This window comes from Emticicia sp. C21, assembly GCF_003418935.1.
Classification (GTDB): Bacteria; Bacteroidota; Bacteroidia; order Cytophagales; family Spirosomataceae; genus Emticicia.
This window is the reverse complement of sequence record NZ_QVMT01000010.1, coordinates 57,672-173,014: the sequence shown is the minus strand read 5'-3', so window position 1 is coordinate 173,014 and position 115,343 is coordinate 57,672. Positions and strand designations below refer to the sequence as shown.

The window sequence follows — 115,343 nt, the reverse complement described above, 5'->3', positions numbered from 1 at the left end:
ACAGCACCAGGTGAGAGTAACACAAAATCTGGCTAAAGGATTGGTATTTGGAGTTTTGGATGTTGAAAATCGTGAGATTATGTGGCTGGAAATGACATTCAGTGGTGAGGTCGTGCAAGGATTGGACTACAAAGGAGTTCAGGCTTTGATAAATAAATTAAGCAGCAAACTGAATATTGGAGACCTGTTATTATTAAAAGCCGAAGCGCAAAAGCTGGAACGGGTTGATACACCTGATGCAGATGAGGTGTATGATAAAAAATGGGCCATTGACTCTGCGAAAGTTACCCAGTTATTGGTTGACTAAAAAAAGTTTGAAACTTTATTATCACTACGCAAATATACTGCGTAGTGATATTTTTATTTTGTAGTGTAAAACAAAAATAAAATGAACATTCAAGCACTTCATGAATTAATTGCCAACGATTATATCAATGTACAAAAGCACAACCATGCTGATTTGTACATTTATAATTACTCGGCCAAAGCACAATACGATAGAGTCTGGGACGAATGGACGCTGGCATGTCGTGGCTTAATCATGAATGCTGATTATGAAGTAATGGCTCGTCCATTTAAAAAGTTTTTTAACTGGGGAGAAGTAGAAAATCAGGTAATTCCACAAGAACCATTTGAAGTCTATGAAAAAATGGATGGTTCTCTGGGAATCTTGTATTGGATTAATGAAATTCCGTATATTGCTACCAGAGGCTCTTTCAATAGCGACCAAGCTAAAGTAGCTACCGAAATGTTGCATACAACATATGCTACTTCAATACCTTTGCTTAATAAAAATAAAACATATCTCTTCGAAATTATCTATCCTGAAAACAGGATTGTAGTTGATTATGGAAATACCAGAGCTTTAGTTTTATTAGGCGTAATTGATACCAAAACAGGGGAGGAGTGTCCTTTAGAGCAAATCGGTTTTGAAGTCGTGAAACTTTATGATGGTATCAACGATTTATATCAGTTAAAGAAACTGGAAGAAGCCAACAGAGAAGGATATGTCATAAAATTCGTGAGCGGGTTGAGATTGAAAGTAAAATTTGATGAATATCAACGTGTGCATCAGATTATTACCCGTGTATCTAGTCTGAATATCTGGGAACATCTGAAAGAAGGAAACGATTTGACAGATATTCTTGATAGAGTGCCAGACGAGTTTTATGATTGGGTAAAAATGACTGAAAAGCATTTAGCAGATAATTTTAAAGCCATTGAAGCGAGAGCTAAAACTGAATTTAAAGTGTTGGATACAAGAAAAGAAAATGCCCTCTATTACCAGACTTGTAGCTATCCGGCTGTTTTGTTTAAAATGATGGAAGATAAACCTTATGACCAGATTATCTGGAAAATGCTGAGACCAAAATTTGAAAAACCATTCGCAACACATATTGAAACATGAAAATATTATTAAAGGCTATTGTAGGTAGCCAGGCATACGGAACAAACACGACTAATTCGGATATAGATTATAAAGGAGTTTACTCCCAATCAGTAGAAGATCTTATAGGGTTTACCTATAAAGAGCAGATTGAGGTATCAAAAGACGAATGTTATTTTGAAGTCCGACGGTTTTTGCAATTGCTTCAATCGGCAAATCCAACTATGCTGGAGTTATTGTATATGCCACCGGAGTGCATTATCGAAAAACACCCTGCCTTTGATATTATTATCGAAAATCGGGCTCATTTTTTAACCAGAAAATGTCTGCAGTCTTTCGGGGGATACGCCATTGCGCAAATCAGTAAAGCCAAGGGGCTGGAAAAGAAAATGAACTGGGAGCATGATAAAATTACCAGAAAAACACCATTTGACTTTTGTTATGTCTATGAAGAAGGTAAAACAATGCCTCTTTTGTATTTCCTGGAAAGAAATAATTGGTCGGCAGATAAATGTGGCTTGGTAGCCTTGAACCACTTCAAAAATTGTTATGCGTTATATTATGACGGTACAGACGAATTGGGTTATAAGGGAATTGTTTCGGAAAAAGGTAATGATGTTAAGCTTAGTTCTGTACCGAAAGGAGAAAAACCGGTTAGCATCATGTGTTTTAATCAGGAGGGATATTCATCCCACTGTAAAGATTATGTAGAGTATGAAACATGGCTGAAAAATAGAAATGTGCAACGCTATGTAGATATAACTAATCATCAGCAACAAATTGATGGCAAAAACCTTTTGCATTGTCGACGATTACTGGATATGGCTATTGAAATTGCTACTCAGAAAACCATTAATGTCAGACGACCAAATGCTCAGGAATTACTTAAAATCAGAAGAGGAGAAATCGATTTAGCGGCTTTTATGCAAAAAGCAGAAGAAGAGATTTTGGAACTGAATGAATTATTTGAAAAAAGCGACTTGCCTAAGGAAGTGGATAATGACTTTGTGAATGAATTGTTACTCAAAGTAAGACGGGAAGTAATGTGAAAAGTTGTAAGAAAGAACATTAATCTGATTATAGTAATGGTAAGATTTATATTCGACTCCTTTGGTAATTCACATCAGGATACATTCCTAAAAATAGATGTTGGTATAGGCACAAATGCACCTTGGATTGCAGACTTCTATTTTATTCCTGATTTTTTAGAATTCGAATCAACTATTGAAGATGAGATTGAATGGAAAAAAGAATGTTTTAAGGCGTATTTGGAGCATTTAATAAACTTAGTTAATTTGAATCTTGATAAAACATATTTGGTATTTGATTTATCTGACGAATATGTAAGCGCTATTAAATTAGAGAAATTTATCAAAAGTAAGTCTACTTTATATAGAGTATCAATAGTTTATAGTCATAAGCATTATGGCTGGGGCATGAGTTATAAAATCCAGCAACCCGAATTTATTGATAGCGATTGGAAACAAAGTGATAATCAGAGTTGGGATATTTCTAAGAATGGCTTACTAAAAGGAATCGAATGGAGTATTGAAAATTTAGGTTGAAAACAACATGGCTAAACTAAAGAAAGGCTTGGTATTCGGGAAATATATGCCTGTTCATGCAGGACATCTGGCACTGATTGAATTTGCAAAATCTCAATGCGAGCAGGTTATTGTTTCTATGAGCTTTATGCCTAATGATCCGATTGACCATGCTTTACGATTAGGATGGTTGCAAAAGATTTTCGAAGGACAACCGAATATTATTCTAGTTGAAAAGATTGATGATTTTCATGATGAAAGTCTACCACTTTTTGAAGCAACCAAACTCTGGGCTGATTTTATCCGCAGAGAATTTCCTAATATTGAAGCCTTTTTCTGTTCAGAAGATTACGGAGAGCCATTGTCTTTTCATTTAGGATTACCCTGTATATTGTTTGATAAAGCTCGTACGCAAATTCCAGTTTCAGCGAGTAAAATTAGGGCGAATCCATTTGCCTATTGGGATTTTATTCCAAGTGTGGTTCGGCCATATTTTGTTAAAAAGGTATGTCTTTTTGGGCCTGAAAGTGTAGGGAAAACAGTTCTAAGTCAGAAATTAGCAAAACATTATTATACTATTTTTGTACCGGAAGCTGCTCGTGAAATTTTGACTTCAAATGATATTGATGAAGTGATTATTACGAAAATAGGGGAAAGACAAACGGAATTGGTAAAGGAAAAAACAGCATTGGCTAATAAGCTTTTGTTTTGTGATACTGACCTGATAACCACTCAAATTTATGCCCGACACTATTTAGGCTTTGTACCGGAGGCACTCCCAATATTAGAACAGGAACTCGATTACGATTTGTATTTTCTATTAGATATTGATGTAGAATGGGTAGATGACCCTTTGCGGGATTTAGGCGATAGAAGAGTAGAAATGTATCAGATTTTTAAAGCAGAACTAGACAAACGACAGATTAAATATATATGTATTGATGGGAACTGGAATGATAGAATGAGTAAGATGATTGATGAAATAAACAAACTATTAGTGCCAGTTTTGCCAATTTAAAAAGATAACAAAACAAATGAAAACCGTGTTAATATTACGTGGATTACCTGCAAGCGGGAAATCTACTTTTGCCAGAAACCTGATAGAAGATAAAAGACGTATGTGGAAGCGTCTGAATAAAGACGAGTTACGTGCGATGCTGGATAATTCTCATCATACTACACATAATGAGAAATTTGTAGAAAGAGTGCGTGATATGATGTTGGTAGAAGCCTTGAAAGCAGGGCACCATGTAGTAATTGATGATACCAACTTATCAGACCGACCTGTTGAACGTATTGCTCAGGTAGTTGAGCAATATAGAAAAGATACAGGCGAGGAGGTGAGGATAGAAGTTAAAGATATGATGACTTCGTTAGAAGAATCATTGGCTAGAGATGAAGTAAGAGAGAACAAAGTAGGAAGGGAGGTGATTATGAAAATGTATAGACAACATGTTTTAAAAAATGAACGAGGGCCGCATTATCAGAAGCAAGACGAGAGTCTTGCACCAGCTATTCTATGTGACTTAGACGGTACTCTGGCTATTTTACATGCAAGAAGCCCGTATGATGCGGAGCGTTGCGAAACCGATTTATTGAATAAACCAATTGCGGATATTGTGCAGACTTATCATAAACTAGGTACAAAAGTAATCTTTATGTCTGGTCGTGAAGAGAAAGCCCGAAAACAAACCATTAATTGGCTAGAATGCAACAATATTACTTACGATGCACTGTATATGCGTGCTACTGGAGATTCACGTAAAGATTCAATAGTAAAAAAAGAACTCTATGAAAAATACGTGAAAGGGAAATATTATGTAAGGTTTGTATTAGACGACCGTAACCAGGTAGTTGATTTGTGGCGCTTAGATTTAGGTTTACCTTGTCTACAAGTAAATTATGGCGATTTTTAATAGTGAGGCTTACCTCACTACTAAAGCTTTGGCTAAGAAATAATTACCAAAACTAATACGCACAATATAATTGCCTGCCGATAAATCATTTAATCTTATATTTCTGGTATAGCGGTCCGCGCTTAATTTTTCTTCCGGTAACTCTTTTACCTTTCTTCCTAATACATCATAAACTGCAATTTGTGTAATTGTATTTTGCTTCAAAGTAAAATCAATCAAAACTTCGCTTGTAGTTGGATTAGGCGAGATTTTCCAATCAACCAATTCGCTGATAGGCTCTTTTCCGGTTGGACTTAATGTTACCTCCTTGGCATCTTTCAGAATCTTATTATCCGGGTCAAATAAAACCTGCGTGACATCGCCTTTAATGTTAGGGATTTCAATATCCTGAGTCGCCTTATCTATAAAAACGGTAGTAGTGGTTTCGCCTTGCGCTGTAATGATTTTTATGTCAACAGGCATTGAAAAATATTCCGGCGAAGTATTTTTAGTTTGGGTAACTTTTAAACTAACTATTGTTGAACCATCAGCAACTTTTGCGGTTGTCCAACCATAATTATACTTTGGATAACTTTCTCCGTATATCCACTCTTTGAAGAAATAATCTAGATTCAGACCTGTTGTTTGTTCTGCCACTTTCTGAAAATCTTCTGTTGTAGCAGAATTATAGGCCAAAGGAGATGTCAGATAATTTTGTAAAATTTTAAAGAATTTTTCGTCTCCAACAATCCCTCTCAACATATGCACCACAACACCACCTTTAGCGTAAGTCCGATTGAAGTTAAAGATTTCGTTTTCATTGCTTATGTTTTTTACGAATAAACTCCCCGCAGCTCTTTTCGCATAGACCATGTTACTATTTATATTAGCCTGATAGGCATTTTTGCCTCCCAGCGCTTCATCATAAATAGCTTCGCTGAAAGTGGCAAATCCCTCATTAAGCCAGATATGTTCCCAGCTTTTGCAGGTAATTTTATCACCAAACCATTGGTGTGCCAGTTCATGTGCCACAAGGCTGCTCCCAAAACTTCCCATCGAACTGCAGGTCTGATGTTCCATACCACCACCAAAACCACATTGTGCATGCCCATATTTTTCTTTAATAAACGGGTATAGTCCATATTTATCAGAGAAAAGTTTAAGCATAAATGGGGTCTGGTCTAACTGATTCTTTACATTAGCTGAGAAATTCTCAGGATAGATATAGTGTGTTACCACCATTGAATCGGTAGCAGAGTATTTGAAATAGTTTTTGTACTCAGTATAGTTGCTACAAGCAATAGAAATCAGATAGTGCGCAATCGGATAACGGTTCTTCCATTGATACGTACGAGTGCCATTGCTATTATCTAATGTTTTCGTTAACACTCCATTCGATACAGAAACAAATTGTTTAGGCATAGTCACCCACACATCAGAAGAATCTGCCTTATCGGCAGGAGTATCTTTACATGGAAACCAATCAGGTGCTCCATAAGGCTCGCTCAAAGTCCAAACGACTGGAGAGGGGGTACCAGCTCCATGCGTACTAAAGGTGAAACTACCAAATGCCGAAGCAACGGGACTACCCTGATAATAAATAACAAGTGTAACAGCCTGATTTTCAGTATAAGATTTATCAAGCGTAATGTTTACTTTGTCTGTTGTTCTGGTAAAAGTAAGTGTCTTGGCTCCTAACTTAATTGAATCTACTTTAAGCGTATTCCGTAAGTCTAAGAAGCAACTAGAAATAGTAGATTTTGCTTTATAGCTAATCGTAGCTTCTCCCAACAAGTATTGTTGAGCATAAGAAATATTCAGGTTCAATTTATAATACCCTATATCAATTTTATCATCACCCGGATATGCTATTTGCGTATAACGGGCTTTTCTGGCAAATGCACTTTGTTTAGTCAATGCACAACTAATTCCGCCGTGCTCTTGTGCCAGGCCTATTAGTGGTAAAAATAAAAGTACTAAATATAGAAGTAGATTTCTCATGTGTTTTTGTTATCAGAATTCCCAACGATAGCTTAATATAGGAACTAGTCCTAACTGATATTGTTTAACGACTTTTTTCTGCAAAATATCATAATAACTAAAGGCAGTGTTTTTATAACTGGCTATATTCTGTATATCTAATGCTAAAGTACGCGAATATCGCTGTTTTGATTTTTTCAGATAGATACGAATATCCGGACGGAAATAATCAGGTTGTTTAACCGAAAATGCCTCAGTAACTTTATAAACTGCCTGGCCGGCCAATTGTGAAGCCTTTTCATCAATAGGAGTTTCATAAAAACCGCCTAACCAGATAATTCTTATGCTTGTACCAATTATACGATTCTTACTATATTCCCATTCCTTACCTGTAGTCAGGTTTAGAATATGCTTTCCGTTATAACGCGTATTTCTTTTTACCCCATCACCTCCTACATAAGTCGAGTTATAGTAGGTACCATTTATCAAAGCATAAAATCCATTAGTGAGATATTGCTGATAGGTGATTTCAATGCCATAATTCTGGCCTGTGCCTTTGTTTTGCAATGGTTCATCAATGAAATCCTCCACTAAATTCAATGTTGAAAACCCTGGGTCAACCCGCTGTGTTACCAAAGGCGACGCTGTAATAACAGGCACATTAAATATCTTCTGATAATATAACTCTGTTTTCAGATACGAACCCCGTTTGAAATAATACTGATGGCTTAGCACATAATGATGTGCTTTGGTAAAATCAAGCAAAACATTAGGCGTATTTTGTAGCAAATTACTATAAGCAAAATAAACTTGTGGTAATTGCAACTGGCTATGCAAACCATAAGCAAAGCTTAAGGATTGATTATTGGTAAGCTGATAACCTAAAGACATACGTGGTTCAACAGATTGTGATTTGCTTACTGTGTAATTCAGATAATGCAAGCCTACATTAGCTGTAAGTTTTGGGACAGGCGTAAACTGCCAGTTAATATAAGGTTGAAGAACTAATCCTTTGCCCTCGCCTTTAGCTGATTTATCATTAGTAACTGAATAGATAGCATCAGACTGATGCGTGATAAATGCTCCGATTTTTAATAAATTTTTAGCATTGATTTTATAACTAAGTGAGCTCGTCAACGAAATTCTTCCTTTAGACACACTATCAGTTTGAGTCAAGTATCTTTGGAAAGTACTCTTGCTTAAAACGTATCCTTTGCGTACACTCTCTAAACCCGAACCTACCAAAGTACTTCTCCATAAAAGTTTATCACCAATATTTACGCTATGAGTAGCCCCTAGAGCTCCCATTTTATTGGTATAATTAATATCAAATCCATCTTTTTGTACTTCCCATTGAGTAGTATCCCGTTTCCCGGCAAAGTAGTTACTACTTAGCCCGGCCATCCCAAATACTGTAAAAGTACCGGCCTTTTTTGTTGGTAAGGAAACATTGAACGATAAATCCTGAAAAGTAATGTCTTCCCCACCAAAAGTTACACCCATTAAACCTAATAAACCTGTAAATGAATAACGATAGTTTACCAGATAACTACCATTCCTTTTGGTATTACTAAGAGGTCCCTCTGCCGCCAGATCAAGACCTATCAAACCAGCCTGTGCCGTAAATTCATGTCTTTGATTATTCCCTTTTCTTAAACGCATATCCATTACACCTGAGAGGGCATTACCATATTCGGCCGGGAAAGCCCCTGTCAGGAAATTCATGTTTCCTAATAGCTGTGCTGATAATATATTAACTCCTCCGGCATTCTGAGTAATCCGGTCACTGAAAGTACCAGCATTACTTAAATGGTTTGGATTCACAATTTCAACGCCCTCGAGGCGCCACTGCATGCTATTAGGTGAATTACCACGAATAACCATACCGTTAGCCTGATCGTTCGAATTAGCTACCCCTGCATAAGCTGATGCCAGACGGGCAGGATCAAGATAAGTGCCGGGATATCGAAATATCTGCTCAGTTGTAATAGAATGGATACTCGTTAATGAACCCGTTAAATTGTTTGATGGTGCTTTTACAATAGCCTCGCCCAATTGTTTGGTAGCTTCCTGTAAACGTATTTCCAGAACTACTTCCTTGCCTGACTCTACCAATATTTCTGAGATAGTCTGGGTTTCAAATCCCACCGAGCTAATTTCAAGCTGATGACGCCCAACCTGAACTTTTTCCAACCGGAAATAACCGTTATCATCGGTTTGTGCGCCTTGTATCGTATTTTTTAAGACAACATTTGCTCCTGCAAGAGGTTTTTCGTTATTTGTATCAATGATTCTTCCGCGAATCGTCTGTGTAGTTTGTGCAGCAAGATTTACGTAGAAAAAAAGGGATATTAGTGATAAGGTAAATTTTTTTAACATCTGCTTTGAGACTTGAATTTTTCTTGAAAGACCTGAACTTTATTCCTAAATATTAAACATTTTTGTACAGCAAAAGTTTAATAGTAGAAATTAAAATTACCACTATGATTCTGAGTAAGTTTGAAGTGAAATTTTATCAGCAATTGGAAGAGTTTTTCCAAGGGCATGACTTCAACCTGCATCTAGATAATAAGCAATTTCGCAAAGCTACACAAAACGGATTTCAGAATGTAATATTTTCTATCTCAGAAACACAAAAAGAATTCTGGATAGAAGTAAATTTTGGAATACGGTATGAATTTATTGAACAATTAGCTCAGCAGTTTCTGAATAATACTCGTGGTAACCGTTCTTCTGCCAATACGTTAGTCATTAGTTTTGGCAAATTTCAGAACCTTAAGTACTTCCGGTTTAAAGTGACTGACGAAGACGAACTCTATAAGATTTTAGAGGAGATTAAGAGTTTTTTCAACCACCGAGGTTTCAGATTTTTAGAAGAGGCTGCTGGCTTAGAAAAGATTGATGATTTGCTTAACGATATGCCTACCAAGCCTTGCAGGTATTTATATAATCAGATTCACAGATGCTTTAAAGGCGTAATTGCCGCAAAACTTACGGACAACCATAGTTTTACGACAATTACGAATATCTACCGACACTTTTTGTTGAAGAATGGTTCAGACGAAGAATTGCTGAACTACGAACGATTAGTGAGCTTTCTCCATTTTTATAGCCCCAATTAATCCTTTTCTACATTACTGCTACCTGATAGATTGGAACTCACGTGCGGATTCCCACGGTATCTTACTTTACTGGCTCCGCTTGCTTTTACGCTTAATGTCTCTTTTACATTGACACGCCCTGAACTAGCTCCTGAAACATCTAAGGTAGCTTTGTCTACAATGGTATCAAAAGCATTTAATTTTGAAGCGCCTGATAAATCGACTGACATTTCTTTGCCATTTCCCTCCAGATCTAATTCAGAGGCACCTGATAAGTCGATTTCATAAAATCTCGCATCAGCTGATAAAGTTGCCTTAGAGGAGCCAGATAGATCAATCTCTAATTCATCTAGATTAGTAAAGCCTTGAACGTAAGAAGTAGAAGCTCCAGAAAAATCAATTTCTTTTACCGTTGGCATTTCAATCTCTATTTCCATTCGATAGCGCCTTACACGCCATTTTGAATAGTAGATTTTTAATTCTCCACTGGTTACTTTTACAATCAGGTCATCAATGTCACGACTATCTCCATTGGCTTTTATTTTGAAATCGGTGCCTTGTTTTACATTGATATGAAAAGCATTGCCCATTTCTAACTTATCAAAATTTTTCAGATCATAAGTTTTATCTTCCGGATTACGGGGTTCTACGCCTTGTTGCACCAATTCACACGAGCTGATACTGAAAGCTATCAGCGTAATGGCTACCATACTGCTTAATCTTAGTTTTTTCATAATAGTTTTTTTATGTATTTGTGTATATGACAAACGAAAAAAAGGATACCCCTATTGAGAAAATATTTTTTTTAAAAGAAATTGTTTCGACTACGATGGACCTGCATCAAATGATTCGGCTGGTTCAGAGCACCCCAATTTTTAAATAGTAATGAAAATCTATATCATACAATCTTCCATTTCCAAGTATTACTCCAGCAAAGTCTGGTAAGGCACTTAGCAGGCGTCTTCAACCTGGAGGCCGACTAGGCGTGCTCGCGTGAAGAATAACCTGACTGTCTGATTATTCAAAGAACCTTCTCAAATACTTAAAAAATGCAAACTTAAGTGTGAAATTTAGGGGAGGTCTAGTTGAGACGTCCAGTCGGAGAGAAAGATTCACAACTGGATATCCACAACTGGCCGTCTGCATAACAATTATTGACAAGGATATAAAATCTTATAATCAGGTAGTTTCAGAGTGTATCAAAGTACCATCTATTAAAACCGAATCGGAAAAGGTGACCAATACAGTGGCAATCTTTTTGACTGATGGCAGCGATGATTTCCGCTTATCCAACACTTAATCGAAACCGAAAAAGGTTACCAATATGGGGGGAACCTTTTTGAACAAAGAGAATGATAGTTTCCGGGTACCAGCCACGAAAACGGAACCAAAAAAGGTTACCAATATGGGGAGAACCTTTTGACTGAAGAGAGTGATAGTTTCCAGATACCAGCCACAAAAACGGAACCAAAAAAGGTTACCATAATGGGAGGAACCTTTTACCAGAAAATTTTTACTGAAAGTAAGTGGGGGTAAAGGTCAACTGAGTTGTCACGTAAAAAAAACCGTTTATCATATACACCCATAAAACTTTGACCAGAAAAAGCTATGTTTGCATAAACTTTCAAATTTTATTCGGTGCAATTATCGGAGCAAGAAATAGTTGGTGCAATCAGGCAAGGAAATGAGCGTGTTTTCGAAGTGATTTTTCGGAAATACTATCAGAGCTTATGCAATTATGCCAATTCGATGCTCAAAGAGATAGATGAATCTGAGGAAGTTGTACAAAATCTATTTTCGGGAATCTGGGAGAAGAGAACTGAATTAGAAATTAGCATCTCGTTGAAATCGTATTTGTACAGAGCCGTGCATAATCATTGTCTGAACCGGATTAAGCACTTGAAAATCAGAGAAGAATATCAGCAATATGCCAATAGCTATTATGAGAGTTCCTACGAGTCGGTTAGTCAATCAGTTATGAAGAACGAACTGGAGCAGAAGATAGAAGAAGCGATTGATAAACTACCTGAACAATGCCGTTTGATTTTCAGATTGAGCCGTTTTGAAGAATTGAAATACCATGAGATTGCTGAGCAATTGGGCATTTCCCCCAAAACTGTCGAAAATCAGATAGGCAAGGCTTTAAAAATTTTAAGGGTTGAATTAGCAGAGTATCTGCCATTAATTATTTTATTGGTTGATGGCCTTATTCAGCTTAAAATTGATTACTTGTATATTTGAAAATTCGGATAGATACAAACAATAAGCTTGAATACGAATCATTCTGATAACAGCGAAGACCTTTTAGGCAAATATCTTGCACAGGAAACTGAGGCACATGAGAATGCTTTGATTGAAAAGTGGCTTCAAGAGAATGAAGAAAACCAGAAGGAACTAAAAGATTATGCTTTTATCTGGAATAAAACAGGTGGATTCAAGGAAGAAAAAAAACAAATAGTAGATGTTGACGCCGCCTGGTTGAAAGTCAAATCGAAGATGGATTCTCCCATAGAAGCTAAAATTGTATCTTTAAAGCCTACGCCAAAGCAAAGTAGATTCTTTACCATAGGCATTGCTGCAAGCATTACTATTTTATTGACGGTCTGTATAGTATTCTATCTATTGAAAAATTCATCGCCTGAAATCATTTCATTAAAAACTACACATAATACTTTAGAACAAACTCTTCCTGATGGCTCAATTGTATTTCTGAATGCTAATACTACCCTTACTTATCCAGAAGATTTTAACGGAGATATGCGTGAGGTCAATTTATCTGGCGAAGCATTCTTTAGTATTAAACGAAACGAAACAAAACCCTTTATCATTCATGCCAATGGCTCTGATGTGAAAGTTTTGGGTACTTCTTTTAATGTACGAGCATATAATAAAAACGTAGAAGTAAGTGTGGAGACTGGTAAAGTACAGTTTAATAATAAAAAGAAAGCTGCCTTATTAATAGCCGGAGAAAAGGCAACCTTTGAAGCTGAAAAAGATACGATTAAAAAACAAGCGGTACTCGATAAAAATACCTTTGCTTACAAAACCAAAATCTTCATTTTTGAAAATTCGAGCCTGGAACACATCGCCAAAGTATTAGCCGAAGGCTATCAGGTAAATATATCATTAAATAACAACCGAATTAAATCTTGTCGCCTGACTACTAAATTTGATAATGAAACACTTCCCAATGCCCTGAATATCATAGCTGAAACATTGAATCTAACCGTAAGTTCAAAAGGGGAGAAATATGTCATAGATGGTGAAGGTTGTGCTGAATAATCCAAGCTGTTGTTAAAACTTCAAGAAAAAATAAAACTTACTTAGGGGAAAAAGATTGATGGGGTGTCATAGCTTCAAAAAAGTTCATTATATGAAAAAGCTATTAACATTTATTTTCTTGTTACATCTTTCCCAATCATTCGCCCAGAATATCCCTCCACTCGAACGGATTATTAGTGTAAAAATCAATAATGAAAAACTGGATAATGCCTTAAAAATCGTATCTACTATAGGTAATTTCAGTTTTTCGTATAACCCTAATGAAATTGATATCAATAAGAGGGTTTCAGTTTCGATTCAGAACCAACCTGTAAGAGAAGTACTGAACGTGATTTTTGGTAATACTGCTACTTTTAAGAATAAAGGCAACTATATTATTCTGAAAAAGAACGAAGAAGAACCGAAGAAAGATTTTTTCGTGATGGGCTACGTTTCAGACGGAGAGACGGGCTTGAAAATTGAAAAAGCCAGTGTGTACGAACCTGTAACTCTTGCTTCTGCCGTCACGAACCAATACGGTTATTATCGCTTGAAAATCCCAACTACACTGTCTAATGTGAATATTCAGGTACGTAAGCAAAATTATCATCAGGAAGAGCTGGCCGTGAAAGGCAGAGTTAATACGACACTTAATATTTCTCTATTACCTTTCAAGCCAATTCAGGTACCAACGAAAGAGCTAAAGCCTATAGTAGCTTTTAAAGCTGACACCTTGCCTCTGAAAAAAATAGACACCATTGTTCCAATCCAGACACCACCGATAATATTATCCATAAAGGACTCAGTATCCCCTGTAGCCAGTAAATTCGATTACAGAGACTATCTGAATGAAACAAAAGATATGCTGCTTGAAACCCATAGGCAGATAACAGACTGGCTAATTACTACCAAGCAGAATATTCACTTAGATAATGTCAAAGACACGATTTATCGACCTGCACAAATATCTCTCTTGCCATTTATAGGTACTAATCATCACTTAAGCGGAAATGTAATTAATGATTATTCAGTCAATGTAATTGCCGGATATTCCTTAGGCGTAAGAAAATTAGAGGTAGGTGGATTTTTGAACTTAGTCAGAGGCAAAGTATCAGGAGGGCAAGTAGCAGGGTTTGCCAATTTAGTAGGAGAGAGCGTAAAAGGAATACAAGCGAGTGGCTTTGTTAATATAGTGGGTCAGAGTGCCTATGGTGTTCAGGGGGCTGGTTTTGGCAACTTGGTTTTCAGAAACTTTAGTGGTGTACAAGGTGCTGGATTTGCTAATGTCGTGCTGCACAGCACCAAAAACACTGTTCAAGGTGCAGGATTTGCCAATCTTGTACTTGGGAATGCAAGCGGTGTGCAAGCGGCAGGTTTTGCAAACCTGGTGGGTGGAAACTTTGATGGTGTTCAGGCATCCGGATTTTTAAATTATTCCGGGGAAACTTTCAAAGGTATTCAGATGGGCGTTATAAATATTGCCAATAGGGTTAATGATGGGCTACAAGTAGGCATACTCAACTTTGCAGAAGAGTCTAATTCCATACCAATAGGTTTAGCTAGTTTTGTAAAAAGAGGAGGGTATCGTCGTTTAGAACTAAGTAATGATGAAGTAATCCTGGCTAATATTACCTTTAAGACTGGAGTCAAAAGGTTCTATAATATTTTTACAGCGGGTTATAGTTTCAATGAAATCGATAAGCCTTTATTCAGCTTTGGTTATGGCCTAGGCACAGCCTGGAGATTAAACAGAACTTTCTGGCTTAATTTTGATGTAATCAGTTCACACCTACAAAATGATGTATATAATTGGGAATTAAATCAGTTAATCCGGGGTAGTCTGGGCTTGGAAGTACATCTTTCTTCTCGCATAGCCCTATTTGTGGCCCCTACAATCAGTTTCCATGCTACAGACGACTCAGAAATCAATTTGGGGCAGTTTAGTAAATTTAAGTTTTTCGAAAGAGAGGGAAGTTATTTTGGTGAGAGAGCTAACCTATCTTCATGGGTAGGTTATCAAGCAGGAATCAGGATTTGTAATCTATAAATAGTATATAGAAAAGAGCCTTGAAACATTCAAGGCTCTTGCTCTTTTTAGAATTTGTATCCCAGATTAAATCCTAGCCCACGTAAATTGAAGAATGTCAGATTACGGGCATTATCTACTCTTACTCCCTGTTTATCAACTTCCACCGACAGATATTGCTCGTTGATTTTAAAAGTATCAATAATTCTGGCCTTTATATCTTTTAGAAATTGTTCGTCATATCCTTCAAAGTTTTGGTTAGATTCTCCATGTACAGTTACTTTTCCATAATGCCCACCGATAATAAACCAATCGAAAGTAAAACGGTTACCAAGTTTGAACTGATAGCCTAGCATCAAGCCACCTGAGATGGTTTTAATTTGTGTATCTACAGGTAACTCAATTCTTGCAAATGTATCCTTGTAAAGCACATCCACAAATACAGGGGCTTTCCCAAAATAACTGTTATATCTCCCGAAAACAGCCAGATAAGCCCCGTTTGGAGCTGATTTATTTTTGCCAAAATAATAGCGAAACTCAGGAGTTATTCCAAAAGTACCTACAGTTGCCTCAGATTTTTTTACATTGGCAAGGCTTATATAGTCAATTCTACTGTCAGCGGCATCTACAAATCTTTCTACTGTTTTAGCAAAAGGAACTTGTTTTACAGGTCGATATACAACGCCTAGCGCAAAACTTGTTCGGTTACCCAATACTTTTTCGTATTGTAAAGAATAAGCTCCTAAAGCTAATGATGAAAGATTGACTTTTATTACACTTGGTTTATTATACTCTTGCGAGAAACAAAAAAATGATAAGCAAACACAAAAGACTGTGATGGAAGTGATTTTCACTGGGATTTTAATTAAATATGGTTAATACGTATTAAGCTATTCCAGGATAGTAAAGGCTCGGATGTAAAGGTGGATCAGTTGAGGTTTTCTTCTTTGGTTGATTGATAGAAAGAATTAATGGTTGCCATTTCTTTGATTAAGAAACTCTGCAACTGTTCGTTAAAATCTTTTTTATCTTCTGCAGGCAATGATTCATAAAGGTCTTTTAATTCCTGATTAATAGCAGTTTTTTCAGCCTCTGACGAAGCATTCATTGCTCTGATGTGATAAGATTTGAGATTGAAATCTTTCATTCTTTGGTTTTTAATCTATTAACTGCAATAATAGGCATTTAGTTGTAAAAAATATTATTTTCCGGTAGAATTAACCAAAAAATAAACTATCCTGCATGCAGTACCTTTGCTTTTGGCATTTTTGTTCTCACTAACTTTCAAATGAAGCGTATGTTTTTTATCTGTCAGATTAGCAGCAAATAATTTATACCAGGGCAAATGCAAAAAATGACTCCATTGCGTATATAAATCCATACTTTTATAAGGGCCATTATCAATACTATATAATATTTCTCCGGCGTCTGGTCCGGAAACTAACCCAATACCAACCGCATTTCCTGTAAATGACAAGGATAAAGTCGCATCAGGTGAAGTAGCTTCCAGAATTGGGCAGTTGACAAAACCCTCTCTTGTACCCACACCATCAGTCGGTTGCCACTTTTCGACTAATTGCCAACCTTTCTCTATTTTAGCCTCATTAATATTTACGTATTTACCCCCTTCAAAATTCTTCGCCACCAAAGCTTTCGGTAATTCACTATTAATCAAAGAAACTGAATTACTGTTTGTAAAGTTTTTAAAAGACCTATTTAATAAGTATTTGATACTTTGATAATAGATTTCCTGCCCGAAAGGTGAGGGGTGTAGGTCTTTAAAGTCATATTCCCAGCTAAATTCTTTGGCTGCAAGTCGGTCAGCAACTTCTTCAGCCAGATTAATAGAGGGTAACTGATAATGACTGGCTACCGCTTCATGATTTTTAATTTCCAATGGAATAATTCCTTTCTGATAGTCTGTTGTTTTATCCGGATCAGCAAAGGCCATTAGAATAATATCCATTGCCGGATTATTTTTTCTGGCATGACGAACAATTCCTTCTAATGACCTTACCTGTGTCAGGCTATCAGTTTCATTAGTATGGTCGTTGACAGCAGCTTCTAAAAATAGTAAATCTGGTTTGCCTTTACTCAATACATCTTGTTCAAAACGAAAAGCATGAGGTAAACTACCCAATGATGGTATTCCGGCGGTAATAAATGTGAAAGTATTTTTAGGAAATCGCTCTGTCAGATATTTACTTACTTTATCTCTCCAGCCTGTATTATGAGTGATAGACCCTCCTAAATAAGCTACAATTACTTCTTTTTTTTGTTGAATAGCTTGGAAAAAATTTGGAAGTCCCGCCCGTAACTGAACATAGTCAGCCTTAGGCAATGGTTGGGTAACAGGCGTAGAATGCTGAGTAACAAAATCGGCCCACCATTCTGGGTGTTCAATCGGGAAATGATGTCCTTCTAACGTTTGAGTGCCCTGACTCATGCTATATACATAAGCAGGCCCGCCTAATTTCTGGTATCTGTCAACCAATAGAAAAGTATTTTCATCCGGTGGCGCCAATTTATCTTTTAATCCTATAATATGTAGCGTAGGAACTTTATAGGCCGCTAAACCCTCTAAATGATCAATCGGGTTGTCGTCATAAGCTAAAGCTTGCTCTTCCGTAAATCCATATACTTCTAATAATTGATTCCACTCTTTCTCTTGTCGTTTACTCTTCCCTCTTCCCCCTGGCCAGCTTTTGAAATCATAAACGGGTGTTTCAGTATAAATACAACTTACTTTCTCAGGATTACGTTTCGCCCAGGTATATACATATAATCCTCCACGGCTTATACCTTCTAAAGCTACCTTCGGGGCAAAAGACAGATTTTTGGTAAGATAATTATAAAAATCATCCCATTTCAGCATGGCCTGTGGATCTCCATAACGATTGTCAGTATTGATATATGCCACATGAAAACCTCTCACTAATAGAATGCTATCCATTTCTACATGCCAATCCGGAAAATAGGCACGCCATATCCATGGATTACCCGGCATTGGCTTATTGGGCTTTACATAATGTGCCGGTGTGCCGTCTAACAGAAAACTCACTTTCTGAAATCCATGCCAGTTTTCTGTTTTTTGAGGAATAACACTTTGCCCTAAAAGCGGGAAACTTAATTGACTTATTAAAACAAATGCTAAAATTCGATTGATTTGATAGCGGATTGCCATAAGGGATTTAGAATAAGCTTTAAATAAGAAATCAATTTACGAATGACCATTCCAGGTTATTTTGGCCTCATCAAAGTCTAACTGCATTTCTTGCTTGCGAATTTCTTCATCGCTAAAGGCATATTCCTTGCGAATAGAATATAATTCTTTTCGCTGGGTACTATAAAGCTCCTTTAGCACCTGATTATATTGCTCAATCTCTTTTTTCTGGCAGACCTGGCACTCCATAGAGTTTAATCGTTGGTGCGTCAAAGAAATATCACTCTCTATTTCATGCTTCAGAAAACTCAACAATTCATTACTCTTTATCTCACTCGAATATTTCTCGTTCAATTGATTAAGCGCTGCTTTTTTAATTCTTAATTTAATACCTGCCTCTTGCTCTTCCTCCGGAGCAACATGGTCAATTTCTTTTATACCTAACCATTTCACAATAAACGGCAGTGTTAATCCCTGAAAGACCAATGTTACCAGAATAACAATAAAAGTGATAAACAATATCAGATTCCTATGAGGAAACGGCTGACCACTATTCAGTAAAAGAGGAATAGAGAGTGCTGAGGCCAATGAAATAACGCCACGCATACCAGCCCACCCTATAATAAACGGGTTTTTCAAGCCAGGATTTGGCTCATTCTCTCTGATACTTTTAAATAAGAATCTTGGTATAAAAGTAGCAGGGTATATCCATAATATCCTGACAACTATGGTCAGAATACTTATAACGACAGCGTATTTAACCGCATCTAAAATAGAATAGCCTTCAAGACCCTTAATAATCATAGGAAGTTCAAGCCCAATCAGAATAAATACCAGGCCATTTAGTACAAACGCCAGCGTTGCCCAAACCCCAATCGTTTGCAGGCGAGTAGAGCCGTGTGTTAAAATTTCATGTGAACGATAAGACAAAAATAACCCACCACTCACTACTGCCATTACGCCGGAAAAATGAAACTGCTCAGCAATGATATACATAAAATAAGGCGTGAGCAAAGTAAGTGCCGCATCTATACTAGGTGTAGTAGGCAGGAAGCGATGCACCACATACGCAATATGCGCAATAATCAATCCTACAACAATACCCATACCAGCTACCCAGAAAAAAGTACCAATAGCCTGCTGCAAAGAGAATTGGCCTGTAACAAGTGCAGCTAAGGCAAATCGAAAGACAATCAAACTCGACGCATCATTAATCAGGCTTTCGCCCTCTAAAATGGTAAGAACTCTTTTCGGTACTTTAATGCCTTTCAAAACCGATGACGCAGCAACCGCATCAGGCGGTGAAATAATCCCACCTAATAAGAAGCCTAAGGCAAGGGTGAAACCAGGAATCATAGCTTGCGATGCATAGGCAACTATAGTTGATGTAAATATCACTAACCCAAAAGCCAGCAGCCCTATAGGGCGCTTCCATTTCCAGAAATCATTCCATGAGGTATACCAGGCCGCTTCGTACAGCAGTGGTGGTAAAAATATAAGAAAAATCAACTCAGGGTCAATTTCAATCTGCGGAATTTTAGGCATAAAGCTGATAAATAACCCTGCCATTACCAAAAAGATTGGAGAGGAGATTTTAAACTTCTGGCCGAGCATAACCAGCATGAAAATGACAAAAAGTAATGATATGACAAGTAATAAGTTGTAATGCATTTTAATAAAGGTGTTAGTAAAGGGAACACAGTTTTTTCTTGAAAAGTTTTATCTACACTTGTAGGTAATTTAATTTTAAACACGATTCCACTTTAATAGTAAGTAATGGAAGACCATCTCCACCGTAATTCAAAAAGGTTCCCCCCATATTGGTAACCTTTTCCAAGTCCTTTTTGCGGCTGATATTCTAAAACCAATACTGTTGTCTGTCAAAAAGGTTCCCACTATATTGGTAACCTTTTTCAATCCCTTTTTAGTGGCTGATATTTTAAAACCATCGCTACTATCATTCAAAAAGGTTCCCCCCATATTGGTAACCTTTTTTGGTCCCATTTTAGTAGATGGTACTTTGATACACTCTGAAACTACCTGATTATAAGATTTTATATCCATGTCAATAGTTGTTAAGTAAGCGGACGGCCATTTGTGAATAGTTAACCAAGACTAGTCCTCTCCTAAATTTCCGATTTAGACTTGTTTTTTCAAAGTATTTGAAGATGTTTTTAGTATAATCGTACTGTTGGATAGGTGGTTCTATAGTGATTATGCTATTGTCTTGCAATAAACTAGATTAGGGGAAATCTGTTGTAAGGGCATCTAAGTATAATCAGTTAGTTTAGGTTGGGCAGTCATCAAAAATTGTATTTAATGCGACTTCGAAATTAATTCGACATAGAATGAACATTCTAAAAATTTATCGCATCCATTTTTGTAGAGAAGACATGCTGGCGTCTCCAAGGGCCTATACAATCCAAGAAATATCATTATAGGGATAAATTTCTACTATAGGAGATATGTTCAAAAAACATTTATTCCCATTTTTATGCATACAATCAATGCTTTTTGTCAAGTGCTTTTACTTTGCTTTAAAAGGGGCTTTATCAAATTTTGATAGGGCAATTGTTAAAATGAAAGAAAGCGATTCCTCAGATTAAAAATAAATCACTGGCAATTCTATCAGCAAACAGCTTGCCTTGGCGGGTGAGAGTAAGTGTTTGATTGTCAAGCTGCAAGAACTTACTATTAAAGTATTTAGTGAGTATGGCATGATTCGCAATTCGCCATTCATTACCTACCAGTTTCTCTATTTCTACCAGATTACAACCCCATTTTGTGCGAAGCCCAGTAAGAATATAATCATTCAGCTTTTCTTCTTTTGACAATAACTCGTAATCTGCAGGTACCTGACCCAAATGTATAGCTTTCAGATACGCTACGTTATTTGCTACATTATACTGGCGTGATACACCATTGTAAGAGTGCGCAGATGGGCCAACACCTAAATATTCATGCCGCTTCCAGTAAGAAGAGTTATGACGGGAGTATTTATCGTCCCGACAAAAATTTGATATTTCATACTGCTCATATCTAGCTGATTCAAGGGTATCAACTAAAATTCGGAATTGCTCTGAAGCAAAGTCTTCATTAATCGGTGGAATTTTATTGAGTTGCAGCCACTTACCAAAAACGGTCTTTTCTTCAATAGTCAGGCAATAAGAAGAAATATGAGGCACATTCAATTTCAAGGCTCTTGCTAAATCATTTTCCCAGATATGATGATTTTCGTATGGTATAGCATAAATCAGATCGATAGTGATATTATCAAAACCCATATCCTGTGCTAGTTTAACACATCCTTCGGCCTGAGCACCATCATGAATACGGTTCAGTTTTTTAAGATGATCATTATTAAATGACTGAATACCAATACTTAACCGATTAAAACCAAATCTTTGTAAAATCGCTAGCCGCTCTTTAGTAATATCGTCAGGGTTTGCTTCTAAAGTGATTTCAATATCATCAGAAAAAGTATAATACTTTTTAATTGTTTCAAAAATATCATACAGCTCGTTGATATTGAGTAGGGAGGGAGTACCGCCACCAAAATAAATCGTTTGTAGCTCTTTATTGTTCAGATAATCGGCTTGTAGTTCAATTTCTTTACAAATTGCCTCTACAACAGTGCTCTTCATAGTCAGATTGGTGCTGAAATGAAAATCACAGTAATGACAGGCTCTCCGACAAAAAGGTATATGAAGATATAAATGCACTAAGCGAAAGAAATAATCCGACGATTATCACAATCGTCGGAGATACTATTTTGTTCCTATAAAAAAGAAGTCAATACATTTTTCGGGCTCGTTTGAGAGGAAATGGTCGTCCCAACGAATTTCGGCCGCTAATCCCCCGGTTTGATCCATCAATTTGTTTCTATTGAAACGATTCAGGAATTCATATGGTACTCTCAACATCCAAGCCGGAAGACGATGTTGCAAATCAAAAATATCAAAACGCATGATACGGCGTACCGATTGCTTATTTTCTTCGTAATAATCCCACACTTTCTTGTTACCACCCACACCCTTTGTTTCAACTTTAGAAAAATACTTTTGCATTAACGAACGTAATTCAGCTGTATCATACTCACGGATATGCCAGGGATTACGGCTTAATGAGTAGGGACGATTTACAGTAGTCAACAATATCTTACCACCCGGCTTTAAAACACGCGCTGCTTCCGAAAGAAACTTGTGGTCGTCCTGAATATGCTCAATTACCTGAAATGTAACTACGAAATCAAAGGTATTATCTTTAAACTCAGTCAGATAAGGTAAATCAGCCGTACGGAAAGTGTGCTTTGGGTAGGCGGCCTGCAACTGATTAATTAATGGCTCATTTTTATCTAACCCTGTATAATGGTCGCATTTTTCAACCAGAGTCTCTACCCCACGACCCCAGCCGCAACCTAATTCCAGCACATTGCCATGAACGATTTTAGCTGATTCAACATAGGGGAAATAGAGACGTTGATGTACGGGATTATCCGATGGGATTTCGGCACTGGTAATTTCGGTTGTTGCGTATTTGCTCATAGACGCGCTTTGTATATTTTCCCGACAGATTTCGTATTAAAATCAGCCAGATAATAATCTATTTTAATGGGTATTTAATCTGAATTTCTAAATTTTCAGCTTACTTTTACAAAGTTACAGTAAAATTATGCCTTTGTAAAATGATAGGCTGAGTTTATAAAATTTTCTATCATGCCAAGCGTTATTTTAAAGGTTATTTCTAAGTAAATCTTCAATCTAAACCAATTACTAGGCAATGAAAACAAGTTTATTGTTGATTGGATTTTTTTTGTTTATTATTAAAGTCAATGCTCAAATGGGTATTCAAACTATCTACAATCCTTATCTGTTGGCAACAAAAAACAAAACTTCTTCTATTAAAAATAACAACGGTTTACCAGGTAATAAAGTAGATTCTGTATTTGCCAAAAACCGGACTTTATTTTTACAGTATATTCCTAAACGTAAATATTCACGAACGATTATTTTTGCAGATAATAGCTTCAATATGGCCAACCTTAATGTCAATCAGATAAATGATAAAATTGATTTAGAAAGGTCGAAAAATCGTACTAAGCAATTGTTCTTTAAAATGAAAATGTGGCGGTACTTCAGAGAATAAAAAAACGCCAGATGAATATCTGACGTTTTCTTCAATTCTTCATTTTTCTATAAATAAGTCACTTCAACTCGCTTAAGCAGGTTGTTGGTTCATTACTTCAGTTTGTTTACGGATAGATTCCATGTGAATCAGTTTGAACAATTCTTCAACCATTTCAGGATAAAGATTTAGTTTCTTACCTTGTTCAGCACGGCTATTATGTACTTGTTTCCAACGATCCAATTGTAAAACAGCCACATTATTATCTCTCTTGTATTCTCCTAATTTTTCAACTACTGCCATACGTGCAGCCAGTACTTCTAGAAGCTCACGGTCGATATTATCAATTTTCTGACGTAGTTTATCTAACTCACTTTGGAAATCTTCCCCATAGGATGGTTTACGTACCTCTAACTCACGGAGCATTTCACCCAAGGCTTCAGGAGTTAATTGTTGAGAAGCATCAGACCATGCATCATCAGGGCTACGGTGTGATTCGATAATCAAACCATCATAGTTCAAGTCTAAAGCGCGTTGAGCCAGCTCGAATAAATAGGCTCTCTTACCGGCCATATGGCTTGGGTCGCCAATGATTGGTAATTGCGGGAAAGAGGTTTTTAATTCAACGGCCAATTGCCACATGGGAGAGTTGCGGTATTTGGTTTCTTGCGCATTAGAAAATCCACGGTGGATAGCCGCCATTTTCTTAATACCTGCACCAGCAATACGTTCAAATGCACCTACCCATAAGGCAAGGTCTGGATTAACCGGGTTTTTGATTAATACCGGAACATCAACACCTTTCAAAGCATCAGCTAAATCTTGTACGTTAAAAGGGTTTACCGTTGTTCTGGCACCAATCCAAAGAATATCAATACCATATTTTAAAGCCAATTCGATGTGTTGAGGTGTTGCTACTTCCACTGCAATTGGTAGCCCTGTTTCTTTTTTTACTGCAGCTAACCAAGGCAATGCTGCTTCTCCCATACCCTCAAAACTACCCGGACGAGTACGTGGTTTCCAAACACCTGCACGAATTACGTGTGCATAACCTTCTTTAGCAATACGGCGTACTGTTTCGGTTACTTGTTCTTCTGTCTCGGCACTACACGGCCCGGCAATGATTAAGGGTTTTCCGTTTGTATCTATCCAACTGTTAAGGGGTAGTACATCTAAATTTGCTTTCATTTCTTTAATAAAATTTGTTTTGTCAATTTTTTCAATGCTTGTAAAAGGTATCAAACGTGTTTACGCAAGCTACTGAAATCGGGCATTGACAATAGTTCAGGTTACCGAATTATTGATATTGTTTCATTAAATGTCTTTTCTTTGCCGTATATTTGCAAACCATTTTAGAAAGAATCGTAGTTTAAACGATATTATTTCTTGAAATAGTACAATTCATCATCAGAACTGAAAAATTTAAAAGAAACCAATATTTGAAATAATGAAAACGGCTATTCAAAACCGCTCGTTAAATTTCGATGATACTTCTATTGCCTTTGCTCATCAGTCAAATAGTAAGCTACGTAAAACGTATTTGATTTTTGCGTTGATGAATCAAAACTGGGTTGTAAAGATAGGAACTTTTTTTATAAAACTCGCAATAAAATTAGGATTACCTATAAAATTACTGATTAAAAATACCATATTTGCCCAATTTTGCGGAGGTGAAAGTATCTCAACCTGTCAAAAGACGATTGAGAGTCTGGCAAAAAGTAAAGTAGGTACTATATTAGACTATTCGGTTGAGGGAGAAGACAACGAAAAAGCATTTGATGCAACTACTAATGAAATACTAAAAACGATTGATAAAGCTGCCACTCGAACAAGAGATATTCCGTTTTCGGTTTTTAAAGTATCAGGTATTGGCTCGGTAGAACTTCTTGAAAAAGTACAAGAGCACCCGGAGGATTTGATGGAAGATGAAAAGAGTGCTTTTGAAAGAGTGAGAAACAGGGTAGATAAATTGTGTGCACACGCAGCGGCCTCTGATGTAAGGATTTTTTTAGATGCAGAGGAATCGTGGATTCAGGATGTGATTGATGACCTGAGCTACGAAATGATGAAGAAATATAACATTGATGGCAAAACCATAGTTTATAATACTTTTCAGTTGTATAGATGGGAGAGTCTGCAACACCTCATTGATGCCTGCGAAGTGGCCAGAAAAGAAAACTATAAAGTAGGGGCAAAACTAGTACGTGGAGCATATATCGAAAAAGAAAGACGTCGTGCTGCAGAATTAGAGTATAAAGACCCTATTCATGTGACTAAGCATGAAACCGATATTGATTTCAATAAAGCCATTCACTTCTCGATTGATAATTTAGATGTTCTTTCTATCTGTTTAGGTACACATAATGAAGAAAGTTGTTTGATATGTGCCGAATTGATGAAAGACAAAGGTGTGAAAGCGAATGACGAGAGAATCTGGTTTGCACAATTATTGGGCATGAGCGACAATATCTCTTATAACCTGGCCAATGCAGGCTATAACGTTGCTAAGTATGTGCCTTATGGCCCGGTTGAAGCAGTAATGCCTTACCTTTTTCGCCGGGCAGAAGAAAACACCTCAATTGCCGGACAAAGTAGTCGCGAATTCTTGTTAATTAAAAAAGAAAAAGAGAGAAGAAAAGCTTCATAATAGAGTAGATAGAATATTTTTAATAAATTTATGCTGCCTATCGTTTAATGATAGGAACATCCCACAAAATTTGAAAGGAGTATCTGCCATAAAATGGCTTTTATACTAAACATAACAATAAATGATTACAAGTAGTGGCTCGTCAGGAGGTAAGTCTCCATATAAATATTTACTGCTTACAATTGTGTTGATTTTAATTGACCAGGGAATCAAACTATGGATGTATTTTGATGTGCTTCCTAACCATTACGGTGAAATAGATTTAATTCCCGGATTCTTTAAACTGCATTATGTAGAAAACCCCGGAATGGCTTTCGGTTGGGAGCTGGCAGGTGAGTACGGTAAATTATTGCTGACGGTTTTTCGTCTGTTTGCCATGGTGGGTATTTGTTGGTATCTTATTTACCTTGCCCGTAAAAAAGCCCATAACGGTCTGCTTTGGTCTATCGCAGCGGTGCTTGGCGGTGCTATCGGTAATGTGATTGATAGTACTTTTTATGGAGTATGGCTTAAGAATTCACCCCTGGATGCATCTACTCCCTGGTTTCATGGAAAAGTAATTGATATGTTTTATGCCTATGGTTTAGATGGTAATTATCCTGATTGGATTCCATTCTTAGGTGGACAATATAATACGACACCCATTTTTAATTTTGCTGATGCCTGTATTTTCTGTGGCGTAGTAAGTATCCTGATTTTCCAGAAAAGCTTCTTTATTCATGAAGAGAGACCCACAAAATCAATAGTAGATAATGAGGAAGTTCTGACAGAAGAGCAGAAAATGTTGGGTGATGAAAATACATCATTTAATGAAGATGAAGCACCTCCGGTAAATACCACTAAAGAAGATATTCAAACAGTAGTGAATCATAAAACAGAAAATGATTCAGAGCAACTGAAAGAGGAGTCGAAGTAAAAGTACAACAGTTTTATAACAACAATTGAATTATATCATGGCAGTTTTCTCTAAGCAATCTTACAGATGGATTATCGTTCTGACTTTCCTTGCAATTATTATTGTACCCGGAATGATGCCATCACCAACCTTAAGAAATTCAACCTTAGGTGTAATAGGGGCTTTATGCTTATTATTTCAATTTCTTAATCTGAGTGTAGTTGACCCAAATAGAAATCGAAAAACCGATATTATTCAGTCTTGGGTGTTAATATTTTTCACAATCATTCTTTTGATTGCCAACTTTATGGTTTAAATATTGATTGAACAGTTTTTCATAAATAGCTGATAAGCAAAAGCTGAAAATGATATGCAATCAATACAGTTTTCAATATTTACTCATAGCTATTATTTATGAAAAACTGTTTTTGTTTATTCTTCTTTTCTATCCTTATTGTGGAGAGAAGCTCTGCCCAACAACCTATGATGCAGAGCACCCGCGATGCACTCAATCAAAATCTCACCATAAGTCAACACAATTCAAGTATGCTGTATGGTTTCGATAATCGAACTAGCGAAATACATGGCAGCTTTTATCTTGATCCTGAATGGTCTGTTGGAACAGTAAGATTTTACCCAAGAACTATTTCTACACCTAAAGGATTAGTCAAATTGGATAGTGTCTCGGATGTACAAATGCGTGTATTATTGAAAGGCAATGATGTCGAGTTTAATACCCCAGAGGGTATAAAAGTTATTTCGGGAACTTTGATCAAAAGCTTCACTGCTAGAAAGCAGAATATTTGGGTGAAAACTTATATAAGCACGCTGGAATTTACTGACGAAAGTGAAAAAATAAAAGCAGGATTCTTTGAGATTCTGGCAGATGGGAAAGTGAAACTGTTAGAATATAGCCGATTAAAGATACATCAGCCTGATTATGTAGAGGCACTGAATGTGGGAAGTAAAGATGTAAAAATTAATACCGAGAAACTACTATATATTACAAAAGGGAAAGAAGCAATCAAATTTAATGCGGGTAAGAAAGATTTGTATGAGCTAATGTCAGACAAAAGGACTGAAATTGAAAAATTTGTTAAAGACAATAGCCTAAGTCTGAAAGATCGAACAGATTTAGCAAAGATATTTCAGTATTATAATACTTTGTAAAAAAAGAGGGCTTTTCAGCCCTCATCTCATTTATTCTTTTGTTCCGTAAGGAATAATCAGCTTTTCTCCTCGTTCAGCAAAATTCTTCGTCTTTTTATTCGCTTGCATAATCAGAGATACTGGCACATCATATTTCTTACCCACTACTCTCAGAATATCGCCTGGCCCAACTGTATGAATAGCTTTTATTCTCACTTTTAATTTGGTAGCACCTACTTTAATGCCTGCTTCATCAACATTTGCATTCATTGCCTTTAATGTTTCTTTCTTTACATTGAAACGATTGGCAATGCCAAAAAAAGTTTCTCCCTCACCAACGGTATGAGTATAAGTTTCACCCCCTGTAGGAACCACCACTTTAGGTTTATCATCTTTAGCTTTATCTTCTTTCGCCTTATCTTCCTTAGGTTTATCTTCTTTTGTTTTGGTATCAGTAGTTTTTGTATCTGTTTCCGTTGTGGCAGCATTATCTTTTTTATCACCAACTGTTGGCACAGAAACTTCAGGCAAAGCATCAGAATTGGCTTCCTGAGCAGTAGATTCATCCTCAGATGGTTGAGTATTAATCGCGTTAGCTACCGAATCAGCAGGAGCAGTAGTTAGTTCATCGGCGGTCGATGTATCATCAGACATATATTTCCAACCGATGTAAAGCAAAGCACAGATGATACTCACTAGCACCAAAAGCACGGCCATTGGTAAATTTCGTGAGGCTTCTTTGGGACGTTCATTACGTTGTTCGCGGTCTTCGAACTGCATGGTATTAGGAAATTTAGTTACGAATTATATTAGGAAAACAAATTCTTTATTCTCGAATTTAAAAGAAGCCATGTATTTGGCATAAATATACAATCATTTCGCTATAATTAACAAAATGATGGCCTACTTAATTGTATATACTTAAATACTTTTTTTCAATTCTTCATTCATTTCCTCAACCAGATCTTTCAAACCCTCGCGGTATGTTCTCAATCTCTTAGCAACCTCTTCATCACCTACACCTAATATTTGTGCTGCAAGAATACCAGCATTTTTAGCACCATTTAAAGCAACAGTTGCTACAGGCACACCCGTAGGCATCTGCAGGATTGATAAAACCGAATCCCAGCCATCAATTGAATTACTTGATTTGATTGGGACACCTATCACTGGCAACGTTGTACTAGAAGCCACCATACCTGGTAGATGCGCTGCACCACCTGCTCCGGCTATTATCACTTTCAAACCACGACGACGTGCCGTAAGGGCAAAATCGAACATTTTTTGAGGAGTACGATGTGCCGAAACAACCTCTTTTTCGTAAGGAATCTCTAATTCATCTAAAATTTCTGCAACCCCTGCCATGATTTTCCAGTCAGAGAAACTGCCCATAATAATTCCAACCATTTCTGTCTGTTTTTTAAAATAATTAAGGATTCAATTAATTAGTTTTCGGCTATAACTTTTAATTTTTCTTTTACAAAAATGACTTTTTCTTTTAATTTTTCAAAATCCTGATCGATAATCGTGATATGCCCCATTTTTCTGAAAGGTTTGGTAAAACGCTTGCCGTACAGAAAAGGGTGTACACCCTCAACGGCAAGTACTTCATCCATACCCTGATAAACAGCTTCACCTGAATATCCTTCTTCACCTAATAAATTAACCATCGCCGCTTTTGAATGTGCTTTGGTACTACCCAATGGTAAATTAAGAATAGCTCTCAGATGTTGCTCAAATTGAGAAACATCATTGGCTCTGATACTCTGATGCCCACTATTATGTGGGCGTGGAGCTACCTCATTAATAAGAATCTCACCATCTTTAGTCAGAAACATTTCTACAGCAAGCAAACCGATAATACCTAGTGAGTTAGCGGTTTTAATCGCAATAGTCTCAGCTTTTTGTTCAATTTCAAGAGAAATATTAGCAGGGCTAAAGAGATATTCTACCAGATTGGCTTCTGGATGAAAAACCATTTCGACTACAGGAAAAGTCTTAGTTTCGCCATACTCATTACGTGCTACAATTACCGCCAACTCTTTTTCAAAGTCAATCATTTTTTCTAACACACCAGGTTGGTCGAAAGCTTTTGAAAAGTCATCAACACTTCTTATAACCTGCACGCCTTTACCATCATATCCACCTTTCCCAAGTTTATGTACAGCAGGTAAAAATTCTGCAAAACTTTTGGTATGCTCCTGATTATCAGTAAGAATAAAATCGGCTGTTGGTAGATTCTGGTCTTGATAAAATTGCTTTTGTACCCGCTTATCCTGAATGATACGCAACACTGATGGTTGAGGAAATACTGCTTTACCTTGCTTTTCTAATGCCTCTAACGCTTCAATACTCACGTTTTCAATCTCAATTGTTATAATATCACAATCCTGTCCAAAAGCTATTACAGTATCATAGTCTTTCAGCGAACCATTAACAAACTCATGAGAGATATATTTACATGGAGCATCACTATCAGGGTCAAGCGTCTTGATAGTTAAATCGAAATCTATAGCGGCCTGAATCAGCATTCTGCCTAATTGTCCGCCACCCAATATGCCTAGTTTTTTTCTGTTATCGAATCGCACTAATGGAAGAATTTTTTTGCAAAGATAAACTAAGAAATAATAGCGCAAGCAAGAATCAGACTATTTGCATATCTTTTTTCATATATGTTGCTATATTTGTTTATGAATGTTTCGGCACTATGAAAAAAAAGATAATCCAAAAGGTAGTTACTTTTTTTACGGGTTTTCTATGCCTTACATTTACATGGGCCCAAAATAAACCTTTCCCAAATGTTGCCATTGAACTGAAAAATGCTTCTTTGGAACATAAAAGAGTCAATTCTGACAGTTTGCTTTATTTGCTAAAAGACTATTATCTTTCTATTCAGATACCTGATTCACTCAAAATAAAAGCGGTTCGCGAATTATGTATCCTTTATGGTTCTAATACCAATCCTGCAAAAAATGCCGATTCTACCTTAAAGTATTCTTATATACTAATTGATTTAGGAAAAAAGAGTAAAAACAAACACGCAGTATTTGAAGGATTGTTATTTAAAATTGATGCTATGAGTGATGCGCATAATTATCCGAAAAGCCTTGAATATTGCGTGAATGGATTGAGGTATGCTGATTCTGTAGGAGTAAAGGGTTTTGAATATTATCATGCCCAATTGCACTTATATTATGCCTTGAATCTCAGAACGCTAGGTGATAATGAGAACTCAATTAAACAAAATTTATTAGCCATTGATTTCTTGAAAAAATCTAAAAATTTCATGTCAGAAGATCTGATAGATTATCAGATAGATCTGGCTAGGACACTTAGTGTAAGCGGACGGATTAGGGAGGCGTTGAAAAAACAATTTGAGATTCTGAGCATTGCAAGAAAGCATCATTTGGCTGATTTAGAAATGTATATCTTTAATGAGATAGCAAGTACTTATTTGGATTTAAAGCAACCCGAAAAAGCTCAAGAATATGTAAAAGTTTCCCTGCAGTTTTTCGAGAATAGTAACGATTATTTTAGTTTGTGCGAAGCCAATTTTCTCATGTCAAAAATATTCTATCAATCGAAAAACTATGAAAAGAGCATAGATTACGCTTTTAAAGCACTCAATACACAGAATAACTCTTTGCCTTTAAGAATTATCGTTAATGCAAACGAATTATTGTATTTATGTTACAAAGCCAAAAATCAACCTGATAAAGCATTGATTTATTACGAAAGGTATATGGAGGCAAAAGATAGGAATTTTAATCAGAAAAATGCTTTAGAGATGTCTTTTCTCAGAAAGAAAATCGAAGATGCAGAGTTGAACGCCAGAATTGGGCGAGAAGAAGTTGAAATTCAGGAGCAGAAAAAACTAAGGAACTATCTGGTAATTGGTATTAGTTTATTGTTAATAATGTTAGCGATCCTGTGGTATTATTATAAAATACTAAATAAGAAAAATACAATTGTTGAGAGTCAGAAAAATGAAATAGAAGTCTTGAATTCAGGTTTGGAGAAGAAAGTAGAAGAGCGTACCATAGCTTTACAACAGGCTTACGACGAAATAAAAGAAGCTATGCAAAAAGGGCAGGCGATTGAGCGTAAACGCATGGCCGCTGATCTACATGATAATCTGGGAAGTTTGCTGACGGCTATTAATATATCTTTGGATAATATAAACCCCGGAAATCTATCAGAACGAGAAAAGAAAATTTATTCAGGCATAATAGACATGACCGAAAACGCCTATGCGGAAGTAAGGCTCTTGTCTCACAATCTTCTGCCTGAGGAATTAGAAAAAGAAGGATTGAAAACGGCTTTGGAAAAATTAATCAAGAAGTTGCATAATAGTCAGAAAATTAAATTTTCTTTGATAATCAATCAATTAAGCCGTCAAAGCAAGAGTATAGAATTGAATATGTATGCTATTTGCCTTGAGCTTACCCAGAATATCATTAAACATTCTCAGGCAACAGAAGCCCAGGTCTCAGTTTTTGAAAAAGGTAAAATATTATGGCTTGAAGTGAGAGACAATGGCAAAGGTCTTCAAAAGAATGCCGAGAAAGGCATGGGTTTAAAAAATATTCAAAACCGTTTAGATGATATTGGGGGTGAGTTTTTTATTGATTCAAGTAGCAATGGCACTAAATTTATTGTTTCAGTACCATTAACGCTAATTTATGAAAGTTAATTATTGAATGAGTTTATGTTGAAGTGCATACCGAATAACACCTGCAAGATTTTTGATGTCTAGCTTCCGGAAAATATTTTTACGATGACTCTCTACTGTATTAAGACTAATGAAAAGTTTATTGGCAATTTGCTGGCTCGAATATTCCTGAGCAATCAGAACTAGAACCTCCAATTCTCTTTCAGTTAATGTTTGATGCTGTAGTTCAATTATATTTTCTTCCTCTTCATGAGTAAGGGAGGAGAGCACTTCATCATTAAAGTATTTTTTACCAGATGCCACTGCGAGAATCGCTTTTTCTAATTCAGCTTTCTTTGATTTTTTTAATAAATACCCGGATGCACCTGCCTGAATAGCTTTTTTGATAGGGAGGGTATCGTCTAACATAGTCAGCATAAGAATTCTGACTTCCGGGAAGGATTGCCTTACCTGCAAAACAGTACTTATACCATCCATTATAGGCATCTGCATATCACATACCAATACATCAACTTCATAGATGTCCAGTTTTTTCAGTACTTCCTCCCCGTTGGTAGCCGTGCTTACTACTTCAATCTCGTTACTGCTATTAATTGAAGTAGCAAGACTCTCTAGTAAGATCTCATGATCATCTGCAAGAAGCACTTTTACTGGCATAGTATATTTTGTATCGTTAGTCAAATATAAATATTATATACTGTTATAATAGATTTCTTTGGCATAATGTTTGGTAAAACAATTGTATAATCATGCCTTACTTTATGAAGACTACTAATTTAACAACCATTCTATTCAGTATAATTATTCTAATTTCTTCTTCCCTGAAAGGACAAGAATCAAAGACTTCACCATATATTTTCTCGAATGAGACTATCGGCCTCTACTTTTTTGATAATATGGCACGTGTCAATATCGGAGGCAAGTATGGCTTTATCGACCGCCAGGGCTTTTTACAAATTCCTTGCCAGTATGACAATGCTTTAAATTTTCAGGATGGCCTCGCCATAGTCAGAGAAAAAGACAAATTTAGTTTTATACGTAAAAACGGCACTTTGCTGTCATCGCTAGTATTTGATAGCTGCGAGCCATTTTCTGAGGGTTATGCTTTAGTAAGTATTCATGGCAAATATGGTTTTATTGATAAAGAAGGAAAAGTGGCCATTAATCCACAATTTGATTTTGGTATGGGCTTTACTGACGGTAGAGCAATGGTTATCAAAAACGGGAAGAATGGGTATATTGATACTAAAGGAGATGTAGTAATTGATTTTAAATATGAGTTTTCTTTACCATTTTCAGAAAATTATGCTGTTGTAATGAATAATGGTAAATTCGGTTATATCGATAAAGATGGTAAAGAGGTGGTTCCTTGCAAGTACGATATTGCAAGCTCTTATCATGAAGGATTAGCCACCGTGAAAGTGGGAGACCTTACTGGCGTGATAGACCAAAAAGATAATATGATTATTCAGCCTGTTTATCAAAATGTTAGTAGCTTTGAAAATGGAGTGGCTGTAATGATGAAAGGCGATAAGTATGGTATAATAGATCGCAATGGTAAAGAAATTGTATCAGCAAAATATGATTTACTAGATGATTTTAGAGATAATATCGCAGCTTTTAAAATCAATGGTAAATACGGCTTTATTGATAATAACGGAAAAGAGTTTATTCCGGCCGTGTTTGACAAAGCTACAGCATTCGACCAAGGTATGGCAGCTGTAAGACAAAGAGATAACTTATATTATATCGATACCCAGGGTAAAATTATTTATTCAAGCAAATATCTTGTTCCAACAGATATGGCAGATAACAGTAACAAAAATGTATCTGGCTATATTGACGGAAAAGAGAGAATAAATTTTACATTGGATAACACTAACCGCACAAAAGTGCAGGTGTTATTTACCAAAGATTTCAAATTTGATAAAGGCAGCGTATTAACCAATATCGCAGATTAATATTATTGCTTCATTACCTTTACCATTCGCAGTGTTTCAGCACCTACGGTATTCAGGCTTAGCGTGTTGTCGGCGTTAATGGTAAAGGTATCAATCTTTTTCAATAATTCTACAAAAGTTGACTCACCTTCACCCTGACAAGCCATTTTTGTCATAGCCATAGATTTATTAAAATTAATCTTGTTGCCATAAACCACTAACAGTCCACTAAAATTATTGCAACTGGTATTACCTACAAATTTATTGTCATTAACATCAAAAGTAATAACAGGTTTTTTATTGGGATACATACCTGCTACAGAAACCCTGGCGCCTGGAATATCTGCTAACTCCCAACTACCATTAAGTTTCATAGATGTATTGATCGCATCAGAAGGTTTTTGAGTAGTGGTACTGGTTGTTTGTGTACCTACGCACCCAAGCATATTACAAGATAAAATAGTTATAGCTAATACTAGATTTTTCATGGCTTCAAATGTTTAGTGAATATGGTTAATTGCTTTACTTTATAAAGTTTAGACATTTATTTACATCAATATGTTTAATATAGGCTGAAAATTTTTTAATTCTGCCATTAATGCCTCAAAATTTTTTGGTTTAAAAATAATCACAACCGCCAGCCTGAATACAATAGCTCTTACAGCCAATTGCATTATCAGTGCTTTAGGGTGTTGTAAAATCCACAGGCTTTCTGCTTTTTCCTGATGCCATGCGATAGAATCTGTAATTAATAATATTTCTGCATAGGCACTCGGTCTGAACTCTGGACTAAAATCTATAATCACTGGAGTATTGCCGTTAAACAAAATATTGCCTGCTAAATCTGAATGAATTAATTGTTCGGGTAAATCAATTGGCTTGTATTCAGCTTTGATAGCTTCAATTATTTTGCAGGATTTACTATCTGCATTATCTGGCAAAGAGGCTTCCTCCCACGCTATACGGTTAGCCCATTGCCAGGGCGAAGACCAATGAACCCAATCTTCTGGTATCTTGATTGATTTCAGTAATTGATTAATTATTTGGCACGCCTTGATTTTCTCTTCTATTCGGCCTATAAAAAAATCGCCTGTTAAATATTGTGTGACACCATAGCCACTCTCAACGAAATTACCATTTTTTGACTTTATAGGTTTTGCTATTGCTAAATCATAAGTTGAGATTGACGCTAAAGCTTCTCCAATCCAACTATACTTCGCGGTTTCTTCAATAGGTTTTAAAACAAAATCACCAACCCGGATAGATTGTCCCTGCCCGCCTGTCAGCTTTTCGGTTTTTCCACTGATCCCAAATAAGTCCAGGATTTCTTTCATGGATTAGGGATACAATAAATATTTTTTTCTCACGGTCTTATACTCAGATAAATCTGGTTCCCAACTTTTACGAATTTCTTCTTCTGATTTTCCATCAATTATCTGTTGCTTAAAATTCCTCGTTCCTGCCAGTAGATTAATATCACCCATTTGTTTGCTTTGGCTTCTGTCAAAGAACTTCTCTTTATAAGGATATGCCTTATATAGTTCCATCATCCATTTAAGGTTCAGTTTCTTAGATTTTCTAAGCTCACTTGTGTCATATTTTCTCAGGTCTAATCCATAACACTCTTCGTTCTGGTGTAAGGGTGTTTCGCTCATGCCCTTTATGCTCACAGGCTTGAAATGAAATTCATATTTACCTTTCAAAGCTGGTGCACCTAAAACTGTAAACGGAATATACGTGCCTCTACCTTGACTTAGGATAGTGCCCTCAAATAAACAGATGCTAGGGTAGAGCAGAATGGATTGTTGTGAATTCAGGTTCGGTGATGGAAAAACCGGTAATTCATATGACATATCATGGTTGTAGTTGGCCAGCTTAATGATACGTAATTTACATTTCATATTATTCGGAATCCAACCTTCACCATTAATCATCTGAGCAAACTCTCCCATAGTCATGCCATGTGTAATCGGAATCCTATGCATGCCAATTCCTGAATGTAAATCATCTTCCAGTATCGGACCATCAACAATATACCCATTCGGGTTAGGTCTGTCCAGAATTACCAACTCCTTATTGTTTTCGGCACAAGCTTCCATTACATGGTTCAGCGTATTAATATAAGTATAGAAGCGGCAGCCTACATCTTGTATATCAAACACGACCAAATCAACATTAGCCAGGTGTTCTTTTGATGGCTTTTTGTTTTTGCCATATAGCGATATAATCGGGATACCCGTCTTAGGGTCAGTATTGTCTTCTACTTTTGCGCCATTGCTGGCATTACCTCTAAACCCGTGTTCAGGACCAAAAACTTTTACCACATTTATTCCTAAGGCCAGTAAACTATCAACGCTGGGTGTTTTACCAATAATAGATGTCTGATTCACCACCATTGCAATTCGTTTATCTTTCAGATACGGCAGGTATTCTGAAACCTGATCTGCACCTGTAATAATTCCTTTGGGCTTTTTCTTCAGATTATGTTTGGATGATAATACAGCAATAGGATTCCCTAAAATAATAAAACTAATAATTGCTATCTGGAGAGGTAGGAATATGAAAAGAGCTTTTTTCATGTGGCAATAATCAAAACAATAAGGAGATTGAAAACAAGGATTTATATGCGAATAAACGAAAATGTAAGGACTTTTATATAAAACAAATAGAATTTATAATTCTATACTTCTGACTGAAAAAGCCAACTGATTTCTTTAAAGCAGATAATTTCTTTAAAACAATCCATCCCTTTATATATCAATTCAATACTTATTATCGGGAGTCTATGAAACACGACTTTGAATGTTTGCTGTGTATATGCTTGTTTTGAACTCCTTTATGAAAACTAATAGATTGATAATCAACAAGTAAACCATTTTAACTTTTATAAAAATGACTAATAGCCTAAGGAAAGTTTACAATCCCGTTCAGAAAGATTATGTAACTTTTTTGAAAACAGCCGACGAAACTAATGGCGAATACACATTAGTAGAAGTAGAACTAGCTCCAAAGGGTGGAGTAGGATTGCATAAACACAAAACATATTTAGAAAAATTTGTTTGCCTTACCGGAGAACTCAAAGTACAGTTAGGAAATAAAATTCACACGTTGACAAGTGGCATGAGTGCTACTGCTTTTCCTACCATAGACCATCGTTTTTTCAATGCCTCTGATGAAGTATGTACTTTCAGAGTGGAGCTTCGTCCGGGAAATAAAGGTTTTGAACAATCTCTACAGATTGGTTACGGATTAGCTCGTGATGGAGAAACCAGAAAAAATGGTATACCCAAAAGTAGATATGCTTTGGCCTGGTTGTTTGATATTAGTGAAAGTAACCTTCTTGGATGGATGAGTATGTTTGAATGGATATTAAGGCGGCATGCAAAAAAAGCAGTAAAAGTAGGAATCGATAGACAATTGACTGCCAAGTATGTAAAATTCTAGTTTATTGTCAGGTAAAAAAAATGCAGATAGATAAAACCTATCTGCATTTAACTTATTCAGAACACGTATACTTATTCCTTAATCTCGAACTCAGAATCTTTTAGACCTTTATTCACTTTTACCGATTGTACCTCTGATACTACTTCTCCCATTTGTCCTCCGCTTCTTTTACTCATAGCTGGTATTAATACTTCAGTACCTTTGAATTTCTTATAGTTCTCAAACAAAGTAGTTTGTTCAAATTTGCCTCTGGGTGTTTCATTTGAGGTGAAGTTTTTTACTTTTAAACCGGAAGCCACATCAAAAAAGTCAGTCCATTTTCTGCCGTCAGTTGTAGCAAACTCAACTTTATATGCGTCTTTATCGCCTACCTTTTCAGTTCCTTGAACTGTTCCTGTAATTCCTAAGTCTTTATACATAGTTTCGAAAAACGGATTTGAGCGCATAGCCTGAATTTTAGCAGCATTACCTTCTAACTGAGGACGATTACCGCCTCCGCCACCACCATTACCTCCGCCGCCGTTGCCACCACCACGGCCTCCAAAACCACCACTGCTCTTGAAGTTCTTTCCATCATAAACTGTTGTCATACCCGGATTACCATTAAAATACATGCTCATCGCATATTTATCCGGAAATTTATACTTAATTTCAGTTTCGGCGGTACCTCTTTGGCTTTCACTTGTACTGCTGATAGTTATATCCTGAATTTTAGAAATAGCGTCTTTTCCACCGATGGCCGTAATGTATTTATCAATAATGGCATCGGCAGTAGGAGTGTCCTGAGCAAAGCTACCTAGGGCAATAAATGAGAAAAGGCTAACAAATATTCTTTTCATTGTTTTATATAAGTTTATGAGCGTTTGATTTTGAATTAGACAAACAATTAACCTAAAAGTAAAGTTTTAATTTAAAGATATAGATTAAAAATTTGATAGCGAAGATAAAAGCTTGATAAATGGAGATGAAGCAAAAAGTGAGTATATTTTGGTACCGAAGAGATTTAAGATTAGACGATAATGCAGGGCTTTATTATGCGCTCAGGAGCACTTACCCTGTATTGCCTCTTTTTATTTTTGACAGAGAAATTCTGGATAAATTAGATAATAAGCACGATACACGCGTAGATTTTATTCATAAAACCGTATCAGAAATACATCAACAATTAGCTAAACTCGGCTCTACGATTATCGTGAAATATGGTAAGCCATTAGAAGTGTGGGAATCGCTGCTATCAACATTTGAAATTACCGAAGTATACACCAACCACGATTATGAAAAATACTCAATTGACCGAGACGAAAGGGTATGCGAGTTACTCAACGCAAAAGGTATTGGGTTTTATACATATAAAGACCAGGTAATATTTGAAAAGAATGAGGTTCTCAGCGGAAGCAAGACACCATATACCGTTTTTACGCCATATAGCAAAAAGTGGAAAGAACAATTAAATGATTTTTATATAAAGTCTTATCCAACTGAGACTTACTTTAAAAATTTCCTTCAAACTGCAAGTTTACCAATACCTACTTTGGAAGAGATGGGTTTCTTTGAAACCGGAATGGAATTTCCTGAAAAACTCATTGATGAAAATGTAATTGGCAGGTATAACGAACTTAGGAATATACCGTCAATCAGTGGAACAACCCGATTAAGTGTTCATTTGCGTTTCGGAACTATAAGTATCAGAAAATTAGTGCAAAAAGCCATAAAATTAAATCAGACTTGGTTGAATGAATTGATATGGCGCGATTTTTATATGAATATCCTGTATCATTTCCCACATATCAACAATGCCGAAGCATTCAGAAGAGAGTATGACGAGATTGTATGGCGTAATAATGAAGAAGAGTTTCAAGCCTGGTGTAATGGAAAGACAGGTTACCCGATTGTTGATGCAGGTATGCGCGAACTAAACGAAACCGGATTTATGCATAATCGGGTTAGAATGATTACAGCTAGTTTCTTAGTAAAACATCTTTTAATTGATTGGCGCTGGGGGGAAGCGTACTTTGCAGAAAAATTACTGGATTATGATTTTGCTGCGAACAATGGCGGTTGGCAATGGGCAGCAGGAAGTGGCTGCGACGCAGCTCCCTATTTCAGAATTTTCAACCCAACTGCCCAAACTCAGAAATTTGACCCCGATTTGAAGTATATAAAAAAATGGGTACCGGAAATTAGTGATTTTGATTATCCCGAACCAATAGTTGAGCACACATTTGCCAGAGAGAGAGTATTGAAAGCTTACAAAAAAGCATTAGACAAGAAGTGAACTAGTAAATTTGCATTTCTTCGCTTTGTCCTATTTCTTAAACCTCAACATATTGCTCTATAAGAAATTTTGCTAAATTGCTATGAGATTTTATCATTCTAATAAGTAGATTTCTCTCCTTATAATAATTTTCATTCAACGAATCTGGTAAAAAATCTGTAATTTGCATAAGGATTATTTATCTTATCAATAAACTGTTTCTACCCTTTACAATAAATAGATGCTTCTGCTCATTTATTGATAGTATTAATCATTTCAATGGTATTTCTGGAACAATCGGCTCGTTACGTTTTTGACAAACATTCTTTGGCACAACTGAAAAACATTTGTGTCATTCTGCCTAACCGAAGAGCTGTTTATTATTTCAAGAGATATTTAGCTCAGGTTTCAAAAGTGCCTTTTTTGGCTCCTCAAGTTTTTGCTATTGACGATTTTGTTGCCAAGATGTCGGGCTTTAACCAGATTGATTCTGTAGGGTTGCTATTTGAGCTATACGAAACATTCCGCAAATATGATTCTAAAGTAGATTTCGATAGGTTTATTTCTTGGGCTCCGACATTGTTAAGAGATTTTGACACTATAGACCAGTATCTGCTTGGTGACCCAAAGACTTTGTTTGATTATATCAGCGAAGCTCAAACTATAGCACGGTGGAACCTGGAGTTAACTTCAATTAATAAACCAATTATTGAAAGTACATCTAGCACAGATAGATATTTTAAACTTTTTGAAAATATTTATAATGTCTACAATGATCTCCATAATGAGTTGCGTATAAAAGGATACTCTTATCGAGGGATGTCTTATAGACTTTTAGCCGAAGAAGTAGACACACTTTTACTTGAAAATCAGATATTTGAAAAGTTCTATTTTATTGGCTTCAATGCTTTCAGTAAATCAGAAGAAAAAGTAATTGAAAAATTAATAAAGGCTAATCTTGCAGAAATGCTTTGGGACTGTGATGATTATTTCATGAGTCCGAAATTTAATCATAAAGGGGGCAACCTATTAAGAAAATATAAAGCCGGTGGGAAATTCGGTAAATGGAACTGGCAAACAAATGGCTTATTGACCGAACAGAAAAATGTCAGAATTATAGGCGTTGAAAATTCTACCTTACAAACAAAAGTAGCCGGAGCTATTTATGCTGAGCTATTAGCCGAAAACCCGAATGTACCTACTGCCATAGTTTTATGTGATGAGAATCTGCTTTACCCACTCATGTACTCGCTTGATAATATTGTATCCGATTTCAATATTACAATGGGCTTATCATTACGAGGCTCAATGCTGTTTACATTAATTGATGCCATTTTTGAGTTGCAACAAAATGTTGTTGAATTTAAGGATAAGTCAGGCGAAAAGGTAAAAATCTCAAAGTATAGTCATAGGCATATTTTCAAAGTACTTAATCATCCATTCTGCCGAAAGTATGAGCAGATGAATTATATTAATCAGGAAGACCATAATAAACCAAATATTTTTCGTGAAAGCTTAAGGAAAATTATTCAAGGAAACATTGTTTATCTCAGTGAGGAAGAAATGTTGGCTTTTGGTAACGGAGATAAACTTTTTAAAATCCTTTTCACTCGGTGGGGTGATAATCCCAAAAAAACCTTACAAGCATTCTATAATTTAATCGATGAGCTCCGAAGTATCTACCGCGAAACCAAAGATGCTATCGAGACCGAGTATCTATATTTATTTCTGACGATTTTAAATCGCCTTGAAAAAATCCTATTTGCTAATCGCCAATTAAATATTAAAAGCTTCAAACATTTCTTGTATGAATTAATCAAGCAAGAGAAAATTCCATTTAGCGGAGAGCCCATTGCAAATCTGCAAATTATGGGTATGCTTGAAACTCGTTGTCTTGATTTTGAAAAGGTTATCTTTCTGTCTGTCAATGAGGGCATTCTTCCATCAACCAGACATCTAAACTCTCTGATTCCTTTTGATGCATCGATAGAGTTTGGTCTACCCGTTCAATCAGACCAGAATGCTATTATGTCGTATCATTTTTTTAGATTATTGCAGAGAGCAAAAGACATTGATTTATTGTATGTAATCCCGACCGGAGAAGGAGTTGGAGGTGGAGCAACAGAAAAGAGTCGATTTATTTTGCAGATAGAAAACGAACTTGCTAAAGAGAATAAAAATATAAAAATTTCTTATCCTAAGATCAAGTATGCAAAAAGTAGTGATATAGAAGTGGTTAATAGGATCGAAATTCATAAAACATCGGATATTTTAACAGATATTAGCCAGCTAATTTCAGGTAATGGTATTTATCCAACATATTTGAATGAATACCTGCATTGTACCATGAAATTCTACTTCAATAAAGTTGCGAATATTTCAAAGCGGGAAGAAGTAGATGAAAAGTTTGGTGCAGATATTTTTGGGACATGGTTGCACAATACTTTAGAAAGGATAGACATTGACCATGGCCCGATGATTACAAAAGAATTAATAGATTCGATTGTAAGTGAAATACCAAAAAGATTAGAAACTGCATATCTTGAACAATTTGGAGGATATGTAATTGATTCAGGCATGAATTATCTGCTAAAGCAAGTGGCTGAACAATTATTGGAAGATTTTTTCAAACAGCAAAAAGAAAGCCAGGTTTTCCCTTATCATGTTTTAGAAACAGAACGCGAAGTTAAGGTTATGTTTGATGTGTCTGTTCTTGGAAAAGTACAAAAAGTGAAAATTGCAGGACGTGTTGATAGAATAGAAAAAGAGGGTAATACAATTAAAGTAATTGACTATAAAACTGGAAGAGTAGGGAAGAAAGAGCTTGAAAAATCGAAAGAACAGATTTTAGAAGAAGCCTTAATTGACCCCGACAAAGAGAAACTTCGGCAGTTATGGCTTTATCAATACCTGATGCTGAAGAGTATTACGCAAGATAAAAGCTTTTTGTTAGGAGGAGAACGTTTAGAAAATCATGAAGTAAAGGCAAAAATCTATTCTTTCAGAAATATGAAAGAAAATTTAGAGGTAAATTTGAGTTTTAATGATAACCCAACTATCTTTGGTTTTATAGAAAAATCAGAACAAATTTTAGCCGATTTAATAAAGGAAATGCTAAATCCTGAAATTCCGTTTGTTCAGACAAACAATCTTGTGATTTGTGAAAGATGCGATTTTAAAGGGATTTGCGGAAGATAAAATGACAAAATTTAAAAATACATTGAATACTCGTACCAATCATATTCCTTTTCTTGACTTAAAGTTAATCAATAGGGAGTACGAAAAAACTATTAATGAGGTATTAGCAAAAAAAGTTTCTTCTGGTTGGTACATACTAGGTGAAGAAGTGACAAATTTTGAAAAGTCATTTGCTGAATATTGCGAAACAAAATATTGTATCGGTGTAGCGAATGGTCTTGATGCCCTAGTACTTTTGTTAAAAGCTTCTGGTTTTCCGCCAGGCTCCGAAGTATTAGTTCCGTCAAATACATATATAGCAAGCATTCTTGCCATTTCAATAGCAGGTCTTGCTCCGGTTCTTGTTGAGCCAGATATCAATACTTATCTGATTGACCCGAAAAAAATTGAAGAAAAAATTACTCCTAACACAAAAGCAATCCTAGTGGTTCACTTGTACGGCAAATGCTGCGAGATGGAGCCCATCAACAAAATCGCGCAGAAAAATAATCTGAAAGTTTTCGAAGATGCAGCCCAATCTCATGGGGCATTATATCAAAACAAAAAAGCAGGCAATTTGTCAGATGGAGCGGGGTTTAGTTTTTATCCAACAAAGAATCTAGGAGCAATGGGTGATGCTGGAGCTATAACTACTAATGATGATAATCTGGCAAGTAGGATAAGAGCTTTAAGAAATTACGGTTCAGGTGAAAAATATATTTTCGATGACCAAGGTATTAATAGTAGATTGGATGAAATGCAGGCAGCTATTCTAAGTGTTAAGTTGCCAAATCTGGATAAAGAAAATAATATACGTCAATCAATTGCTGATAGATATTTAACTGAAATACGGAACCCGGCAATTTCTTTGCCATTTGCGGAAACTGTTGAAGAAGATGTCTGGCATTTGTTTGTAGTGAGAACTAAAGATCGAGGTAAATTCAGAGAATTTTTAATGCAGAATAAAATCGGTTCAGACATTCATTATCCGGTTGCACCGCATAAGCAGTTGGCCTATAAAGAATGGAATACAGAATCGTATCCAATTTCAGAAAAAATTCATCAGGAAGTATTAAGTTTACCATTGAATACTACATTGACAGAGGAAGAGGTAAGTTATATTATTGAAAAAATTAATCAGTATTAATCCATTTATGCTCTTATCTGTAGTTATACCAGTTTATAGAGGAGAAAAAACAATTGAGAAACTTGTAGAAAAGCTACAAGATGAGTTAAAGAAATATGACTTTGAGATAATACTGGTAAATGATGGTAGCCCCGATAACTCTGAAAAAGTTTGCTTAAATCTCAACGAAAAATATAAAAATCTTCAGTTTATCTCACTTCGCAAAAATTTCGGAGAATTTAATGCGGTCATTTGCGGTCTCAATTATGTAGGTGGGAAATACGCGGTAATCATTGATGACGATTTCCAGAACCCACCCTCAGAAATAATTAAATTGCTTAATACTGCACAAACCGGAAATTACGATGTAGTATATAGTTACTATGCTGACAAAAAACATCATTTTTTCAGAAATCTGGGTAGCTGGGTCGTGAATAGAGTTACTACTTGGCTTATCCATAAACCTAGTGACTTATATCTATCAAGTTTTAAGCTAATCAATAAAGAGGTTATTTCTGAAATTATTAAGTATAAGGGACCATATCCATATATCGATGCCTTAATTTTCAGGAATACCAACAATGTCGGTAAAGTACAGGTTGAGCATAATGAGAGAATGGAAGGAGATTCAAATTATACCATAAAAAAATTAGTACGACTTTTCATCATCATTATATTTGGTTACTCAACTTTACCAATTCGCTTTATACAAGGAACGGGCATATTCCTGATTTTTTTATCCTTAATACTAACATTTCTATACCTTATAAAACTTATTCCTGATTGGCAAATACCAATGTTTATTTTTTTTGGTGGTATCCAGTTAAGTGCGCTTGGTATTATAGGTGAGTACGTAGGTAAATTATTTTTAACCCAAAACGAAACCCCTCAGTTCGTAGAAAAATATAACTCCACTCATGCTAAGTAGTAGAGAAGAATACCAGATGATGTATGACTCTGAAGAAAAACTTTGGTGGTATAAGATTCTACACGAGAAAATTCTGAAAGAGATTACTGCCAAATTTGGACAGAATAAATATATAAAAATTCTGGATGCTGGCTGTGGCACAGGAGGCTTGATGAATTTTTTAATTCAGCAAGGATATAAAGATATTGAAGGCTTTGATTTTTCGGAAGATGCCGTGAGCTTCTGTAAAGAGCGAAAACTCAAAGTTCAGCAAATTGACTTGACTAATTTTGATTGTGAATTTATTGATGCCTCTTTTGATGTTATTATCAATGACGACGTATTGTATCAATTTGAAGATAAAATTATCGTAAAAGCTATAAAAAATTTAGAGAAAAAATTAAAGCCAAACGGAATTCTAATTTCTAATAATAATGCCTTCAATGTCTTTTATGGTACACATGATATTGCTGTAGGTGGTTTACAAAGATTCACCAAAAGTGATTTTGAAAAATACCTCAGCCAAACCGGATTAAAACTCCAAAGCCATTCCTATTGGAGTTTATTCTTATCACCTTTGATCTTATCAGTAAGACTACTTCAACAATTTCAATTAAAATTCAATCTAATTAATAGAACAGAAATAAAATCTGATGTAAGTGTACCCGGCAATTTTGTGAATACGACTTTATACAGAATTGTAAAACTGGAAGAGAAGATTTTTCGGAATGGTGGTTTTGGAAGTTCCCTCTTTTTGGTAATGACAAAAAAATAAAGACCTCCACTAAGAGGTCTTTATCATTTATATGAATCTGATTAATCTTAATTCATGATTCTTCCTATCACATTATCGTAGAGATTTTTGGCCGATTTAGTAGTGATCACTGTTTCGCCGTCTACTATAAAGCTTCCATCATTTACCTCACCTAATAAAGTGAAGCTTACATTTTTGCTTCGTAATAAATTTTCAATCGAATCCTTTTGCGAATTGTTTACAGAAACTACCACTCTGCTTTGAGCTTCGCCAAATAAGAAAGCATCAGTTCTTAACTTACCATCAGTCTTGATATTAAAGCCTAATCCATTAGTAAAAGAAGATTCAGCTAAAGTAATGAAAAGACCACCATCCGAAATATCATGTACCGACTCTACCAATTTATTTTGAATCATTTCTTTAATAGATTCCTGTACATTAAACTCCATATCCAAATCAAACGCAGGGGCTGGAGAGGCTTTTACATCACGGTACGAATACAAGTATTCCGAAGAAGCAATATCATCTTTCGATTCACCAACCAGATAAATTAAATCTCCTGCATTTTTGAAATTCAGAGTCATTTGGTTTTCAGTATTTTCCAGTAACCCTAACATACCAATAGTAGGAGTCGGGAATACCGGGCCATCATCCGAACTTTGGTTATAGAAACTCACATTACCACCAGTTACCGGAGTGCTGAATTTTACACAAGCTTTACTCATGCCTTTTACCGCACCCACAAATTGCCAGTATACTTCCGGATTATATGGGTTACCAAAATTCAGGTTATTCGTAATAGCCAATGGCTCGCCACCGGTACACACAATATTACGAGCAGCTTCCGATACGGCAATCTGACAACCAACTTCCGGGTCAGCATTTACGTATCTTCCATTACAATCAACCGTAATAACAATCGCTTTATTCAAATCTCCTTTTTCAGGGTTTCTCAATCTCACTACTGCTGCATCAGATGGACGGTTAGTACTACGGTTAGCAGTACCCACAGTTGAATCATATTGTTCTGTAATCCATTTACGAGAACAGATATTTGGGTGAGACAATAAATGCTCAGCTACTTTTTTCAATTCAGCTGCACCATTAATATCAGCTACCGCATTAATATCAAACTTTTTAAATTCCTGATAATAAGCAGGTTCACGATATTCACGGTGATATTGCGGAGCGCCACCTCCTAAAACTAAATCTTCTGCCGGAACATCAGCAATTAGTTTTCCATGTTGATAGAAGTGAAGTCTTTGCGTATCGGTCACTTCACCAATTTGCGCACAATGTAAATCCCATTTATCAAATATACCTTTAATTAAATCTTCTTTACCTTTTTGCACAACTACCAACATCCTTTCTTGAGATTCTGAGAGTAAAATCTCCCAACCATGCATATTTGCCTGGCGAGTTGGTACTTTATCCAAATCTATAATCATCCCGTGTTCACCCTTGGCACTCATTTCAGAAGTAGAGCAAATAATACCAGCTGCACCCATATCCTGTATACCAATCACATATCCGCTACCAAGAATTTCTAAGGTAGCTTCCAATAATAGTTTTTCCATGAAAGGATCACCAACCTGAACAGCCGGAAGTTTTTCTGTAGATTTATCGGTAATATCTTCAGAAGCAAAAGTTGCTCCGTGGATACCATCTTTACCTGTAGCCGAACCCACAATAAATACCGGGTTACCTACACCGTAAGAAGTAGCCGAAGCTTGTTTACCTACTTCAACGATTCCTGCCGAAAAAGCATTAACCAATGGGTTAGTATTGTAGCAATCATCGAAATAGATTTCTCCACCTACTGTCGGAATACCAAAAGCATTGCCATAATCACCGATTCCTTTTACCACACCTTTCAACAAACGTTGGGTTTTTGGCGAATTAATATTGCCGAAACGAAGCGAGTTAAGCTGCGCAATAGGGCGTGCCCCCATGGTAAAAATATCACGGTTAATACCACCAACTCCCGTAGCCGCACCTTGGTAAGGCTCCAATGCTGATGGGTGATTATGTGATTCTATCTTAAAGCTACATGCCAGACCATCACCAATATCAACCAAACCTGCGTTCTCTTCACCCGCTTTTGCCAGCATCCGGTCCGAATCACGTGGTAATGTTTTTAGCCATACAATAGAATTTTTGTATGAGCAGTGCTCCGACCACATAACTGAAAATATAGATAATTCAGTAAAGTTGGGAGTGCGTCCTAAGATTTGTTTGATTTTGTCAAATTCTTCGGGCAATAAGCCAAGTTTTTTGGCTGTTTCGAAAGTAGGAAGTTGTTCGATTGTTTCCACAAAAAGAAGTATTCGTAAATATTACACAAATTTACGGTTTTTCGATAGCTTCTGAAAGGAAAAAAAAACTAAAAATTATTTAACATAGGGTTGACATTAATTGCTGAAAGCCGTATCTTTGCATCACAATTAAGGGACACAGAGAGATGGCAGAGTGGTCGAATGCGGCGGTCTTGAAAACCGTTGACTGTTACAGGTCCGGGGGTTCGAATCCCTCTCTCTCTGCAAAAGCCGAATCATTTGATTCGGCTTTTTTTTGTTGTATATTGTCCTACCAATTATATCACACACATTTAAATAATTACTACTATGTGGAAAGAAGAAAACAACAAACTCAGCCGAACTTTTAAGTTTGAAGATTTTTCAGAGGCTTTTGCTTTTATGACTCGTGTTGCTTTATTGGCAGAGACCCAAAATCATCACCCGGATTGGTCAAATGCATGGAATAAAGTTCATATAGACCTTTCAACTCACGATGCAGGCAATAAAGTTACTGATAAAGACAGAAATCTGGCTAAAGCCATTGATAAATTGCTTAAGTAAAACAGCTCATTCCAGCTATTAGTAAGCGTTTGTAAAGTATTGATAATCAGTTAATTATGAATAGTAAAAGATTGTCAAATATAGTTAAATCCCAAGAAATCAGATTTTTTTATACGAAACCCTGCAAAAAAGCACTTTATTAACAAAACCATTATGGCTGAGAATTGAATATTTTACATTGAGCTGATATATTGTACGGCATATTCAATTCTCAGCCATAATAAATCCCACATAAGTGTATAAAAAAATCTGAAAAACTGACATTTCATCCATTCTTTTTCACCTAAACTAAAAACCTATAAAATGTCTGACCAATTTAAAAGAGCTATCAGTCTTTATAGTTTAACCATGATTGCTATTGGCTCAAGTATTGGGTCAGGTATTTTCAGAGCCCCGTCAGAGATAGCCGGTTATCTACCATCCGAAGGATTAATGTTATCAGTCTGGGTAATCGGAGCAATCATTGCTATTTGTGGAGCTTTAACTTTTGCCAGTATTTCTGCCAAATTCTCCAAAGTCGGGGGCTTTTATGTCTTTATCAAAGAAGCCTTTGGCGATTTACCTGCATTCTTATATGGCTGGTCCATGCTTTGGGTGATTAATACAGGCTCATTAGCGGCTTTAAGTTTGGTTTTTACCTCTTATTTAAGTGTTTTCATTGATATATCAGAAAATGCTCAGGTAATAGTGGCAGTGCTTACCATAGTTGCACTCACTATTATGAATATTTTCGGCGTAAAATTGGGGAGTATATTTGCCAGTCTATTCACCAGTGCCAAGCTCCTGGGAATTTTTATAGTTGTAGTAATAGGTATTTTGTTTGGTGTAAATGAAGATATTCATGTAAATAATTTTCATTTTCCTGAAAATGCGAATAATCTATCATTAATTTCAGCTTTTGGCCTCGCCTTAATAGGGGTTTCATTCTCTTACGGAGGCTATCAACACGCCACATTTGTTGCCGGAGAGGTAAAAGATGCGGCCAAAATAGTACCCAGAGCTATGATTTTGGGCATATTGGTAGTATGTTTAGCCTATGTCACAATCAATATTGCGTATTTACGACTATTACCTATCAGTAAAATTGCCGCTTCAGGTAGTGTTGCTTCAGATGCTATCAGTGTTGTATGGTCAGCAGGTGCGAAATTCATTTCTTTCTTAATTATATTATCAGTTTTAGGTACAATTGGTATTTATATTCTGACTGCACCGCGTATTTATTTCGCTATGGCTGCCGATAAATTGTTCTTCAAAAAGTTTGCTGAGATACATCCTACCTATAAAACACCCTTTTGGGCTATCATTTTTCAGTCTTTGTGGACCATTTTTTTATTGATTTTCTGGAAAACGTTCTCAAATCTGATTACTTATGTAGTTTTTGTAGATACTGTCTTTTTTTTACTGGCAGCTTTAACTTATTTTTGGTTATTGAAAGAAAAAACTTATGTCGGGAGTATAAGCGCAATTGTCTTTATGGCCATGTGCGCATTCATTATTGGTAATACATTAATAGAAAAACCTCAACAGGCAGGAGCCGGATTACTATTTTTAGGAATTGGCTATGTTTCATATCTATTCTTTAAGAAAAATCGAGATAATAATTAATTTCTGCCCTTTTTTAAGCTAAACAGGGAATTACTACCTTATGAACGATTCATATATTATTAATCAGCTCGCTGAAAATCGCGAGCAATATTTTCATGCGGTTGCTCCACCCATTATCCAGACCAGTAATTTTGCTTATCCGACAGTAGATGAATTCGCTCATGCAGCCACGCATGAAAAAGAAGAACATATATATACACGCGGAAATAACCCAACCGTAACAATGCTATGCCAGAAAATGGCAGCTTTGGAAAGTGCAGAAGATTGTTTAATGGTCGGCAGTGGTGCAGCAGCAATTACCAATGCGATTATGTCGCAGGTAAGCATGGGTGATCATATCGTTTCTGTAAAAAACGTGTACAATTGGGCAACAAGATTAATGACCAACACGCTTCCACGGTTTGGAGTTACGACTACCTTTATAGACGGAACAGACATTAACAATTTTGTTAATGCTATTACCAGTAAAACTCGCCTGATTTATTTGGAGTCACCTCTTTCCTGGACTTTTGAGGTTCAGGATTTAGCAAAAATAGCCGAGTTAGCCAAGAGCAAAGGCATAACCACCATTATAGACAATAGTTATTGCACGGCTCTAGGTCAGAAACCTATCGAATTTGGTATAGACATAGTAATTTACTCTGCCACAAAGTACTACAATGGACATAGTGATGTAGTAGCAGGCGCTATATGTGGTTCAAAAGAAATAATAACCCAAATTTTTCATAATGAATATATGACTTTTGGGAATATACTCTCACCACAAAATGCCTGGCTTATGCTACGCAGTCTCCGTACTTTACCAATCAGGCTCAAACAATCTTCAGAAAGCACCCTGAAAATACTAAGCTTTCTTAGAAAATCACCTAAAATTGACAAAATATGGTATCCGTTTGAAGAAAACAATCCTCAAATCGACCTTGTTAATAAGCAAATGAAAATGCCAATGGGTATGTTTACCGTATCTCTCAAAAACAAAGATGTACCTTCAATCAAAAAATTCTGCGAATCTCTACAGAGTTTTCTAATTGCGGTTTCTTGGGGAGGACACGAGTCTCTGATAATGCCTAAATGTGCATTCGTTAGCGAGACAGACCCACAAGCAAGTATGATCCGATTCTACATCGGCCTTGAAGATGCGGACTTTATTATTGAAGACTTGGAGAAAAACCTGTTTCTATTATAAAAATTGGGATTCATCTCATTGTCTTGAAAACAAAACAATATCATTAAATACACATTTTGTGTATTCTTAGCACGTAATCTGTATTAAAACAGGGGTATTACCAGGCGTAAACTGAACGAGGACGAGATTGTAAGCGAGCCAAATATCCTTTTGGTGCATATAATTCTTTTTCTTCATTCATGCGAGTCATTAAAAGACCGCCAAAAGCGAGTGATGCGATAGTAAGTAGTAACATAGTTTTAAGCACGTTTAATTGGTACAATTTTCTATAAATCCTTGCAATAAAGCAATAACTAAAAAAACTATAAGTCAATAATTGGATTTTTTCATCCTAAAATATGACAGTTCTATGGTAGTTTTAGCTAAAAAAAAGCACAATCATTCAAAAATTGTATTGATAATAGGTATTTTAAGTTGTGATACAGATTTTTGAATTAATAAAATAGGGGACTTTACAATTAATAAGAATAAACGTTACGAGGGCGAGCTTGTAGACTCATTAAGTAACCTTTAGGAGCATAGAGCTCAGTTGTTGCACGTACTTTGGTCATCATCAGACCGCCCACGGCAAGGGCAATGGCTGCTAATAACATGGCTTATAAGGTTTATTGTTTCGTCAAAACTATATATTTAATTTTGTTTTGTCAAGTATTTTCAGAAATTTTTGAAAATAATAGAACAAATGAACGTAAGTTTTTTATTAAACGGCTTAATTTTGCCATTTTCTGACAAAAAAATCTTATTAATAAGCTTTTAATTCAGGATAATCTTCCAGTTGAGCGTTGAAATTTGTACTTTTGTCGAAAAAAATATAGTGAAGCTTGTTCTTGTACCAACACCAATTGGCAATCTGGAAGACATTACATTAAGAGCAATTAATGTCTTGAAAGACGCTGATCTGATACTATCTGAAGATACACGTAATACAGGTTTTCTTCTCAAACATTTGAATATCTCTAAGCCATTGCAAAGCCATCATGCTTTCAATGAGCATCAAACCGTCGGAAAGGTCGTAGAACGGCTAAAAAAGGGTGAAAAAATCGTATTGGTATCAGATGCAGGCACGCCGGCTATCTCGGACCCGGGCTTTTTATTGGTAAGAGAGTGTGTCAGAAGCGGTGTAGAGGTAGAATGTCTGCCCGGACCAACTGCATTTGTACCTGCCTTGGTCAATTCTGGTCTTCCATGCGACAGATTTACCTTCGAAGGCTTCCTTCCGGTTAAAAAAGGTCGACAAACGAGATTAAAATCTCTTGTTGAGGAGGAAAGAACCATGATTTTTTATGAATCTCCCTTCAGATTACTAAAAACCCTTGAAAATTTCGTGGAAACTTTTGGAACAGACCGTCAAGCCTGCGTTTCAAGAGAAATCACTAAGATGTATGAGGAAAATGTACGAGGGACTTTGTCCGAAATTATTACTAATTTTGCCAATCGCAGCATTAAAGGAGAGATTGTAATTGTAGTGCAGGGGCGTGCGTAAATAAAAATGCTGTAAAATATTGAGTATGTGAAGTTTATTAAGTTTTAATTGTTTGCCTTTTTTTATGTTCGAAAGCCTTAAACACTATACCATCGAGCAGCTTGTTATTATTTTTTCAACACCACTATACACGTTTTTAATTCTTGGAGAAATAATACTAAGCAATATTCAGGACCGTCGGTTTTATACGGTCAAAGATACCATCACCAATATTTATCTGATGCTGCTCAATGGAGGGATTGATTTGTTGTCGCGCGGAATTACCTGGGGCATCCTGGGTCTGGTTTTCCAGTATCGTTTTTTTGAAATTCAGAACCCAATTCTTTATTGGGGGTTACTCTTCATTGCAGAAGATTTTGTTTTCTATGTATTGCATGTGGTAGATCACCACTCCAGATTCTTCTGGGCATCTCATGTGACGCACCATTCGTCAGAGCAATTTAACCTGACCGTTGGTTTCAGATCTTCGGTATTTCAACCCTTATACAGATTTATCTACTTTATCCCTTTATCATTGATGGGATTCAAGGCCGTAGACATTGCTGTGATGTATTCTATCACTCAGATATACGGTATCCTGGTACACACCAGTTATGTGCCAAAGTTTCGCAAAATGCCTTTAAAATTATTAGAATACGTAGTTGTTACCCCATCTCAGCATAGAGTGCACCATGCCTCTAATATTGAATATCTCGATAAAAATATGGGCATGTGCCTCACTATCTGGGACAGAATGTTCGGTACTTTTCAGGAAGAAATCGATGATTTGCCTATCAAATATGGCCTGGTTTCTCCCCTCGAAAACAGAAATGCAGTGAACATTGTCTTCCATGAATGGGTGAAATTAGTCGCGGATTTAAAAAAGCCATTGAGTTTTTTTACCAAGATTAAATATATATTTATGCCACCGGGCTGGTCGCATGATGGGAGTACCAAGACCAGTAAAGGCCTGAGAGAAGAGCTCAGAAAGGAAAAAGAAGCTATTGAAACTATAACTGAATCAATTTAACATTAACCATTCAAATCATACATGAAATTACTTGACAATAAAGTTGCCTTAGTAACCGGTGCTTCACGAGGAATTGGGAGAGAAATCGCTAAAAAGTTCGCAGAACAAGGTGCGAGCATCGCCTTTACTTACCTATCAAGTGTCGAAAAAGGTCAGGGATTAGAAGCAGAATTAGCTGCTTATGGTGTAAAGGCAAAAGGATACCGTTCTGATGCATCTGATTATGCCGCTGCTGAGCAATTAGTAAACGACGTAGTAAGCGATTTCGGAACTCTTGACGTTCTGGTAAATAACGCCGGAATCACCCGTGATACACTTTTGATGCGTATGTCAGAAGAACAGTGGGACGAAGTGCTAAGAGTAAACCTTAAATCAGTTTTTAACCTGACCAAGGCTGCTACAAAGCCAATGATGCGTGCTAAACAAGGCTCAATCATCAATATGACTTCGGTTGTAGGTATAATGGGTAATGCCGGACAAGCCAATTATTCGGCTTCAAAAGCCGGTATTATAGGCTTTACCAAATCAGTAGCTAAAGAATTAGGTTCAAGAAACATTCGGTCTAATGCAATTGCCCCGGGTTTTATAGAAACAGAAATGACTGGCGAACTGAACGAGAAAGCACTAGAAGAATGGTTGAAAAATATACCATTAAAACGAGCAGGGCAGGGTGAAGACGTGGCAAATGCCTGTGTTTATCTGGGTTCTGACCTATCAAAATATATTACCGGGCAGGTTCTACAGGTTGATGGCGGTATGCTTATGTAAGTATCTTTCGTATATTTATACTATTCTGTCATAGATTCTATCGTCAAGGGAGCTACCCTTGACGATATTTTTTTGTATCTTGGCAAAATATTTGTTCACTTAAGGTGTTGTTTTAGTAGTATTATTTTTTAATAAAAAACTACCGTTAATAAACGGAATCAGGGGGTTTATGAAATCCGAACTAATCTTTCAATCTTCACCGTGGTTTATTATACTTTGCTTACTCGCCGGAGGGCTTTATGCTGTTGTATTATACCAAAAAAAGACTAATTTTTCAGTACTACAAAACAGGCTTTTAGCTGTTGCCAGAGGCATATTAGTGGCGCTCCTGGCTTTTCTGCTCATTAATCCTTTGCTCAGAAGCAATAAATCAACTATTGAAAAGCCAACTGTTGTATTGGCTATTGATAACTCCACCTCAATGGCACAAGGTGGTCAGAATAAGCTTACACAACTGAAAGCAGACCTGCAAAAGCTAAAAGATGATATTGAATCAAAGGGAGCAAGTGTAGAAATCAAGACTTTTGATGAAGAAGGAGACAATAAAGACATTAACGGTATAAAGTTCGGAGAAAAAACTTCCGATTTGTCGGGTTTACTGGCAAATGTGAAGAATAATTACGAAGGCAGAAACCTGACTGATGTGATTCTGGTATCTGATGGAATTGCCAATTCAGGTATCTCACCGACCTATGGAAAATATAATTTTAATATACATTCTATTGGCTTGGGAGACACCACGCAAAAAAAAGATGTAAAACTCAATGCTGTTTATGCTAATAGAATAGCCTATTTAAGCAATAAATTCCCTGTGCAGGCCGAAATCTCCAGTTTTGGATACCAAGGTAAGTCAACGTCAGTTTTGTTGAAACAAGGCGGTAAAGTGCTGGACAAGCAAATTGTTAACTTCGATAAGCCCACAGATTTAAAACAGTTAACTTTCTATTCAACTGCCGAGCAGAAAGGCATGCAGCGCTTTACTATAGAAGTTGTGCCAAGTGTAGGAGAATTTTCAACAAGAAATAATGCAAGAGATGTATATATCGATGTAGTAGATGGTAAAGAAAAGATTTTATTGGTTGCTTTATCACCTCATCCGGACATTAAAGCCATCAAGTCAATCATCGAAAAAAATGAATTATATGAATTGACTGTAAAAGTAATTCAGAGTGATAATATCAATGAAATAGACACTCAACCCTTTGACGCTTTGATTTTACACCAACTACCTGATTTATACGGTGCCGGAGGGAGTGTGGTAACGCGCTTGTTGGCGCAACAGAAGCCAACGTTGTTTATTCTGGGTAATCAGTCAAACATTGCCAGCTTCAACGGCATTCAACAAACGCTGAGTATTATTTCGCAAGCCGGAAGAGCAGATAAGGTAACAGCCAAGTTCAACAGTAGTTTTAACTTGTTTAATCTTGATGGAGAGAAACTGAATATTCTGGAGAAATTACCCCCGCTATTATCTCCTTTCGGCGATTACAGACCTGCCACAGGTAGCGAAATTATCCTTTATCAAAGAGTTGGTTCATTAGTTACTCCTAAACCGCTATTGATAGCAAACACTGCCAATGCACGTAAATCTGCCGTGTGGGCAGGAGAAGGTATCTGGCAATGGCGATTAGAGGAATTTGCTCTAACTGATAAACAAGAGGTTGTAGATGAAATATTCATGAAAACCTTGCAATTGATTTCAGTTAAAGACGATAAGCGTAAATTAAGAGTGTATCCTATTTCACCTGAGTTCTCTATTGACGATAAGGTCATTTTTGAAAATGAGGCCTATAATGATATCTATGAGCGTATTTATAACCAGAATATCAAACTAGACATCACAGACGAAAAAGGCACTACGAAAAGCTATAATTACACAATCAGTCAGGAAAACACTCGTTTCGAGATAACAGGTTTAGGAGAGGGTGTATATCGCTACAAGGCATCAACACAGGTCCTAGGCAAAAGCGAAGCAGCAGATGGACAATTCATAGTCAGAAATGCCGATTTGGAAGGTCTCACCAATACTGCCGACTTCAATATGTTGCGCACATTAGCCCAACAAAACAACGGAAATTTTTTTGTTGCCAGCCAGTTAGAGAAATTGAAAGATTATTTCTCAACCAACCGAAGTCCTGATAAAGTTACAAGCATTGAAGAGATGAATGAGTTTATAAATCTGAAGTGGATTTTCTTCGTTTTGCTTATTTTAGCCTCAGTTGAGTGGGTAACCAGAAAATATCTGGGAAGCTATTAAATTAGGCATTTTTCTTGATTTTTTCATTTCGTAAAAAATAGACATTTTAATAATAATACGAAGATTTGGCCTGATTTTGTGAATGAACGGTGGTATTTTACCATATTCTTCAGCAGAATCAGACCATTTTGCATTTATTGATATAAAAAGGCACTGATTTATTGTACTTTTTCTTGTTAAACTGCCCTCATGAAATCGCTTTTCAAATTTCCCTAGTCTGATTCTCTGTATAATAGCTGCTTTTGGAGCAATACATATTTTAACTTTTCAATAGAAAAGTCAGAAGAGGATTTTCTGAAAGCTATCGAATAGCACCGCCTACTCAATTACTTCTTGTTTTATTTAAGATAAAATTTAAAAACGAAGGTTTTTGTAAAATTTTTCCAAATCATCAAAATTCGTTTTTCGGACTAATTTATTTTTTCTTAATTTTAAAATGTCATCCAATCAGGCAGTTTTTCCTGATATTTTTTGCATATTTAATAGAAACCGTAATTGACAGAAATAGTATTTTTCTTAGGCAAGAATTAAGCGTTTATAGGGCTCAATGAAATTAATTTAGCCTTTGTACTGTTATAGGAATTATCCGTTTAGGACGGATAGATACTATTTTACTTAATGAATAATAAAACATGAATATTGGAGATAAGGTAAGACTCATACATTCGAAAGAAGAAGGAATTATTACACGATTTTTAAAAGATAACGTAGTTGAGGTAGAGATAGAAGCAGGGTTCAAACTGCCTGTATTAAGAAGAGAGTTAGCAGTTGTTTCAACAAATGAGAAACAATTCTTTAAACCTACACAGACTACCTCAAATACAGAGATAGCTAAACAGAAAGAAGCCAAGTCTGCTATTAAAGCTGACAAAGGAATCTTCCTGGCGTTCTTACCAATCAATGATAAGAGCGTAGCCATATATCTTGTTAATAACTCTGACTGGCATTTGCCTTTTTCATTGACTTTGAATAATGGCAGAATTCACGTCGGACTCTTGGGCGGAGTATTAAGAGGGAAAAGCGCACAAAAATCAAATCTGGATTTAGATCTCAAGGATATTGAAGAATGGGGAAATTTTTCTTTTCAGGCACTTTACCATACTGAAGGACCTTTTGATGAACGAGCCTCGCTCTCAAAAAAGATGAGGGTCCGTACAAATACCTGGGCTGATCATAAGAAAAAAGCCCCCTTATTAGATAAAGAAGCTTATTTATATCAACTGGATTCAGATGAGGTTGAGCAGGTTACCGCGAAACCAAAAGAACAAGAGAAAAAACTCGTAATTGATGTAGAGAAGCTCAAAGAAGGCATGATGGAAAAAAAGCAAACAGAAGTTTTGCCAAAAAGCTATGAGAAACCAACCCAATTAGTGGATCTGCACATTGAAGAGTTAACAAAAAACCATCGCCTGATGGGTAATGCAGAAATGCTTGAACTACAAATCAATACTTTTCTGAATAAATTCGAGCAAGCAATAGCCAGTGGGCTGGATGAAATAACATTTATTCATGGTGTAGGTAATGGTGTACTAAGACAAGAAATACAAAAGAGACTATCTGGTCATAAAAATGTAGCCTGGTTTGAAGATGCACAGAAAGAGAAGTTCGGATACGGTGCTACCAGAATTAAGATTAAGTAATTGTTTAATATCTAAAACGATAATTTTTTTCTGCTTTGTGCGTTTTGCACATGATTTTCAATTAACAATCATAATGAAAAAGTTCACAATTTCTGTTTGTTTGATTATAATCGTAGTTCTTTATCCACTTTTAGAAGTTAGTGCCCAAAAAGCTAACCCAGAAGCTCCTGAAGAAAAATACTTACAAGATACAGTTAAAGTGCAAAAAGTCTTTTCAAATATCAGTATCCCATTTGATATTTCGATGAATGACATTGAGCGACAAATCAATGCTTCTATCGCAGGTCTTATTTATGAGGATAATAGTTATACAGATGGGAATAATGATAATTTCAAATGTAAGGTCTGGAAGAAGTCAAATATTATAATCACAGCAGCGACAAACGATGTGTTTGATTTTACAGTGCCGTTGAAGATTTGGGCTGAACAAGGCATTGGCGCTTTTGGTTTGATGAAATATATTCCGCTTGAATTTGAAATGAATTTGAAATTCTCTACCAGATTTACCATTAGACCCGATTGGGCTGTACAAACATTTACTACGCCTAATGGGTATGACTGGATTACAAAGCCTAAAGTAAACATAGGCTTCGATGTGCCTCTTGATTTCATTGTAGGGAAAATAATTAATAACAATCACTCAAAATTCGCCAAGTCTATTGATGATGCTGTATCGAAAAATATGAGCATCAAACCTTACGTAGTTCAGGCATGGAATGCAGCCTTACAACCTTATGTCGTTTCAGAAGAATATAGAACCTGGGTAAGAATCACGCCCTTGGAAATTTTCATGACTCCATTAGCAACAGCCGGAAGAAGCGTGAAGTCAGTATTGGGTATCAAGGCTTATACAGAAACTATTACAGGCGAAAAACCTTTTGGACCTTTTTCGGTAAGTAGTGTACCTAATCTAAAATTAGTCCCAACTATCCCGAATGACTTTCAGGTTGGCTTAATGAGTGATGTACCATTCGTAGAAGCAGCAACTGTAGCAAAAAAAATGTTCATCGGTAAATCTTACGATTTCAAAGAGGGTAAATACAAAATAGAAATCACAGATTTGGATATTTATGGAAGTGATGAATACCTGGTAATTAAGGCCGATGTGAAAGGAAATCTGAAAGGAACAATTTATATCAAAGGAATTCCGGTATATAATCCAGCTAGAAAAAGTATCGTATTAAGCAATACACAATTTGATATAAAGACAAAAAATATATTGGCCAAAGCAGCAGCCTGGGTATTGGAGGGAAGAATGGTAAAGATGATTGAAGACGAATATGGATTGCCCGTTGACGAACTATTAGGCTATGCCAAACAAAATGTTGAAGCGGCCATGAATAGCGAATACAGAAAAGGAGTGAAGCTAAGCGGAAAAATTGAGAGCGTTATACCTGATAAAGTTTATCTGACTCCGACAAGTATTGTAGCGGTAGTTTTGGCAAAAGGAAAAGTAGAATTAAAAGTTGAGGGTTTATAATTAGATTATTTCGCATAAAAATTAAATAAAGGTTATTTGGCGAAATTTTAATATGATACCACTTAGTCATATTTTCCTGATGAATTTATGATTAAGCGGAGTCAAGAATCAAAAATATTGCTCCATAAATAAGTATCAATTACCTTTGTAGAAAGAAAAAGTAAGTCGTCTTATCGCTGCTTTGAGGGGCAACCCTATGAAGTTGAGGAAAGTCCGAACAGTACAGAGCATCATGCTACCTAACGGGTAGGGGATAACCAAGCGATTGATTATCTACAGCCAGTGCCACAGAAAATATACCGCCTTCGGGTAAGGGTGAAAAGGTAGAGTAAGAGCCTACCGCTTGTTTGGTGACAAACGAGGCATGGTAAACCTCATGAACTGAAAGACCAAATAAACCGACGAATAGCAATCGAAAGGTTGTTTAAAAGGCTGCTCGTCTGAGTCGGAGGGTAGGTTGATAGAAATAATAGGCAACTACTATTCCAGATAAATGATAAGACTTTAATAGGTATCCTTGTGGTAATTATTGAAGACAGAATTCGGCTTATAGGCTTACTTCTTCTTTACTATATAATATTTTTACAGAGAGACATATATCCCGAAAGGGTAATTTACAAAAAAACCTTATGAAACTTTGATTTAATAAGGTTTTTTTGTACTTTTGCAGTCCCAAAAAATGCGGAAAGGGGACGGGCTCCCCATAAAAACACAAATAAAATGGCAGTTAAAATCAGATTAGCAAAAAGAGGACGTAAGAAAGCACCATTATACGATATCGTGGTAGCTGACGCTCGCTCACCACGTGATGGTAAGTTTATTGAGAAATTGGGTCAGTATAATCCTCAATCTACCCCAGCGGGTATTACATTGAAAGACGACAGAGCTTTGTATTGGTTAATGGTTGGTGCTGAACCAACAGATACTACCCGCAAAATCTTGTCTGTAAAAGGTATAATGTTCAAAAAACATTTACAAGTAGGTGTTGATAAAGGCGCTATCACGCAAGAAGTTGCTGATGCACGTTTCGAATCATGGTCGAAAGACAAACAAGAAAAACGTGAGTCAAGAATAGCTAAATTGACACAAGGTAAAGATGCTGTGAAACAAGCGGCCTTAGAAGCGGAACGTAAAAAACGTGCGGATATGGAAGCTGCTAAACAAAAAGCGATAGCAGATGCTGAAGCTGCAGCTAAAGCAGAAGAAGCTACAGCATCGGAAGAAGCAACGGAAGAAAATCCAGCAGCTGAAACTACTGAAGAATCAACAGAAGCATAATTTAGATAGATATTCTAAATGAAATGATAGAGAATCCTCGCCCAAAAGCGGGGATTTTTATATTAAACTCAATAAAGACATGACCAAAGAGGATTGCTATTTATTAGGAAAAATAACCAAGACGCATGGTCTTAAAGGAGAGTTAGCTATCTGGTTGGATGTTGACTATCCTGAGGAGTATGAAGAACTAGACTCTGTTTTATTAGAAATAAAAGGAGAACTGGTACCACATTTTGTGGAAGAAATCCAGATCAGACCTAATAAATCTATTATTAAGTTTGAGGATATTGATACAATTGAAGCAGCTAGCAAACTGGTAAATTGTGATATTTACCTGCCAGAAGATAGTTTACCTGAGTTAGAGGATGACGATCAATTCTATTATCACGAAATTATTGATTATGATGTGGTAGATGAGATAAAAGGCAAACTAGGAAAGGTACTGGCTGTTTATACATCAGACAGGCAAGACCTGATAGCCATGCAATATGAAGGCAAAGAAGTATTGATTCCAATTGATGATGATATTGTAAAGACTGTAGATAGAGAGAAAAAAGAGCTTTATACCAATCTTCCAGAAGGATTGTTAGAAATATATTTGGAAGATAATACATCGCAATCCCCTGACGATGCTGATGATACAGGAGAACACCAGTAAGTAGATATGGAAACTCAGAATAAAGAAAATACAAATCAATTAAGTAATAACATCGATAGTAGCGATGGCGGGATTCGCATTGACATTATCTCATGCGTTCCTCGTTTGTTAGATAGCTATTTCGACCATTCTATTTTGAAACGGGCGAAAGACGCAGGTCTTGCAGAGGTTGTTATTCATGACTTGAGAGATTATTCTGAAAACAAACATCGTCAGGTAGATGATTATGCATTTGGCGGTGGTGCCGGGATGGTATTGGGAATCGAACCCATTGCCAGGTGTATCCGCCATTTACAATCATTCAGAACTTATGAAGAAATTATTTATATGACCCCCGATGGTGATGTCTTTGATCAGAAGACTGCCAACCGATTGTCGATGACTAAAAATCTGATTATTCTTTGCGGCCATTATAAAGGTATAGACGAGCGAGTTAGACAAGTCTTTATTACGAAAGAAATTTCAATAGGAGATTACGTATTGTCTGGAGGGGAATTACCTGCAGCAGTTATTTCAGACGCCATTATCAGGCTAATTCCCGGAGTTCTGAATGACGAAACCTCGGCTTTAACTGATTCTTTTCAGGATAATCTATTGGCCCCACCGGTTTATACAAGACCGGCACAATTTGAAGGAATAAAAGTGCCTGATGTTCTCTTATCAGGACACGAAAAGAAAATCAACGATTGGCGTTTGGAACAATCTATCAAACGCACACAAGAAAGACGTCCTGATTTATTAAAGTAATTTCTTGATGAGCGCAAATAAAAGCTTTTAAAAGTATCGATCATTCATACCATTCCCACTTAATTTACTTTTAAGTGGCCTCATTCATTTTGTTGGGTAATTTATTCTACAATAATTATTTCAAGAATTGCCAATAATCGGGTTTATGGCTATGGCTTATTTTTTTTTGCATTGTATACCAAATACAAACAGTTAATAACATAAGAAAATTAACTCTAATGTATTTAGCAACTAATTAATTCCATAATAACTTAAATTATTAAAGCCATGAAAAAGAATGTTTGTTCTTCGCTTGTAGCACTAGTTTTAACTTTATTTATTAGTATCAATGCAAGTGCTGCTAATCCATCTGCTACAACAGAAAACCCAGCTAAAATGTCAAAGACAGAAAAATTGATGGCCTCAGAGGAGGGCAAAATCATTTTGTCAAGATTAGAAGAAATTAAAGCAATGGACAAGTCAGAAATGACTGCCAAAGAAAAAAGAGCATTACGTAAAGAAGTAAGAGCATTAAAAGCGCAAGCAGCTCAGATCGGCGGCGGGGTATATATTTCTGCTGGTGCCTTGATTGTGATTTTGCTTTTAATCCTTTTATTATAATAGTTTTTAAGAGAAGGAGGAGTTATGAAAACTGATCAAGATCCTAAGGGAAAAAAAGAAGGAACTGAAACGGAATTCCCGGGTTACCCTTTATATCCGGCGTCTGAAGATATTTATAGCAGAGGGGTTAAGGAAGATAATATTGATCCTGAAAATATAGATAAACTCAAGGAGCCCAACGATAAAACCCGTAACGAGTGGAACGAAAGCGATTATGATCATCAGGGAACAGGAGATGATCTGGATGTTCCCGGTTCAGAATTTGATGACGAAGGAGAAGACATGGGTCTGGAAGACGAAGAGAATAACTACTATAGTTTGGGTGGAGATAATCATTCAGATGAAGTAAATACCGATTTAGTACAGGATGATTCTGAAGATGAAGACCAGTCAAGAGTGGATTAACTCAGCCATGTGAGTATGTGAGATTGACAATAAATGCAAGTCCTTTATAATAAGCTTAAAGATTTGTAAACGATAGGAAACCAAGCTACTGATAAAGCTACTGGGTTTTTAAATTAATAAAGCCATGAAAACATTGAATAAACTATTTCTATTGGGAGTGTTAGTACTCCCAATAGGATTGGCTAGCTGCTCAGGTGAGATTGTAACTACTCCACCACCGGCAGCCGTAGTTGAAACCATGCCAACTCCACCCTCTCCATCTTATGTCTGGATTCCCGGACATTATGTAGCCAGAGGAGGAGTATATACCTGGAGAAATGGTTATTATAGGCCAGCTCCACGATATAGAAAAGTATGGGTGCCAAGTAGATATGTTCAAACCCCAAGAGGATATATGTATAGAAAAGGGCACTGGAGAAGATAAGATTAGATAACAATATAGAAAAGGCTTAGAAGCATCTATCGCTTCTAAGCCTTTTCTATATTAGGTCATTTTTATAGAATAAATATTATTAAGCTAATCTTTCTTTTATCCTATAATTTTTAGTCTCATTCCGATAAATGGGTTGACTTGTCTTAAAATAATTATATTGATTGTTTAATTGGCTTTATTGATTCATACATATTATTATAAATATAACGTTCTATATTATAAAAAGTATAATATGGTACATTTGTATAATTTATATAAGTAGTATTATGCTTTTTGTCTTTTGCGATATTAATGCGTAAAACCTTTGTTATTGAAGGATAATTTTATTAAATTTGTATAAATACTATTAAGAATAGTACAACGATTTAGTTAAATAGTTATATTTATCCTTCTAAAAAAAGTAAATTTAAAGGCTAATGGCTGAGGAAACAGAAAATCTAATCCCAGAATCTTCCAACAACGGCACAATTATCCCAATCAACATCGAAGACGAAATGCGTGGAGCATACATTGATTATTCAATGTCTGTTATCATTTCACGTGCTTTGCCAGATGTTAGAGATGGTCTGAAACCCGTTCACCGCCGTGTATTGTACGGTATGGCAGAACTTGGCGTATATCACAATCGCCCTTATAAAAAATCAGCACGTATAGTAGGAGAGGTGCTTGGTAAATATCACCCTCATGGAGATTCATCAGTATATGATACGATGGTTCGTATGGCGCAGGATTGGTCTTTGCGTTATACGTTGGTAGACGGGCAGGGTAACTTCGGTTCAGTTGATGGTGATTCACCTGCAGCGATGCGTTATACCGAGGCACGTTTAAAACGAATAGCAGAAGAACTGTTAGCCGATATCAATAAAGAAACTGTTGATTTTCAGCCTAACTTCGATGATTCCCTTGAGGAACCATCAGTGATGCCTGGTAAAATCCCTAATTTACTATTAAACGGGTCGGCAGGTATTGCAGTAGGTATGGCTACTAATATGGCCCCTCATAATTTATCAGAAGTAGTTGATGGCATCACTTCTTATATTGATAATAATGATATTACGGTTGAAGAATTAATGCATTATATCAAAGCTCCTGACTTCCCGACAGGAGCGATTATATATGGATACAGTGGTGTAAAATCTGCTTTTGAAACAGGACGTGGACGTATTGTGCTACGCTCTGTGGCTAATTTTGAAGTCTCAAAGACCGGTAAAGACCAGATTGTAGTGACTGAGATTCCTTATATGGTTAATAAGGCTATGATGATTGAGAAAACTGCTCAGTTGATTAATGAAAAGAAAATTGAAGGAATTTCAGACATCAGGGATGAGTCGGACAGAGAGGGTATGCGTATCGTATATGATCTACGTAAAGATGCCGTACCAAATGTTGTATTGAACAATCTCTATAAATACACGCAGCTTCAATCATCTTTCAGTATCAATAACGTGGCTCTTGTAAAAGGGCGCCCGGTTACATTGAATCTGAAAGATATGATTCGCTACTATGTAGAGCATCGTCTGGAGATTATTACCAGACGAACACAGTTTGATTTAAAAGAAGCTGAGAAAAGAGCACATATCTTAATAGGTCTTTTAATTGCACTAGATTATATCGATGCAGTTATTACACTCATCCGCAGGTCAAGAGATGCCGATGAAGCCAGAAATGGTTTAATGCAAGGTGATTTTATGACTGCTGAGCAGAAGCAAAAATTCCTGTCTGAAGGTCTGATACGTTTGCAAATTGTTGATACTTTCAATGCAGATACAGAAAGCGGAAATATCCTTAGCGAAATACAGGCAAAAGCTATCTTGGATATGCGTTTGCAACGTTTAGTAGGATTAGAAAGAGATAAGATAAATGCTGAGTTTGAAGAAATCAAAAATCTGATTGAAGACTTACGCGCCATTTTAGCTTCTGAAGAAAGAAAACGTACCATCATCAAAGAAGAATTAGCAGAGTTAAAATCTCGCTACGGTGATGAAAGACGTTCTAAAATTGAAATGGCGGCAGGTGAATTCAGTATAGAAGATATGATTCCGGATGATGAAATGCTGGTTACTATTTCGCATCAGGGCTATATCAAACGTACAGCCCTACAGGAATATAGAACACAAGGTAGAGGGGGTACAGGTTCAAGAGGTGTTAAAACCAAAGACGAAGACTACACCGAGCATTTGTTTGCGGCAACTAATCATAATTATTTATTATTCTTCACGAAGAAAGGTAAATTGTTCTGGTTAAGGGTATTTGAAATACCGGAGGGGTCGAAAACTGCCAAAGGAAGAGCTATTCAAAACCTGATTAATATTGAGTCTGATGATAAAATTCAGGCCGTTCTGAACGTAACTACACTTACTGACGAAGACTATATCAATAATAATTATATAGTTATGTGCACAGAAGACGGTACAGTTAAGAAAACACTTCTGGAAGCCTATTCTCGTCCACGTCAGGGAGGTATTATTGCTATTAATATTAATGAAGGAGATAATCTCTTAGACGTAGCGCTTACCAACGGAGATAATAATATAGTAATAGCCGCCAAAAACGGTAAAGTTGTTCGTTTCCACGAATCTGGTACACGCCCAATGGGACGCACAGCCACAGGCGTAAGAGGTATCAGTCTCGAAGAGGACGACAAAGTTATCGGAATGGTTTGTGTTTCAAGAGCCGATACGCAATTATTAGTGGTATCAGAAAAAGGCTATGGAAAACGTTCAGATATAGATGATTACCGTATTACTTCAAGAGGTGCTAAAGGAGTTAAAACTTTAAATATTACCGATAAAACAGGTACTTTGGTAGCGATTAAGGAAGTAACTGATGATGATGATTTAATGATTATCACCAAAAATGGTATCGCCATTCGTATCAAGATAGCTGATTTAAGAGTAATGGGCCGTAATACACAAGGTGTAAGACTTATCCGCTTGAACGAAACAGATGATATTGCTTCAGTTACACGTATTATCCGCGATGAAGAAGAGGAGGAAGCCGGTGAGGGAGGAGAGAGTACAGGTGCATCAACCGAAGCGGAATCGACAGTGGAGTAGGGGAGTATGTCGAGTTTTTATGTTAATACTTTGTTAATTTCCCGAAAATATATATTTTTCGGGAAATAATATTGTCTAACCCTAAACGTTTAAGTATTTTAAAAAATCAACTCAAAATATGAAAAAAACCATTTTTGTGTCTGTCTTATCAATGGTTACGGCAGGCGTATTTGCACAAGCAGGACTTGATAATCAGCTTCGTGATGCACAATGTAAGTCAGCGGCTGATGAAATAACAAAAGGCGAAAAAGCAAGTCAGGATGCTAAAAAAGGTGCAAAGTCTTCAACCTGGGTTAAACTGGCTGCTGCTTATGAGGATATGGCGATTAATTGCGGTAAAGACTCAATGGCATCTGAAAAAGCATATAATACTTATAAAAAAGCACTTGAAGTTGAGGCTGGGGGAAAAGGTGCTAAAGAGATTGAAGCAGCTCTAACCAGCCAGAAAATTTATTCAGCATTAATGCAACAAGGCGCAGGATTCTATAACGCTAAAAATTTCCCAAATGCCCTTAGATTATTCAGATTAGCTTCTGAAGTAAGTCCTAAAGATACCACAGCAGCGCTATACTCAGGTATTGTAGGTCAACAAGCAAAAGATAACGAAGCGGCTAAAGTTTATTTCGCAAAGTTCATTGATCAGGGAGGTAAAGACCCGGCTGTATTCTATAGCTTATCTGAGATATACAAAGCCGAGAAAAATAATACTAAAGCAGTAGAGGTTTTAAAAAAGGGTATCTCAGCGAATCCTAATGATAAAGATTTGAAAGGTTCATTAGTGAATATTCAATTATCAAGCGGTAATTCTGATGAGGCAATTGCAGAGTTGAAAAAATTGATAGATGCTGACCCAAACAATGTAAATAATCTACTTAACCTAGCCATTCTTTATGATAATGGGGGTAAGAAAGAAGAAGCTTTAGTATGGTATAAAAAAGTATTGGCGATTGATCCGAATAATTACGACTGTAACTTCAACTTAGGTGTATATTATTTTAACCAGGCAGTTGAAATTAAAAAAGAAGTAGATAAAATGGATATGAAAGAATATCAAAAGAATGGTAAGGCTGTAGAAGATAAGGCTTGTGCTAAATTTGCTGAAGCAAAACCATACTTCGATATTTGTAAGGCCGCAAGAGAAAAAGAAGGAAAACCTCAGGAGGAAGAGTTGACAACTAGCATGACCAGCTTAACTTCAGTACTTGAACAATGCGCAAAACGCAAATAAGAATTCGATAGACAGAAATAAATTATAAAAAAGCCCTTGGAAGCAATTCTGAGGGCTTTTTTACGGAGTACAGTAATAAGTTAATCTTTCTTTTATCTTATAAATTTCAGTATAATGCCTGTAAATTTTAAGCCTGACCTTTAAATATTTATATTAATGTATATTATTTGAGAGGTAAATAATATACCCAAAACTTAACAAATACAAATAATTAACTTACTCATAGGGTAGTTACATAATTTCTATTTAACATAATATAAATTATGTAACATATAATTTAACCCTCATAGAAAGGGAAAGGTGTGGAAAATGAAAGAATCCACGTGGAACATTTGTTGATAACATGTTGAATTCTTTCTATCTCCTATATGGATAATTATGAATTTGATTTATTTTAATTGAGAAATGCTTTTAAAGCTTTTGGTTTACGGCCAACTTTTTTACGCATTTTTACTTTCTCAGGCCTTTCTTTTATTTTCTTATCTTCAAAGAATACGCCCAGGGCTTCAATAATAATATCTTTTTGAGACATACCTTCCCAGTAGCCGTAATCTTTCATAGTTTCAACTAAATCGTTCGGACAATCAAATGTTACTTTCGTTGATGGTCCATTATCTTGTAAAGCAACTATAGCTGCCGGTTGATTAGCTGTAGCCGGAGTTGTCTGTTCAGAACTCTTTGTAGGAACTAAACTTTCAAAGGTGAAATTTTTATTTTTTGCCATTTTTTTAGAATTTAATTTGATACAGCCAATTATCAGGGCTTATATATATCATATATAATGTAATCGTCCGTAATCATGCGGCCACATTAGTTATTAATACTACTGAGAATCTCTTTAGTTAATTGATAATAATCCATCGCACCATTACTTTCTGGGGAATAAGAAAAAATATCCTTTCCATTAGCCTGAGCTTCAGATATAGCAATATTGTCCCGGATAGTTGTAGTAAAAAATGAACTTCCCAATTGTTGTTTGGTAGCTTCTATAATATCGTTGCTAAGTTTTTTGTTGATTCTCGGATTATAGCGTGTAGCAAATACACCACCGAGTCTTGTTTGCGGACTAATGAGTTGTAGCTCTGAAGAATAATTCAGGAAGTTTCTGAGACCTTCATAGCTTAAATATTCCGCCTGGAGCGGTACCAGATAAATATCACATGCAATAAGCGCAACTCGGGTCATTCCTGAAAGAGTCGGCGGACAATCAATCATAATGTAATCATAATTCTTTTTCACTTTATCTAATAGTAGTTTTAGATTAAAGGGAAATACCGGAGATGCTTTTATCACATCTTCCTTCGTGTTCAGTTCAGCGGCACTGGGCAATAAATCCCCTATAGGTGTATTGATTACAATAGAATCAAATGGCAGTTCACCACTCAGGTAATTCCCTACATGGTTCTTTGCAACCTGAGATTCCTGTACACCAAAACACCTGGTAAGACTTGCCTGGCCATCAAGGTCAATAAAGAGCACCTGGGCATTGGCAAACTTCTTAAAGGCAGCACCAAGATTTTGGGTAGATGTAGTTTTACCCACTCCCCCTTTGTTGTTTACTACACTAATAATCATATCGATATAAGGATAATATTGTGCAGCAATATAGAACAAATCATCTGTAGTAACAATATTAAAAATATAAGTTTTATTGAAAATAATAATTTTACGATAAGTATAGAATGTTTTATAGTATATAATCATATAATAATACTGAAATTTATGAATCATATAGTATATATAAATAATTATCATTCATAAAAAAAGCACCTTTTATAAAGATTTTATAGTAAGTATTTTAATTACTGATAATTTAAAATGTAAAATCTATAATAAAAGTACTAATGTATAATAAAGTATAAATAGATATATAAGAATAGTTTATTTATTAAGAACAATTTATTTAAAATGTAAAGTATATAATAAATGTATATTTAGATAATAATGAACATTACTTAATAAATAATCAATTATATATAAAAGTATTATAAGTATATTTTAAATAATAATTATTAACTTAATAATTCAAATTGTAATAAACATACGTATTATAATTTATGATTATATTCAATAGTATTATAATAAACATAAGAAATATATTTACGAATATTATAATTGATATAGTTTTTTTAGTTATTATCAGTATGTATTTGCAGTATAGTTATAATTGTGGATTCGTAAAAAGGCCTTTTTTAGGAGCTTTAGGTGATGAAATGAGCAACTACCCTACTTATGCATCAAAATGCTCTTAGAGATAACGTTTGATGGCTTAAAAATGGCTTCATTTTGAGGGTCTTTCAAGTAAAGCTAGTTGTAGTTTATAGGCTAATTTTTGAAGGTGAAAATTCAAAGATTTATGAATCTGAAAAATGATTCAATTTATTAAAAGCCGGGAAGATAAAAATCAAATAGAAAATGAATTATAGTTGATTAAGTCTTTCAATAATTTGTAAAACTTTAAGAATACTGGTCGCCAATTTTCTGTGTTGGTATTTTTAAAACTGCAAATTTTGAAATTTATACTGAGATAAAAATTGTCAGAATGGTTTGCGTTTTATTTTAAACGACCAATAAATTTAAAAATACCCCCTACTACTCTGCTGCATATTTTAAGTATTGACAAAAACCATTTAAATTATCCTGAGTTGAAAGAGTTAGATTTTCGATTCAAACAAGTTAACGTAAATTGAAAATATCATTCTATCTCTTTGGTACAAATTTGCCTATATACAATTTATGCTAATTCGCGCTAACCAATTTTTAAAGCACTAAGACCACTAGATTCTTCTAATGAATATTAATCAAGTTAGTAAGCCTAATACTTGATGTATATGATAGAGATGATATTAATACTAACTGTCTTTATATTCACCCGAAACAAACTCTGGCTTCAAATTATTAAGACCTACTCTTAACTCTGCATACCAAATCCAAACCAATGATTAAATGAAATGTCAAAGTCTTTGATAAATTTCTAAAGCTAAACATTACTCACCAAGCTTTCTTTCCACATTAGATTTATATTTACTCCACAACACAGATATGTGATTTCTTAAAACCTATAGTCTTTAATTTTTTAACACTTTTTACTAAACGGTTCTATTGAAAGTATTGAGCCTTTCTACAAATTTGGCTGGTTCTAAAGTTTCAATTTCTGCTTGCTATTACAGCTTTTAACCACCATTAGTAAAGTCATAATTCCAGCAATGAATGTCCCCTTTTAAATGGTCTCAATGGAGGGCTACATACATTTATAATAGAACTGTATTAAACCATTCAGATACCGGAATAATCAGTAAGAAAACTATTTCTATGAACGCCTAACATTTACTTCAGTTACTGTCTTAAGCTATGCCTTGTCTTCATTAACTTTATTTGCATCTTTGATAGCTAGCCGGATTTTCTTCAAGCCATAAACCTAGATTCTCCGGAGGTAATTAGGTCTATTAAAAGTTCCGACCTAATTAATGCCCATCTTAATGAAGTTGACTAAGTAAGCAAATAGAGAAAAATAAGGTATTGATTTATTCATGCTCAATTCCCTGGTTGTATTAGTCGTCATATGAGCATTCACAAATTCAGAGTTATCATCGAGAAATATCTATTTAGATACTTTTATTACCATTTTAAACTCTCGGAGATAACTTAGGACACTTAATTTCTATTTCAATTATTGTAAGCTAATTTAATTATTGTCTTCATTTTTAGTTTGTAAAATTTAATTCTAAAAAGTAAAGAGGCTCAACTTTCAAAATTTTTAATGCCATCTGAATAAAATTGAGTCGAATCCTGATGACATTAAAATATAAGCTAATGGAAAGAATCTAATCCTTAAAATAACTATGACAAATTGTCAGGCATTGCTTGACTCAAAAACCTGGGTATTCCCATCTGTATACACAACAATGATACGAGCAACGTTGCCATGACCAAAATTTGGTAAAATAGTGCTATTGAGGTTTGGCTGTGGTGTACTATTTTCCGTGATTTTTCTTTCGCTTGATTCTCGCGAAGTAAAAATAGGTCTTTTCTGTTGTGTAACTACTTGATTACTAGGTAATTGAGTAGTTAATTGCGCTTCATTTTCTTCGTCTTCCAAAAACCAATCGAAGCCTAATTCTGGGTATCTTTTGTAAATTTTCTGTACAATCTCCAAACTAGGCTTATTTCTGTCTGATAATATATGAGAAATGCTCGGGCGAGGCACTCCAATCTCATCAGCGAACTTGGTTGAGGTTAAATCTTTGTCATTAATAAATCGACGAATTTTTTCATTTAATTTCATAAACAGTTTACAATTATATTTGTAAATAATCGATGTAAACAAAAGTAAACACTAATTCTAAATGTTAATTAACAATTATAAACATCACATTACAAATATAAATTATTTAGAAATGAAAACCAAATACTTTTGTAAATATATTCTGGTAAATGTAAATAGCGGATGTTTACAATTAAAATACAAATGTTAATAGCCTTATTTTCAGCGCATTATAAGCTTTATCAGTTAATAGCCACAAGAATAGAATAAACTGTATATAGGCTGGAGCGTTCTAAATGAAATTTCTCAGGAGTAAATATTAATCACACATATGAGAAAAAAGCTAATTAGGATAAATTCAACCTATATTTAATAATGTCAAGAAAAAAAAGAATAATATTTACAAAAGGAGCTTGTTTATTAAGGGTTGTAAACTAAATTTGTGTCATGCTTACGTGCTTTCTAAGATAATTCATTAAAGATAAATTTAAGTAAAGGTTTAATTTGTAGGTAGAAATGCCGACAATTTGGGATTCAATCGTCAGAAAGTCCTTTCTTTTTTTAGATAGGGCTTTTTTTATTTTAGTCCGCCAAAAGAGCTATTTAGTTATTAAAAACTGGATAGCTCTTTTTATTTAAATAGCGTTTTAGCCAACAGAGAATAAAAAATAATAGAAAAAGAGCTAAAAGCAAATCCGGACTAGGAGCTAATAATTATTCAAATCACTATATAAGCTACTCCCCTTTCTTTCAATAAATAAGTAACTCATCCATATAAGCTTTATCAATAAGGAAACTAAGACAACATGACAGTATATTTTATTTAATCTATACAGGATAAATATTTTTAATGTCAAATTTATTGTGTCAGAATATTGGCAGATTTTGATGTAAGGAATAATAATTAAATAATTTTATTGTATCAGCTGTTGACAATAAAAAACGCATTAACAAATTTTTAATTATTTAATGTCAGGATTACCTGTACACAAAAAGATTAAAATAAAATGGAATTAATAAGATATGGTTAGAGCAGAGAGATTATAATTAATTTAAATAAGATTTAATCATAAGAGTAGAATAAATGGATAAAGGAAAAAAATTTACTTGAAGAATTGATTGCTTTTAGAAGAGTATCAAGGGTTTTAATTTACAGGCAGATTATATAAAACAAAAAGCAGTAGCAATTCTTAGATTACTACTGCCTGAAATTTAATTTTATTTCTATTGATTTAAAATTAATTTCTTAGAGATAACACTCCAGGATTATACAGAGACATTATTTTCTCTTAGTGCCTCATTAAGGGAGGTTTTAAGATCTGTACTTGCTTTACGTTGGCCAATAATAAGCGCACAAGGTACACCAAATTCTCCTGCAGGATACTTTTTATTCAACATGCCAGGGATAACAACAGAGTTATCAGGTACGTAACCAATGTATTCCTGACCGGTATTGACATCGATTATTTTAGAGCTGCTGGTAATGGTTACACCTGCCCCCAGAACGGCCCTTTTGCCGATTCTGGCGCCCTCTACAACGATACAGCGTGAGCCAATGAATGCTCCGTCTTCAATGATAACCGGAGAGGCCTGAGCAGGCTCTAAAACGCCTCCAATGCCTACACCACCGCTCAGATGCACATCTTTGCCTATTTGCGCGCAGCTACCTACTGTAGCCCATGTATCTACCATTGTTCCTGAATCTACATAAGCTCCTATATTTACATAAGAAGGCATTAATATAACTCCCTTAGCTAAGTAAGAGCCATATCGGGCCACCGCGGGAGGAACTACCCGTACACCAATCTTGTCATATCCCGTTTTCAATTTCATTTTATCGTGGTATTCAAAAATACCTACTTCCTGTACACTCATTTGTTGTAAAGGGAAATACAATATGATGGCTTTCTTCACCCAATCATTAGTAGTCCAGGTTCCATCCTCATTTGGATTAGAGACACGGATAATTCCCTCATTTAATTGATTGATTATTTCTTCAATTGCAGTTTTAGTAGTTGGGTCATTGATTAATGAGCGATCTTCCCACGCGGCTTCAATGGTTGTTTTTAACGACATTTTATGATTAATTAAAATATTAATAAATATACTGTAAAATACTTATAGATAGTGATTTATGCTTTAATTTTAAGTTTATTTTAAGTTAATATAGGATTATTGTTTCTGGCTTGCAAACAAAGGTAAGACAATATATTGAGAAATCACAGCCAGAAAAACTCCCATTATTACTATCTCACTCCCTTGAAATGCTATACTACGACTCAACAGTATGAAAATGCAATCTTATCCAGTAAAAGCTTTATAAAGCCGTCCAGCATGCTTAATTTAGACATATAAATAGATAAAAATAAAGATAATTATTAAAGAACAACGACAAGTTTAATAGAATACTAATACTAACCCCCTACCCGACCAATAGTTAGTATAAATATAGTTATGAATAACTAATATTTTTAGTATAATTTACTAATTAATATCAGTATTTTTAGTTAGTATTGCTAAAAATATTAGTATATTGCAATTAGTATTTAATTAATCTACATTCCTTTAGCTTATTACTTATTAATCTAAAAAATCTTCTTAACTTGCGTAATCGTACCACTTAAACCAAATTATTTTAAAATGTCAAAAATAAAAGTAGCTATTAACGGATTTGGACGTATTGGAAGACTAGCCTATCGTCAAATTTATAATATGGATGGAATTGATGTCGTTGCAATTAATGATTTAACAAGTCCATCGGTTCTAGCTCATTTACTAAAATATGACAGTGCTCAAGGTAGATTTGATGCAGATGTAAAATCTACTGATAATAGCATTCTTGTTAACGGAGAAGAAATCAAAATTTATGCTCAGAAAAATCCGGCTGAAATTGCATGGGGAACTCATGAAGTTGATGTAGTTTTAGAATGTACCGGATTCTTTACAGATAAAGATAAAGCTGCTGCGCATTTAACTGCCGGAGCAAAAAGAGTTATTATCAGTGCCCCTGCAACAGGCGATTTGAAAACCATCGTATTTAATGTAAATCATCAGATACTTGATGGCAGCGAAACTATCATTAGCTGCGCAAGCTGTACTACCAACTGCTTAGCGCCAATGGCCAAAACTCTTAATGATAATTTTGGTATTATTTTAGGAAGCATGACTACAGTTCACGCTTATACAAACGACCAGAATACATTAGATGCGCCACATGCTAAAGGTGATTTACGTAGAGCAAGAGCTGCCGCTGCGAATATCGTTCCTAATAGCACAGGTGCAGCAAAAGCGATCGGTCTTGTTTTACCTGAATTAAAAGGGAAACTAGACGGTGGTGCTCAACGTGTACCAACTATTACTGGTAGTTTAACAGAATTAACTACGGTTTTGGATAAAACTGTGACAGTTCAGGAAGTAAATGCAGCAATGAAAGCAGCAAGCAATGAAAGCTTTGGTTATACTGAAGATGAAATTGTAAGCAGCGATATCATTGGTATTAACTTCGGTAGCTTGTTTGATGCTACTCAAACTAAAGTTGTTACAGTTGGTGACAAACAATTAGTTAAAACTGTTAGCTGGTATGATAACGAGATGAGTTATGTAAGCCAATTAGTAAGAACTGTGAAGTATTTCGCTACACTTATCTAGTATTTGCAATAAAAGTTTAAAGGCCTATTTTAGGATTAAAAAATCTTAAAATAGGCCTTTTTAATTTAAGGCTTTGCGGCCAGATAATTTATTTTGAATCCTTTCTCAACAAATAATTTTTCATAATGAGTTACTATATCATGATGCTCAGGAAGTAAAGCAGAACTATATAAATCGGTCGTTTGTCTTAAAATTTTATAACCCGCCTCTACAAAAGTACCCAGAGAATATTCGAACAAGCCACTATTATCTGTTTTAAAAAAGAAATCGCCATGCGGTTTGAGTATTTTTCTATAGAGATTCAGGTAATTGATATTAGTCAGACGCTTCTTTTCTTCTTTGTCTCTTGGTTGAGGATCCGGGTGAATGAGCCAGATTTCATCAACCTCATTTTCTTCAAAAAACTCTTCTAAAAAACCTATAGGAGTTCTTAAAAATGCCACGTTTGTTAAGTTTGCCTCAATGGCCCTTTTACTTCCCCGAGCGATTCTATCTCCTTTAATATCAATACCAATGAAGTTTTTCTCAGGAAATTTCTTAGCCAATCCTACTGTATATTCACCTTTTCCACAGGCTAATTCCAAAACAATCGGGTTATTATTCTTAAAGAACTTGTCTCTCCATTGGCCTTTAACGGTTGTATATAATTCTTTTCCTCTCTCAATTACATTATCTGCCTGAGAATTATGTATAAATCGGGGTAATTTTTGCCTTGCCACTCTCCTATTTAAATTTTATTGTAATTATTAAAAGTATTAAAAAATCAAAAAGTATTATTCTACAACTCATCTAGTTCTGCTACAACAAAAGTACTTCCACCTATATAAATAAAATCATCTTTTTGGGCAATTTCTCTCACTTTTTTCAATGCATCATTCACATTGAGAATTGAATATCCTGATATATGTATCGACTCAGCAATTTTTATCAGATTCTCAGCAGCCATTGCACGCGGTGAATTTGCCTGACAAAAGTAATAATTGGCATCTTTTGGAAACAACTTCAAAATTTCCTCTACATTTTTATCTTTTACGAATCCGAGAATAAAATGTTTATGTCCTTTGACCAATCCATTTACATAAAGTCTATCAATCTGATCTAGAACAATTTTCAACCCATGTTCATTGTGGCCGGTATCACAGATAGTTAAAGGGTGTTGGTTTAATACCTGCCACCGACCTTTTAATCCCGTCAATGAAACTACTTCTGCAATTCCTTTCCTGATGGCTTCATTTGAAATTTCGTATCCCAAACTTCTAAGGATCTCTATTGATTGAAAAATACCTGTCAGGTTCTTTAACTGGTATTTCCCTATTAGTTGAGACTTTACTTCATCGAAAACCCTTTTACCATTCTTATCATATACATCAACAACCAGACTTAAACTTTCTGATTCTGTTTCGGTATTTTCCTTTAACGAGTAATTATCCTTAGCAAAAAAGATGGGTGCATTTTCCTCATTGGCCTTATCAATAAATACCTGACTCGTCTCTTCATGCCATTCAGATATTACAACAGGTGTATTAGGCTTTATTATACCTGCTTTTTCAAAGGCTATTTTGGGTAGCGTGTTTCCCAGAACATCCATATGGTCAAAGCCTATATTCGTAATAATTGATAAATCAGGCTGAATAATATTTGTGGAATCAAGCCTACCTCCCAGCCCAACTTCAATTACGGCTACATCTACATTCTCTTTGGCAAAGAAATCAAAAGCCAATGCCACGCTTAATTCAAAAAACGATGGTTTTAGCTTTTCAATAAGTTCTTTATGTTCTTCCACAAATGCTACAACCTTCGCTTTTTCAATTGATTTACCATTTATTCTGAATCTTTCAGTATAATCTTTTAGATGCGGAGAAGTATAAAGTCCTGTTTTATATCCTGCACTTTGCAGTATTGAGGTTATATAATGCGAGGTACTGCCTTTCCCGTTAGTGCCTGCTATATGAATACTTTTAAATTTCGTCTGTGGATTTCCTAGTTGTTCGCATAGAGTAAGTGTATTTCTTAAACCTGGTTTAAATGCCTTTGCACCCTCCCTATGAAAAACCGGAAGCATGGCATATAAATAATCGATTGTCTCTTCGTAATTCATTCGCAATAAAAAAAGGTGATTAAACTAATCACCTTCATTGTTTGATGCAAAATTAACAAAGATTCCTAAATATCTTGTTCGGAGTTTCTTTTATTAGTTGCCCGATTGAATATTGATTGTAATAGTTCCGCTGGCTCTTGGTGGCGGTGTTCCGGCTGGAGTTAACACCGAACTTAATTTTTGTTGAATATAGTTCTTATAGAAATTCTGCACTGCTGGGCTTACTGTTGATTCTACTACGCTAATACCCACAACATCACCAGAATCGTCTACCGTTACTTTAAATACTATTTTTCCGGTCTCACTAGAGCCATCGTTCGGTAATGATAATTTCTTTTTATTCCAGCCGCTTAGTCCGCCTATTGAGGCGCCTGAGCCACCTCCTTTACCAGGGTTACCGTAGAGGCTCTTTCCATCAAGCGTTCCTCTAGGATCTCCTTTATCGCCCACTTCACCTTTCTTACCATCACCGTTGTTATTTCCTCCAATGCCATCTCTTGTACCAATAGTTCCGTTTGAATTAGAGTTAGCGCCATTTGCTCCGTTAGAACCTTTTGTGCCTTTCTTGAAAAGTGAACCATCATCTACTGTTCTTTTCGGTGGTTCCGGTTTAGGAGGTTCAGGTTTCGGCGTTTCTGTCTTTGTTTTGGTTTCTACCGGAGAGGGTTTCACAACTGGTTTTGTTTCAACCTTCTTTACGGGCTTATCATTTTCTTTCTCTGTAACCGGACTTTCATCATTTGATGTAATTACAGGCTTAGCTGGAGCCTCTTTCACTTTCACCTTAACTGCTTTTTCAGGCACAGGCGGCGTTGTCACCAAAGGCTTAACCTTTGCAGGTTTAGCTTCCTCTTCTTTAGCTGCCGGTTTTACATCGTAATTATTCGGAGAAGGATTGGCTTTATTAGTGGTTTGAATGTCTCCAGAACCTACTAAATCTATCCCATAATTTAATTCTACACCCTCTGGTTCTTCAAGAGGCGTATACATTAATTTAAGAAAGAACAGGATTGTCAAGAAAGAGCCGTAAATAACCAAGCTAATGACTAAAGCCAAAGGTTGGTTCTTTTTATCGTCTTCGGTAAGAGTTGCGGTTTGCATTTATCATGATAATTATTGTTGAACAATAGCTTATAAAAAAACCTGTAAGGGTTGCTTACAGGTTTTAAATATATCGAAAACTTACTTATTTACTCTTAATAATTGCAGGCTTCTCGCCTATCAGATTCTGGTGTTTGTCTGCAATAACCTGGGCTTCTTCCATTGTATCAGCTTCAGCGGCAATCACTTTCATTAAATTACCAAACTGAACAACTCTTGGTGAGAACCCATTTTTAAGTAAACTCGCGCTTAGCTTTTCTACGTTTTCTTTACTTTTAAATATCCCTGAAACAATCAGATAACGCTTTTCCGTTGTATTTATTGTTAATTTTGTTTCGGTACTCTTGGCTACTTCCGGAAGTTTTTCAACTTTCTTTGTTTCTGCCACAACCTCTTTGCTTTTAGCTTCTACAACCGGCACAGGTACTGGAGTTACTTCTGGTGTTTTTTCTTCAGCAACTTCCTTTTTATCAAAAACAGGTTTAATTATTTCGTATTCAGAAGTTTTAGTTATAACATCTGAATCTACTTTTTTAACAGACTCCTCTCTTTTTGGAATATAATCTAAAGGGTTAAAGCTACTCCTTGCCGGGCTATCGCCACTCCTGGGGTTTGAAAATAACACGATAAAAAGACCCGACGACAATAATAATACGGGCAATGAGTATAATACATAAGTCCACTTAGAATGCGCGCCTGTAGAAGAGAATGAATCATGATGCACAATCATTTCTTCATCGTCTGCATCAAAAGTCTGGCTCAGTGTATAGCTTTGTTTTTCGATTTTTCTTGGGAAAAGGCTATCGAAGCCAAAACTCTCACTAAAGAAATTATTCCGACGGTCAGGGTCAAAAACGAGATTATTTTCTTCGTTCAACGAGAAATCTCCTATTCTGTCGAAATGGAATGATTTATCATTGGCTAAAGATACTTTGATTTCAGAGACAAAATTCTGAATGGTTCTCTTAGCTTCATCAATGGTAACACTCTCTCTTCTTGATATGTACGTAGCTAACAGGCCATCATCTTGCTTTAAAATTTCGTTAAAAGCAATTCGTTTCTGAGGAGGCATCAATGAGCCACTGATATCATTGAAACTTGATGGCATATAATTCGCAATAAATGCTCCGAAGTTCGGAACAGTTACGTAATCATGCTCATAAAGTAGTGTTCTGATGTATTCTGCAACAGGCTTCATAGGGCTTAACATAATTTTGGGAGCAATCTTTATGCTAAATTAGAATGAAAAATTGACACCTACAAGAAAATTCAAACCTTGTTGCGGATAATAGAGAAAACGCTCGTACTTCTTCCCTAAAATGTTGTTTAATTTTACAAAAGCCGTGAATTGTTTACTGAATAAATAATCGAATTCAGCATTGAGGTCTATTATATCTTTGTTCATTACTATTTCCTGAGTTGTAGGATTTCTTGCGTATGTTTTGCCGTAGTAATATAAGTCCAGATTGGCTAAGAGACGATCCGATACAATCAATGTATTGCCCCATTTTGCAGTGACCACTGGTCTATGAAATGGTTTTTCAAAGCTCCTTCTTTGGTAATGGTTGATGTCCGTTCTAATATAGGTCCGCCACATTTCAACAGGCTGGTAGTTTAACTGTACAACCACATTAAAATATTGCGTTCTTAAACTATCGTACAGAATATTAAATTTGGCTGTATCACCTAAAGCCTCGCCAAAATCCGGTGTATAGTTATTGAAGTAATACAGATTCTTGTAATAGCCCATAGCACCTCTTACATTGAAGCTAAAACCTTTACCTAAATCACCCTTCGCACCTACATAATACTCCTGGCTTTTTTCTGTATTCAATAATTGAACCTGAGATTTAAGATAAGGATTTTCGTTCAACATCGAACCCAATGTGTTTCTAACCAAATCACCATCTATCCCAGCAAAAATGTAAAACATACTTGGGGATTTATACGTCAGCTCAACTGTAGGGAAGCCTTTAGTACGATTAATCTTTTTTACTTCATCAAACTCATTAACTGCTTTATAACCAACGCTTGCTCCGAAGCTTCTGAAATTTAATTTAAACGAAGGTTCTACTCTGAAAAGGTTTCTTTTATCTACTACATTATCACTTCTCTGAGTGATAAAGGCCTCGGCATCAACTACTGCAACAAATTTTTCATTAATGATAGGAAAATAAGCATTGAAGCTAGAACCCCAATCGGTCTCCTGTGCTCCATAGATATTCTTTAATGAACGTAGATTTGTCTTTAATGCGTAGTCAACCTTTGGATTAGGTGCTGTGTTTTCAAAGCCAACATTGAATTGAACGGTATTTAATACCTGACGGATATCTTTACGGTCTAAATCTTCACGGGGTCTTTGATAACCATAGAAATAATACTGATCTCTGTTATAATTAAAGCCTGCATTTACCTGAAACTTCTGCGCTAAGTATTTACCTGTGATTTCAGCCTTATCATACATATTCGCCGAATTTTTATCATCAACCGGTCCGCGGACTGTGGAATTATGATAAGCATGAACGCCTATAATCATATTATTCTCCTGATTTGTATTCAGGAAAAGTTCACCTAAGATTCGGCCATAGTTTCCTGCACCTAAGGTTACATAGTTATTATAACTTTCTATTTCTTCATTTTTTTTAGCTCCTTCCGGTGCAACTACGTTCGGACTAAATTTTACTTCTTCAACACCTTTAGGTTTACGGTCAAAGAAAGTATATTTCATTTGTTTATCTTCAGTATTTGACTTTAGAGGCGGAATCTTCTCAAAAACCCGGTTGGCAGGTGGTAATTCAACTTTGCGGTCTTTGGTAATGATAATATCATCGTCAATTTGAGCAAATGATGGTAATGAAATAAGGCCAAGGCCTGAAAAAATTAAAAGGCTGTGTATCGTTTTTATATTTTGAATCGGGAATTTCATAGAGAAATATTTTTAAATGTTTTGAAAAATAATTAGAAAAGTATTAAGAGTAGTTTACTCTTTATTTTCAATTTCTTTCATTTTTTTCTTAGCAATATCTACAGTTTCAGGGGTTTCTGAGTTTTCGATAATTGATTTCAAAGTCGCTTTAGCCATGAAATAATCGTTTAATGCAACATAGTTATCAGAAATCAGAATAAATCCTTTTTCATACCAATACAAAAACTCTGAAAACTCTGACGCCAACTCTTGCATATTCTTAATCGACTCTTTATACTTCTTCTGACGATACAGCATTTCTCCAATGAAATATTTGGCCTCAGCACCGTTATTGTCTTTGGCCATAGCGATAGTCTTCTTAAACTCCTCTTCTGCCTTTGCAAAATCATTTTTCGCCATATAAGCTTTCCCGATATATAATTGTGCTTTATTTGAAGCACCCATTACGATATTGCCTCCATTGTTAATGATTTCTCTGGCATATACGATGACTGAATCCTGATTTCCAGAAAAATAGTAGGCATCTGCCAAACCTTGCCAGGCTGTTACGATATCGCGTTTATTGGCCGATGAAACAATAACCGCACGGTAATTAGCTATAGCATTTTTATAGTTCTTAGACGAAGCTTCTATACTTGCTGCTCTTAAAGCAGATTTTGTTACAAAGCTAGTCCTGTTATCACTAATTACCTGGTTGTAATATTTTAAGGCATTGGATTTCTCATTCAGTATATAATATGAATCGGCTAAATAATATTTAGCTTCATACATACTCGAACTTCTTGGATAGTTGCTGATATACTTCAATAGTGCAGTAACGGCATTGGCATACTTCTCATTCAGATATAGATTTTTGGCCGTTTCATATTCAAGATTTTCAACAGATCCGCTCTGAGGGTTTGTCTTTTTGAATTCATCAACTATTGCAGAGAAATCTTCAGGACGCCCTAGAGTATTTAAAGTTTCTTGTAAACCAAAAAGAGCATTTTCTGCAACATCTGTTTTTCCATATCGTATTACAATGACTTTATAATCATTTAGCGCAGCTTCATAGTTTTTAAGGTTACCATATGCCAATGCACGTTTCAATAAAGCTTGTGGAATAAGTCCACTCTTAGGTCGCTCTCTTACCATTTTACTTAATAAGTTTACTGCATTCTGGTAATTTCCTTTATCCAATTCTAAAGTTGCATTCTGGAACCATGCATCATCAACCAGACGAGAGGTTGGATACTGTGCAGCAATTCTATCAAAGATTTGTAAAGCTTCCTGATTACGGCCCAAAAAAGTCAGTGTGAGCGCTTTTTGATACATAGCATAGTCTTTCTCTGTTCTGTTCTCTTTAATGGCTAAATCATAGTATCTTATGGCTTCATCATAATTTTTGATGGCTAGATTACAGTCTCCGATTCTCACAATAGCATCTTCATAATTCTGACGGTTAGATTCATCCTTACGTACTTTTATGTATTCCTTAAAGTAGTTAGCAGCTTGTTTGTAATCTTTATTATTGTAGTTTAGATAACCTAAAGCATATTTACTTTTTTGCTTCAAAGTCTCGTTATTGTTACTATTGATAACTTCTCTGTACAGGTTTTCTGCTTCAGGCAATTTGGCTGCATAAGCGGCCTCTGCCTTCCAGAAAGTGGCGTTTTGCTTTAATTCATTATCAATAGGTTGTGTAAGGGATTTGTCAAAATATTGGATAGCTCTTGGATAACGCTCCGCATTGAAATCTAATACCCCTTGATTATACGTCAATTTCTGATAGGCAGCATTGAGTTTCGGGGTTTTCTTTTTTAAACTTTCAATATAGGAGATAGCTTGTGCATAATTATTGGCATCAAACATTACCTCACTCATTACTTCACTGGCTTCATCAACATACTTTCCTGTAGGATATGTTTTCAGGTAATTTTCTATCTCTGCTATTCCTTGCTGGCTATTACCTAAATCAATGGCAACCTTTGCATAATTGAATTGCGCTTCTTCTTGCACAACCTTGTCGAAATTTGCATTTTTGGCTCTTTCAAAGGCAGCAAAAGCCCCATTCAAATCATTAGCTTTTAGGGAAGAAATACCCAGATAATAAGCTGCTTGTTGACCTAATTCAGTATTTTGTCCAGCAATTTTCTTGAAATTCTCTATGGCTTTCTCATAGCTTTCTGTTTTATAGAGGCTATAGGCATGTCTGAAAGTTACCTGATTAGAAACAGTACCTTTTCTGAAAGTTCTGAATCTGTCGTAATACTTAGCGGCTTTGGCGAAATCGTCTCTAAAATAACAAACCTCTGCTGTTACCAGGCACATATCATCTATTTTTCTACCATTCGGTTTTTCAATAATGGGTTCAGTGTATGCCAATAATTCATCGTATCTTTTTTCGACATACAAGATATTTGCAATCCAGTTCGGAATTTCAGTTTTGTAAGGAGCTACGCTCTCTACTTTCTTTAAATCAGATAAGGCAGCGTCATAATTCGCATTTTTGTAATTGATGACACCTGAGTAGTAGTAAGCATGTATAGAATAATCGGAAGCTATACTCTTTACCTCATTAAATAAAGGTAAAGCTTTATCATACTTATTGGTTTGATAATAAGCAATCGCCAGTTTGTATTTAAACTCTAGCGCTGTCAATGAAGTAGAATTAGCATTCACCGCTTTTTCTAAGTATTGGATAGCCCGATTGTAGTCTCCCTGTTCATAAAAAAAATTGCCAAGGTCTCCATAAATTACTTTTGCTTTGGGATGGTCTGAATGATTTACCACAAACCTTTCGATTTCAATGTCAGCATCAGGTGCTTTGACATAAAGTCCGGCTAAGGCAGAATAGTATTCTGCATTGGTGAGATTAAACTCGTTTGAGTTGAGTGATTTCTGAGTAGATTTAATATAATGCTGAAATTCCTCTCTAGAGGGTGCATATACTTTTTTCTGAAACAATTCTATACCCTTATGGTAATACGATTCAGGATCAGTATACGACATTGTGTTTTGGGCATAAGACTGAAAGCCCATATTTAGTAAGCTGGAGACGGTGGTAATTAATATCGCCTTTTTCATAGGGTCTGAAATCCCCAACCCCTTGGGGAAATATTTTTTAAGGAGTCAATATTTGGGGTTAGTAATATTGATTATAAAAGCACTTAAGCCACTCTCAACCAAAGGTAGCTATTGGATATAACAATAAACAATCTAAAAGATAAAAGTTTAATTCAAAGAGAATGCCATTTTTGGTAAAGAAGAAAAATTGGAGTAATTTCATGCAAAAAACGTTTGTTTGAAAAAAAAATTGTTTCGTTACATCAACAAATGACTTAACCCAATAACAAAATGATAAAAAAATCTGTTACCTGCTTCTTTCTATTTTTGTTCTTATCAATTTCTATTCTACAAGCACAAACGACCAATATTAATTACTCACTTTCGATGAGCCAACCTTGGACTCATTACTTTGAAGTTTCTATGACTTTAAGCAATATCTCGAAGATTAAGGAAATTCCGCAAAAGGCGTATATAGATTTTAAAATGCCAGTTTGGACTCCAGGCTCTTATTTGGTAAGAGAATATGCGAAAAATGTAGAAGGTTTTGAAGCAATGGCCGGAGCAAAAAAGGTCAAGGCCGACAAAATTAATAAGAATACCTGGCGTGTTTATTCAAACGGTGCAAATGAAGTGAAAATAAGTTATAAGGTTTATGCTTATGAACTGAGTGTGAGAACCAGTTTCCTGGATGATACACATGGCTACCTGAATGGCGCAAGTATTTTTATGTATGTGCCTCAATTGAAAAAATATCCATCAAAAGTGGCCATTACCCCCTATAAAGGTTGGAATTCTATTTCAACAGGGATGAAAAAAGTGGCTGATGTAGAAAATACTTTTTATGCGCCTGATTACGATATAATAGTAGATAGCCCTATTGAAATTGGAACACATAAGGTTTTGAATTTTGAAATTCAGAATATTCCACACGCTATAGCTATGTATAGTAATGGACCATTAGAATACAATGAAGACAAAGTGATTGATGCCTATAAAAGAGTGACGCAAGCGGCAGCAACCGTTGTGGGCGAACATCCCTGCAAAGACTATACGTTTATTATTCATCATTTACCAAGTATAGGTGGTGGTCTGGAACACCTAAATTCAACTACTTGCCAGACTTCTCCATTGGCCTATGCAACTGACCTTGGATTTAAGGGTTTTATGGGATTAATTGCCCATGAATACTTTCATCTTTGGAACGTAAAGCGTATCAGACCGATTGCACTGGGGCCGTTTGATTATGATAATGAAAATTATACGCATATGCTGTGGGTGGCCGAGGGCTTTACATCATTCTATCAGGAAAATATCTTGTTAAGAGCAGGCATTCTTACTCCGGAAGAATATAAAAATAAAGTGGCTGCTTCTATCAGTGGCATAGAAAATCAACCGGGACAGAAAGTCCAATCAGTAGCAGAAGCTAGTTGGGATGCCTGGATTAAACACTATCGCCCAAACGAGAACTCTACAAATAGTACAATTTCTTATTATAATAAAGGTGGCGTTATTGGAAGCCTGATTAACTTGTATATAATCGGTGAAACAAAAGGCAAAAAGACTTTAGATGATGTATTTAAGCTTTTGTGGAACGAGTATTATAAGAAACAAGGACGTGGATATAAAGATGAAGAATTTCAGGCTGGATGTGAAAAAGTGGCAGGCAAAAGTATGGATAGTTTCTTTAAAAAATACATCTGGAGTACCGATGCCATTGACTACGATGCTTTCTTCAATTATGTAGGATTAAAACTGGTAAAAGAATACGATACAAAAACCCCATTTTTTGGAGCAACTGTTCAAAATAACAAGATAACCACTGTTCTGAAAGGAGCATCGGCTTATGAAGGCGGCTTGAATGTAAATGACGAGATTTTGGAAATTGATGGCAATAAATACCCTGTTAGCAGTAGTTATATTACTGACAAACAAGTAGGAGATGTAATAAAAGTGAAAGTTAAAAGATTTGGCAGAGAGTTTACTTATGATGTAAAACTCTTAGCCAATCCATCTACCAGAGCTAAGTTGGAAAGAGTTCAAAATCCAACGGCTGAGCAGGAAGAATTGTATAAAAAATGGCTTTTTATAAAGTAATCAACCAGGATAAATATTGAAAAAGTACAAATAACAAGAAAGGGCTTAATTTTATTATTAAGCCCTTTCTTATTTCTCAATCGACTGAGTCTAATATCAATTCAAAGTCTTCTGACATATCTTTGAAACGTTTGATAACTTTTTCCATAAAGGTATCACCCAGCATTTCTTCAATCTCATCTTCACCGGATACATCATATTCATTCACTTTATAAGTCTGTTCGTACATACCAGCCTCAAACTTAATTATAAACTTATTATTCCAGGCATAGAGCGATGCTTTGCAATAATTATTGGGGATTTCTTTTATAAATTTCATTGTTGTCTATGAAGTTTGTATTTTCTGACACAATTTTACGGAAGAATTGTTGATTCAAAAAGCAAATTTATAAAAATTAATTATACTTATCAAACATAAAGAATGAATTTTACTTATAATACTTTTACAAAGTTTATCACATTTAGTACTATTATCCTATTACTTTTACCCTCGTGTTCAAGAAGTGAAAAGGATTCTGAATTATTTTTTATTCAGGGAAATGTGGCTTATAAAAAAGGAGATTATGAGAAAGCTATAGGCTTTTTTTCAGAGGCAATTGAGAAAACACCTACTTTTGCGGATGCTTATAACAATAGAGGCTCCGCTAAATTAGCGAACGATGATTTAAACGGAGCCATTACTGACTTTGAAAAAGCAGTTTCTCTGGACAATGACTTCGTCTTAGCAAAGTACAATTTAGGCGATGCCCTTTCTATTACAGATAGATTAGATGAATCACTTAATTTATTGAGATCTATTGAAAATAAATATCAGGATTCATCCTTCTACTTTGTTACACTAAGCAATATCTATATCCAAAAGAATAAATTTCCCGATGCTCAGCAAGTTTTGCAAAAAGCTCTTTCGCTCAATCAACAAAATGATAAGGCTCTGACCAATCTTGGTTTCGTTCAGTATCAGGAGAAAAACTATGACCAGGCAAAAGTAAACTTCGAGAAAGCGATTGCCATAAATCCAAAGCAGGATTTTGCTTTAAATAATCTGAGTCTGGTTTATGCCCATGACAACAAATTCGCTAAAGCCATTGAACTGGTTGATAAGGCTATTGGATTGAATAAAAATGTTCTTTATGAGAATAATAAAGGGTTCTATCTACTGAATTCAGGAAATTTAACTGAGGGCAAAAAATTGATTGATAAAGCCTTAGAAGAAAATAAAAATAATGCCTGGGCTATCCGAAACTTAGGATTTTTTGAATTTTTGAATAAAAACTATAAACAAGCTGTCTCTCTTTTAGAGCAAGCCGATAAGCTTGACCCTACTGTTGAATTATTAAATTACTATCTGGGCGAGACTAACTTTGCCATGGGTGAAAAAGCAAAAGCCTGCCAGTATTGGAAAATTGGTTCTCAATTAAACGAAGACAAATCCGTTAAAAGATTAACTGAAGTCTGCAAATAGTTTTTTGTACTCTCTGAAAATCTCCACGCTTATTTCGCCATCAATCATCACTTCTAAAAGTTTCGGTTGAGTGCTTATTTCGAAAAATGTAGCAAGTGCTTTTTCTAATTCTTCATCATTTGTTACCCGTATGTATTCCACTCCTGCATCGGTGCAAGTATTTTTGGCTGTGAAATTTTGTTCAGTAACAAAAAATTCCTTGAGCTCTGCTTGTCTGTTTGGCCCATCAATGATTCTGAAAATATTTCCTCCATGATTATTTAGGAGTACAACTCTCAAATTTGTCGGTAAGTAATTATTCCAGAAAGCATTCCTATCGTAAAAGAAAGAGACGTCCCCTATCAAGCATATAACTAATTTGCTAGTTGACAAAGCATTGCCAACTGCCGAACTTAGTATTCCATCTATCCCACTTGTACCTCTATTGGCAAAAACTTCAATATTTCTACCGTCTGACAATCCAATGAGGTTTGCATATCTGACAGGCATACTATTACCCAGGTGAAATATCGCATTCTCAGGCAATTGAGCAATTACATTTTTCACAGTTTTGAATTCAGAATATGGCGAATTCAATAAAAACTTGGATAATTTCAATTGAGATTTTTGATTTGCAGCCTGCCAACGAGCGAAATATTCACTATTTTCATCGTCGTCATCGCCTTCTTTGAACTTCATTATATCTAAATCACTGAATAAAGTCTCAAAGAAATACTGGTCTGAAACTTCAACTTTATGAGTCAGTGTCTGGAACGGGTCTATTAATTCAGGATTTTCCTGAATATGAAAATGGTAGCGCGGTTGATACTTACGAATAAACTGTTTTAAGTTTTTTGATATAACTGACTTACCGCAGGTAATAATTAAATCAGGCGCTAACGACTCTAGAAAGTTTTCGTTCTTAGATGAGAAGAAAACGTCATGTGCAGATATAACATGCTCAAAACTAACATTTGAAATAATATCGCTTAATACCGGGATACTAAACTCATCTGAAATATTCTTTAATACCTTTGATAATTCAGTATTTTGCTGCTGTCCGACAATGATTAGCTTCTTATCACAACTCCTCCAGATACCGTAGAAGTTCTCAAAAAACTGTCTGGAAAGCGTCTTAGAAATTACCGCATTTCCGATAATCCTGACCTGTCTGTCAAATTTTACTATCTCATGCTCAGTCGGATAAAATGGTTCACGTATAGGAACATTGATATGAACCGGGCCTTTGGGGAATGATTGCGTAAGATTAATCGCTTCATTAACAACTCGCTCTATTTGCCAGACTGCATCTGCATGAGTATAATCGGCAGGTAGTGTAAAACTCTTTTTCACATGCTTACCAAAGATATTTTCCTGATAAATGGTTTGTCCATCATACTGATTTATCCATTCAGGTGGGCGGTCGGCTGTTAAAATTAATAAGGGAATTTCCTGAAAAAAAGCTTCTGCTACAGCTGGGGCTAAATTATAAGCAGCAGTACCAGAAGTGCAAACTAGAGAAACTGTTTCATTGGAGGCCTGAGCTATTCCTAATCCTATAAACCCTGCTGAACGCTCATCACTAATACTATACGTTTGTATTTCAGGATGGCGTGCCATTGAGATAGTCAAAGCAGCACTTCTCGAACCAGGGCAGAGAATCGCTGTCTTCACATTTTTTCTGGCGCAAATTTCAGCAATATTATGTATAGGTTGTAAAATTGCCATTTTAATCTACAAAAAAAGGCACGAGATTCGTACCTTTTTATATTCTTTGTTTCGAAAATATCTTAGCCTAAATAAGCTTTTAATGCTTTACTTCTTGAAGTCTGACGTAAACGACGAATTGCTTTCTCTTTAATCTGACGAACACGTTCACGTGTAAGGTTAAATTTTTCACCAATTTCTTCTAAGGTCATTGCTTGCTCACCGTTTAATCCGAAATAATAAGTAATTACTTCTGCTTCACGTTGCGTAAGCGTCGATAACGCTCGCATTACCTCTCTCCGAAGTGAGTCATTGATTAAGCCTTGGTCAGGTTTTTCTTCGCTATCATTTTCCAAAACATCTAACAAACTGTTTTCTTCACCTTGTACGAAAGGTGCATCAACAGATACGTGGCGTCCTGATATTTTTAAGGTATCAATAACCTCTGCAGCTGTAATCTCTAATACCTCCGCCAATTCTTCCGGCGATGGTTCTCTTTCAAATTTTTGCTCTAAGTCAGAGAAAGTTTTGGAAATTTTATTCAATGAACCTACACGATTCAGGGGTAAACGTACAATACGTGATTGCTCTGCTAATGCCTGAAGAATAGATTGGCGAATCCACCATACAGCATAAGAGATAAATTTAAAACCACGTGTTTCATCAAATCTTTGAGCGGCTTTAATCAAACCAAGGTTACCCTCATTAATTAAGTCACCTAACGAAAGTCCTTGATTCTGGTACTGTTTTGCAACTGAAACCACGAAACGTAAGTTCGCTTTTGTCAAGCGTTCTAAGGATAGCTGGTCTCCGTCACGGATTTTTTGAGCAAGAATTACTTCCTCATCTGGCGTTAGCAAATCAACCTTCCCAATTTCTTGTAGATACTTATCAAGAGACTGACTCTCCCGATTGGTGATTTGCTTACTAATTTTTAGCTGGCGCATATTAAGTCAGTGAACAGTTATGTTAAAGAGTTTTAAGGAGCCCTAAACTGTATTTTAAAGGTAGTCAATAAAACACCAAAAACCAATTTCTTTATTAACGTAAAAAATCTATTGTTTTCTTATTCTAATGAACAATTAATTTATGTTAACAGTTCGCCTGTTTAGAGCGCCATTTACACGATTAACTGTTCATTTCTTTATCCAATAAATGAACAGTTTCAATTATTGTTTCGGAGGCCTCGGTAAAAGAACTTTTCTTGAAAGTCTGAATTTACCTGTTTTAGGGTCAACTTCAAGTAATTTTACTTGTAGTTCCTCTCCTATTTCTAAAACCCCATCCATACTTGGCAGGCGATCCCATGAAATTTCAGAGATATGTAATAAGCCTTCTTTACCCGGTAAGAACTCAACAAATGCGCCGAAAGGTTGTATTGATTTAACCTTTGCATCATAAACCGAGCCTACTTCTGGTACAGCAACTATACCATTAACACGTTTTTTCGCTTTCTCCATGCTCTCAGCATTTGAAGAGAAAATAGAAACATATCCTTTACCGTCTTTTTCTTCAATGGTGATAGTAGCACCAGATTCTCTTTGAATCTCTTGTACTATTTTACCACCAGGCCCAATTACTGCACCAATAAATTCTTTTTCAATGACAATAGTATGTGCTCTTGGTGTATGAGGTTTCAAGTCTGGTCTTGGCGCTTCCAATGCCTCTTTCATTTTATTCAAAATATGAATACGACCTTGTTTAGCCTGAGTTAGCGCTTCTTCCAAAACTTCAAAAGACAATCCACCGATTTTTATATCCATCTGGCAGGCAGTGATACCATTTTCTGTTCCGGTTACCTTGAAGTCCATATCACCTAAGTGGTCTTCGTCACCTAAGATATCAGATAAAACAGCCCATTTACCAGTTTCATTGTCTGTTATAAGACCCATGGCAATTCCGGAAATTGGTGCTTTAATTGGTACACCAGCATCCATCAATGCTAAACAGCCCGCACAAACAGTTGCCATTGATGACGAACCATTTGATTCTAATATATCAGAAACTACACGTATGGTATAAGGATTTTCATTATCAGGAGGAAGAATTTTCTTTAATGAACGCATAGCCAAATTACCATGTCCAATCTCACGTCTTCCTGGTCCTCTGTTTGGCTTTACTTCACCTGTAGAAAATCCAGGGAAGTTGTAATGTAAGAAGAATTTGCTGTAACCAGACGTCATTACCTGATCAACAATCATTTCATCTAATTTAGTACCTAAAGTAGCAGTAGTTAATGATTGGGTTTCACCACGTGTAAATAAGGCTGCTCCATGAGCAGATGGCAGATAATCAACTTCACAAACTATTGGACGAATTTCATTTAATCTACGTCCATCAAGTCTTGTGCGCTCATCTAATACTAAATTTCTTGATGCATAGTATTGAATATCACCAAAATATGTTTTGGCAAATCCTTTTTTCGCTGCCAATTCTTCTTCTGAGAAAGTAGCAAGGAATTCATCCAGAATTGCACTGAAACCTGCTTTTCTAACGTCTTTCTGATTGCTTCCTAATTGACAAACGGCATATACTTTATCATATAACTCTTTGTGCATACGTTCTCTTAATTCTTCATCGTGCACTTCGTGGTTATACTCTCTTTTTTCAGTTTTACCAACTTCGGTTTCGAATGCTTTCAAAGCAGCCACCTGAATTTTGATTGCCGCATGGGCTTCGCGGATGGCTTCAATCATTTCAAGTTCTGTACATTGGTCTGCCTCTCCTTCAACCATGATGATATTATCTGCTGTACCAGCAACAATCAGATCAAGGCTTGCCTTTGCAATTTCGTTGCTTGTTGGGTTGATCACGTATTGGCCATCAACTTTTGATACACGTACTTCAGAAATCGGTCCATTGAAAGGGATATCTGATACTGCAATGGCAGCAGCTGCTGCTAATGCTGCTAATGAATCTGGCTGAACCTGTGAGTCAGCTGAAATCAGAATTACATTAACTTGTACTTCAGCGTGATAATTTTCTGGGAAGATAGGTCTTAATGCTCTGTCAATCAGACGGCTGATAAGGATTTCGTTATCCGATAAACGTCCTTCACGGCGTTGGAAACTTCCGGGGATTTTACCAGCTGAACCAAATTTTTCTTGATAATCAACAGAAAGGGGTAAGAAATCGATGCCTTCTTTATGTTCTTTAGCAGCAACAACGGTTGCTAAAAGCATTGTATTTCCTGATCTCAATACAACTGAACCGTCGGCTTGTCTTGCTAGTTTTCCTGTTTCAAGGCTAATCACTTTGCCATCAGGCATTTCGATGGTCTTTGAGTGAATGTTAAACATTTTTAGTTTAAGTATTAAACCACGTTTCCGCTTCCGACGTGGCAATTTTCTATCCGAATTCCGCGGGGATATTCCAACGACTTTAAAAAGGGTATTTCAAAGCCCTGAAACTATGTATAATGTTGTAGTTCTTGCATAAAAGACAATCAGAGAATGAAGGTATCATTCTCTGATTATCAAAAAATTACTTACGGATGCCTAAATCAGCAATAATCGCTCTGTAACGAGCAATATCATTCTTATGCAAATAGTCAAGCAAACGACGACGCTTACCAACCAGTTTCAACAAACCAGCTCTGGTAGAATAATCGTGTTTGTGACTTTTAAGATGCTCTGTAAGATGAGAGATACGATAAGTAAAGAGTGCAATCTGAGATTCGGCTGAACCGGTATCAGTTGCTTTTTTCTGGAAGCCTTTGCCTGCAAAGATTTCTTCCTTCTTCTCCGTAGTTAAATACATTTGATGTTAACTTAGATTTAATGAATATTTAAAACAACCGCAAAGATAGCATATTATTTTCAAAAAAAGTGAAAACTTTAAAAAATACTCAAGCAGAGATGAAAAAGTTACTGGATGGTTTTGAGATAAAACCAAGGTAATAATCTTAATATGATGTTGAAAGACAAAAAAATACCTGTAAGTCATAGACAAACAGGTATCTAATAACAAATGTTCAACTTAAACTTAAATCTTAATTGTGACGATGGCGAGATTCGAACTCGCACAGGCTAACGCCCACTACCCCCTCAAAGTAGCGTGTCTACCAATTCCACCACATCGCCTTTTTTCGGAAACACAAAACTACGTAAGGACTAAGATTATTCCAAATTTTCATCTTTTTTAATTATAATTTAGCCGATTTCCTCATTTTGATAGCAACAAATCATCACTTTTTCTTTTTTGATTTGGCTACTTCGTTCTGAATGTTTTCCTGAACTCTGAACGAAACTATCCCCTTTATTAAATCAAGTGGCAGAGGTTTATTGTTGGGAAACTGAATAGCAGACTTACTCACGCTCAAATCTTTCAATTCAGATTCAAATTTGGCCAGTAGTTCTTTGCTATAGGGATATGAAAGAGATATATGCCTGGCATAAGCTGAATAGTAAATCAAATATCCTTTAAACTTAAAACAAGGAATCTGATAACTGATAACTTCCTCGACGTCTGGAACAATTTCGTGTATTGCTTTACGGATAGACTGTAGTCTTTCTTTGGTTTCTTCCTGGAGAGTGTTTTGGTACTCGTCAATTGATTGGTAGTCAGTTTTAGCCATAAATTATAGGTTTTAAAAGAATTTCAGAAAGATATTAATAAATCTGTTTTGTATTCTAATAAAATCAAGAGATAAAAAGAAAATAATATAAAGCTAAAAATTACCCATAAACTATTAAATTTCACCTAGTTATCATTAATGTAGGCAAATAATTTATATCAAAATAAAAAAAATAAAAAAAAATTGCGTAGTCAAATAACTACATATATATTTGTAGCCAAATAACTACATAATGAATTTAAGAAGAGATGTTTTTCAGGCTATAGCTGACCCCACCAGAAGGGCGATTCTATTATTAGTGGCTTCGCAGTCTATGACGGCCGGAGCAATTGCAGCAAACTTTGATACTGCCCGACCGACAGTTTCAAAGCATTTGCAAATATTGACTGAGTGTGAGCTACTTGAACAAAAACAAAATGGTAGAGAGATTATCTATAATATCAATGCAATAAAAATGAAAGAGGTAGCCGATTTTATAGAGCCCTTTCGCCAGATGTGGGATGATAGATTTAACAAATTGGAATCAATAATGAAAAAATATCAACCTAAAAAATAGAAAAACATGGAAAGAAAAACAAAAGTTCACGCTGAAGATGGTAAACAGGAATTATTGATAACAAGGGAGTTTGATTTACCGTTGGAATTACTTTTCAAGGCTTATGAAGAGCCTGAAATTATTGAGCAATGGATGAATACGAAAGTTTTAAAACTCGAAAATAAAAAACATGGTGGTTGGTTATTTGAAACGAGTGACTCTCATGGAAACGTGGTATTTCAAGCCAATGGGGTTATTCATGAGTTTATCCCAAACGAGAAAATTACAAGAACATTTGAAATGAGCAATACCCATTTTGATGCCCAGCTTGAATTTCTGGAATTTGAAAAACTAACCGAAGAAACCAGTAAATTGACCATGCATATAGTTTACAAATCAGTTGCTGTAAGAGATCAGGTTCTGAAATTGCCATTTGCTATGGGTATAAATATGGCACATAGCAAATTACAAAGTGTAGTCAGCCAGTTTAAAGAATAAACCATGATAAATCCAAAACTTGACTTCAACTTCAATAAAGATGCTAAATGGTAGCAAGAATTTGAAGCCTTGCGCACAATAGTACTAGAATGTGACTTAGCAGAAGAATTGAAATGCGGTGAACCATGCTATGTTTATCGAGAGGCTAATATTATATTAATACATGGATTTAAAGAGTACTACGCAGTTCTATTTTTTAAGGGTGTCTTGCAGAATGATGCGAATAGTATACTCATTCAGCAAACAGAAATGTGCAATCAACTCGTCAAATTCGGTTTACCAGCCTTAATGAAATACTTATCATCAAAACTTATATTTTCGAGGCAATAGAAATAGAAAAGGCTGGTTTGAAAGTGACTTTAAAGAAAACTGAGGATTTCGATATTCCTGAAGAATTTTAAAAGAAACTGGATGAAATGCCATCATTTAAAACAGTCTTTGACTCTCTAACACCCGGTCGTCAAAGAGTCTATATTTTTAATTTTTCACAAGCCAAACTTTCCAAAACCCGGGAGGCAGTACATTGGGCAGATTCTTAAGGGAAAAGGATTGGCAGATTAATCTCAAACATTTTATTGAAGCACCTTTTTAGCATTATTACTATTTAAACAAATAACCTTTTACAACCATGACAAAGAGAAATAAAATCATTTATTGGATTGCTACCATCTGGCTTTCATTAGGAATGGTCTCAAGTGGAATTGTACAAATAATTCATTTGAAGGAAGAAGTGGATTTGATGACTCACCTGGGATATCCTCTCTACTTTCTGACCATTATAGGTGTATGGAAAATGCTTGGCGTTATTGCTGTGCTTGTCCCTAAATTTCCTCTGATAAAAGAGTGGGCTTACGCCGGATTCTTTATTGCTATGACAGGTGCCATGATTTCTCACATTGCTGTTGGCGATGGACTTAAAGAGAGTTTCGGCCCCGTTCTATTAATTGTCCTGACTGTAGTCTCATGGTATTTTAGACCTGCTGACAGACGGCTTATTCCTGCTTAAACATAGGTATTTTAATTTGCACATATAATTCCACATATTATCAAAACATATTAAATGATGAATAAGAATAGAATAGAGTTACCAGCTTCGGAGAAAGATGAACTCCTTAAAATATTAAAAACTCGTTTTGAGAAAAATCTCAATCGCCATTCAGGTATCGACTGGGATACTGTTCAGACCAGATTAGAGGCTAAGCCAGAAAAAATATGGTCAATAAATGAAATGGAAATGACAGGAGGAGAACCCGATGTTATCGGACAGGATGAGAAAACGGGTGAATATATTTTTTGTGACTGTTCTGCAGAAAGCCCCAAAGGACGTAGAAGTATTTGTTTTGACCATGAAGCACTAGAAGCCAGAAAAGAATACAAACCAGCAGATAGTGCTACTAATATGGCCGCTGATATGGGTATAGAGCTTTTAACGGAAGAAGAATATAGGAATTTACAGGAAATAGGAAACTTTGATTTAAAGACATCCAGCTGGATACAAACACCTGCAAATATCAGGAAATTAGGCGGAGCTCTTTTTTGTGATCGTCGGTATAATCATGTATTCGTCTATCACAATGGAGCTGATTCTTACTATGCTGCGAGAGGTTTTCGGGGGTTATTGAGAGTTTAGAATTAATAAAATTTGAGTGGCACTAATAAAAGAAAAAGGCCAAATCTTGCGATTTGGCCTTTTGTGATCCCGCTGGGACTCGAACCCAGGACCCATACATTAAAAGTGTATTGCTCTACCAGCTGAGCTACGGAATCTTCTTATTATTATCTACTCTAAAAGAAGAATAAAGGTTTGTATACGTTAGTGATCCCGCTGGGACTCGAACCCAGGACCCATACATTAAAAGTGTATTGCTCTACCAACTGAGCTACGGAATCTTCTTATTATAATCTACTCTAAAAGAAGAATAAAGGTTTGTATACGTTTGTGATCCCGCTGGGACTCGAACCCAGGACCCATACATTAAAAGTGTATTGCTCTACCAGCTGAGCTACGGAATCTTTTGGTGCTAAATCGGAATTAGTAAATGAAGAAATGGGAGAAAAATAAATTTTTACTACTTTTGCTTTCTCTTTCACTTTAGAGGTCTTAGCCCCTTTCCTGAATCGCGGTGCAAAATTACACTTTTTGATATTATGATGCAAACATACTTTCTGAAATTTCTGAAAAGACTTTTTTTAATATTGATTTTTTCACTGCAAATCCTTGATAGTCAAGCCCAAAGAAAATTATACTTATCTGCAGATTCTTTGTTCAAACAGCGCAAATTTGATGAAGCAGCGGGTCTTTATGAAAAAATCCTAGATTCGTCGACAAATTTTAATCCTAAAATTTATCTAAAGCTGGCGAATATCTACGAGAATAAAGGCGACTTTGTAAAGGAATTATATTATCTCAATTTGTACTCATTTAGATTTGCAGATGAACGTGTGTTTGAGAAGATTTATATGATAGCTACCGAGAATGGATATAAGGGATATGAAAAAAATGACCTGAATTATTTTCTCTATTATTTTAGACAATATTCTATCTATGTCTGGATTGGCTTTTTACTGGTAGGTATATATGTTTTTGCTGTCTTTGTTATCAAGCGAATAGATAACCAGTTTACTCCTACTCACCATAAAGTAATTTTCTTACTTTACCTGATATTCCTATCGGTACTAATTAATCTCCCTAATAACTATCGGACGGTAATTATTAAAAACGAGCACGTTTATTTAAGAGATTACCCCTCAGCAGGCTCACATATAGTCGGGAGCATCACTGAGGGACATCGGTTAAATGTTATTAATTCAGAAGATATTTGGTACCAGGTATTATGGGATGGTAAGTTCTGCTACTTGAAACGAAGTGATATTTTATTAATTCATTAATCCTTACTAGCGTATTAAATGTATAACACCCTTATACATTTCATCGGTGAAATATAAAGCATAGAAATAATCTCCCGACGGCTCTTTGTCTCCAGTCCATTTAAAGTCTCTATCAGCAGTCTGGAATATAGATTTACCGTATCTATTGAAGACTTCAAACTTAACAAATTGCCTGTTACAATTATCTTCAGGAATTGCCCCCATATTGAAATAATCATTTACACCGTCTTCATTTGGCGTAAAAGTATTAAATGGCTCTAGTGGATTCTCTGCCGGGAGATTGTTTTTCAACAACAGCTTTACACTTATTGTATCTTGCTTCTGGTCGCAGGCGTTGTCCTGAGTTCGAAACTTTACTATAAATTCTTTGGAATCTTTGCCTGCCAATAAGGTACAGTTGGGTTTCCATGAAAAAATGCTACTTACCGCACCTATCCCATCTTTATTTTCAAAAGTCATTGATGCGTTTTTAAGATCAAAACCATCTGCAATGGCTAACAATTCTATTTTTTCTTTATCTATGTCACTCCCATCAACATTAAATTTTACTTCTGTCGGGCTGGTGGGCGAAAGTATTACCTCTATTTCGCTATCAGACAAACTAGTTGAAACAGTGGGAGCATTATTGGGGATTGACTGAATTGTAATCGGCACTGCGTATGTAGTCTGATTGCTTACACCGCATCGCAAATCTTTTGCAACAAAATCTAAGGTAACCTGTTTTCGTCTGACGGCCTCACAATTCGGAATAAATTTCAGAATGGATTTTACACTACCAATACCTGTTTGTGATGGAAAAGTAAATCCTAAACTACCTAAGCCAAAACTTCGTCCTGTGCCTGCCAAAGAAAGCGTATCAAGGTCTTTATCATCGCCAAAAACTGTAAACTCTAACGTATCTCCATACATAATAGTTGGAGAATCAGTAAGTGAAGTAGTAATAACCGGACGATTATTATCAATGTCTTCGAAATTAATCTTCATTCTATAACTCCGTATTTGTGGAACCGGACACCCATTATCATTGATACTAATTATAAATTCGGCTGCCAAATTATTCTTAATGATAATACATTCATCTAAACAAAATGAATTTTTTAAAGTGTCTGTATTCTGAATGACTACATTCGTAATAGCAGGCATGTTAATCTTTTTTGTATCAAAATTCACACCTCTGGCGGTTATTGTCACCTTCTGGCTTACATCCTGATCAAAATACATAATATCAAAACATCTTTTATCTCCTTTTTTCAGCGTTACTATTTCGCCCTCTTTAAAAAAGGTACTTGCCCCTTGGCTTCGAACCATGATTTGAGGTGGATAATTAATTTTACAATCTACTACTTTTAATTGAAAATCTCTTTTTACTCTTCCTATCATTACCCCTTTACGGTATTCTTTCACCATTACTGAAAAAACATAAAGGCCTAGTTTACTAGGTTTTACGTAAAGTACCCCGGTAATTCTATCAATACGCAAAGGTTCTTCGCCCGGAATTACATTCGCTAAAGAAATACCATCGACCCAGGAAGCCTCCGGGTAACTGCTTCTGCCAACACTTATAGGGCTTGGATTACCCATGGTTGCATAGCCTATCCATGGAGTAATTAATTCGTAAGTCAAACTATCACCGTCCGGGTCGGAAGCACTAAAATCCATTTCAAAATTCTGATTGATGCAAAGATAATCAGCCACAACTTCTTTAAATTTAGGCGAGCTATTAGCTGTGGTTACAGGCGGGAATTCAGTGTAAAATACCATTCCAACAGAACTTGGATTACGAATATTTGTAATAATTATATTTCTGCAGCATCTTTCCCATACAATCGCGTAACCTCCCGGGTCTGAAAAAGCGGCTTCTGGTAAATTTAAATTAGCACTATACTTAATTAGCAAAGTTTGTAAATCTCCTTTTGAACAGGCGGGATCAATATATTGAATCAAATCGCGATAAACTCTCTGGCAAACAGCTTCACCTACCTTGGCTAAATCTCTTTTACGTATAAATGTTAAAGTAATAGTAATATCCTCTGCAGCCGGGCGTCCGTTAATCGCATCGAAATAAAGATTCAGGGTAACTTCATGAGTAATACCAGGCGAAGGATTTTTTATTTTCACTAATTCAATTTCACCTCCAACAATATGAGAGGCCATTGATTTGTGGACGAAGGCAAGAAAAAATACAAGGTAAAGATACTTTTTCATAGGCTCTTGAGAGTATTTCTTAAACGTTAGGGTAATGTTATTTGTAAGACGTAATTTAATTATAAAAGGTTGAATTTTGAACTTAATGTTAAGTTAAATATTTTTGCAGAAATTTGAATTGAACCGACAGTTAACCAAATGGCTAAAAACAAAACATTCATTATTGAAAATATTGAGGTAGAAAATTTTGCAGCAGAAGGAAAATGTTTTGCAAGGCATAATGGACAAATAATTTTTATTGAAGGAAGCAATGTATCTCCGGGAGATAAAGTAAAGCTTTGGGTGAATAATAGAAAGAAAAATTACGCAGAAGCGAATGTATTGCAGTTAATTGAACCTTCTCCCCTACGTATTGCTCCTTTTTGCCAACATTTTGGAGTATGTGGTGGCTGTAAATGGCAACATATACCTTACGAAAAACAATTAGACTTGAAATGGCAACAAGTAAATGACCAATTACGCCGTATCGGGAAAATAACATTACCTGTAATTAATCCGATTCTGGGCTCCGAAAATATTCAGTTCTATCGTAATAAATTAGAATACACTTTTTCTAATAGCAGATGGTTTACCAGAGAAGAAGCTGATAAGGGAGAAGATTTAAATAAAAATGCATTAGGTTTTCATGTGCCGAAGCGTTTTGAAAAGGTTTTACCTATCGAGAAATGTTATTTACAAAAAGACCCGTCTAATGAAATCAGGCTTGCTCTTAGAGATTTTGCCAATCAGAATCAATACTCTTACTATGATCATGTTGCCCACCAGGGTTTTTTAAGAAATGTGATGATTCGATCTACTTCTACAGGAGACCTAATGGTGATGGTACAATTTGCACAAAAAAATGAAGAGGCCATTGAAGCCGTTCTAAAGCATCTTCAAACGAATTTTCCAGAAATAACCTCATTAAATTATATACTCAATCAGAAAAGAAATGATACTTTTTATGATCTGGAGGTGTCTACATTTTATGGGAAGCCATTTATTGAGGAAAAGATGGAAGACCTTATTTTTAGAATTGGTCCAAAATCTTTTTATCAGACAAACTCCGAACAGGCTTATGAACTGTATAAGCTGACTAGAGAATATGCTGACTTGAGTGGCAATGAATTGGTTTATGACCTGTATACTGGTACGGGAACTATTGCTAATTTTGTAGCTAAAAAGGCAAAAAGAGTCATTGGTATTGAATATGTTGAAGATGCAGTTGAAGATGCCAAAATAAATTCTCAGGTAAATGGGATTACTAATACTGAGTTTTTTGCAGGAGATATGCGTAAATTTCTTACTGGGGAATTTATTGCTAGCAAGGGAAACCCAGATGTAATTATTACTGACCCACCGCGCGCGGGAATGGACGAGCCTGTGACAAATACTATTCTTGAAGTTGCACCTAAGCGCATTGTTTATGTGAGCTGTAATCCAGCTACTCAGGCAAGAGATTTAGCCATTTTAAGTGCGAAATATGATATTGTAACAGTTCAACCGGTAGATATGTTTCCTCATACTCACCATGTAGAAAACATTGCGAAATTGGAATTAAGAGAGATTTGATTTAGGCTATTGTCTTTTGCTTAATTTATTAATTGTTGATGCATCATTTGGCTCCTTGATTAAACCATCTAGGTTATAATCATCAGGCAATTGATTAGCTAATCCTTTATCGCCCCAAAAACCTTTCAAAACAATATCATTAGGTCTTCTTAGCCAGCCATTTTCATTAAATCTGGCGTAAGATTTGAGCAAAACTATTTCAGAAGACTTAAAAGGATAATCAGAAAATGCTGGTTTTAATTCAGGGCTTTTTTTAAAGAATACCAAAAGTGGGGAGTCCGATTGAAGTAGAAAACTTTCAGCATCTTTATTATAAATGTAAATTTCATTAGCCTTGGCTCGTGTCAATGTACCCTCATTTAATTCTTTTTCAACCGTTGTTGGGTCATTTTTGGCTGTTTGAACTGAAGATTTTTTAAAAATCTCAAAATCATTTTCTTCTAATTTATTATCTGTGAGCACCATTAAAAAATTATGAAAAGAACCACTAAAAGCGTCTTTTTGGTTCTTATCCCATTTGTTTTTTAAATCTATATTAGTGGTATTCACTTTCTCAAAGAATTTGAGAGCAGACATATTTGTTCCTGAGCTATCAGATTCAAATTTATCCATCAGCAGCAGGATTTTATAACCTAAAGCCTCATTAATGATTTGGATTGGTGCAGTTGCTGTTGCAGTCATTTTTTTATCCTTGTCAAACTCCAATCTTACAACGTTTGAGTTAAGTATTTTACAATTTTTAGCAAACTTTGAATTCCCTAATAAGGCATTTTCAAAAATTTCCCATTTATTCTTCCAATCCTTTTCTTTTTTGGCAGTGACTACTGTCTTTTTTAGTATACCATCCCTCTCTAGCTGAAATCTAAAGACCTGAATTTCAGTAGAATAATTGATTTTCCTCTTAATAGTTTTATATCCCTCAAAACAGACAATTAATTCAACCTGTGAAAATTTATCAGGCACATTCAACTGAAAGTTTCCTTTTTCGTTGGTGACAAAGCCAATAGAAGTGTTATTAACAAAGACATTAGCTGATTGAACAGCCATCTTCTTTTCGTTAGCAACAATGCCACTAATTGTCCAGAAGTTTTTTTGAGAATAACCAGAAAAAGAGAAGATAAATAATATATATGGGAGGTAATATCTTGCTTTCATTTGCACTGCTTTTCGATAACGCAAAGCAAGTTAAGCATAATTATACTTTAATCAATAAAAAATATAACTATTTTATGTTATTAACCGTAAAGACATAGGTTTACCTGATAAATAAACATTTATCGGCTTAATAAAATTATATGAATTTAATAAAATAAAGGATTAGACATTAGAATGGAAATTCAGTTTCCTCATCAAGATTGCGGGGCTGATTAGCTTTGCTACCGAATGTTACAGAGCTACCTGTATTAGGCGCACTTCCTCCCTGTTCAAAGCTTTCTAAAGCATTAGTTGTTGGGAATGGCTTGGGAGAATTGAAGTCTGTGAAATTATCCTGGACGGGCGTATAGAACCCATCTAGATCAGTAAATTTGGTATATTTGCCAATGAATCTTAATCTAACAGTATCAACCGTACCACTACGGTTTTTGGCAATAATTACTTCACCCACACCAGCAGTTGGATTACCGTTTTCATCTTGTGTAATTTTATAATATTCCGGACGATATAGGAACATTACCATGTCAGCGTCCTGCTCGATAGAGCCAGATTCACGTAAGTCAGAAAGTTGAGGACGTTTATCACCACCACGGGTCTCAACAGCACGGCTCAATTGAGATAAAGCAATAACAGGCACATTGATTTCTTTCGCTAGATTTTTCAATGAACGAGAAATAGTTGCAATTTCCTGCTCACGATTACCACTTTTACCCCCACCTACTTCAGCTGTCATTAGTTGAAGGTAATCAATAATTACCAGACCAATATCAAATTGAGCTTTTAGACGACGACACTTTGCCCTTAATTCCAAAACGGATAAGGCTGGCGTATCATCAATATATATCGGTGCTTTTGAAAGGCGGTCAATTCTATGGTGCAATTGTTGCCATTCGTGGCTCTCTAAGGTGCCCTTACGTAATTTTTCACTATCAATCTCAGCTTCGGCAGAAATCATACGAAGCATTAATTGAGTAGAAGACATTTCTAAAGAAAAAATAGCCACAGGAGTATTCCACTCAACGGCTGCATTTCTCATGGCAGATACAACGAATGCTGTTTTACCCATTGCAGGACGAGCAGCGATAATCGTTAATTCCGTATTCTGCCATCCGCTGGTAATACGGTCTAGCTCTGTAAAACCACTGGCTACACCTGTTAAACCATCTTTATTGTTCTTCTTTTTTTCAAGTTCTTCAATAGTCGCTCTCATGATTGAACTGGCATCAGCGTAGCTTTTTCTGATATTTCTTTCAGAAATCTCAAAAAAGGTCTGCTCAGTTCTATCTAAAAGATTAAATACATCAGTAGTATCTTCAAAGGCATCCCGAAGAATATCCCCGGCTACCCGAATCATGTCTCTTTTAATCGCAGCTTGCGAGATAATACGGGCATGCCATTCAATATTAGCTGCAGAATTAACTTTACTGGTTAATCTTGCCAGATATTGTGCCCCCCCTACGAATTCTAATTCCCCTAAAGCCCTTAACTGCGAAGTTACGGTCAGTAAATCAATAGGTTCAGATTTACCAAAGAGTATCAAAATGGCATTATAAATATGTTGATGCGCATCTTTATAAAAACTAGCAGGTTGCAAAATATCAACAACAGCAGTCAATGCATCTTTCTCAATCATCAAAGCACCCAAAACAGCCTCTTCCAACTCCGTAGCTTGAGGTGGCAGCTTACCAGACTCGCTCCTGGTGGTTTCCAAAAAGAGATTTTTTCCAAATCCTCTCTGGTTCTGGTTTCTGTTTGATGGATTATTTGGGTATCTTTGTTCCATATATTATTGCAATGTTAAGAAAAATAACTTTCTCAAAAAACAAAGCTATTGTTCAGAACCTTTACCTTTTAAAGATAAACGATTGATTATCAGTATATAATTCCAAACGCACAATTTTTTTGTGGAAAAAACATTAGATTATGTGAATAATTTTTGATTTTTGAAATGCAAATTCAAGTCTCAAAAAGAAAACTAAAATTTTAGGTCGAGCGTTTAAATGAATAAGACCTATTTAATAAACCAATAACCAAACTCATTAGTATTTTGACAGAAAAAGTATTCACATTAGACGAAGTGTCATTGATAGATTTTCTCGGAGTAGAAAATAGTAATATCAAAGTAGTAGCGGCAGCTTTTCCGGAAAGCAAAATTATTTCAAGAGGGAATCAGATCTTAATTAAAGGGAATAACACTGAAATCAATAAAATCTCCGATATATTAGAGTCATTACTTGAACATTATCAGAAGTACGGCAGATTGAGTAATGAACAGGTCAAAAACTATATTCAGCAAGATATTGAAACGGCTAATCATGAAACAACTGACGACGATGTAATTCTTTATGGAACCAAAGGCGTAGTTGTTAGGGCTAAAACCGCCAATCAGAAAAAAATGATTGAAGCGGCTCAAAAATATGATATTGTCTTTGCCACTGGACCTGCAGGGACAGGTAAAACTTATACTGCTGTGGCATTAGCGGTAAAAGCGCTAAAAGATAAGGAAGTTAAGAAAATTATCATCACCAGACCTGCGGTTGAAGCAGGTGAAAATTTAGGCTTCTTGCCGGGTGATTTAAAAGAGAAAATCGACCCATATCTAAGACCTATTTATGATGCACTTGATGATATGATTCAGGCAGAAAAACTGAAGTTCTATTTAGAAAACCGAACTATAGAAATTGCCCCTTTGGCCTATATGAGAGGTAGAACTTTGAATAATGCTTTTATCCTGCTTGATGAAGCACAAAATACTACGCCCATGCAGATTAAAATGTTTTTGACGCGTATGGGGCCACTTTCAAAAACCATTATTACAGGTGATAGGACACAGGTAGATTTACCTAAAAACCAAAGGTCAGGGTTAGCTGATGCCTTGGATATTCTCAAAAATATAACTGGAATAGGTTTTGTAGAATTAGATGGCAGAGACGTGGTACGCCATAGATTGGTTAGAGATATTCTGAATGCTTACGAAAAAGCAGAGAGTAAATAATATTCTTTAATTATCATGCTTTGCAACCATAGGCTACTAATCGCACGTCATTATAGCATGAAAAAAGCTTTATATATCCCTCTATTCTTCCTGGTCTTTATACAGACATTGGCACAAAAAAGACATTTTTGTGCCAATGCTGCCAGTGATTCAATTCGTTTATTGAAAGACCCATCAAGAGCATTGAAAAAGGCTCGGTTTGAGCAGACATTACAAAACTTTCAGGGAGCAGGCAATGCCCGAATTGGTGTGGCTGATAATGAAATCATAAGGATTCCTGTGGTTGTACATGTCATTCATAATCAATCAAGCAATGCTATAACAGGTACAAATATTCCAGACGAGCAGATTTTCTCGCAAATTAAGGTGTTAAACGAAGATTATCGAAGAAAAGAAGGGACTATGGGATATAATAATAATCCGATAGGAGCTGATACCCAAATAGAGTTTTTTCTTGCTTCCAAAGACCCTGATGGAAACCCTACCACAGGGATTACCCGACATTATAATTCCGCTACGAGTTTTAATTTAATAAATGATAATGATCGTCAGAAATTATCAAATATTGTCTATTGGGATAGTAATAAGTATCTAAATATTTGGGTAACAGCCTATAGAGACCCTTATATAGGATATGCTGAGTTTCCATATGCTGAAACTATTGATGGCCTGGGAGATGAAATAGTAGAGAGCCTAGATGGAGCATTTATTGATTATAGAGTTTTTGGTAAAAAAACAGGTACCAATATAGATGGCCTTTATAGTTTTGGAAGAACCGCTACTCATGAGATTGGCCATTGGCTAGGGTTAATTCATACATGGGGAGATGAATATTGTGGGACTGACTATGTAGAAGATACGCCTCAAGCAAGCGGATCGAATAGTACAGCATTTTGTAAAGATATGTTCTCCAATTGTAATGGAGAACGTACAAGAAATCTTATTGAAGATTATATGGACTATTCTCCGGACTCATGTATGAATATTTTTACTGAAGGCCAGAAACAACGAATGAGAGCCGTGGTTGAGTTAAGCCAAAGACGTAAAAGAGTAGTGACTTATGCAAAATTTCAATTGCCTCCATCCAATACGCTTGCTGTAGCACTTATTCCTAATCCAACAACGAAAGACAATATCAAGGTTCAGGTCTTATTACCTGACTTCCAGGACTTTACTATTTCTTTGACCGATATTAAAGGTAGAAATGTATATTCAGAGAGTTTTACTGATTACCCCAGCACTATTGTAACACTCAAAACCTACGATTTACAGGCTGGTACATATATTGTAAACGTCACATCTAAACAAGAGCGTGTTGCTGCACGATTAGCTATTTTTTAGGATATTTGTTTATTCTTCTTTCTCCAACTTGTGGTTTAATATTACTAATCAGCCTGGTTGCTAATTCATCTATAAATTCAACAAAAAACATCAATTGATAAATATGTTCTCACATTTATCAATTAGTTTTGCCAATCTTTAACTAACCAATATAACCTAAACTTAGAGTCAACAATTAAACACCTAAAATGGAAAAATTGATGAAAGACAGGCCTAATTTTGATGAAATTTTCATGAATCTTGCTAAAAACCTTGCCCAACGTTCGCATTGTGTAAAAGCTCAGGTTGGCGCTGTTTTAACTAAAGATACGAGAATTATTTCAATAGGTTACAACGGCCCTCCATCAGGTACACACAATTGTGATGAGGATTTTCCGGAAGAAGGTTGCCCAAGAGATTCAAAAGGAAGTTGCTCATTAGCACTTCATGCAGAGCAAAATGCGATTTTATATGCCTCAAAAAACGGTGCTAATCTTGAGGGGAGTACGCTCTATGTTACGCTATCGCCGTGTATAGCCTGTGCTCGTGTAATTTTTTCGATGAAAATTAAAAAAGTGTTTTATAAGGAATCTTATGCAAAATATAAAGGCATTCCAAGTGATGAGGGCGTGGATTTTTTGAGAAAATTTGGTATTGAAGTAATAGAGTTTGGGTGTAATTAATGAATTACACCCCCATGGCCATGAACATGCCCATGTGAAATCTCGTCAGGATTTGCATTTCTGATAGCCAGAATCTTTCCTTTAAAATGTAGAGTCTCTCCTGCTAATGGATGATTAAAATCTAACATAACAAAATCTGGATGCACTTCCACCACTCTTCCGTTCATACGATGCCCTTCCTCATTTGAAAAAGGAATAAAATTACCTATTTCCAACATTCCATCTGGAACTTTACCTTCATCGATTTTAAAGTTTTCTATTGGAAAATCAATTAATGCTTCTGTATCCACTTCTCCATAACCCTCCTCAGCACTTACTGAAAATTCAAATGTATCTCCCAAACTTAATCCAATCAAATTTGTTTCGAAAGCTTCTGGAAGTCCACTCATGCCATGAATAAACACAATTGGATCAGATTCGTCCGAAACCTCTATAATTTCTCTATCCTCACCATCTCCCACATATAATTCGTAACTAGCTGTAACTACTTTTTTTGATTCAACTTTCATTTGCTTAAATTTAATTTGTCACTAAGGTTATAAATCTAACAGAAACTTAGATATTTTATTATCTCTTATTTCATAACTTTGCCACAAACGTACAAATTCTGCCCTTTATAAATGAATTTTTTAGCACATTTATTTCTTTCTGGTGACAATGAGGAAATTTTAGTCGGGAATCTGTTGGAAGACTATGTAGTTGGCAGAATTGAGCACCCTCGAAATCAACATTTTTCGGAAAATATTAAAAATGGCATCCTTTTACATCGTTTAATTGATAGTTTTATGGATACCCATTCTGTGGTCAGCACTTGCAAAACTGTACTATATCAAAACTATCACAAATATGCTTCGGTAGTGATAGACATATATTTCGACCATTTTCTGGCTAAGCATTGGTATTCTTATTCTTCAGAGCCGTTTGAGGATTTCCGGAAACGTACACACCAGTCGTTTCTTAATCATTGGGATGTATTACCTGATAAAATGAAACCAATGATTGATTCGATGATTAAATATGATTGGTTGAAAAATTATAGCGAATTCTGGGGTATGGAACGAGCTTTAACCGGAGTTGCGAAACGAACGGAATTTAAATCGAATATGGAGAAGGCAGTTACTGATTTAAAAATACACTATGATTTTTTTAATGAGAATTTTAAGTTATTTTTCCCACAAATGGTACAACAATGCACGGCTTTTTTAACCGATAAAAACTATACACATAACTATATTATAAGATAATCGATGGCAGAAATACTTAAATCAATAAAGAAAGACACCTTAAAGCCATTGTATTTTTTACATGGCGAGGAGCCCTTTCATATTGAACAGATAATAGATAAAATTCAGCAACTGGCTATTCCTGCGCATGAAAAGGGCTTCAATGAATTTGTTTTATTCGGAAAAGACTTAAATATGGGAGCCTTATTGAATTATGCACGTCGTTTTCCGATGATGGCAGACAGACAATTGATTATTGTAAAAGATGCTCAGCATATTCAAGGGATTGACCAAAAAGAAAATCAAAAACTAATGGAAGATTATGCCTTACAACCTCTGGCATCTACTATTCTGGTTTTAGCTTTTAGTAACGCGCACGATGAACGAAAGACCTGGGTAAAGGCTTTTGGCAAAAATGGTGTGCTGCATAATTCGAAGAAATTATATGATAATCAATTACCTGAGTTTTTGGCAGACTATTGCCATTCGAAAGGAGTTAAAATAAGTATGAAAGCCATTCAATTACTCATTGAGTATATCGGCAATGATTTAAAGCGTCTTACAAGCGAAATTGATAAGGTAGTATTAAATGTAAAATTGGGCGAAGGCATAGATGCGGATACGATTCAGAAATATGTAGGTATTAGTAAAGAATATAATGTTTTCGAATTACAAAAGGCGTTGATTCAGAGAGATGTGGTGAGAGCTAATCAGATTATTATCTATTTTGGCAATAACCCAAAAGATAATCCTATTCAGCCTATTCTGATTATCCTTTATAATTTTTTCAGTAAAGTACTTTTAGTGCATGCCTCCAATGATAAATCAGAAAGCGGAATTGCATCACTATTAAAAGTAAATAGTTTTTTTGCTAAAGACTATCTCAATGCAGCAAGAAATTATTCGCTACATAAATTGACGGCAGTGATTCATTCTTTGAAAATTGCTGACTTAAAATCAAAAGGAGTTGAAACGGGTGAAGAAAGTGAGGGAGATATATTGCAGACGTTGGTTTTTGAGATATTACATTAATTTAGCCTAATTATATTAGCCTCACCTATCTACAGAGGCACCAGTGGAAAATTATGACTTACGCTGTCTCATAAATCTCAACCGAATAATTATAATGACTATTTAAGTAAGGTAATGGCAAATAATGTTTCCCATTACCTTACTTACTTTAAAGACTGATGAGCAATATATTCTGATTTTTTAATCCTCTTTATAACTATATTTATAATTTGCTAGTTAATAAATGGCAAGAAATAGGTGAAGTTTTATTTTTATTCACTATAATTCGGAAGCTTTATTGGAATTTCTGATAAATTTATAATCATTATCTGATAGCTCGTGGAAACTAAGAAAAGAAAACTTACCTTTTCGAATAATCCGGTTCAAATTGAATCACTACCTAAGTATAGCTGGATAGAGAGAGATACCCTATTGCTTCATATCGCTTTTCAGATATTTATGGATGCCCTTGAAAAGGATAAAGTACTTGAAGTAATTGATTGGAATTGTAATGATGAATATCGAACCGTAAGAAAATATATTATTCAATTACGAAATTGGTGGCTGGAAAGAAAAGATAAAGACCGACTAAAAGAAATTGATTACTCTGACGAAAAGCAATATGAAGAAGACAGCACCTATTTACATATGCTGATGCTTATTCGAAAATACCTGGTAGTGTAGATCTCGATCGTAACTTGTTCCCATTGACCCCTTTAATCTACAGTTTTTCTTTTATTTAGTATCTATTTCTCTGACGTTTACACCAGTACGAACCTGATACTTACTGCAATATTTTAATTTTTTAGCAGTCATTTCAGAGCTAAAGCACTCTTTTTATAAATTTTTATTCCACTTATTGTGTATTTATTGTGTCGCATTAAAAATGACATAATAAAAATTTGTAGTTTTTTTTTTGATTCGGTACATTTACAATACCCTGAAAACGAAAGCCAAACTTTACTACTAAAATGAATACCTATTATCTCTTTGCACGATTTTTATCGTTATACCGCTGTGTCCATTATGCACTATTGTTGAAGTTTTAACAAACCTTTAAAACATATCAATCAATGGAAAAACACTGGGCTAAAAATATTTCATTACAGCTATATACACCGAATTTATTAGAAACTCAGCATTTCTATTCGGTGGTTTTAGGCATCAACTGTGATGCTCTTTCGGATATTCATGTGGTATTTTCCCTTCATTCAACCACATTTATTTTTACTACCAAACCCAATTTTGTCATTAACTATCCTTATTACATTAATTTTGAAGTATTTGAGCTTGATAAGCTTTGGGAGGCAATACGGTTAAAAGTAGATATCATCAGTCCTATTACTGATACTCGTGATGGAGTTTTCAGAGAATTTTTAATTCATGATAATAACGGATATTATCTGAGGTTCTTTGAGCCCAATAATAGTAAACAACTAAGCTTAAATTTCTATAACCAATCACTCAGTCAATATTTAATTGACTAAAACCTCTATATCTTACCCAGTGGAATCGGAACTTAATAATTAGTAGTTTTAGATATCAGGTTTTGGGTTAAATCCGAAAGAATTTGAAAAAAACAATATCTATTCATTACTGGTCGGTGATTCTACTTTTGAAGATTCAATTCAACAAACGAATATCCCAAATCTTCAATTGATTCCCTCTCATATTGACCTGGCAGGTTTTGAAATTGAAATTATCAATGAAATGAGCAGGGAGGCCATTATGAAGGAAAGAATTGAAGGCCATGCTGACAAGTATGATTTTATTTTTATGGACTATTCTCCATCTCTAGGCTTATTGGTTATCAATGCATTAGTAGTCAGTGATTCTTGCCTGGTACCGGTTCAGTGCGAGTATTTTACCTTAGAGGGGTTGGCTAAACTAGTAGATACAATTAAATTAGTGCAGAAGAAAGTCAATATTAACTTAAAAATTGAAGGAGTAATACCTGTAATGTATGATGGGAGAACTAATTTATCGCAAGAAGTAGTAAAAGAATTGAAAACCGCTTTCGACGATTTAACTTACACTACTATTATACCACGGAATATCCGTTTAGCTGATGCCCCTAGTTTCGGTATGCCCGTTTTCTTTGTTGATCGTAAATATGGCGCTTATGGAAGTAGTGATTTAATCTTTGAAAATGCCGGTGCAATTGCCTATCTGAATCTGGCTAAAGAATTTTTATTAAGGAATAATAAAAAAATTCTGAAAGAATGATGAAATATTTAAGTAAACCAAGAGGCTTATCAACTTTGTTATCTGACGTTGAAATCAATTTTAGTTCATCGCTGCATTTTAAGGGAGTTGAAAATATTGATATATCATTAATCAGGGTAAATCCAAATCAACCTAGGAAAGATTTCAAGGAACCGCAATTGTTTGAATTAGCAGAATCCATCAAAATCCATGGCTTGATTCAACCAATAACGGTGAGAGTTCAAGGAAACCATTATGAATTAATTGTCGGAGAAAGAAGATTAAGAGCCTGTAAACTAGCCCGACTTTCAGAAATTCCTGCCTATATTAGAAACGCTGATAATGAAGGATCTGCTCTAATGGCGTTGATAGAAAATATTCAGAGAGAGAATCTTAACGCCATTGAAGTTGCTATGAGCTTCGAAAGAATGATAGTAGAATATCAAATGACTAATGAAGAACTGGCATTAAGAATAGGTAAAGACAGAAGTACTGTCAACAACTATCTTCGTTTATTAAGACTTCCATCAGAAATTCAAAAAACAATTATTACAGGACAAATATCAATGGGACATGCAAAAGCACTAATTGCATTAGAAAACCCAGAAATACAATTTACGATACTGCAAAAGATACTAAAAGATGGCTTATCTGTTAGACAGGTTGAAGAATTAGCCAAACACCTAGCTAAAAAGACTTCTTATAAAACTTCTCAGTCACAAAACCTATGGCTTCTGGAATACTTTAATACTACTGTTAAATCTTTAGAGGGCAATCTTATCTCCAATGTTGCATTGAAATCAGAAGATGGTGAAACAGGCAGTATAAGCATCGAATTTTTTAATCAACATGATTTAGAAAGAATAATGACACACCTTGAAAAAGTATTTAAAAAATCTGCGTAATATCTTCTACAATTTCCTATCTTTGTGACCCCAATTTTTCCAGGAATTCCACATTTTTATATAATTTCTTCCCTTAATTACATCTATATAATTCGCTACAATTATTTTTAGTTGATTTTCTCAAATTC

The 115,343-nt window shown here is 35.6% G+C and carries 102 protein-coding genes, 5 tRNA genes and 1 other RNA gene (1 of these 108 only partly in view); 62 read left to right on the top strand and 46 right to left on the bottom strand.

Annotated features, from left to right (window positions below):
* The 6 genes from D0T08_RS20660 to D0T08_RS20635 all read left to right on the top strand — a co-directional run.
* On the top strand, positions 1 to 307 hold the final stretch of the coding sequence (locus D0T08_RS20660) for a hypothetical protein (protein WP_116984646.1). The gene continues 1,934 nt to the left of window position 1, outside the view; only the last 307 of its 2,241 coding nucleotides appear in the window; its start codon lies beyond the left edge, outside the window; its stop codon occupies positions 305 to 307.
* 81 nt (positions 308 to 388) lie between these two features.
* Positions 389 to 1,408: a T4 RnlA family RNA ligase gene (locus D0T08_RS20655; RefSeq protein ID WP_116984577.1), complete on the top strand. Its 1,020-nt coding sequence runs from the start codon at positions 389 to 391 to the stop codon at positions 1,406 to 1,408.
* The gene (locus D0T08_RS20650; RefSeq protein ID WP_116984576.1) at positions 1,405 to 2,436 is read left to right on the top strand and encodes a DNA polymerase beta superfamily protein; all 1,032 of its coding nucleotides are present in this window, start codon (positions 1,405 to 1,407) and stop codon (positions 2,434 to 2,436) included. The genes D0T08_RS20655 and D0T08_RS20650 overlap by 4 nt, the downstream gene beginning before the upstream one ends.
* Positions 2,437 to 2,472: 36 nt before the next feature.
* A complete protein-coding gene (locus tag D0T08_RS20645; protein WP_116984575.1) occupies positions 2,473 to 2,952 on the top strand; it encodes a hypothetical protein in 480 nt (159 codons plus the stop codon).
* 7 nt (positions 2,953 to 2,959) lie between these two features.
* Positions 2,960 to 3,949 (top strand): AAA family ATPase, encoded by a 990-nt coding sequence (locus D0T08_RS20640; RefSeq protein WP_116984574.1) that lies wholly within the window; start codon positions 2,960 to 2,962, stop codon positions 3,947 to 3,949.
* Between the two features lie 16 nt (positions 3,950 to 3,965).
* Positions 3,966 to 4,847, top strand: a complete 882-nt coding sequence (locus D0T08_RS20635; RefSeq protein ID WP_116984573.1) for an AAA family ATPase — start codon at positions 3,966 to 3,968, stop codon at positions 4,845 to 4,847.
* Positions 4,848 to 4,856: 9 nt separating this feature from the next.
* Here the strand turns inward: D0T08_RS20635 and D0T08_RS20630 are convergent, their stop codons facing one another.
* The gene (locus D0T08_RS20630) at positions 4,857 to 6,827 is read right to left on the bottom strand and encodes a M1 family aminopeptidase (RefSeq protein WP_116984572.1); all 1,971 of its coding nucleotides are present in this window, start codon (positions 6,825 to 6,827) and stop codon (positions 4,857 to 4,859) included.
* 12 nt (positions 6,828 to 6,839) lie between these two features.
* Complete coding sequence (locus D0T08_RS20625; RefSeq protein WP_116984571.1) at positions 6,840 to 9,185, bottom strand: TonB-dependent receptor; 2,346 nt, start codon at positions 9,183 to 9,185, stop codon at positions 6,840 to 6,842.
* Between the two features lie 104 nt (positions 9,186 to 9,289).
* On the opposite strand from D0T08_RS20625, the gene D0T08_RS20620 reads away from it, so the two are divergent.
* A complete protein-coding gene (locus tag D0T08_RS20620; protein ID WP_116984570.1) occupies positions 9,290 to 9,928 on the top strand; it encodes a hypothetical protein in 639 nt (212 codons plus the stop codon).
* Here the strand turns inward: D0T08_RS20620 and D0T08_RS20615 are convergent.
* Positions 9,925 to 10,641 carry a head GIN domain-containing protein gene (locus D0T08_RS20615; protein ID WP_116984569.1) on the bottom strand — a complete coding sequence of 239 codons (717 nt, stop codon included), beginning with the start codon at positions 10,639 to 10,641 and terminating at the stop codon, positions 9,925 to 9,927. The genes D0T08_RS20620 and D0T08_RS20615 overlap by 4 nt on opposite strands.
* A gap of 904 nt (positions 10,642 to 11,545) precedes the next feature.
* Between D0T08_RS20615 and D0T08_RS20610 the strand changes: the two genes are divergently transcribed.
* From D0T08_RS20610 to D0T08_RS20600, 3 genes are all read left to right on the top strand, one after another.
* Positions 11,546 to 12,148 (top strand): RNA polymerase sigma-70 factor, encoded by a 603-nt coding sequence (locus D0T08_RS20610; protein WP_116984568.1) that lies wholly within the window; start codon positions 11,546 to 11,548, stop codon positions 12,146 to 12,148.
* Positions 12,149 to 12,175: 27 nt separating this feature from the next.
* A complete protein-coding gene (locus tag D0T08_RS20605) occupies positions 12,176 to 13,189 on the top strand; it encodes a FecR family protein (RefSeq protein ID WP_116984567.1) in 1,014 nt (337 codons plus the stop codon).
* Between the two features lie 91 nt (positions 13,190 to 13,280).
* On the top strand, positions 13,281 to 15,215 hold the full coding sequence (locus D0T08_RS20600; RefSeq protein ID WP_116984566.1) for an STN domain-containing protein: 1,935 nt from the start codon (positions 13,281 to 13,283) through the stop codon (positions 15,213 to 15,215).
* Between the two features lie 47 nt (positions 15,216 to 15,262).
* Here the strand turns inward: D0T08_RS20600 and D0T08_RS20595 are convergent, their stop codons facing one another.
* The 7 genes from D0T08_RS20595 to D0T08_RS20565 form a co-directional block, all read right to left on the bottom strand.
* Complete coding sequence (locus D0T08_RS20595) at positions 15,263 to 16,048, bottom strand: DUF3575 domain-containing protein (protein WP_158561322.1); 786 nt, start codon at positions 16,046 to 16,048, stop codon at positions 15,263 to 15,265.
* 74 nt (positions 16,049 to 16,122) lie between these two features.
* Complete coding sequence (locus D0T08_RS20590; protein WP_116984564.1) at positions 16,123 to 16,341, bottom strand: hypothetical protein; 219 nt, start codon at positions 16,339 to 16,341, stop codon at positions 16,123 to 16,125.
* Positions 16,342 to 16,395: 54 nt separating this feature from the next.
* The gene (locus tag D0T08_RS20585; protein ID WP_116984563.1) at positions 16,396 to 18,378 is read right to left on the bottom strand and encodes an SGNH/GDSL hydrolase family protein; all 1,983 of its coding nucleotides are present in this window, start codon (positions 18,376 to 18,378) and stop codon (positions 16,396 to 16,398) included.
* 36 nt (positions 18,379 to 18,414) lie between these two features.
* Positions 18,415 to 20,028 carry a Na+/H+ antiporter gene (locus D0T08_RS20580; RefSeq protein WP_116984562.1) on the bottom strand — a complete coding sequence of 538 codons (1,614 nt, stop codon included), beginning with the start codon at positions 20,026 to 20,028 and terminating at the stop codon, positions 18,415 to 18,417.
* A gap of 129 nt (positions 20,029 to 20,157) precedes the next feature.
* Positions 20,158 to 20,421 (bottom strand): hypothetical protein, encoded by a 264-nt coding sequence (locus D0T08_RS20575; RefSeq protein ID WP_116984561.1) that lies wholly within the window; start codon positions 20,419 to 20,421, stop codon positions 20,158 to 20,160.
* 533 nt (positions 20,422 to 20,954) lie between these two features.
* A complete protein-coding gene (gene hemW, locus D0T08_RS20570) occupies positions 20,955 to 22,079 on the bottom strand; it encodes a radical SAM family heme chaperone HemW (protein ID WP_116984560.1) in 1,125 nt (374 codons plus the stop codon).
* 45 nt (positions 22,080 to 22,124) lie between these two features.
* Positions 22,125 to 22,901 (bottom strand): class I SAM-dependent methyltransferase, encoded by a 777-nt coding sequence (locus D0T08_RS20565; protein WP_116984559.1) that lies wholly within the window; start codon positions 22,899 to 22,901, stop codon positions 22,125 to 22,127.
* Positions 22,902 to 23,136: 235 nt separating this feature from the next.
* Between D0T08_RS20565 and D0T08_RS20560 the strand changes: the two genes are divergently transcribed.
* Positions 23,137 to 23,502, top strand: coding sequence for a hypothetical protein (locus D0T08_RS20560; protein WP_116984558.1), 366 nt, complete (start codon positions 23,137 to 23,139; stop codon positions 23,500 to 23,502).
* 72 nt (positions 23,503 to 23,574) lie between these two features.
* Here the strand turns inward: D0T08_RS20560 and D0T08_RS20555 are convergent, their stop codons facing one another.
* Complete coding sequence (locus tag D0T08_RS20555) at positions 23,575 to 24,669, bottom strand: chorismate mutase (RefSeq protein ID WP_116984645.1); 1,095 nt, start codon at positions 24,667 to 24,669, stop codon at positions 23,575 to 23,577.
* A 259-nt stretch (positions 24,670 to 24,928) separates the two neighbouring features.
* On the opposite strand from D0T08_RS20555, the gene D0T08_RS20550 reads away from it, so the two are divergent.
* The 4 genes from D0T08_RS20550 to D0T08_RS20535 all read left to right on the top strand — a co-directional run bounded on the left by D0T08_RS20550 (position 24,929) and on the right by D0T08_RS20535 (position 28,193).
* The gene (locus tag D0T08_RS20550; RefSeq protein ID WP_116984557.1) at positions 24,929 to 26,128 is read left to right on the top strand and encodes a proline dehydrogenase family protein; all 1,200 of its coding nucleotides are present in this window, start codon (positions 24,929 to 24,931) and stop codon (positions 26,126 to 26,128) included.
* A gap of 121 nt (positions 26,129 to 26,249) precedes the next feature.
* Positions 26,250 to 27,044, top strand: coding sequence for a lipoprotein signal peptidase (locus D0T08_RS20545; protein WP_116984556.1), 795 nt, complete (start codon positions 26,250 to 26,252; stop codon positions 27,042 to 27,044).
* A 37-nt stretch (positions 27,045 to 27,081) separates the two neighbouring features.
* Positions 27,082 to 27,339 carry a hypothetical protein gene (locus D0T08_RS20540; RefSeq protein WP_116984555.1) on the top strand — a complete coding sequence of 86 codons (258 nt, stop codon included), beginning with the start codon at positions 27,082 to 27,084 and terminating at the stop codon, positions 27,337 to 27,339.
* A 98-nt stretch (positions 27,340 to 27,437) separates the two neighbouring features.
* On the top strand, positions 27,438 to 28,193 hold the full coding sequence (locus tag D0T08_RS20535; protein ID WP_116984554.1) for a hypothetical protein: 756 nt from the start codon (positions 27,438 to 27,440) through the stop codon (positions 28,191 to 28,193).
* 30 nt (positions 28,194 to 28,223) lie between these two features.
* Here the strand turns inward: D0T08_RS20535 and D0T08_RS20530 are convergent, their stop codons facing one another.
* The 3 genes from D0T08_RS20530 to D0T08_RS20520 all read right to left on the bottom strand — a co-directional run bounded on the left by D0T08_RS20530 (position 28,224) and on the right by D0T08_RS20520 (position 30,760).
* On the bottom strand, positions 28,224 to 28,952 hold the full coding sequence (locus D0T08_RS20530; protein WP_116984553.1) for a LysM domain-containing protein: 729 nt from the start codon (positions 28,950 to 28,952) through the stop codon (positions 28,224 to 28,226).
* A 141-nt stretch (positions 28,953 to 29,093) separates the two neighbouring features.
* The gene (gene purE / locus D0T08_RS20525; RefSeq protein ID WP_116984552.1) at positions 29,094 to 29,579 is read right to left on the bottom strand and encodes a 5-(carboxyamino)imidazole ribonucleotide mutase; all 486 of its coding nucleotides are present in this window, start codon (positions 29,577 to 29,579) and stop codon (positions 29,094 to 29,096) included.
* A 38-nt stretch (positions 29,580 to 29,617) separates the two neighbouring features.
* The gene (locus D0T08_RS20520) at positions 29,618 to 30,760 is read right to left on the bottom strand and encodes a 5-(carboxyamino)imidazole ribonucleotide synthase (RefSeq protein WP_116984551.1); all 1,143 of its coding nucleotides are present in this window, start codon (positions 30,758 to 30,760) and stop codon (positions 29,618 to 29,620) included.
* Positions 30,761 to 30,879: 119 nt separating this feature from the next.
* On the opposite strand from D0T08_RS20520, the gene D0T08_RS20515 reads away from it, so the two are divergent.
* Positions 30,880 to 32,865 (top strand): ATP-binding protein, encoded by a 1,986-nt coding sequence (locus D0T08_RS20515; RefSeq protein ID WP_158561321.1) that lies wholly within the window; start codon positions 30,880 to 30,882, stop codon positions 32,863 to 32,865.
* Here D0T08_RS20515 and D0T08_RS20510 read toward each other — a convergent pair whose 3' ends face one another.
* Positions 32,866 to 33,501: a response regulator transcription factor gene (locus D0T08_RS20510; protein ID WP_116984549.1), complete on the bottom strand. Its 636-nt coding sequence runs from the start codon at positions 33,499 to 33,501 to the stop codon at positions 32,866 to 32,868.
* Positions 33,502 to 33,605: 104 nt separating this feature from the next.
* Between D0T08_RS20510 and D0T08_RS20505 the strand changes: the two genes are divergently transcribed.
* A complete protein-coding gene (locus D0T08_RS20505) occupies positions 33,606 to 34,805 on the top strand; it encodes a WG repeat-containing protein (protein ID WP_158561320.1) in 1,200 nt (399 codons plus the stop codon).
* 2 nt (positions 34,806 to 34,807) lie between these two features.
* On the opposite strand, the gene D0T08_RS20500 is transcribed toward D0T08_RS20505, so the two are convergent.
* The 3 genes from D0T08_RS20500 to D0T08_RS20490 are packed head-to-tail and all read right to left on the bottom strand — an operon-like array spanning position 34,808 to position 37,363.
* On the bottom strand, positions 34,808 to 35,272 hold the full coding sequence (locus D0T08_RS20500; protein WP_199538197.1) for an META domain-containing protein: 465 nt from the start codon (positions 35,270 to 35,272) through the stop codon (positions 34,808 to 34,810).
* 60 nt (positions 35,273 to 35,332) lie between these two features.
* The gene (locus D0T08_RS20495) at positions 35,333 to 36,118 is read right to left on the bottom strand and encodes a hypothetical protein (RefSeq protein ID WP_116984547.1); all 786 of its coding nucleotides are present in this window, start codon (positions 36,116 to 36,118) and stop codon (positions 35,333 to 35,335) included.
* Positions 36,119 to 36,121: 3 nt separating this feature from the next.
* The gene (locus D0T08_RS20490; protein ID WP_116984546.1) at positions 36,122 to 37,363 is read right to left on the bottom strand and encodes an exo-beta-N-acetylmuramidase NamZ domain-containing protein; all 1,242 of its coding nucleotides are present in this window, start codon (positions 37,361 to 37,363) and stop codon (positions 36,122 to 36,124) included.
* 313 nt (positions 37,364 to 37,676) lie between these two features.
* Here D0T08_RS20490 and D0T08_RS20485 point away from each other — a divergent pair, with 313 nt between their 5' ends.
* Positions 37,677 to 38,228 carry a cupin domain-containing protein gene (locus D0T08_RS20485; RefSeq protein ID WP_116984545.1) on the top strand — a complete coding sequence of 184 codons (552 nt, stop codon included), beginning with the start codon at positions 37,677 to 37,679 and terminating at the stop codon, positions 38,226 to 38,228.
* A 71-nt stretch (positions 38,229 to 38,299) separates the two neighbouring features.
* On the opposite strand, the gene D0T08_RS20480 is transcribed toward D0T08_RS20485, so the two are convergent.
* Complete coding sequence (locus tag D0T08_RS20480) at positions 38,300 to 39,067, bottom strand: hypothetical protein (RefSeq protein ID WP_116984544.1); 768 nt, start codon at positions 39,065 to 39,067, stop codon at positions 38,300 to 38,302.
* A gap of 125 nt (positions 39,068 to 39,192) precedes the next feature.
* On the opposite strand from D0T08_RS20480, the gene D0T08_RS20475 reads away from it, so the two are divergent.
* The 5 genes from D0T08_RS20475 (at position 39,193) to D0T08_RS20455 (ending at position 46,467) form a co-directional block, all read left to right on the top strand.
* A complete protein-coding gene (locus D0T08_RS20475; protein ID WP_116984643.1) occupies positions 39,193 to 40,503 on the top strand; it encodes a deoxyribodipyrimidine photo-lyase in 1,311 nt (436 codons plus the stop codon).
* Between the two features lie 258 nt (positions 40,504 to 40,761).
* Positions 40,762 to 43,680, top strand: a complete 2,919-nt coding sequence (locus D0T08_RS20470; RefSeq protein WP_116984543.1) for a PD-(D/E)XK nuclease family protein — start codon at positions 40,762 to 40,764, stop codon at positions 43,678 to 43,680.
* The gene (locus D0T08_RS20465; protein ID WP_310586280.1) at positions 43,643 to 44,806 is read left to right on the top strand and encodes a DegT/DnrJ/EryC1/StrS family aminotransferase; all 1,164 of its coding nucleotides are present in this window, start codon (positions 43,643 to 43,645) and stop codon (positions 44,804 to 44,806) included. Before D0T08_RS20470 ends, D0T08_RS20465 begins: the two co-directional genes overlap by 38 nt.
* A 7-nt stretch (positions 44,807 to 44,813) precedes the next feature.
* Positions 44,814 to 45,713: a glycosyltransferase family 2 protein gene (locus D0T08_RS20460; RefSeq protein ID WP_116984641.1), complete on the top strand. Its 900-nt coding sequence runs from the start codon at positions 44,814 to 44,816 to the stop codon at positions 45,711 to 45,713.
* On the top strand, positions 45,703 to 46,467 hold the full coding sequence (locus D0T08_RS20455; protein WP_116984542.1) for a bifunctional 2-polyprenyl-6-hydroxyphenol methylase/3-demethylubiquinol 3-O-methyltransferase UbiG: 765 nt from the start codon (positions 45,703 to 45,705) through the stop codon (positions 46,465 to 46,467). Before D0T08_RS20460 ends, D0T08_RS20455 begins: the two co-directional genes overlap by 11 nt.
* Positions 46,468 to 46,514: 47 nt before the next feature.
* Here the strand turns inward: D0T08_RS20455 and purL are convergent, their stop codons facing one another.
* Positions 46,515 to 48,761 (bottom strand): phosphoribosylformylglycinamidine synthase subunit PurL, encoded by a 2,247-nt coding sequence (purL, locus tag D0T08_RS20450; protein ID WP_116984541.1) that lies wholly within the window; start codon positions 48,759 to 48,761, stop codon positions 46,515 to 46,517.
* Positions 48,762 to 48,901: 140 nt separating this feature from the next.
* Here purL and D0T08_RS20445 point away from each other — a divergent pair.
* From D0T08_RS20445 to D0T08_RS20430, 4 genes are all read left to right on the top strand, one after another.
* A tRNA-Ser gene (locus tag D0T08_RS20445) sits at positions 48,902 to 48,986 on the top strand.
* Positions 48,987 to 49,070: 84 nt separating this feature from the next.
* Positions 49,071 to 49,304 (top strand): 4a-hydroxytetrahydrobiopterin dehydratase, encoded by a 234-nt coding sequence (locus tag D0T08_RS20440; protein ID WP_116984540.1) that lies wholly within the window; start codon positions 49,071 to 49,073, stop codon positions 49,302 to 49,304.
* A gap of 303 nt (positions 49,305 to 49,607) precedes the next feature.
* A complete protein-coding gene (locus D0T08_RS20435; protein ID WP_116984539.1) occupies positions 49,608 to 50,909 on the top strand; it encodes an APC family permease in 1,302 nt (433 codons plus the stop codon).
* 40 nt (positions 50,910 to 50,949) lie between these two features.
* Positions 50,950 to 52,095, top strand: a complete 1,146-nt coding sequence (locus D0T08_RS20430; protein ID WP_116984538.1) for a PLP-dependent aspartate aminotransferase family protein — start codon at positions 50,950 to 50,952, stop codon at positions 52,093 to 52,095.
* Positions 52,096 to 52,192: 97 nt separating this feature from the next.
* Here D0T08_RS20430 and D0T08_RS27825 read toward each other — a convergent pair whose 3' ends face one another.
* A complete protein-coding gene (locus tag D0T08_RS27825; RefSeq protein WP_165372089.1) occupies positions 52,193 to 52,330 on the bottom strand; it encodes a hypothetical protein in 138 nt (45 codons plus the stop codon).
* Between the two features lie 223 nt (positions 52,331 to 52,553).
* Positions 52,554 to 52,688: a hypothetical protein gene (locus tag D0T08_RS28105; protein WP_255413525.1), complete on the bottom strand. Its 135-nt coding sequence runs from the start codon at positions 52,686 to 52,688 to the stop codon at positions 52,554 to 52,556.
* Positions 52,689 to 52,909: 221 nt separating this feature from the next.
* Here D0T08_RS28105 and rsmI point away from each other — a divergent pair, with 221 nt between their 5' ends.
* The 15 genes from rsmI (at position 52,910) to D0T08_RS20355 (ending at position 69,137) form a co-directional block, all read left to right on the top strand.
* A complete protein-coding gene (rsmI, locus tag D0T08_RS20425; protein ID WP_116984537.1) occupies positions 52,910 to 53,578 on the top strand; it encodes a 16S rRNA (cytidine(1402)-2'-O)-methyltransferase in 669 nt (222 codons plus the stop codon).
* Positions 53,579 to 53,642: 64 nt separating this feature from the next.
* The gene (locus D0T08_RS20420) at positions 53,643 to 54,587 is read left to right on the top strand and encodes a sterol desaturase family protein (protein WP_116984536.1); all 945 of its coding nucleotides are present in this window, start codon (positions 53,643 to 53,645) and stop codon (positions 54,585 to 54,587) included.
* 21 nt (positions 54,588 to 54,608) lie between these two features.
* A complete protein-coding gene (gene fabG, locus D0T08_RS20415) occupies positions 54,609 to 55,355 on the top strand; it encodes a 3-oxoacyl-[acyl-carrier-protein] reductase (protein WP_116984535.1) in 747 nt (248 codons plus the stop codon).
* A 169-nt stretch (positions 55,356 to 55,524) separates the two neighbouring features.
* Positions 55,525 to 57,612, top strand: coding sequence for a vWA domain-containing protein (locus D0T08_RS20410; protein WP_116984534.1), 2,088 nt, complete (start codon positions 55,525 to 55,527; stop codon positions 57,610 to 57,612).
* A gap of 632 nt (positions 57,613 to 58,244) precedes the next feature.
* A complete protein-coding gene (locus D0T08_RS20405; RefSeq protein WP_116984533.1) occupies positions 58,245 to 59,252 on the top strand; it encodes a DUF2027 domain-containing protein in 1,008 nt (335 codons plus the stop codon).
* A 73-nt stretch (positions 59,253 to 59,325) separates the two neighbouring features.
* Positions 59,326 to 60,732, top strand: a complete 1,407-nt coding sequence (locus D0T08_RS20400; protein ID WP_158561319.1) for a DUF4403 family protein — start codon at positions 59,326 to 59,328, stop codon at positions 60,730 to 60,732.
* Between the two features lie 157 nt (positions 60,733 to 60,889).
* Positions 60,890 to 61,298: RNase P RNA component class A (gene rnpB, locus D0T08_RS20395), an RNA gene on the top strand.
* A gap of 154 nt (positions 61,299 to 61,452) precedes the next feature.
* Positions 61,453 to 62,010 carry a 30S ribosomal protein S16 gene (locus D0T08_RS20390; protein WP_116984531.1) on the top strand — a complete coding sequence of 186 codons (558 nt, stop codon included), beginning with the start codon at positions 61,453 to 61,455 and terminating at the stop codon, positions 62,008 to 62,010.
* 79 nt (positions 62,011 to 62,089) lie between these two features.
* Positions 62,090 to 62,668 carry a ribosome maturation factor RimM gene (gene rimM, locus D0T08_RS20385; protein ID WP_116984530.1) on the top strand — a complete coding sequence of 193 codons (579 nt, stop codon included), beginning with the start codon at positions 62,090 to 62,092 and terminating at the stop codon, positions 62,666 to 62,668.
* Positions 62,669 to 62,740: 72 nt separating this feature from the next.
* Positions 62,741 to 63,415, top strand: coding sequence for a tRNA (guanosine(37)-N1)-methyltransferase TrmD (trmD, locus tag D0T08_RS20380; RefSeq protein WP_116984640.1), 675 nt, complete (start codon positions 62,741 to 62,743; stop codon positions 63,413 to 63,415).
* Positions 63,416 to 63,682: 267 nt separating this feature from the next.
* On the top strand, positions 63,683 to 64,015 hold the full coding sequence (locus D0T08_RS20375; protein WP_116984529.1) for a hypothetical protein: 333 nt from the start codon (positions 63,683 to 63,685) through the stop codon (positions 64,013 to 64,015).
* Between the two features lie 24 nt (positions 64,016 to 64,039).
* A complete protein-coding gene (locus tag D0T08_RS20370; protein WP_116984528.1) occupies positions 64,040 to 64,420 on the top strand; it encodes a hypothetical protein in 381 nt (126 codons plus the stop codon).
* A 124-nt stretch (positions 64,421 to 64,544) separates the two neighbouring features.
* The gene (locus D0T08_RS20365) at positions 64,545 to 64,844 is read left to right on the top strand and encodes a YXWGXW repeat-containing protein (protein ID WP_116984639.1); all 300 of its coding nucleotides are present in this window, start codon (positions 64,545 to 64,547) and stop codon (positions 64,842 to 64,844) included.
* 425 nt (positions 64,845 to 65,269) lie between these two features.
* Positions 65,270 to 67,909: a DNA gyrase subunit A gene (gene gyrA, locus D0T08_RS20360; RefSeq protein ID WP_116984527.1), complete on the top strand. Its 2,640-nt coding sequence runs from the start codon at positions 65,270 to 65,272 to the stop codon at positions 67,907 to 67,909.
* Between the two features lie 118 nt (positions 67,910 to 68,027).
* Positions 68,028 to 69,137: a lipopolysaccharide assembly protein LapB gene (locus D0T08_RS20355; RefSeq protein WP_116984526.1), complete on the top strand. Its 1,110-nt coding sequence runs from the start codon at positions 68,028 to 68,030 to the stop codon at positions 69,135 to 69,137.
* Between the two features lie 394 nt (positions 69,138 to 69,531).
* Here D0T08_RS20355 and D0T08_RS20350 read toward each other — a convergent pair whose 3' ends face one another.
* The 4 genes from D0T08_RS20350 to D0T08_RS20335 all read right to left on the bottom strand — a co-directional run bounded on the left by D0T08_RS20350 (position 69,532) and on the right by D0T08_RS20335 (position 75,477).
* Positions 69,532 to 69,861, bottom strand: coding sequence for a hypothetical protein (locus D0T08_RS20350; protein ID WP_116984525.1), 330 nt, complete (start codon positions 69,859 to 69,861; stop codon positions 69,532 to 69,534).
* Positions 69,862 to 69,947: 86 nt separating this feature from the next.
* The gene (locus D0T08_RS20345) at positions 69,948 to 70,841 is read right to left on the bottom strand and encodes a ParA family protein (protein ID WP_229239011.1); all 894 of its coding nucleotides are present in this window, start codon (positions 70,839 to 70,841) and stop codon (positions 69,948 to 69,950) included.
* Between the two features lie 2,149 nt (positions 70,842 to 72,990).
* On the bottom strand, positions 72,991 to 73,422 hold the full coding sequence (locus D0T08_RS20340; RefSeq protein ID WP_116984524.1) for a helix-turn-helix transcriptional regulator: 432 nt from the start codon (positions 73,420 to 73,422) through the stop codon (positions 72,991 to 72,993).
* Positions 73,423 to 74,667: 1,245 nt separating this feature from the next.
* Positions 74,668 to 75,477 (bottom strand): 2,3,4,5-tetrahydropyridine-2,6-dicarboxylate N-succinyltransferase, encoded by an 810-nt coding sequence (locus D0T08_RS20335; protein WP_116984523.1) that lies wholly within the window; start codon positions 75,475 to 75,477, stop codon positions 74,668 to 74,670.
* A 564-nt stretch (positions 75,478 to 76,041) separates the two neighbouring features.
* Between D0T08_RS20335 and gap the strand changes: the two genes are divergently transcribed.
* Positions 76,042 to 77,049 carry a type I glyceraldehyde-3-phosphate dehydrogenase gene (gene gap, locus D0T08_RS20330; RefSeq protein ID WP_116984522.1) on the top strand — a complete coding sequence of 336 codons (1,008 nt, stop codon included), beginning with the start codon at positions 76,042 to 76,044 and terminating at the stop codon, positions 77,047 to 77,049.
* A 65-nt stretch (positions 77,050 to 77,114) separates the two neighbouring features.
* Here the strand turns inward: gap and trmB are convergent, their stop codons facing one another.
* The 6 genes from trmB to D0T08_RS20300 all read right to left on the bottom strand — a co-directional run bounded on the left by trmB (position 77,115) and on the right by D0T08_RS20300 (position 86,240).
* A complete protein-coding gene (trmB, locus tag D0T08_RS20325; RefSeq protein ID WP_116984521.1) occupies positions 77,115 to 77,768 on the bottom strand; it encodes a tRNA (guanosine(46)-N7)-methyltransferase TrmB in 654 nt (217 codons plus the stop codon).
* A 59-nt stretch (positions 77,769 to 77,827) separates the two neighbouring features.
* Positions 77,828 to 79,147, bottom strand: a complete 1,320-nt coding sequence (locus D0T08_RS20320) for a folylpolyglutamate synthase/dihydrofolate synthase family protein (RefSeq protein ID WP_116984520.1) — start codon at positions 79,145 to 79,147, stop codon at positions 77,828 to 77,830.
* A 93-nt stretch (positions 79,148 to 79,240) separates the two neighbouring features.
* Positions 79,241 to 80,248 carry a hypothetical protein gene (locus D0T08_RS20315; protein WP_116984519.1) on the bottom strand — a complete coding sequence of 336 codons (1,008 nt, stop codon included), beginning with the start codon at positions 80,246 to 80,248 and terminating at the stop codon, positions 79,241 to 79,243.
* A gap of 85 nt (positions 80,249 to 80,333) precedes the next feature.
* Positions 80,334 to 81,446 (bottom strand): hypothetical protein, encoded by a 1,113-nt coding sequence (locus D0T08_RS20310; RefSeq protein WP_147322821.1) that lies wholly within the window; start codon positions 81,444 to 81,446, stop codon positions 80,334 to 80,336.
* Positions 81,447 to 81,485: 39 nt separating this feature from the next.
* Positions 81,486 to 83,174 (bottom strand): TonB-dependent receptor, encoded by a 1,689-nt coding sequence (locus tag D0T08_RS20305; RefSeq protein WP_116984517.1) that lies wholly within the window; start codon positions 83,172 to 83,174, stop codon positions 81,486 to 81,488.
* Between the two features lie 54 nt (positions 83,175 to 83,228).
* The gene (locus D0T08_RS20300) at positions 83,229 to 86,240 is read right to left on the bottom strand and encodes a tetratricopeptide repeat protein (RefSeq protein WP_116984516.1); all 3,012 of its coding nucleotides are present in this window, start codon (positions 86,238 to 86,240) and stop codon (positions 83,229 to 83,231) included.
* A gap of 270 nt (positions 86,241 to 86,510) precedes the next feature.
* Between D0T08_RS20300 and D0T08_RS20295 the strand changes: the two genes are divergently transcribed.
* Positions 86,511 to 88,316, top strand: coding sequence for a M61 family metallopeptidase (locus D0T08_RS20295; RefSeq protein ID WP_229239010.1), 1,806 nt, complete (start codon positions 86,511 to 86,513; stop codon positions 88,314 to 88,316).
* A gap of 76 nt (positions 88,317 to 88,392) precedes the next feature.
* Here the strand turns inward: D0T08_RS20295 and D0T08_RS20290 are convergent, their stop codons facing one another.
* Entirely contained in the window at positions 88,393 to 88,635 is a 243-nt protein-coding gene (locus D0T08_RS20290) for a hypothetical protein (RefSeq protein ID WP_116984514.1), read from the bottom strand.
* A gap of 102 nt (positions 88,636 to 88,737) precedes the next feature.
* Between D0T08_RS20290 and D0T08_RS20285 the strand changes: the two genes are divergently transcribed.
* Positions 88,738 to 89,778 (top strand): lipopolysaccharide assembly protein LapB, encoded by a 1,041-nt coding sequence (locus tag D0T08_RS20285; RefSeq protein ID WP_116984513.1) that lies wholly within the window; start codon positions 88,738 to 88,740, stop codon positions 89,776 to 89,778.
* Here the strand turns inward: D0T08_RS20285 and menD are convergent.
* The 6 genes from menD to D0T08_RS20255 all read right to left on the bottom strand — a co-directional run bounded on the left by menD (position 89,758) and on the right by D0T08_RS20255 (position 96,040).
* Positions 89,758 to 91,485, bottom strand: coding sequence for a 2-succinyl-5-enolpyruvyl-6-hydroxy-3-cyclohexene-1-carboxylic-acid synthase (menD, locus tag D0T08_RS20280; protein WP_116984512.1), 1,728 nt, complete (start codon positions 91,483 to 91,485; stop codon positions 89,758 to 89,760). The two genes, D0T08_RS20285 and menD, sit on opposite strands and share 21 nt — an antisense overlap.
* A gap of 62 nt (positions 91,486 to 91,547) precedes the next feature.
* On the bottom strand, positions 91,548 to 92,411 hold the full coding sequence (locus D0T08_RS20275) for an RNA polymerase sigma factor RpoD/SigA (protein WP_101725972.1): 864 nt from the start codon (positions 92,409 to 92,411) through the stop codon (positions 91,548 to 91,550).
* A gap of 222 nt (positions 92,412 to 92,633) precedes the next feature.
* The gene (pnp, locus tag D0T08_RS20270) at positions 92,634 to 94,763 is read right to left on the bottom strand and encodes a polyribonucleotide nucleotidyltransferase (RefSeq protein WP_116984511.1); all 2,130 of its coding nucleotides are present in this window, start codon (positions 94,761 to 94,763) and stop codon (positions 92,634 to 92,636) included.
* Between the two features lie 184 nt (positions 94,764 to 94,947).
* Positions 94,948 to 95,223, bottom strand: a complete 276-nt coding sequence (gene rpsO / locus D0T08_RS20265; protein ID WP_116984510.1) for a 30S ribosomal protein S15 — start codon at positions 95,221 to 95,223, stop codon at positions 94,948 to 94,950.
* A 239-nt stretch (positions 95,224 to 95,462) separates the two neighbouring features.
* Positions 95,463 to 95,546 (bottom strand) — tRNA-Leu (locus D0T08_RS20260).
* 104 nt (positions 95,547 to 95,650) lie between these two features.
* Positions 95,651 to 96,040 (bottom strand): iron chaperone, encoded by a 390-nt coding sequence (locus D0T08_RS20255; protein ID WP_116984509.1) that lies wholly within the window; start codon positions 96,038 to 96,040, stop codon positions 95,651 to 95,653.
* Positions 96,041 to 96,272: 232 nt separating this feature from the next.
* Between D0T08_RS20255 and D0T08_RS20250 the strand changes: the two genes are divergently transcribed.
* The 6 genes from D0T08_RS20250 (at position 96,273) to D0T08_RS20230 (ending at position 98,703) form a co-directional block, all read left to right on the top strand.
* Positions 96,273 to 96,596 (top strand): helix-turn-helix transcriptional regulator, encoded by a 324-nt coding sequence (locus tag D0T08_RS20250; protein ID WP_116984508.1) that lies wholly within the window; start codon positions 96,273 to 96,275, stop codon positions 96,594 to 96,596.
* Between the two features lie 6 nt (positions 96,597 to 96,602).
* Positions 96,603 to 97,073 carry an SRPBCC domain-containing protein gene (locus D0T08_RS20245; RefSeq protein WP_116984507.1) on the top strand — a complete coding sequence of 157 codons (471 nt, stop codon included), beginning with the start codon at positions 96,603 to 96,605 and terminating at the stop codon, positions 97,071 to 97,073.
* Between the two features lie 69 nt (positions 97,074 to 97,142).
* Positions 97,143 to 97,403: a DUF1801 domain-containing protein gene (locus tag D0T08_RS28185; RefSeq protein WP_310586279.1), complete on the top strand. Its 261-nt coding sequence runs from the start codon at positions 97,143 to 97,145 to the stop codon at positions 97,401 to 97,403.
* An 86-nt stretch (positions 97,404 to 97,489) separates the two neighbouring features.
* On the top strand, positions 97,490 to 97,612 hold the full coding sequence (locus tag D0T08_RS28250) for a YdeI/OmpD-associated family protein (RefSeq protein WP_409012941.1): 123 nt from the start codon (positions 97,490 to 97,492) through the stop codon (positions 97,610 to 97,612).
* 89 nt (positions 97,613 to 97,701) lie between these two features.
* On the top strand, positions 97,702 to 98,079 hold the full coding sequence (locus D0T08_RS20235) for a DoxX family protein (RefSeq protein WP_116984506.1): 378 nt from the start codon (positions 97,702 to 97,704) through the stop codon (positions 98,077 to 98,079).
* Positions 98,080 to 98,136: 57 nt separating this feature from the next.
* Positions 98,137 to 98,703 (top strand): DUF4256 domain-containing protein, encoded by a 567-nt coding sequence (locus tag D0T08_RS20230; protein ID WP_116984637.1) that lies wholly within the window; start codon positions 98,137 to 98,139, stop codon positions 98,701 to 98,703.
* 64 nt (positions 98,704 to 98,767) lie between these two features.
* Here D0T08_RS20230 and D0T08_RS20225 read toward each other — a convergent pair.
* The 3 genes from D0T08_RS20225 to D0T08_RS20215 all read right to left on the bottom strand — a co-directional run bounded on the left by D0T08_RS20225 (position 98,768) and on the right by D0T08_RS20215 (position 99,086).
* Positions 98,768 to 98,840: transfer RNA gene (locus D0T08_RS20225), tRNA-Lys, on the bottom strand.
* A gap of 50 nt (positions 98,841 to 98,890) precedes the next feature.
* Positions 98,891 to 98,963, bottom strand: a tRNA-Lys gene (locus tag D0T08_RS20220).
* Positions 98,964 to 99,013: 50 nt separating this feature from the next.
* A tRNA-Lys gene (locus tag D0T08_RS20215) sits at positions 99,014 to 99,086 on the bottom strand.
* 135 nt (positions 99,087 to 99,221) lie between these two features.
* On the opposite strand from D0T08_RS20215, the gene D0T08_RS20210 reads away from it, so the two are divergent.
* Positions 99,222 to 99,962, top strand: a complete 741-nt coding sequence (locus tag D0T08_RS20210) for an SH3 domain-containing protein (RefSeq protein WP_116984505.1) — start codon at positions 99,222 to 99,224, stop codon at positions 99,960 to 99,962.
* 6 nt (positions 99,963 to 99,968) lie between these two features.
* On the opposite strand, the gene D0T08_RS20205 is transcribed toward D0T08_RS20210, so the two are convergent.
* Positions 99,969 to 102,116: a gliding motility-associated C-terminal domain-containing protein gene (locus D0T08_RS20205; RefSeq protein ID WP_158561318.1), complete on the bottom strand. Its 2,148-nt coding sequence runs from the start codon at positions 102,114 to 102,116 to the stop codon at positions 99,969 to 99,971.
* Positions 102,117 to 102,305: 189 nt separating this feature from the next.
* On the opposite strand from D0T08_RS20205, the gene rlmD reads away from it, so the two are divergent.
* Entirely contained in the window at positions 102,306 to 103,718 is a 1,413-nt protein-coding gene (rlmD, locus tag D0T08_RS20200) for a 23S rRNA (uracil(1939)-C(5))-methyltransferase RlmD (protein ID WP_116984503.1), read from the top strand.
* Between the two features lie 6 nt (positions 103,719 to 103,724).
* Here the strand turns inward: rlmD and D0T08_RS20195 are convergent, their stop codons facing one another.
* Positions 103,725 to 104,873 (bottom strand): carboxypeptidase-like regulatory domain-containing protein, encoded by a 1,149-nt coding sequence (locus tag D0T08_RS20195; protein WP_116984502.1) that lies wholly within the window; start codon positions 104,871 to 104,873, stop codon positions 103,725 to 103,727.
* A 169-nt stretch (positions 104,874 to 105,042) separates the two neighbouring features.
* Positions 105,043 to 106,656, bottom strand: coding sequence for a replicative DNA helicase (gene dnaB, locus D0T08_RS20190; protein WP_116984501.1), 1,614 nt, complete (start codon positions 106,654 to 106,656; stop codon positions 105,043 to 105,045).
* Positions 106,657 to 106,920: 264 nt separating this feature from the next.
* Here dnaB and D0T08_RS20185 point away from each other — a divergent pair, with 264 nt between their 5' ends.
* From D0T08_RS20185 to D0T08_RS20175, 3 genes are all read left to right on the top strand, one after another.
* Positions 106,921 to 107,868, top strand: coding sequence for a PhoH family protein (locus D0T08_RS20185; RefSeq protein ID WP_116984500.1), 948 nt, complete (start codon positions 106,921 to 106,923; stop codon positions 107,866 to 107,868).
* A gap of 57 nt (positions 107,869 to 107,925) precedes the next feature.
* Positions 107,926 to 109,209 (top strand): M43 family zinc metalloprotease, encoded by a 1,284-nt coding sequence (locus tag D0T08_RS20180; protein WP_158561317.1) that lies wholly within the window; start codon positions 107,926 to 107,928, stop codon positions 109,207 to 109,209.
* A gap of 188 nt (positions 109,210 to 109,397) precedes the next feature.
* The gene (locus D0T08_RS20175) at positions 109,398 to 109,871 is read left to right on the top strand and encodes a dCMP deaminase family protein (RefSeq protein ID WP_116984498.1); all 474 of its coding nucleotides are present in this window, start codon (positions 109,398 to 109,400) and stop codon (positions 109,869 to 109,871) included.
* Here D0T08_RS20175 and D0T08_RS20170 read toward each other — a convergent pair.
* On the bottom strand, positions 109,868 to 110,380 hold the full coding sequence (locus D0T08_RS20170) for a peptidylprolyl isomerase (protein WP_116984497.1): 513 nt from the start codon (positions 110,378 to 110,380) through the stop codon (positions 109,868 to 109,870). The two genes, D0T08_RS20175 and D0T08_RS20170, sit on opposite strands and share 4 nt — an antisense overlap.
* Before the next feature lie 111 nt (positions 110,381 to 110,491).
* On the opposite strand from D0T08_RS20170, the gene D0T08_RS20165 reads away from it, so the two are divergent.
* From D0T08_RS20165 to D0T08_RS20140, 6 genes are all read left to right on the top strand, one after another.
* Positions 110,492 to 111,115, top strand: a complete 624-nt coding sequence (locus D0T08_RS20165; protein ID WP_116984496.1) for an ACP phosphodiesterase — start codon at positions 110,492 to 110,494, stop codon at positions 111,113 to 111,115.
* A 3-nt stretch (positions 111,116 to 111,118) separates the two neighbouring features.
* Positions 111,119 to 112,126, top strand: coding sequence for a DNA polymerase III subunit delta (gene holA, locus D0T08_RS20160; RefSeq protein WP_116984495.1), 1,008 nt, complete (start codon positions 111,119 to 111,121; stop codon positions 112,124 to 112,126).
* A gap of 318 nt (positions 112,127 to 112,444) precedes the next feature.
* A complete protein-coding gene (locus D0T08_RS20155) occupies positions 112,445 to 112,789 on the top strand; it encodes a hypothetical protein (protein ID WP_116984494.1) in 345 nt (114 codons plus the stop codon).
* A gap of 389 nt (positions 112,790 to 113,178) precedes the next feature.
* Positions 113,179 to 113,592: a hypothetical protein gene (locus D0T08_RS20150; protein WP_116984493.1), complete on the top strand. Its 414-nt coding sequence runs from the start codon at positions 113,179 to 113,181 to the stop codon at positions 113,590 to 113,592.
* Positions 113,593 to 113,644: 52 nt separating this feature from the next.
* On the top strand, positions 113,645 to 114,331 hold the full coding sequence (locus tag D0T08_RS20145; RefSeq protein WP_116984492.1) for a ParA family protein: 687 nt from the start codon (positions 113,645 to 113,647) through the stop codon (positions 114,329 to 114,331).
* Complete coding sequence (locus D0T08_RS20140; RefSeq protein ID WP_116984491.1) at positions 114,328 to 115,215, top strand: ParB/RepB/Spo0J family partition protein; 888 nt, start codon at positions 114,328 to 114,330, stop codon at positions 115,213 to 115,215. Before D0T08_RS20145 ends, D0T08_RS20140 begins: the two co-directional genes overlap by 4 nt.
* Positions 115,216 to 115,343: the final 128 nt, after the last annotated feature.

What these genes read in the sequence shown, in the direction of transcription:
- D0T08_RS20655 (WP_116984577.1), top strand. Translation starts at nt 389, where the DNA reads ATGAACATTCAAGCACTTCATGAATTAATTGCCAACGATTATATCAAT.
- D0T08_RS20650 (WP_116984576.1), top strand. Translation starts at nt 1,405, where the DNA reads ATGAAAATATTATTAAAGGCTATTGTAGGTAGCCAGGCATACGGAACA.
- D0T08_RS20645 (WP_116984575.1), top strand. Translation starts at nt 2,473, where the DNA reads ATGGTAAGATTTATATTCGACTCCTTTGGTAATTCACATCAGGATACA.
- D0T08_RS20640 (WP_116984574.1), top strand. Translation starts at nt 2,960, where the DNA reads ATGGCTAAACTAAAGAAAGGCTTGGTATTCGGGAAATATATGCCTGTT.
- D0T08_RS20635 (WP_116984573.1), top strand. Translation starts at nt 3,966, where the DNA reads ATGAAAACCGTGTTAATATTACGTGGATTACCTGCAAGCGGGAAATCT.
- D0T08_RS20630 (WP_116984572.1), bottom strand. Translation starts at nt 6,827, where the DNA reads ATGAGAAATCTACTTCTATATTTAGTACTTTTATTTTTACCACTAATA.
- D0T08_RS20625 (WP_116984571.1), bottom strand. Translation starts at nt 9,185, where the DNA reads ATGTTAAAAAAATTTACCTTATCACTAATATCCCTTTTTTTCTACGTA.
- D0T08_RS20620 (WP_116984570.1), top strand. Translation starts at nt 9,290, where the DNA reads ATGATTCTGAGTAAGTTTGAAGTGAAATTTTATCAGCAATTGGAAGAG.
- D0T08_RS20615 (WP_116984569.1), bottom strand. Translation starts at nt 10,641, where the DNA reads ATGAAAAAACTAAGATTAAGCAGTATGGTAGCCATTACGCTGATAGCT.
- D0T08_RS20600 (WP_116984566.1), top strand. Translation starts at nt 13,281, where the DNA reads ATGAAAAAGCTATTAACATTTATTTTCTTGTTACATCTTTCCCAATCA.
- D0T08_RS20590 (WP_116984564.1), bottom strand. Translation starts at nt 16,341, where the DNA reads ATGAAAGATTTCAATCTCAAATCTTATCACATCAGAGCAATGAATGCT.
- D0T08_RS20585 (WP_116984563.1), bottom strand. Translation starts at nt 18,378, where the DNA reads ATGGCAATCCGCTATCAAATCAATCGAATTTTAGCATTTGTTTTAATA.
- D0T08_RS20580 (WP_116984562.1), bottom strand. Translation starts at nt 20,028, where the DNA reads ATGCATTACAACTTATTACTTGTCATATCATTACTTTTTGTCATTTTC.
- D0T08_RS20575 (WP_116984561.1), bottom strand. Translation starts at nt 20,421, where the DNA reads ATGGATATAAAATCTTATAATCAGGTAGTTTCAGAGTGTATCAAAGTA.
- D0T08_RS20565 (WP_116984559.1), bottom strand. Translation starts at nt 22,901, where the DNA reads ATGAGCAAATACGCAACAACCGAAATTACCAGTGCCGAAATCCCATCG.
- D0T08_RS20560 (WP_116984558.1), top strand. Translation starts at nt 23,137, where the DNA reads ATGAAAACAAGTTTATTGTTGATTGGATTTTTTTTGTTTATTATTAAA.
- D0T08_RS20555 (WP_116984645.1), bottom strand. Translation starts at nt 24,669, where the DNA reads ATGAAAGCAAATTTAGATGTACTACCCCTTAACAGTTGGATAGATACA.
- D0T08_RS20550 (WP_116984557.1), top strand. Translation starts at nt 24,929, where the DNA reads ATGAAAACGGCTATTCAAAACCGCTCGTTAAATTTCGATGATACTTCT.
- D0T08_RS20545 (WP_116984556.1), top strand. Translation starts at nt 26,250, where the DNA reads ATGATTACAAGTAGTGGCTCGTCAGGAGGTAAGTCTCCATATAAATAT.
- D0T08_RS20540 (WP_116984555.1), top strand. Translation starts at nt 27,082, where the DNA reads ATGGCAGTTTTCTCTAAGCAATCTTACAGATGGATTATCGTTCTGACT.
- D0T08_RS20535 (WP_116984554.1), top strand. Translation starts at nt 27,438, where the DNA reads ATGAAAAACTGTTTTTGTTTATTCTTCTTTTCTATCCTTATTGTGGAG.
- D0T08_RS20530 (WP_116984553.1), bottom strand. Translation starts at nt 28,952, where the DNA reads ATGCAGTTCGAAGACCGCGAACAACGTAATGAACGTCCCAAAGAAGCC.
- purE (WP_116984552.1), bottom strand. Translation starts at nt 29,579, where the DNA reads ATGGTTGGAATTATTATGGGCAGTTTCTCTGACTGGAAAATCATGGCA.
- D0T08_RS20515 (WP_158561321.1), top strand. Translation starts at nt 30,880, where the DNA reads ATGAAAAAAAAGATAATCCAAAAGGTAGTTACTTTTTTTACGGGTTTT.
- D0T08_RS20510 (WP_116984549.1), bottom strand. Translation starts at nt 33,501, where the DNA reads ATGCCAGTAAAAGTGCTTCTTGCAGATGATCATGAGATCTTACTAGAG.
- D0T08_RS20505 (WP_158561320.1), top strand. Translation starts at nt 33,606, where the DNA reads ATGAAGACTACTAATTTAACAACCATTCTATTCAGTATAATTATTCTA.
- D0T08_RS20500 (WP_199538197.1), bottom strand. Translation starts at nt 35,272, where the DNA reads ATGAAAAATCTAGTATTAGCTATAACTATTTTATCTTGTAATATGCTT.
- D0T08_RS20495 (WP_116984547.1), bottom strand. Translation starts at nt 36,118, where the DNA reads ATGAAAGAAATCCTGGACTTATTTGGGATCAGTGGAAAAACCGAAAAG.
- D0T08_RS20490 (WP_116984546.1), bottom strand. Translation starts at nt 37,363, where the DNA reads ATGAAAAAAGCTCTTTTCATATTCCTACCTCTCCAGATAGCAATTATT.
- D0T08_RS20485 (WP_116984545.1), top strand. Translation starts at nt 37,677, where the DNA reads ATGACTAATAGCCTAAGGAAAGTTTACAATCCCGTTCAGAAAGATTAT.
- D0T08_RS20480 (WP_116984544.1), bottom strand. Translation starts at nt 39,067, where the DNA reads ATGAAAAGAATATTTGTTAGCCTTTTCTCATTTATTGCCCTAGGTAGC.
- D0T08_RS20475 (WP_116984643.1), top strand. Translation starts at nt 39,193, where the DNA reads ATGAAGCAAAAAGTGAGTATATTTTGGTACCGAAGAGATTTAAGATTA.
- D0T08_RS20470 (WP_116984543.1), top strand. Translation starts at nt 40,762, where the DNA reads ATGGTATTTCTGGAACAATCGGCTCGTTACGTTTTTGACAAACATTCT.
- D0T08_RS20460 (WP_116984641.1), top strand. Translation starts at nt 44,814, where the DNA reads ATGCTCTTATCTGTAGTTATACCAGTTTATAGAGGAGAAAAAACAATT.
- D0T08_RS20455 (WP_116984542.1), top strand. Translation starts at nt 45,703, where the DNA reads ATGCTAAGTAGTAGAGAAGAATACCAGATGATGTATGACTCTGAAGAA.
- D0T08_RS20440 (WP_116984540.1), top strand. Translation starts at nt 49,071, where the DNA reads ATGTGGAAAGAAGAAAACAACAAACTCAGCCGAACTTTTAAGTTTGAA.
- D0T08_RS20435 (WP_116984539.1), top strand. Translation starts at nt 49,608, where the DNA reads ATGTCTGACCAATTTAAAAGAGCTATCAGTCTTTATAGTTTAACCATG.
- D0T08_RS20430 (WP_116984538.1), top strand. Translation starts at nt 50,950, where the DNA reads ATGAACGATTCATATATTATTAATCAGCTCGCTGAAAATCGCGAGCAA.
- D0T08_RS27825 (WP_165372089.1), bottom strand. Translation starts at nt 52,330, where the DNA reads ATGTTACTACTTACTATCGCATCACTCGCTTTTGGCGGTCTTTTAATG.
- D0T08_RS28105 (WP_255413525.1), bottom strand. Translation starts at nt 52,688, where the DNA reads ATGTTATTAGCAGCCATTGCCCTTGCCGTGGGCGGTCTGATGATGACC.
- D0T08_RS20420 (WP_116984536.1), top strand. Translation starts at nt 53,643, where the DNA reads ATGTTCGAAAGCCTTAAACACTATACCATCGAGCAGCTTGTTATTATT.
- fabG (WP_116984535.1), top strand. Translation starts at nt 54,609, where the DNA reads ATGAAATTACTTGACAATAAAGTTGCCTTAGTAACCGGTGCTTCACGA.
- D0T08_RS20410 (WP_116984534.1), top strand. Translation starts at nt 55,525, where the DNA reads ATGAAATCCGAACTAATCTTTCAATCTTCACCGTGGTTTATTATACTT.
- D0T08_RS20405 (WP_116984533.1), top strand. Translation starts at nt 58,245, where the DNA reads ATGAATATTGGAGATAAGGTAAGACTCATACATTCGAAAGAAGAAGGA.
- D0T08_RS20400 (WP_158561319.1), top strand. Translation starts at nt 59,326, where the DNA reads ATGAAAAAGTTCACAATTTCTGTTTGTTTGATTATAATCGTAGTTCTT.
- D0T08_RS20390 (WP_116984531.1), top strand. Translation starts at nt 61,453, where the DNA reads ATGGCAGTTAAAATCAGATTAGCAAAAAGAGGACGTAAGAAAGCACCA.
- rimM (WP_116984530.1), top strand. Translation starts at nt 62,090, where the DNA reads ATGACCAAAGAGGATTGCTATTTATTAGGAAAAATAACCAAGACGCAT.
- D0T08_RS20375 (WP_116984529.1), top strand. Translation starts at nt 63,683, where the DNA reads ATGAAAAAGAATGTTTGTTCTTCGCTTGTAGCACTAGTTTTAACTTTA.
- D0T08_RS20370 (WP_116984528.1), top strand. Translation starts at nt 64,040, where the DNA reads ATGAAAACTGATCAAGATCCTAAGGGAAAAAAAGAAGGAACTGAAACG.
- D0T08_RS20365 (WP_116984639.1), top strand. Translation starts at nt 64,545, where the DNA reads ATGAAAACATTGAATAAACTATTTCTATTGGGAGTGTTAGTACTCCCA.
- gyrA (WP_116984527.1), top strand. Translation starts at nt 65,270, where the DNA reads ATGGCTGAGGAAACAGAAAATCTAATCCCAGAATCTTCCAACAACGGC.
- D0T08_RS20355 (WP_116984526.1), top strand. Translation starts at nt 68,028, where the DNA reads ATGAAAAAAACCATTTTTGTGTCTGTCTTATCAATGGTTACGGCAGGC.
- D0T08_RS20350 (WP_116984525.1), bottom strand. Translation starts at nt 69,861, where the DNA reads ATGGCAAAAAATAAAAATTTCACCTTTGAAAGTTTAGTTCCTACAAAG.
- D0T08_RS20345 (WP_229239011.1), bottom strand. Translation starts at nt 70,841, where the DNA reads ATGATTATATACTATAAAACATTCTATACTTATCGTAAAATTATTATT.
- D0T08_RS20340 (WP_116984524.1), bottom strand. Translation starts at nt 73,422, where the DNA reads ATGAAATTAAATGAAAAAATTCGTCGATTTATTAATGACAAAGATTTA.
- D0T08_RS20335 (WP_116984523.1), bottom strand. Translation starts at nt 75,477, where the DNA reads ATGTCGTTAAAAACAACCATTGAAGCCGCGTGGGAAGATCGCTCATTA.
- gap (WP_116984522.1), top strand. Translation starts at nt 76,042, where the DNA reads ATGTCAAAAATAAAAGTAGCTATTAACGGATTTGGACGTATTGGAAGA.
- D0T08_RS20320 (WP_116984520.1), bottom strand. Translation starts at nt 79,147, where the DNA reads ATGAATTACGAAGAGACAATCGATTATTTATATGCCATGCTTCCGGTT.
- D0T08_RS20315 (WP_116984519.1), bottom strand. Translation starts at nt 80,248, where the DNA reads ATGCAAACCGCAACTCTTACCGAAGACGATAAAAAGAACCAACCTTTG.
- D0T08_RS20310 (WP_147322821.1), bottom strand. Translation starts at nt 81,446, where the DNA reads ATGAAGCCTGTTGCAGAATACATCAGAACACTACTTTATGAGCATGAT.
- D0T08_RS20305 (WP_116984517.1), bottom strand. Translation starts at nt 83,174, where the DNA reads ATGAAATTCCCGATTCAAAATATAAAAACGATACACAGCCTTTTAATT.
- D0T08_RS20300 (WP_116984516.1), bottom strand. Translation starts at nt 86,240, where the DNA reads ATGAAAAAGGCGATATTAATTACCACCGTCTCCAGCTTACTAAATATG.
- D0T08_RS20295 (WP_229239010.1), top strand. Translation starts at nt 86,511, where the DNA reads ATGATAAAAAAATCTGTTACCTGCTTCTTTCTATTTTTGTTCTTATCA.
- D0T08_RS20290 (WP_116984514.1), bottom strand. Translation starts at nt 88,635, where the DNA reads ATGAAATTTATAAAAGAAATCCCCAATAATTATTGCAAAGCATCGCTC.
- D0T08_RS20285 (WP_116984513.1), top strand. Translation starts at nt 88,738, where the DNA reads ATGAATTTTACTTATAATACTTTTACAAAGTTTATCACATTTAGTACT.
- menD (WP_116984512.1), bottom strand. Translation starts at nt 91,485, where the DNA reads ATGGCAATTTTACAACCTATACATAATATTGCTGAAATTTGCGCCAGA.
- D0T08_RS20275 (WP_101725972.1), bottom strand. Translation starts at nt 92,411, where the DNA reads ATGCGCCAGCTAAAAATTAGTAAGCAAATCACCAATCGGGAGAGTCAG.
- pnp (WP_116984511.1), bottom strand. Translation starts at nt 94,763, where the DNA reads ATGTTTAACATTCACTCAAAGACCATCGAAATGCCTGATGGCAAAGTG.
- rpsO (WP_116984510.1), bottom strand. Translation starts at nt 95,223, where the DNA reads ATGTATTTAACTACGGAGAAGAAGGAAGAAATCTTTGCAGGCAAAGGC.
- D0T08_RS20255 (WP_116984509.1), bottom strand. Translation starts at nt 96,040, where the DNA reads ATGGCTAAAACTGACTACCAATCAATTGACGAGTACCAAAACACTCTC.
- D0T08_RS20250 (WP_116984508.1), top strand. Translation starts at nt 96,273, where the DNA reads ATGAATTTAAGAAGAGATGTTTTTCAGGCTATAGCTGACCCCACCAGA.
- D0T08_RS20245 (WP_116984507.1), top strand. Translation starts at nt 96,603, where the DNA reads ATGGAAAGAAAAACAAAAGTTCACGCTGAAGATGGTAAACAGGAATTA.
- D0T08_RS28250 (WP_409012941.1), top strand. Translation starts at nt 97,490, where the DNA reads ATGCCATCATTTAAAACAGTCTTTGACTCTCTAACACCCGGTCGTCAA.
- D0T08_RS20235 (WP_116984506.1), top strand. Translation starts at nt 97,702, where the DNA reads ATGACAAAGAGAAATAAAATCATTTATTGGATTGCTACCATCTGGCTT.
- D0T08_RS20230 (WP_116984637.1), top strand. Translation starts at nt 98,137, where the DNA reads ATGAATAAGAATAGAATAGAGTTACCAGCTTCGGAGAAAGATGAACTC.
- D0T08_RS20210 (WP_116984505.1), top strand. Translation starts at nt 99,222, where the DNA reads ATGATGCAAACATACTTTCTGAAATTTCTGAAAAGACTTTTTTTAATA.
- D0T08_RS20205 (WP_158561318.1), bottom strand. Translation starts at nt 102,116, where the DNA reads ATGGCCTCTCATATTGTTGGAGGTGAAATTGAATTAGTGAAAATAAAA.
- rlmD (WP_116984503.1), top strand. Translation starts at nt 102,306, where the DNA reads ATGGCTAAAAACAAAACATTCATTATTGAAAATATTGAGGTAGAAAAT.
- D0T08_RS20195 (WP_116984502.1), bottom strand. Translation starts at nt 104,873, where the DNA reads ATGAAAGCAAGATATTACCTCCCATATATATTATTTATCTTCTCTTTT.
- dnaB (WP_116984501.1), bottom strand. Translation starts at nt 106,656, where the DNA reads ATGGAACAAAGATACCCAAATAATCCATCAAACAGAAACCAGAACCAG.
- D0T08_RS20180 (WP_158561317.1), top strand. Translation starts at nt 107,926, where the DNA reads ATGAAAAAAGCTTTATATATCCCTCTATTCTTCCTGGTCTTTATACAG.
- D0T08_RS20175 (WP_116984498.1), top strand. Translation starts at nt 109,398, where the DNA reads ATGGAAAAATTGATGAAAGACAGGCCTAATTTTGATGAAATTTTCATG.
- D0T08_RS20170 (WP_116984497.1), bottom strand. Translation starts at nt 110,380, where the DNA reads ATGAAAGTTGAATCAAAAAAAGTAGTTACAGCTAGTTACGAATTATAT.
- D0T08_RS20165 (WP_116984496.1), top strand. Translation starts at nt 110,492, where the DNA reads ATGAATTTTTTAGCACATTTATTTCTTTCTGGTGACAATGAGGAAATT.
- holA (WP_116984495.1), top strand. Translation starts at nt 111,119, where the DNA reads ATGGCAGAAATACTTAAATCAATAAAGAAAGACACCTTAAAGCCATTG.
- D0T08_RS20150 (WP_116984493.1), top strand. Translation starts at nt 113,179, where the DNA reads ATGGAAAAACACTGGGCTAAAAATATTTCATTACAGCTATATACACCG.
- D0T08_RS20140 (WP_116984491.1), top strand. Translation starts at nt 114,328, where the DNA reads ATGATGAAATATTTAAGTAAACCAAGAGGCTTATCAACTTTGTTATCT.